The 112,895-nt window shown below is 64.9% G+C and carries 104 protein-coding genes, 2 tRNA genes and 7 pseudogenes (1 of these 113 running past the window's edge); 52 read left to right on the top strand and 61 right to left on the bottom strand.

Annotated features, from left to right (window positions below):
- A protein-coding gene (locus FHT02_RS06255) for a M16 family metallopeptidase (RefSeq protein WP_184085646.1) crosses the window boundary here: on the top strand, positions 1-927 show its 3' end. 1,935 nt of this gene lie to the left of the window's left edge; 927 of the gene's 2,862 nt are visible here — the last part of the coding sequence; the start codon falls outside the window, past its left edge; its stop codon occupies positions 925-927.
- A 161-nt stretch (positions 928-1,088) separates the two neighbouring features.
- Here FHT02_RS06255 and FHT02_RS06250 read toward each other — a convergent pair whose 3' ends face one another.
- The 3 genes from FHT02_RS06250 to FHT02_RS06240 are packed head-to-tail and all read right to left on the bottom strand — an operon-like array spanning position 1,089 to position 5,675.
- The gene (locus FHT02_RS06250) at positions 1,089-2,873 is read right to left on the bottom strand and encodes an AMP-dependent synthetase/ligase (RefSeq protein WP_184085644.1); all 1,785 of its coding nucleotides are present in this window, start codon (positions 2,871-2,873) and stop codon (positions 1,089-1,091) included.
- Positions 2,874-2,911: 38 nt separating this feature from the next.
- Entirely contained in the window at positions 2,912-4,627 is a 1,716-nt protein-coding gene (gene ggt / locus FHT02_RS06245; protein ID WP_184085643.1) for a gamma-glutamyltransferase, read from the bottom strand.
- 46 nt (positions 4,628-4,673) lie between these two features.
- Entirely contained in the window at positions 4,674-5,675 is a 1,002-nt protein-coding gene (locus tag FHT02_RS06240) for a quinone-dependent dihydroorotate dehydrogenase (RefSeq protein WP_184085641.1), read from the bottom strand.
- Positions 5,676-5,991: 316 nt separating this feature from the next.
- Between FHT02_RS06240 and FHT02_RS06235 the strand changes: the two genes are divergently transcribed.
- From FHT02_RS06235 to FHT02_RS06185, 11 genes are all read left to right on the top strand, one after another.
- Complete coding sequence (locus FHT02_RS06235; protein WP_184085639.1) at positions 5,992-6,846, top strand: helix-turn-helix domain-containing protein; 855 nt, start codon at positions 5,992-5,994, stop codon at positions 6,844-6,846.
- Positions 6,847-6,888: 42 nt separating this feature from the next.
- Positions 6,889-7,299, top strand: coding sequence for an SUF system Fe-S cluster assembly regulator (locus tag FHT02_RS06230; protein ID WP_184085637.1), 411 nt, complete (start codon positions 6,889-6,891; stop codon positions 7,297-7,299).
- On the top strand, positions 7,299-8,762 hold the full coding sequence (sufB, locus tag FHT02_RS06225; RefSeq protein WP_184085635.1) for a Fe-S cluster assembly protein SufB: 1,464 nt from the start codon (positions 7,299-7,301) through the stop codon (positions 8,760-8,762). Before FHT02_RS06230 ends, sufB begins: the two co-directional genes overlap by 1 nt.
- Positions 8,763-8,782: 20 nt before the next feature.
- Positions 8,783-9,214: a hypothetical protein gene (locus FHT02_RS06220; RefSeq protein WP_184085633.1), complete on the top strand. Its 432-nt coding sequence runs from the start codon at positions 8,783-8,785 to the stop codon at positions 9,212-9,214.
- Positions 9,215-9,228: 14 nt separating this feature from the next.
- Positions 9,229-9,972 (top strand): Fe-S cluster assembly ATPase SufC, encoded by a 744-nt coding sequence (sufC, locus tag FHT02_RS06215; RefSeq protein WP_184085631.1) that lies wholly within the window; start codon positions 9,229-9,231, stop codon positions 9,970-9,972.
- 178 nt (positions 9,973-10,150) lie between these two features.
- Positions 10,151-11,233 (top strand): SufD family Fe-S cluster assembly protein, encoded by a 1,083-nt coding sequence (locus tag FHT02_RS06210; protein WP_184085629.1) that lies wholly within the window; start codon positions 10,151-10,153, stop codon positions 11,231-11,233.
- 155 nt (positions 11,234-11,388) lie between these two features.
- Positions 11,389-12,564, top strand: a complete 1,176-nt coding sequence (locus FHT02_RS06205) for a cysteine desulfurase (RefSeq protein WP_221239352.1) — start codon at positions 11,389-11,391, stop codon at positions 12,562-12,564.
- A complete protein-coding gene (locus FHT02_RS06200) occupies positions 12,561-13,064 on the top strand; it encodes an SUF system Fe-S cluster assembly protein (protein WP_184085627.1) in 504 nt (167 codons plus the stop codon). Before FHT02_RS06205 ends, FHT02_RS06200 begins: the two co-directional genes overlap by 4 nt.
- Positions 13,064-13,420, top strand: coding sequence for a HesB/IscA family protein (locus FHT02_RS06195; RefSeq protein WP_184085625.1), 357 nt, complete (start codon positions 13,064-13,066; stop codon positions 13,418-13,420). Before FHT02_RS06200 ends, FHT02_RS06195 begins: the two co-directional genes overlap by 1 nt.
- A gap of 185 nt (positions 13,421-13,605) precedes the next feature.
- Positions 13,606-14,667 (top strand): L-glyceraldehyde 3-phosphate reductase, encoded by a 1,062-nt coding sequence (mgrA, locus tag FHT02_RS06190; protein WP_184085623.1) that lies wholly within the window; start codon positions 13,606-13,608, stop codon positions 14,665-14,667.
- A complete protein-coding gene (locus FHT02_RS06185) occupies positions 14,664-15,143 on the top strand; it encodes a GreA/GreB family elongation factor (protein ID WP_184085621.1) in 480 nt (159 codons plus the stop codon). The genes mgrA and FHT02_RS06185 overlap by 4 nt, the downstream gene beginning before the upstream one ends.
- A gap of 7 nt (positions 15,144-15,150) precedes the next feature.
- On the opposite strand, the gene dinB is transcribed toward FHT02_RS06185, so the two are convergent.
- The 4 genes from dinB to FHT02_RS06165 all read right to left on the bottom strand — a co-directional run bounded on the left by dinB (position 15,151) and on the right by FHT02_RS06165 (position 18,730).
- On the bottom strand, positions 15,151-16,218 hold the full coding sequence (dinB, locus tag FHT02_RS06180; RefSeq protein WP_184085619.1) for a DNA polymerase IV: 1,068 nt from the start codon (positions 16,216-16,218) through the stop codon (positions 15,151-15,153).
- 45 nt (positions 16,219-16,263) lie between these two features.
- The gene (locus tag FHT02_RS06175) at positions 16,264-16,920 is read right to left on the bottom strand and encodes a sulfite oxidase-like oxidoreductase (RefSeq protein WP_184085617.1); all 657 of its coding nucleotides are present in this window, start codon (positions 16,918-16,920) and stop codon (positions 16,264-16,266) included.
- A 64-nt stretch (positions 16,921-16,984) separates the two neighbouring features.
- Positions 16,985-17,821 (bottom strand): alpha/beta fold hydrolase, encoded by an 837-nt coding sequence (locus FHT02_RS06170; protein ID WP_184085615.1) that lies wholly within the window; start codon positions 17,819-17,821, stop codon positions 16,985-16,987.
- Positions 17,822-18,391: 570 nt separating this feature from the next.
- The gene (locus FHT02_RS06165) at positions 18,392-18,730 is read right to left on the bottom strand and encodes an SWIB/MDM2 domain-containing protein (protein ID WP_184085614.1); all 339 of its coding nucleotides are present in this window, start codon (positions 18,728-18,730) and stop codon (positions 18,392-18,394) included.
- 340 nt (positions 18,731-19,070) lie between these two features.
- Between FHT02_RS06165 and FHT02_RS06160 the strand changes: the two genes are divergently transcribed.
- On the top strand, positions 19,071-21,473 hold the full coding sequence (locus FHT02_RS06160) for a TonB-dependent receptor plug domain-containing protein (protein WP_184085612.1): 2,403 nt from the start codon (positions 19,071-19,073) through the stop codon (positions 21,471-21,473).
- 67 nt (positions 21,474-21,540) lie between these two features.
- On the opposite strand, the gene FHT02_RS06155 is transcribed toward FHT02_RS06160, so the two are convergent.
- The gene (locus FHT02_RS06155; protein WP_184085610.1) at positions 21,541-21,804 is read right to left on the bottom strand and encodes a hypothetical protein; all 264 of its coding nucleotides are present in this window, start codon (positions 21,802-21,804) and stop codon (positions 21,541-21,543) included.
- Between the two features lie 151 nt (positions 21,805-21,955).
- Complete coding sequence (locus tag FHT02_RS06150; RefSeq protein ID WP_184085608.1) at positions 21,956-23,254, bottom strand: SLC13 family permease; 1,299 nt, start codon at positions 23,252-23,254, stop codon at positions 21,956-21,958.
- 86 nt (positions 23,255-23,340) lie between these two features.
- Here FHT02_RS06150 and FHT02_RS06145 point away from each other — a divergent pair, with 86 nt between their 5' ends.
- The gene (locus FHT02_RS06145; RefSeq protein WP_184085606.1) at positions 23,341-24,201 is read left to right on the top strand and encodes a hypothetical protein; all 861 of its coding nucleotides are present in this window, start codon (positions 23,341-23,343) and stop codon (positions 24,199-24,201) included.
- Between the two features lie 93 nt (positions 24,202-24,294).
- Here the strand turns inward: FHT02_RS06145 and FHT02_RS06140 are convergent, their stop codons facing one another.
- The 5 genes from FHT02_RS06140 to FHT02_RS06120 form a co-directional block, all read right to left on the bottom strand.
- Positions 24,295-24,828, bottom strand: a complete 534-nt coding sequence (locus tag FHT02_RS06140; RefSeq protein ID WP_246352226.1) for a DUF421 domain-containing protein — start codon at positions 24,826-24,828, stop codon at positions 24,295-24,297.
- A 35-nt stretch (positions 24,829-24,863) separates the two neighbouring features.
- Positions 24,864-25,328, bottom strand: coding sequence for an MgtC/SapB family protein (locus tag FHT02_RS06135; protein WP_246352225.1), 465 nt, complete (start codon positions 25,326-25,328; stop codon positions 24,864-24,866).
- Positions 25,325-26,614: a DUF2254 domain-containing protein gene (locus FHT02_RS06130; protein WP_246352224.1), complete on the bottom strand. Its 1,290-nt coding sequence runs from the start codon at positions 26,612-26,614 to the stop codon at positions 25,325-25,327. The genes FHT02_RS06135 and FHT02_RS06130 overlap by 4 nt, the downstream gene beginning before the upstream one ends.
- Before the next feature lie 17 nt (positions 26,615-26,631).
- The gene (locus tag FHT02_RS06125; protein ID WP_184085604.1) at positions 26,632-27,999 is read right to left on the bottom strand and encodes a L,D-transpeptidase family protein; all 1,368 of its coding nucleotides are present in this window, start codon (positions 27,997-27,999) and stop codon (positions 26,632-26,634) included.
- Positions 28,000-28,130: 131 nt separating this feature from the next.
- Positions 28,131-28,424: a hypothetical protein gene (locus FHT02_RS06120; protein WP_184085601.1), complete on the bottom strand. Its 294-nt coding sequence runs from the start codon at positions 28,422-28,424 to the stop codon at positions 28,131-28,133.
- 316 nt (positions 28,425-28,740) lie between these two features.
- On the opposite strand from FHT02_RS06120, the gene FHT02_RS06115 reads away from it, so the two are divergent.
- Positions 28,741-29,793: an AI-2E family transporter gene (locus tag FHT02_RS06115; RefSeq protein WP_184085599.1), complete on the top strand. Its 1,053-nt coding sequence runs from the start codon at positions 28,741-28,743 to the stop codon at positions 29,791-29,793.
- Positions 29,794-29,953: 160 nt separating this feature from the next.
- Here the strand turns inward: FHT02_RS06115 and FHT02_RS22205 are convergent.
- Positions 29,954-31,256, bottom strand: a pseudogene (locus FHT02_RS22205) (cation:proton antiporter).
- A gap of 380 nt (positions 31,257-31,636) precedes the next feature.
- Between FHT02_RS22205 and FHT02_RS06105 the strand changes: the two are divergent.
- A complete protein-coding gene (locus FHT02_RS06105; protein ID WP_221239334.1) occupies positions 31,637-33,574 on the top strand; it encodes a BCCT family transporter in 1,938 nt (645 codons plus the stop codon).
- Positions 33,575-33,851: 277 nt separating this feature from the next.
- Here the strand turns inward: FHT02_RS06105 and FHT02_RS06100 are convergent, their stop codons facing one another.
- Positions 33,852-34,052: a hypothetical protein gene (locus tag FHT02_RS06100; protein ID WP_184085595.1), complete on the bottom strand. Its 201-nt coding sequence runs from the start codon at positions 34,050-34,052 to the stop codon at positions 33,852-33,854.
- 718 nt (positions 34,053-34,770) lie between these two features.
- Here FHT02_RS06100 and FHT02_RS06095 point away from each other — a divergent pair.
- The 5 genes from FHT02_RS06095 (at position 34,771) to FHT02_RS06075 (ending at position 37,550) form a co-directional block, all read left to right on the top strand.
- Positions 34,771-35,028 (top strand): hypothetical protein, encoded by a 258-nt coding sequence (locus FHT02_RS06095; RefSeq protein WP_184085593.1) that lies wholly within the window; start codon positions 34,771-34,773, stop codon positions 35,026-35,028.
- Complete coding sequence (locus FHT02_RS06090; protein ID WP_221239333.1) at positions 35,025-35,303, top strand: DUF5985 family protein; 279 nt, start codon at positions 35,025-35,027, stop codon at positions 35,301-35,303. The genes FHT02_RS06095 and FHT02_RS06090 overlap by 4 nt, the downstream gene beginning before the upstream one ends.
- The gene (locus FHT02_RS06085; RefSeq protein WP_343056845.1) at positions 35,300-35,560 is read left to right on the top strand and encodes a DUF5985 family protein; all 261 of its coding nucleotides are present in this window, start codon (positions 35,300-35,302) and stop codon (positions 35,558-35,560) included. The genes FHT02_RS06090 and FHT02_RS06085 overlap by 4 nt, the downstream gene beginning before the upstream one ends.
- Positions 35,561-35,637: 77 nt before the next feature.
- Entirely contained in the window at positions 35,638-36,711 is a 1,074-nt protein-coding gene (locus tag FHT02_RS06080) for a serine hydrolase (RefSeq protein ID WP_184085591.1), read from the top strand.
- A gap of 263 nt (positions 36,712-36,974) precedes the next feature.
- Positions 36,975-37,550: a DUF1622 domain-containing protein gene (locus tag FHT02_RS06075; protein ID WP_246352223.1), complete on the top strand. Its 576-nt coding sequence runs from the start codon at positions 36,975-36,977 to the stop codon at positions 37,548-37,550.
- A gap of 281 nt (positions 37,551-37,831) precedes the next feature.
- Here the strand turns inward: FHT02_RS06075 and FHT02_RS06070 are convergent, their stop codons facing one another.
- The 13 genes from FHT02_RS06070 to FHT02_RS06010 all read right to left on the bottom strand — a co-directional run bounded on the left by FHT02_RS06070 (position 37,832) and on the right by FHT02_RS06010 (position 48,576).
- A complete protein-coding gene (locus tag FHT02_RS06070) occupies positions 37,832-38,242 on the bottom strand; it encodes a glycine zipper 2TM domain-containing protein (protein WP_184085589.1) in 411 nt (136 codons plus the stop codon).
- Positions 38,243-39,052: 810 nt separating this feature from the next.
- Positions 39,053-39,427: a hypothetical protein gene (locus FHT02_RS06065; protein ID WP_184085587.1), complete on the bottom strand. Its 375-nt coding sequence runs from the start codon at positions 39,425-39,427 to the stop codon at positions 39,053-39,055.
- Positions 39,428-39,988: 561 nt separating this feature from the next.
- Positions 39,989-40,064: transfer RNA gene (locus FHT02_RS06060), tRNA-Phe, on the bottom strand.
- 30 nt (positions 40,065-40,094) lie between these two features.
- Entirely contained in the window at positions 40,095-40,280 is a 186-nt protein-coding gene (locus FHT02_RS06055; RefSeq protein WP_184085586.1) for a DNA gyrase inhibitor YacG, read from the bottom strand.
- A gap of 3 nt (positions 40,281-40,283) precedes the next feature.
- Complete coding sequence (locus FHT02_RS06050; protein WP_184085584.1) at positions 40,284-41,234, bottom strand: ribonuclease E/G; 951 nt, start codon at positions 41,232-41,234, stop codon at positions 40,284-40,286.
- Positions 41,227-41,796, bottom strand: coding sequence for a Maf family protein (locus FHT02_RS06045; RefSeq protein WP_184086242.1), 570 nt, complete (start codon positions 41,794-41,796; stop codon positions 41,227-41,229). Before FHT02_RS06045 ends, FHT02_RS06050 begins: the two co-directional genes overlap by 8 nt.
- A 10-nt stretch (positions 41,797-41,806) precedes the next feature.
- Complete coding sequence (infA, locus tag FHT02_RS06040) at positions 41,807-42,025, bottom strand: translation initiation factor IF-1 (protein ID WP_184085582.1); 219 nt, start codon at positions 42,023-42,025, stop codon at positions 41,807-41,809.
- A 104-nt stretch (positions 42,026-42,129) separates the two neighbouring features.
- Positions 42,130-44,310 carry a sodium-translocating pyrophosphatase gene (locus tag FHT02_RS06035; protein ID WP_184085580.1) on the bottom strand — a complete coding sequence of 727 codons (2,181 nt, stop codon included), beginning with the start codon at positions 44,308-44,310 and terminating at the stop codon, positions 42,130-42,132.
- A 98-nt stretch (positions 44,311-44,408) separates the two neighbouring features.
- Positions 44,409-45,263 (bottom strand): thiamine-phosphate kinase, encoded by an 855-nt coding sequence (thiL, locus tag FHT02_RS06030; RefSeq protein WP_184085578.1) that lies wholly within the window; start codon positions 45,261-45,263, stop codon positions 44,409-44,411.
- 147 nt (positions 45,264-45,410) lie between these two features.
- Positions 45,411-45,872, bottom strand: a complete 462-nt coding sequence (gene nusB / locus FHT02_RS06025; protein WP_184085576.1) for a transcription antitermination factor NusB — start codon at positions 45,870-45,872, stop codon at positions 45,411-45,413.
- 48 nt (positions 45,873-45,920) lie between these two features.
- Positions 45,921-47,210 (bottom strand): histidinol dehydrogenase, encoded by a 1,290-nt coding sequence (gene hisD, locus FHT02_RS06020; RefSeq protein ID WP_184085574.1) that lies wholly within the window; start codon positions 47,208-47,210, stop codon positions 45,921-45,923.
- Entirely contained in the window at positions 47,207-47,857 is a 651-nt protein-coding gene (gene hisG, locus FHT02_RS06015) for an ATP phosphoribosyltransferase (protein ID WP_184085572.1), read from the bottom strand. The genes hisD and hisG overlap by 4 nt, the downstream gene beginning before the upstream one ends.
- Before the next feature lie 341 nt (positions 47,858-48,198).
- Entirely contained in the window at positions 48,199-48,576 is a 378-nt protein-coding gene (locus FHT02_RS06010) for a hypothetical protein (protein ID WP_184085570.1), read from the bottom strand.
- Between the two features lie 151 nt (positions 48,577-48,727).
- Here FHT02_RS06010 and FHT02_RS06005 point away from each other — a divergent pair.
- Positions 48,728-49,761: pseudogene (locus FHT02_RS06005) on the top strand (IS110 family RNA-guided transposase).
- A gap of 305 nt (positions 49,762-50,066) precedes the next feature.
- On the opposite strand, the gene FHT02_RS06000 reads toward FHT02_RS06005, so the two are convergent.
- The 5 genes from FHT02_RS06000 to FHT02_RS05980 are packed head-to-tail and all read right to left on the bottom strand — an operon-like array spanning position 50,067 to position 53,089.
- Entirely contained in the window at positions 50,067-50,960 is an 894-nt protein-coding gene (locus FHT02_RS06000; protein WP_184085568.1) for an alpha/beta fold hydrolase, read from the bottom strand.
- A gap of 20 nt (positions 50,961-50,980) precedes the next feature.
- The gene (locus FHT02_RS05995; protein ID WP_184085566.1) at positions 50,981-51,181 is read right to left on the bottom strand and encodes a hypothetical protein; all 201 of its coding nucleotides are present in this window, start codon (positions 51,179-51,181) and stop codon (positions 50,981-50,983) included.
- A 3-nt stretch (positions 51,182-51,184) separates the two neighbouring features.
- Positions 51,185-52,096 (bottom strand): pirin family protein, encoded by a 912-nt coding sequence (locus FHT02_RS05990; protein WP_184085564.1) that lies wholly within the window; start codon positions 52,094-52,096, stop codon positions 51,185-51,187.
- Positions 52,093-52,800 carry a glutathione S-transferase gene (locus tag FHT02_RS05985; protein ID WP_184085562.1) on the bottom strand — a complete coding sequence of 236 codons (708 nt, stop codon included), beginning with the start codon at positions 52,798-52,800 and terminating at the stop codon, positions 52,093-52,095. Before FHT02_RS05985 ends, FHT02_RS05990 begins: the two co-directional genes overlap by 4 nt.
- A 1-nt stretch (position 52,801) precedes the next feature.
- Positions 52,802-53,089 carry a BolA family protein gene (locus FHT02_RS05980; RefSeq protein ID WP_184085559.1) on the bottom strand — a complete coding sequence of 96 codons (288 nt, stop codon included), beginning with the start codon at positions 53,087-53,089 and terminating at the stop codon, positions 52,802-52,804.
- A gap of 35 nt (positions 53,090-53,124) precedes the next feature.
- Between FHT02_RS05980 and FHT02_RS05975 the strand changes: the two genes are divergently transcribed.
- Complete coding sequence (locus FHT02_RS05975; RefSeq protein ID WP_425506413.1) at positions 53,125-53,742, top strand: J domain-containing protein; 618 nt, start codon at positions 53,125-53,127, stop codon at positions 53,740-53,742.
- Between the two features lie 6 nt (positions 53,743-53,748).
- Here the strand turns inward: FHT02_RS05975 and FHT02_RS05970 are convergent, their stop codons facing one another.
- From FHT02_RS05970 to FHT02_RS05945, 6 genes are read right to left on the bottom strand one after another with little or no spacing between them, the layout of a single operon-like run.
- Positions 53,749-54,213, bottom strand: coding sequence for an SRPBCC family protein (locus FHT02_RS05970; protein ID WP_184085557.1), 465 nt, complete (start codon positions 54,211-54,213; stop codon positions 53,749-53,751).
- Positions 54,214-54,216: 3 nt separating this feature from the next.
- Positions 54,217-54,993: a VOC family protein gene (locus FHT02_RS05965; RefSeq protein ID WP_184085555.1), complete on the bottom strand. Its 777-nt coding sequence runs from the start codon at positions 54,991-54,993 to the stop codon at positions 54,217-54,219.
- The gene (locus FHT02_RS05960; protein WP_184085553.1) at positions 54,990-55,355 is read right to left on the bottom strand and encodes a DUF1428 domain-containing protein; all 366 of its coding nucleotides are present in this window, start codon (positions 55,353-55,355) and stop codon (positions 54,990-54,992) included. The genes FHT02_RS05965 and FHT02_RS05960 overlap by 4 nt, the downstream gene beginning before the upstream one ends.
- A gap of 13 nt (positions 55,356-55,368) precedes the next feature.
- Positions 55,369-56,040 (bottom strand): glutathione S-transferase family protein, encoded by a 672-nt coding sequence (locus FHT02_RS05955; RefSeq protein ID WP_184085551.1) that lies wholly within the window; start codon positions 56,038-56,040, stop codon positions 55,369-55,371.
- 11 nt (positions 56,041-56,051) lie between these two features.
- Entirely contained in the window at positions 56,052-56,534 is a 483-nt protein-coding gene (locus FHT02_RS05950) for a VOC family protein (protein ID WP_184085549.1), read from the bottom strand.
- 3 nt (positions 56,535-56,537) lie between these two features.
- Entirely contained in the window at positions 56,538-56,975 is a 438-nt protein-coding gene (locus tag FHT02_RS05945) for a VOC family protein (RefSeq protein ID WP_184085547.1), read from the bottom strand.
- A 56-nt stretch (positions 56,976-57,031) separates the two neighbouring features.
- Here FHT02_RS05945 and FHT02_RS05940 point away from each other — a divergent pair, with 56 nt between their 5' ends.
- The 11 genes and pseudogenes from FHT02_RS05940 to FHT02_RS05895 all read left to right on the top strand — a co-directional run bounded on the left by FHT02_RS05940 (position 57,032) and on the right by FHT02_RS05895 (position 66,280).
- Positions 57,032-57,751: a winged helix-turn-helix transcriptional regulator gene (locus tag FHT02_RS05940; protein ID WP_184085545.1), complete on the top strand. Its 720-nt coding sequence runs from the start codon at positions 57,032-57,034 to the stop codon at positions 57,749-57,751.
- A 75-nt stretch (positions 57,752-57,826) separates the two neighbouring features.
- Complete coding sequence (gene cobS, locus FHT02_RS05935) at positions 57,827-58,831, top strand: cobaltochelatase subunit CobS (protein ID WP_184085543.1); 1,005 nt, start codon at positions 57,827-57,829, stop codon at positions 58,829-58,831.
- Between the two features lie 49 nt (positions 58,832-58,880).
- Positions 58,881-59,147: a type II toxin-antitoxin system Phd/YefM family antitoxin gene (locus FHT02_RS05930; RefSeq protein ID WP_184085541.1), complete on the top strand. Its 267-nt coding sequence runs from the start codon at positions 58,881-58,883 to the stop codon at positions 59,145-59,147.
- 4 nt (positions 59,148-59,151) lie between these two features.
- Positions 59,152-59,538: a type II toxin-antitoxin system VapC family toxin gene (locus tag FHT02_RS05925; RefSeq protein WP_343056844.1), complete on the top strand. Its 387-nt coding sequence runs from the start codon at positions 59,152-59,154 to the stop codon at positions 59,536-59,538.
- Positions 59,539-61,365, top strand: a complete 1,827-nt coding sequence (cobT, locus tag FHT02_RS05920) for a cobaltochelatase subunit CobT (RefSeq protein WP_184085539.1) — start codon at positions 59,539-59,541, stop codon at positions 61,363-61,365.
- The gene (locus FHT02_RS05915) at positions 61,362-61,607 is read left to right on the top strand and encodes a ribbon-helix-helix domain-containing protein (protein ID WP_184085537.1); all 246 of its coding nucleotides are present in this window, start codon (positions 61,362-61,364) and stop codon (positions 61,605-61,607) included. The genes cobT and FHT02_RS05915 overlap by 4 nt, the downstream gene beginning before the upstream one ends.
- Before the next feature lie 105 nt (positions 61,608-61,712).
- Positions 61,713-62,210: pseudogene (locus FHT02_RS22200) on the top strand (TonB-dependent receptor plug domain-containing protein); the annotation flags it as partial.
- Between the two features lie 153 nt (positions 62,211-62,363).
- On the top strand, positions 62,364-64,154 hold the full coding sequence (locus FHT02_RS05910; protein ID WP_425506420.1) for a TonB-dependent receptor: 1,791 nt from the start codon (positions 62,364-62,366) through the stop codon (positions 64,152-64,154).
- A 90-nt stretch (positions 64,155-64,244) separates the two neighbouring features.
- Positions 64,245-64,928 carry a Fe2+-dependent dioxygenase gene (locus FHT02_RS05905; protein ID WP_184085533.1) on the top strand — a complete coding sequence of 228 codons (684 nt, stop codon included), beginning with the start codon at positions 64,245-64,247 and terminating at the stop codon, positions 64,926-64,928.
- A 184-nt stretch (positions 64,929-65,112) separates the two neighbouring features.
- The gene (locus FHT02_RS05900; protein ID WP_184085531.1) at positions 65,113-65,538 is read left to right on the top strand and encodes a hypothetical protein; all 426 of its coding nucleotides are present in this window, start codon (positions 65,113-65,115) and stop codon (positions 65,536-65,538) included.
- A gap of 67 nt (positions 65,539-65,605) precedes the next feature.
- Positions 65,606-66,280 (top strand): hypothetical protein, encoded by a 675-nt coding sequence (locus tag FHT02_RS05895; protein ID WP_184085530.1) that lies wholly within the window; start codon positions 65,606-65,608, stop codon positions 66,278-66,280.
- Positions 66,281-66,309: 29 nt separating this feature from the next.
- Here the strand turns inward: FHT02_RS05895 and FHT02_RS05890 are convergent, their stop codons facing one another.
- Positions 66,310-66,519 carry a DUF4287 domain-containing protein gene (locus tag FHT02_RS05890; RefSeq protein WP_184085529.1) on the bottom strand — a complete coding sequence of 70 codons (210 nt, stop codon included), beginning with the start codon at positions 66,517-66,519 and terminating at the stop codon, positions 66,310-66,312.
- 679 nt (positions 66,520-67,198) lie between these two features.
- Here FHT02_RS05890 and FHT02_RS05885 point away from each other — a divergent pair.
- Positions 67,199-68,620 (top strand): radical SAM/SPASM domain-containing protein, encoded by a 1,422-nt coding sequence (locus tag FHT02_RS05885; protein ID WP_184085528.1) that lies wholly within the window; start codon positions 67,199-67,201, stop codon positions 68,618-68,620.
- 216 nt (positions 68,621-68,836) lie between these two features.
- Here FHT02_RS05885 and FHT02_RS05880 read toward each other — a convergent pair whose 3' ends face one another.
- The 7 genes from FHT02_RS05880 to FHT02_RS05850 all read right to left on the bottom strand — a co-directional run bounded on the left by FHT02_RS05880 (position 68,837) and on the right by FHT02_RS05850 (position 78,641).
- Positions 68,837-69,265, bottom strand: a complete 429-nt coding sequence (locus FHT02_RS05880) for a hypothetical protein (protein ID WP_184085527.1) — start codon at positions 69,263-69,265, stop codon at positions 68,837-68,839.
- A gap of 188 nt (positions 69,266-69,453) precedes the next feature.
- On the bottom strand, positions 69,454-70,404 hold the full coding sequence (locus FHT02_RS05875; protein ID WP_184086236.1) for an FAD:protein FMN transferase: 951 nt from the start codon (positions 70,402-70,404) through the stop codon (positions 69,454-69,456).
- Positions 70,405-70,502: 98 nt separating this feature from the next.
- Positions 70,503-71,387, bottom strand: coding sequence for a DUF4198 domain-containing protein (locus FHT02_RS05870; RefSeq protein ID WP_184085526.1), 885 nt, complete (start codon positions 71,385-71,387; stop codon positions 70,503-70,505).
- A 17-nt stretch (positions 71,388-71,404) separates the two neighbouring features.
- Positions 71,405-71,929, bottom strand: a complete 525-nt coding sequence (locus FHT02_RS05865) for a DUF2271 domain-containing protein (protein ID WP_184085525.1) — start codon at positions 71,927-71,929, stop codon at positions 71,405-71,407.
- A 13-nt stretch (positions 71,930-71,942) separates the two neighbouring features.
- Positions 71,943-72,584 carry a PepSY-associated TM helix domain-containing protein gene (locus FHT02_RS05860; protein ID WP_184085522.1) on the bottom strand — a complete coding sequence of 214 codons (642 nt, stop codon included), beginning with the start codon at positions 72,582-72,584 and terminating at the stop codon, positions 71,943-71,945.
- Positions 72,585-72,694: 110 nt separating this feature from the next.
- Positions 72,695-77,302, bottom strand: a complete 4,608-nt coding sequence (locus FHT02_RS05855) for an NAD-glutamate dehydrogenase (protein ID WP_184085520.1) — start codon at positions 77,300-77,302, stop codon at positions 72,695-72,697.
- Positions 77,303-77,375: 73 nt separating this feature from the next.
- The gene (locus FHT02_RS05850; RefSeq protein WP_184085518.1) at positions 77,376-78,641 is read right to left on the bottom strand and encodes a PAS domain-containing protein; all 1,266 of its coding nucleotides are present in this window, start codon (positions 78,639-78,641) and stop codon (positions 77,376-77,378) included.
- Between the two features lie 186 nt (positions 78,642-78,827).
- Between FHT02_RS05850 and FHT02_RS05845 the strand changes: the two genes are divergently transcribed.
- Together FHT02_RS05845 and FHT02_RS22195 are read left to right on the top strand one after the other, a co-directional pair.
- Positions 78,828-78,903, top strand: a tRNA-Thr gene (locus tag FHT02_RS05845).
- A gap of 79 nt (positions 78,904-78,982) precedes the next feature.
- A pseudogene (locus FHT02_RS22195) lies at positions 78,983-79,600 on the top strand (tyrosine-type recombinase/integrase); the annotation flags it as partial.
- A gap of 87 nt (positions 79,601-79,687) precedes the next feature.
- On the opposite strand, the pseudogene FHT02_RS21485 reads toward FHT02_RS22195, so the two are convergent.
- Positions 79,688-79,912 (bottom strand): annotated as a pseudogene (locus FHT02_RS21485) (DUF2958 domain-containing protein); the annotation flags it as partial.
- Between the two features lie 908 nt (positions 79,913-80,820).
- Between FHT02_RS21485 and FHT02_RS05835 the strand changes: the two are divergent.
- Positions 80,821-81,045 (top strand): annotated as a pseudogene (locus FHT02_RS05835) (helix-turn-helix transcriptional regulator).
- A 691-nt stretch (positions 81,046-81,736) separates the two neighbouring features.
- Here FHT02_RS05835 and FHT02_RS05830 read toward each other — a convergent pair.
- A complete protein-coding gene (locus FHT02_RS05830; protein WP_184085516.1) occupies positions 81,737-82,366 on the bottom strand; it encodes a helix-turn-helix domain-containing protein in 630 nt (209 codons plus the stop codon).
- A gap of 148 nt (positions 82,367-82,514) precedes the next feature.
- On the opposite strand from FHT02_RS05830, the gene FHT02_RS05825 reads away from it, so the two are divergent.
- The 7 genes from FHT02_RS05825 to FHT02_RS05795 all read left to right on the top strand — a co-directional run bounded on the left by FHT02_RS05825 (position 82,515) and on the right by FHT02_RS05795 (position 92,889).
- Complete coding sequence (locus tag FHT02_RS05825) at positions 82,515-84,488, top strand: serine hydrolase domain-containing protein (RefSeq protein ID WP_184085514.1); 1,974 nt, start codon at positions 82,515-82,517, stop codon at positions 84,486-84,488.
- Positions 84,489-84,492: 4 nt separating this feature from the next.
- Entirely contained in the window at positions 84,493-85,524 is a 1,032-nt protein-coding gene (locus FHT02_RS05820; protein WP_184085512.1) for a dipeptide epimerase, read from the top strand.
- A 125-nt stretch (positions 85,525-85,649) separates the two neighbouring features.
- Positions 85,650-87,974 (top strand): TonB-dependent receptor, encoded by a 2,325-nt coding sequence (locus tag FHT02_RS05815; RefSeq protein ID WP_184085510.1) that lies wholly within the window; start codon positions 85,650-85,652, stop codon positions 87,972-87,974.
- Between the two features lie 4 nt (positions 87,975-87,978).
- Positions 87,979-89,010, top strand: a complete 1,032-nt coding sequence (locus FHT02_RS05810) for an N-acetyltransferase DgcN family protein (protein WP_184085509.1) — start codon at positions 87,979-87,981, stop codon at positions 89,008-89,010.
- Complete coding sequence (locus FHT02_RS05805) at positions 89,007-90,137, top strand: YkvI family membrane protein (protein ID WP_184085507.1); 1,131 nt, start codon at positions 89,007-89,009, stop codon at positions 90,135-90,137. Before FHT02_RS05810 ends, FHT02_RS05805 begins: the two co-directional genes overlap by 4 nt.
- Complete coding sequence (locus tag FHT02_RS05800; RefSeq protein ID WP_184085505.1) at positions 90,134-91,711, top strand: serine hydrolase; 1,578 nt, start codon at positions 90,134-90,136, stop codon at positions 91,709-91,711. Before FHT02_RS05805 ends, FHT02_RS05800 begins: the two co-directional genes overlap by 4 nt.
- Positions 91,708-92,889: a membrane dipeptidase gene (locus tag FHT02_RS05795; protein ID WP_184085503.1), complete on the top strand. Its 1,182-nt coding sequence runs from the start codon at positions 91,708-91,710 to the stop codon at positions 92,887-92,889. Before FHT02_RS05800 ends, FHT02_RS05795 begins: the two co-directional genes overlap by 4 nt.
- Before the next feature lie 6 nt (positions 92,890-92,895).
- Here the strand turns inward: FHT02_RS05795 and FHT02_RS05790 are convergent, their stop codons facing one another.
- Positions 92,896-93,363 (bottom strand): Lrp/AsnC family transcriptional regulator, encoded by a 468-nt coding sequence (locus FHT02_RS05790; RefSeq protein ID WP_281393047.1) that lies wholly within the window; start codon positions 93,361-93,363, stop codon positions 92,896-92,898.
- Positions 93,364-93,487: 124 nt separating this feature from the next.
- On the opposite strand from FHT02_RS05790, the gene FHT02_RS05785 reads away from it, so the two are divergent.
- From FHT02_RS05785 to FHT02_RS05775, 3 genes are all read left to right on the top strand, one after another.
- The gene (locus tag FHT02_RS05785; RefSeq protein ID WP_184085499.1) at positions 93,488-94,555 is read left to right on the top strand and encodes a Glu/Leu/Phe/Val family dehydrogenase; all 1,068 of its coding nucleotides are present in this window, start codon (positions 93,488-93,490) and stop codon (positions 94,553-94,555) included.
- 175 nt (positions 94,556-94,730) lie between these two features.
- Positions 94,731-95,543 carry an FAD binding domain-containing protein gene (locus FHT02_RS05780; protein ID WP_184085498.1) on the top strand — a complete coding sequence of 271 codons (813 nt, stop codon included), beginning with the start codon at positions 94,731-94,733 and terminating at the stop codon, positions 95,541-95,543.
- Positions 95,544-95,749: 206 nt separating this feature from the next.
- The gene (locus FHT02_RS05775) at positions 95,750-96,076 is read left to right on the top strand and encodes a hypothetical protein (RefSeq protein WP_184086234.1); all 327 of its coding nucleotides are present in this window, start codon (positions 95,750-95,752) and stop codon (positions 96,074-96,076) included.
- Positions 96,077-96,212: 136 nt separating this feature from the next.
- Here FHT02_RS05775 and FHT02_RS05770 read toward each other — a convergent pair whose 3' ends face one another.
- Both FHT02_RS05770 and FHT02_RS05765 read right to left on the bottom strand, forming a co-directional pair.
- Positions 96,213-96,917: a helix-turn-helix transcriptional regulator gene (locus tag FHT02_RS05770; protein WP_184085496.1), complete on the bottom strand. Its 705-nt coding sequence runs from the start codon at positions 96,915-96,917 to the stop codon at positions 96,213-96,215.
- Positions 96,918-97,030: 113 nt separating this feature from the next.
- Entirely contained in the window at positions 97,031-97,633 is a 603-nt protein-coding gene (locus tag FHT02_RS05765; RefSeq protein WP_184085494.1) for a glutathione S-transferase C-terminal domain-containing protein, read from the bottom strand.
- Positions 97,634-97,923: 290 nt separating this feature from the next.
- Here FHT02_RS05765 and FHT02_RS05760 point away from each other — a divergent pair.
- Positions 97,924-98,887: pseudogene (locus FHT02_RS05760) on the top strand (IS110 family RNA-guided transposase).
- Positions 98,888-99,180: 293 nt separating this feature from the next.
- Here FHT02_RS05760 and FHT02_RS05755 read toward each other — a convergent pair.
- The 7 genes from FHT02_RS05755 to FHT02_RS05725 all read right to left on the bottom strand — a co-directional run bounded on the left by FHT02_RS05755 (position 99,181) and on the right by FHT02_RS05725 (position 108,666).
- Positions 99,181-99,717: a tyrosine-type recombinase/integrase gene (locus tag FHT02_RS05755; protein WP_184085492.1), complete on the bottom strand. Its 537-nt coding sequence runs from the start codon at positions 99,715-99,717 to the stop codon at positions 99,181-99,183.
- Positions 99,718-100,069: 352 nt separating this feature from the next.
- Positions 100,070-100,978 carry an SDR family NAD(P)-dependent oxidoreductase gene (locus FHT02_RS05750; protein ID WP_184085490.1) on the bottom strand — a complete coding sequence of 303 codons (909 nt, stop codon included), beginning with the start codon at positions 100,976-100,978 and terminating at the stop codon, positions 100,070-100,072.
- A gap of 70 nt (positions 100,979-101,048) precedes the next feature.
- Positions 101,049-101,666 carry a TetR/AcrR family transcriptional regulator gene (locus FHT02_RS05745; protein WP_221239345.1) on the bottom strand — a complete coding sequence of 206 codons (618 nt, stop codon included), beginning with the start codon at positions 101,664-101,666 and terminating at the stop codon, positions 101,049-101,051.
- A gap of 111 nt (positions 101,667-101,777) precedes the next feature.
- Positions 101,778-103,367, bottom strand: a complete 1,590-nt coding sequence (locus tag FHT02_RS05740; protein ID WP_184085486.1) for an AMP-binding protein — start codon at positions 103,365-103,367, stop codon at positions 101,778-101,780.
- Positions 103,364-104,992, bottom strand: a complete 1,629-nt coding sequence (locus tag FHT02_RS05735) for a carboxylesterase/lipase family protein (RefSeq protein ID WP_184085484.1) — start codon at positions 104,990-104,992, stop codon at positions 103,364-103,366. Before FHT02_RS05735 ends, FHT02_RS05740 begins: the two co-directional genes overlap by 4 nt.
- On the bottom strand, positions 104,989-106,305 hold the full coding sequence (locus FHT02_RS05730) for a spinster family MFS transporter (RefSeq protein ID WP_184085482.1): 1,317 nt from the start codon (positions 106,303-106,305) through the stop codon (positions 104,989-104,991). The genes FHT02_RS05735 and FHT02_RS05730 overlap by 4 nt, the downstream gene beginning before the upstream one ends.
- A gap of 3 nt (positions 106,306-106,308) precedes the next feature.
- On the bottom strand, positions 106,309-108,666 hold the full coding sequence (locus FHT02_RS05725; RefSeq protein WP_184085480.1) for a TonB-dependent receptor: 2,358 nt from the start codon (positions 108,664-108,666) through the stop codon (positions 106,309-106,311).
- A 598-nt stretch (positions 108,667-109,264) separates the two neighbouring features.
- Here FHT02_RS05725 and FHT02_RS05720 point away from each other — a divergent pair.
- Positions 109,265-109,636 (top strand): cupin domain-containing protein, encoded by a 372-nt coding sequence (locus FHT02_RS05720; protein ID WP_184085478.1) that lies wholly within the window; start codon positions 109,265-109,267, stop codon positions 109,634-109,636.
- Positions 109,637-109,783: 147 nt separating this feature from the next.
- Here FHT02_RS05720 and FHT02_RS05715 read toward each other — a convergent pair whose 3' ends face one another.
- Entirely contained in the window at positions 109,784-110,698 is a 915-nt protein-coding gene (locus tag FHT02_RS05715) for a LysR family transcriptional regulator (RefSeq protein ID WP_184085476.1), read from the bottom strand.
- 87 nt (positions 110,699-110,785) lie between these two features.
- On the opposite strand from FHT02_RS05715, the gene FHT02_RS05710 reads away from it, so the two are divergent.
- Complete coding sequence (locus FHT02_RS05710; RefSeq protein WP_184085474.1) at positions 110,786-111,820, top strand: aldo/keto reductase; 1,035 nt, start codon at positions 110,786-110,788, stop codon at positions 111,818-111,820.
- Between the two features lie 10 nt (positions 111,821-111,830).
- A complete protein-coding gene (locus tag FHT02_RS05705; protein WP_184085472.1) occupies positions 111,831-112,817 on the top strand; it encodes an MFS transporter in 987 nt (328 codons plus the stop codon).
- Positions 112,818-112,895: the final 78 nt, after the last annotated feature.

Genomic DNA, 112,895 nt, shown 5'->3' with positions numbered 1-112,895 from the left:
TATCCCACCTGGGACCCGAACCCGGTGCTGCGCGCCAAGGCGGCGATGCTGTCTGGCTATGCCGGGCTTTCCGCTTCGCCCGACGGCGTGCTCGGCCGCGACCTGGAAAGGCTCAGCCGTTCGGGCGACCAGCGCTTCGGCTTGCCCACGCGCGAAGTGATCGGCGCGACCACGCCTGAATCCTTCCGCGCGTTCTGGGAGCCGCTGCTCGCGACCGGCCCGATCGAAGTTGAAGTGTTCGGCGACATGGAAGCCGAGGCGACGGTGCAAGCCGTGGCCGCGACCTTTGGTGCGCTCAAGCCGCGCGCCGCCGCGGGCGTGCCCGCTGCGCCGGTCGTCTTCCCCGCGCATGTCGCGGCGCCCGTGGTGCGTACCCATACCGGCAAGAGCGATCAGGCCGCCGCGGCGATCGCCTGGCCGACCGGTGGCGGCACTGCCGAGATCACCGAAAGCCGCAGGCTCGATCTGCTGGCGGCGGTGTTCCGCGACCGCCTGATCGATCAGCTGCGCAGCCAGGCCGGGGTGAGCTATTCGCCCAACGTCGCCAGCCAGTGGCCGCTCGGCATGACCGCGGGCGGCAAGCTGATCGCGCTGGGCATGGTGCCGCCCGACAAGACCGACTTCTTCTTCAAGCTTTCGCGCGACATCGCCGCCGATCTGGTCGCAAAGCCGATTGACGCCGACGAACTGGAACGTGCCGTGGCGCCGCTCAAGCAGCAGATTCTGCGCGCCTCCAGCGGCAACATGTTCTGGATGCGGCTGGTCGCCGGCGGCAGCTACGATCCCGCGATCGTGCAGGGCGTGCAGACGCTGGCGCAGGATTATTCGCGGGTCACCCCGGCGGATATCCAGGCGCTGGCGGTGAAGTATCTGCGCCCCGAAAAGGACTGGACCATGATCGTGGTCCCGGAGAAGGCGGAGAAGTAACCCGACCTTCTTGCCTCCTCGAAAGGGAGGGGCCGGGAATGGGTGGCGAGCGCAAGCGAGCACCCGACCTGGCGGCAAAAAGGAAAAGGCCGGGGGATCGACCCCCGGCCTCTTCCGCGCCCACCCCAGCCTCTTCCCTAAAGGGGAGGGGCTAAAGCGCCTCAATACAGCGCGTCCAGCCGCTCGCCATAGACCTGCTTCAGGATGTGCCGGCGGATCTTCAGGCTGGGCGTCAGCTGCTCGTTCTCGATGGTGAATGGCGCGTCGGCGATGATGAACTTGCGCACCCGCTCGGTCACCGAAAGGTCGCGGTTCACGCGCTCCACTGCCTTGCCCACCGCCGCCTTGTATTCCGGGTCGCGGCTCAGGTCGCGGAAGCTGCACCGGGTTCCGTTCCTGGCGCACCATTCCTGCGTCCATTCGGGGTCGGGGACGATCACTGCGGTCATGTACGGCTTCTTGTCGCCGGCGATCATCGCCTGGACGATCTCGCTTTGGAGGGTCAGCATGCCCTCCACCTTTTGCGGCGCGACATTGTCGCCCTTGTCGTTGACGATGATGTCCTTCTTGCGGTCGGTGATCTGGATGCGGCCCTGCGCATCGATATTGCCGATGTCGCCGGTGTGGAGCCACCCGTCTTTCAGCACCCGCGCGGTCTCTTCCTCGTTGCGCCAATAGCCGTGCATGATCAGCTCTCCGCGCACCAGGATCTCGCCATCCTCGGCGATGCGGACCTCGGTGTTGGCGAGCGGCGGCCCGACCGTGTCGTGCTTGAGCCCGGCCTGGGGCCGGTTGCACGAGATCACCGGCGCGGCCTCGGTCTGGCCGTAGCCTTGGAGCAGCGTGAGCCCCAGCGAGTCGAAGAAGATGCCGACTTCGGGATTGAGCGGCGCTCCGCCCGACACCATCGCCTTGATCCGCCCGCCGAAGCGCTTGGATATCTTGGGCTTCAGCGTGGCGTTGATCAGCAGCTGGGCCGGCTTGTCGAACACCGAGCCGGTGCCCGCGGCCCTCTTCCCACCAAGCTCAAGCGCCTTGGCGAGCAGGTAGTTGGCAAACTTGCCCTGTTTCTCAACTTGCTTGGTGATGCGGGTGCGCAGCACTTCGAACAGCCGCGGCACGACCACCATGATCGTCGGCCGCACTTCCTCGATGTTCGAGGCGAGCTTTTCGAGGCCTTCGGAATAATAGATCTGCGCGCCCAGCCCGATCGGGAAGAACTGCCCGCCGCTATGCTCGTACGCGTGCGATAGCGGGAGGAAGGACAGGAACACTTCGTCTTCCCAGCCGAAATCCTCGGAGATCACGGTACAGCAGCCATTGACGTTGTGCAGGATCGCGCCGTGATGCTGCATCACCCCGCGCGGGGAGCCGCCGGTGCCACTGGTATAGATGATGCACGCCAGGTCCGAACGGGCGAAGGCAGCCTGCGCGGCGATCCGCTCGGGATCGGCGGCGTGCTGCGCGATCAGCTGATGCCAGTCGTGAAAGGCAAGGCTGCCCTGCTGCCCGATGCGCAGGTCCTCGATGCCGATGATCATCCGTGCCGACGAGGATCGGATCGCGGCAGGCAGCAGCGTCTTGGCCAGCTTGGCATTGGCGACCACGACTGCGCACGCACCCGAATTCTCGATGATGTGCAGATGGTCGCGTTCGGTATTGGTGGTGTAGGTCGGAACGCTCACGCAGCCCGCGGCCATGATCGCCAGGTCGGTGATGCAGAATTCCGGCCGGTTCTCCGCCACCAGCATCACCCGGTCGCCCGGCTTCAGCCCCAGCTCCTGGAACGCATTGGCCAGGCTCGCGACCTGGCGCGCCGCCTGTGCCCAGCTGGTCGGCTGCCACGCTCCCTCGGCCTTGTGCCACAGGAACGGCGCATCGCCCTTCTCGCGTGCCCGCGTGAAGAACATCTGCACCAGATTGTCGAACCGTTCGAGTGTACGCATCCTTCTCCCCTTGTCGGGTGCGCCTGTGGGCATCCCGTTTATTCCGATGGCCGGTTCGGCTGCGCGCCTGCACGCTGGATAACGGCCATGCGTCCCTGTTGGTCCATCGCCACGCCTTCGCTGCGCGGATCGGCGGCACCGACCCAGCGTCCGCGCACGCGCTCGATGGCGTTGGCCTTCAGCCCCATAGGCGCGACCTGCACGCGCTCGCCCAGCACCTGAAGCGCCGGCGCCATGGCTTCCACCGTGGTGCCCTTTTCAAGCGTGGCGGTCATTCCCGGCGCATAGACCAGCCCAAGTCCGATCGCGTCCTGGGCCGACAGCTTCCAGTCGAGCACGCCGACCAGCGCCTTGGCGACCTGGGCGATGATCGTCGATCCGCCTGCGGCGCCCACCGCGATGCGCACCTTGCCATCGGGGCCATAGACGATGGTCGGCGCCATCGAGCTGCGGGGCCGCTTGCCCGGTTCGAGCCGGTTGGCGACCAGATACCCGTTCTTTTCGGGCACGGTGTCGAAATCGGTCAGCTGGTTGTTGAGCACGATGCCGTCCATCGACAGTCCCGATCCGAACGGCCCCTCCACGGTGGTGGTGACTTGGACGACATTGCCGGCGCCGTCGGTCACCGCCAGATCGGTGGTGCCGGGCACTTCGCTTGGCGCGACGGGGACGCGGGGCGGGGCGTCGGCGGGCGTGCCGGCGGCGACGCTTGACATGGTCTTCGCCGGATCGATCAACGCGGAACGCGCGGCGATGTAGCGGCGGTCCAGCAAGCCCTTGAGCGGCACCTGCACGTAATCGGGATCGCCCAGATACAGGTCGCGATCGGCATAAGCGAGGCGGGAGGATTCGGCGAACAGGTGCCAGGCGACGGGTGAATCCTTGCCCAGCCTGGCCATGTCGAACCGCTCGAGCTGCTTAAGGATCATCAGCACCGTGATGCCGCCGGAAGAGGGCGGTCCCATCGAGCAAACGGTGTAGACCCGGTACTTGCCGCACAGCGCCGGGCGCTCCTTGGCCGCGTAGGCCGCAAGGTCACCTGTGGCCATCTTGGACGGATTGCGCGCGGCGCCGTTCACGGTTGCGACCAGCTTTTGCGCCTGCGGGCCGACATAAAAGCTGTCGGGGCCTAGCTTCGCCACACGCTCCAGCAGCGCGGCCTGTTCGGGGTTGCGCACGGTAGCACCCACCGCAGGCGGGCTGCCGTCGGGCATGAAGATCCCGCGCAGCCCGGCATCGATATGGCCGCCGAACCGGGCGAGCGAATTGTTGAGCCGCGGGGTGACCTGAAAGCCCTGCCGGGCCAGCCGGATCGCGGGATCGAACAGCCTGGCCCAGGGCAGCTTGCCCGAACGCTCATGGGCCAGCGCCATGGCGCGCAATGCGCCGGGCACGCCGACGCTGCGGCCACCCGGCACCGCCGCGGCACGGCTCATCGGGCGCCCTTCGGCGTCGTAGAACCAGCGCGGATCGGCGGCCATCGGCGCGGTCTCGCGCCCGTCGATGCTGGTCGTTCGCTTCGCTTTGGCGTCGTATTGCAGGATGAAGCTGCCGCCGCCGATGCCGGAGCTTTGCGGCTCGACCACGCCCAGTGCCAGCATGGTGGCGATCGCCGCGTCGGTCGCGCTGCCGCCGGCACGAAGGATTTCGGCGCCGGCCGCTGCGGCACGTGGGTCGGCCGCGCTCACCATGCCTTGCGCCAGCGCGGGCACGGGCGAGAACAGAAGGGCGAGCGCTGCGACCAGTTGCTTCATTGCACCACGGCCTAACCCGATTTGCAGGCGCGGCAAAGGCGATACGTCAGCGTGCCGCCAGGCCGCGCAGCATCTCGCGCGCCAATCCGGGACCGCGATAGACCAGCGCGCTGTACACCTGCACCAGCACTGCGCCCATATCGATCCGGCGCCTCGCCTCATCCGCGCTGTCGATACCGCCGGCCGAGATCAGCGGCAGCGCGCCGGCGGCGATCATCCGTGCTTCGGCCAGCTTGGCGCGGGCCAGTTCGCGCAACGGCGCGCCGGACAGGCCGCCTGCTTGTCCGGCAAGGCTCGAACGAAGCGGCGGACGGGAAACGGTGGTGTTGGAAACGATCAGCGCATCGACGCGGTTGTCCACCGCCGCCCGGATCGCGCCTTCGATGCCGGCACGGTCAAGGTCGGGCGCTATCTTGAGGAATACCGGGCGGCGCGTGCCGCCGGCGAGCATTCGGCTCCGATCCACCGCTGCCAGCAGTTCGTCGAGCGCCGGGCGCGATTGAAGGTCGCGCAGACCGGGCGTGTTGGGCGAACTGACGTTGATCGTCAGATAGTCGGCCAGCGGCGCGGCGCGGGCGACTCCGGCGGAATAGTCGGCGACGCGGTCGGGCGAATCCTTGTTCGCGCCGACATTGATGCCGAGCACCCCTTGGCGCTGCTTCAGTTTCGCAACGCGTTCGAGTGCCGCCTGAAGGCCGTCATTGTTGAAGCCCATGCGGTTGATCACCGCTTCGTCCTCGGCAAGGCGGAACAGCCGCGGCTTGGGGTTGCCGGGCTGCGGGCGCGGGGTGAGCGTGCCGATCTCCACTGCGCCGAATCCCAGCGCAAACAGCCCGGTGATCGCCTCGCCGTTCTTGTCGAGTCCCGCGGCCAGGCCGACCGGGTTTGGAAAGGAGATGCCGGCCAGTTGGACGGGCAAGGATGCATCCGGAATGGAGGTCCGAAATGGCGCGCCGACGCTGCCCCAAACGCGCAGCGCCGCGATAGTGGCACGGTGGGCGCTTTCGGCGTCGAGCGCGAACAGGGCGGAACGAAGAGGATAGGCCATGAAATGCGCCTTCGCACCTCGATTTCCCGGGGTCAAAGCGGCGCGTGTCGATTCTGTCCAATACGCCGCGGGCGAGTCGGGCTATCCCGTCTTTGCGACCCGAGGGGTTCCACTTTCAACGGGGGGACCCTTTCTACTAGCCCGGCCAGGCAACTGGCCGGGCTACTTTTATTGAACCAGCTTTCTGGTATATCCCTTTCGCAGATAGACATAATCTGCCCCTGGGAGTTCGGGTCTGACAATGCGGGCCGCTATTCGTCGAAAAGAAGGACCGGAACCCGTTGGCCCCTTGGCCGTCGCGCAGGCGACGATTGAAGTGAAACGTGCGACGGGGCGGCTGCTGCCGCACGTCGACAGCTACTTCCTGTACCGTTGCGATGCCGAGGAGTTCGAGCGCACCGAGCGCGTCGACTTGGGCCAGATCCGCTTTCTGATCGAAGGGGAGGGGGAAATCACCTATCCCGACGGCCATGTCGAGCGCAGCAAACCGATCATGGTTTCGGGGCCCGGCACGGCGGCGGCGCATTACAAGCTGCGGGGTCCGGTCACTTGCTTCGGCGTCACGCTGCGCGCGGTGGGGTGGAAGGCGCTGATCGGACTGCCGGCCAACAAGTTTACCGACCACAATATCGACGGGTCGAAGCTGTTTTGCGAGCGCGCCCCGGCGCTTCTCCAGCAGCTTCGTGGCATGTCGACGCTTGACCAGATGATCTCGGCATTCGCGCCCTTGCTGATCATGCGGCAAGAGGAAGTGAAGCCGGTCCCCGACCCGCACTTCCCGTTCCTGGAAGCGGTGCGCGAATGGGCGGCCAGCGAGGCTCCGACTATTGACGAGCTTTACGCCGTGATCGGCGACACCAGCGGACTTGGCGAACGCCAGGTGCAGCGGCTGTGCCTGGAATATTTCGGCAGCTCGCCGGCCAAGCTCAAGCGCAAGTTCCGTGCGATCCGTGCGGCGATGCAGATCTACCAGGGCGCACCGATGAGCGTCGTGGTCGGGCCGTTCGCCGACCAGTCGCACATGATCAACGAAGTGAAGCATTTCACTGGCCATACGCCGACCAGCCTGCGCTCCGGCATCGATCCCGTTCTGGCGGTCACCCTAGGCGACGCGGACTTCCACTTCCTCCCCGAAGTTTTCCCCGAAGAGGTTGACGGGCGCCGTAACTGAGCCCATCTGCCCAATCGGAACATATTCGTCCGATTGTAGAAGATGCGACTGTCAAGTTTAGCCGATTACGCCGTGGTGATGATGGCCGCCGCCGCCCGCCAGTGCGGCGCGACCTGTCGGCTGACCGCGACTGCGCTGGCGGGCGAAACCGGGCTTCCGCTGCCCACCGTGCAGAAGCTGGTGAGCAAGTTGTCGGCAGCCGGGCTGATCGAAAGCGCGCGGGGCACCGGCGGCGGCTTTCGCCTCGCCCGGCCCGCGGCCGCGATCTCGGTCGCTGACATCGTCGAGGCGATTGAGGGGCCGATCGCGCTGACGACCTGTGTCGACGTGAGCCGCCACGACTGCGCGGTGGAGGGTTCGTGCCGGGTCCGCCCGCACTGGGCCGCTGTGAATGGCGCCGTGAAGGGCGCGTTGGCGGGGGTGAGCCTCGCGAGTTTGAGTAGGGAAGCCTGATGGCCACCAGGAATGCCGAGGCGCATGCCGCCGCGAACAAGAAGTATGAATGGGGCTTCGCCTCGGACGTCGAACAGGAGTTCGCGCCCAAGGGGCTGAGCGAGGATACCGTCCGCTACATCTCGGCCAAGAAAGGCGAGCCCGCCTGGATGCTCGACTGGCGTTTGAAGGCGTTCGCCGCCTGGCAGGCGATGGAGCTTCCCGAATGGGCCAAGCTGGCGATCCCGCACATCGACTATCAGGACGCCTATTACTACGCCGAGCCGAAGCAGAAGAAGACGATCGGCAGCCTCGACGAGCTCGATCCCGAGATCCTGCGCGTCTACGAAAAGCTAGGCATCCCGATCGAGGAGCAGAAGGTCCTCGCCGGCGTCGAAGGCGCGCGCAAGGTCGCAGTCGACGCGGTGTTCGACAGCGTCTCGGTCGCCACCACTTTCCGCAAGGAACTGGAAGCCGCCGGCGTCATCTTCCGCTCGATCTCCGAAGCGATCCGCGAATATCCCGATCTGGTCCGCAAATATCTCGGCAAGGTCGTGCCGGTGCGCGACAACTTCTTTTCCGCGCTCAACGCCGCGGTCTTCTCCGACGGCACCTTCGTCTACATCCCTGAGGGCGTGCGCTGCCCGATGGAGCTCTCCACCTATTTCCGCATCAACGCGGAAAATACCGGCCAGTTCGAGCGCACCCTGATCGTCGCCGACAAGGGCTCTTACGTCAGCTATCTCGAAGGCTGCACCGCCCCGATGCGCGACGAGAACCAGCTCCACGCCGCCGTGGTCGAGCTGGTCGCGATGGACGATGCCGAGATCAAATATTCCACTGTCCAGAACTGGTATCCCGGCGACGAGAATGGCGTTGGCGGCATTTTCAACTTCGTGACCAAGCGCGCACTGTGCGAGGGCAAGAACGCCAAGGTCAGCTGGACCCAGGTCGAAACCGGCAGCGCGATCACCTGGAAATACCCGTCCTGCATCCTCAAGGGCGACGGCTCGGTCGGCGAATTCTACTCGGTCGCCGTCACCAACGGCCGGCAGCAGGCCGATACCGGCACCAAGATGCTGCATCTGGGCAAGAACACCCGCTCGACCATCGTGTCGAAGGGGATCAGCGCGGGCCGCAGCGACAACACCTATCGCGGCCAGGTGCTGGTGCAGCCGGGTGCGGAAAACGTCCGCAACTTCACGCAGTGCGACAGCCTGTTGCTCGGCGATCAGTGCGGTGCCCACACCGTGCCATATATCGAGGTCAAGAACCCTTCCGCCCAGATCGAGCATGAGGCCACGACGTCGAAGATCAGCGAGGACCAGCTCTTCTATGCCCGCCAGCGCGGGCTGGACCAGGAAGCGGCGGTGGCGCTGATCGTCAACGGCTTCGCCAAGGAAGTGCTGCAACAGCTCCCCATGGAGTTCGCGGTCGAGGCGCAGAAGCTGCTCGGCATCAGTCTCGAAGGCTCGGTCGGCTAAGACGCGGAGAAGAATAGAACATGAGTCTCGCCATCCTGCTCGCCGCCGCCCTCCAGACCGTGAATGTCAGCGGCGGCGTTGAAGTCAGCAATTCGCCCCAGATCGGCATCGCCACGCGCCATGCCCGCTGCATCGTCCGCCGCATCGGCGTCGCCCCGCGCGATGAGGGCGCGCGCCAGGCCGCGATCGACACCGCGATCAGCGATTGCCGCGCCTATGTGGAAAGCGATTTCACGCAAGGCCGCGTCCAGCGCGGCGACCGGCTGGTCAGCGGCCGCTGGTGGAGGGGCATGCAGCGCACGCTCGACGCCATCGAACGCGACGTCGCCGAAGCGATCGTCACCCCCAAGCAATACAAGATCATCTGGCAGCTGCCCGATGGCGGCCGCGTCGACGTCTATAACGCGCCCGGCGCGCTGACCTCCGTGCGCCTGCTCACCGTGCCGCTCTGAATTCTGGAACCACCATGCTGAATATCGAAAACCTGCGCGCCGAAGTGGAAGGCAAGGAAATCCTGAAGGGCCTCAGCCTTCAGGTGAACGCCGGCGAGATCCACGCGATCATGGGCCCCAATGGTGCGGGCAAGTCGACGCTCGGCTATGTGCTAGGTGGCCGCGGCAATTACACGCCCACCGGCGGCACCGTTACCCTGAACGGCGAAGACCTGCTGGAGATGGAGCCCGATCAGCGCGCCGCTGCCGGGCTGTTCCTCGGCTTCCAATATCCGGTCGAGATCCCCGGCATCTCGAACGTCCAGTTCCTGCGCGAAGCCTTGAACAGCCAGCGCCGCGTGCGCGGAGAGGGCCCGCTCTCGGGCGCCGAGTTCCTGAAGCTCGCCCGGGCCCAGGCCGATCTGCTCGGCATGCACCACGACATGCTCAAGCGCCCGGTCAATGTCGGCTTTTCGGGCGGCGAGAAGAAGCGCAACGAAATGGTTCAGATGGGCATCCTCGGCCCCAAGCTCGCGATCCTCGACGAGACCGACAGCGGTCTCGACATCGATGCGTTGAAAGCGGTGGGCGACGGCATCAACCGCATCATGCGCGCGCCGGACAAGGCGGTCATCCTGATCACGCATTATCAGCGGCTGCTCGATTATGTGAAGCCGGACTTCGTCCACGTCCTCGCCGATGGCCGCATCGTCCGCTCGGGCGGCGCCGAACTGGCGCACGAATTGGAACGCGAAGGCTATGGAGCCATCGCGGCGTGAGTGTTCTCACTACAATCCTCCCCGGAACGGGGAGGGGGACCATGCGCAGCATGGTGGCGGGGCGCCGCGCAGCGGCGAATTCGGTGCGAGGCTGCACCGCGACGATGTCGCGGCCCCTCCACCACCGGCCCGGGGCCGGCGGTCCCCTTGCCCCAGCAAGCTTGGGGAGGATCTTCTAATGACCCTCCTCCAACTCCCCACCCCCAAGCAGGAGGAATGGCGCTGGGCCGACATGGCCGCGCTGCGCACCGCTGCCGGTAGCGCCCCGCAGCCCACCGGCATCGATCCCGCCAGCCTGTTTCTCGACCTGGAAGGCCCGCGCCTGCTGTTCGTCGACGGCGTGTTCGATCCCGCGCGCAGCACCCCCGGCCCGCTCCAGATCACCCGCTGGACCCCTGAAACCACCCACCCGCTCGGCCAATTGGCGCAAGGGGAGGGTTGGACCCTCAGCCTGGCCGCGCAACAAGCCGCCTCCTGCATCCAGGTCGTGCATCTCGGCTCGGGCGGTGAAAGCCATGTTCCCGCCCAGATCGTCCTTGCCGAGGATGCCGTCGCCTCGATGGTGGAAACCTTTGCCGGCACCGGCTGGGCCAATCGCCTGCTCCAGGTAAAGCTCGCCCGCGGCGCCCGGCTGATGCGCTCCGTCCGCCTGATCCAGTCCGCCGGCTTTGTCTCGATCCGCGACGAGGCGGAGATCGGCGAAGCCGCCAGCCTCGTTTCGGTGTTTCTCGCCGCTGGCGGCATGGCCAGCCGCATCGATGGCGGCATCACCGTCATCGGCAAGGGTGCGTTCGCCGAAATGGGCGGCGCGCTGCTCACCCGCGAGACGCAGAAGCAGGAAGCCGCCGTCGTTGTCCGCCACGAAGCGATCGAGGGTTCCTCGCGCCAGCTGTGGCGCGCCGTCGCCGCCGACCGCTCGACCGCCAGTCTCGCCGCCCGCGTCGAAGTCGCGCGCGGCGCCCAGCAGACCGATGGCGAGCAATCGCTGCGTGGCCTGCTGCTGGCGCGCACCGCCACGGTAAACCTCAAGCCCGAGCTCGAGATCTTTGCCGACGACGTCAAATGCGCGCACGGCGCCACCGTCGGCGAACTCGATCAGCGCGCGATGTTCTACCTCCAGAGCCGAGGTGTCCCCGAAAACCGCGCCAAGGCGCTCCTCACCCGCGCCTTCGTCGCCGACGCGCTCGCCCGCATCGGCGAAGACACCGTCCGCGAAGCCTTCGCAGCGGACGCCGACGCGTGGCTGGACACAGCGCTGTGAGCGAGCACCCCCAAAAACTCCCTCTTTCGCACGCCGGAGAGGGCCAGGGTGAGGGTGAGCCGCCCAGAAGCGACATTGCTGGTGCTCAGGCACACGCCCTCACCCAACCCTCTCCCGCAAGCGGGACAGGGCTAAACACCACCCCCCTCGACGTCCTGGCCGACTTCCCCGCCATCCCCGCCGGCTGGGCCTATCTCGACACCGCCGCGACCTCGCAAAAACCCCGCCCGGTGATCGAAGCCATCACCCGCGGCTATGGCGAGACCTATGCTACTGTCCATCGCGGCGTGTACCAGCGCTCGGCGGACATGACGCTGGCCTTCGAAGCCGCGCGCGAACGCGTCGCCCGCTTCATAGGCGGCAAGCCCCAGGAAGTGATCTTCACCCGCGGCGCGACCGAGGGGATCAACCTGGTCGCGCAGTGCTGGGCCGCCACCCAGCTCAAGGCCGGCGACCGCATCCTGCTCTCCACCCTTGAACACCATTCCAACATCGTGCCGTGGCAGATGGTGGCGAGCCAAGTCGGCGCCGAGATCGACGTGATCCCACTCACGCCCGACCACCGCATCGATCTCGATGCCATGGCCGCGATGCTGACCGAGCGCCACAAGCTGGTCGCGCTCGCCCATGTCTCCAACGTGCTCGGCTCGGTCCTCGACGCCAGGCGCGCGGTGGAACTGGCGCACGGCGTCGGCGCGAAGATCCTGCTCGACGGCTGCCAGGCCGTGCCGCGCCTGCCCGTGAACGTCGCCGACCTGGGCTGCGACTTCTACGTCTTCTCCGGTCACAAGCTCTATGGGCCCACCGGCATCGGCGTGCTTTGGGGCCGCTACGATCTGCTCGATGCGATGCCGCCCTATCAGGGTGGCGGCGCGATGATCGACCGCGTGACCTTCGCCAAGACCACCTATGCCCCTCCGCCCGGCCGGTTCGAAGCGGGCACCCCGCACATCGTCGGCGTCGTCGGCCTCCACGCCGCGATCGACTATGTCGACGGCATCGGACTCGATCGCATTCACGCGCACGAGACCGCGCTGGTGCGGCAGGCACGCGACGCCCTGTCCCAGATCAACAGCGTGCGCCTGTTCGGCCCGCACGACAGCGCCGGGATCGTCAGTTTCGCAGTGGAGGGGGTGCATCCGCACGACGTCGCCACCATCTTGGATGAAGGCAGTGTCGCCATCCGCGCCGGCCATCATTGCGCCCAGCCGCTGATGGACAGTTTGGGCGTTCCGGCCACGGCACGGGCCAGCTTCGGCGTGTACAATGGCGCAGGCGATATCGCCGCGCTGGTAAAAGGTATCGAGAGAGTGACGAGGATCTTCGGATGAACGAAGAGCGCAAGATCATGGTGGAAGAGGTCGACGCCGTCGAAGCGCCGCCCCGCGCCCGTGTCGGAGACGCCGTGGCCGCGCCGGCCGAGGCTCAGCCCGCCCAGGCGGAAGCGCCGCAACCTGAGCGCCAGCGCGACTATCTGTCCGGCTTCCTGTCGCAAAAGCCGCAGGCACAGCCCGCCGGCGAACCCGGCGGCGAACTCTACGACGCGGTCATCGAGGCGCTCAAGGAGATCTACGATCCTGAGATCCCGGTGAACATCTACGATCTGGGCCTGATCTACGGCGTCGACATCACCGCCGACGGCCACGCCGCGGTGCAGATGACGCTCACCACGCCGCATTGCCCGGTCGCGGAATCGATGCCTGGCGAAGTCGAATTGCGCGTCGGATCGGTGCCCGGCATCGGCCATGCCGAAGTGAACCTCGTCTGGGATCCGCCATGGGATCCGCAAAAGATGACCGACGACGCCAAGCTCGAACTGGGCATGCTCTGATGACCGACGTGAAGACCCGCGCCCGCCCCGCCGCGCTAAACCTGACGGCTTCGGCCGAACAGCGCATCGCCGACCTGATGGCAAAGGCGCCCGAAGGCACTGTTGGCGTCAAGCTGTCCACCCCGCGCCGCGGCTGTTCGGGTCTCGCTTACTCGGTCGATTACGTCACGGAAGCCAAGCCGTTCGACGAACGCATCGAAACGCCCGGTGGCAGCTTCTTCGTGGACGGCGCCTCGGTGCTCTACCTCATCGGCTCGACCATGGACTGGGTAGAGGACGATTTCACCGCCGGTTTCGTCTTCCAGAACCCCAATGCCAAGGGAAGCTGCGGCTGCGGTGAGAGCTTCACGGTCTAACCGCTCGCTATCGCCCTCCTGCAAGGGAGGGGATCAAGGGTTGGGTCTGAAAAGGGCCGGGGCTCGATGCCCCGGCCCTTTTCCTTTCCCCAAGCGTTAAGCTCGCCTCCGGCTCGTACCCAACCCCCGCCCTTGCAGGGACGGGCGTTGCTTGGGCAGGGCCGGGGATATAGTTCGGAGACACCATGGCCTTCCCGCAACCCTACACCGCTGATCCCGCCCGCTATGACGGCCGCATGCCATACCGCCGCTGCGGCCGCTCGGGGCTGGACCTCCCCGCAATCTCCCTCGGTCTCTGGCAGAATTTCGGCGGCACCGACGTGTTCGAAACCGGCCGCGCGATGCTCCGCCGTGCGTTCGACCGTGGCGTCACCCATTTCGATCTCGCCAACAATTACGGCCCGCCCTACGGCTCGGCGGAGGAGAATTTCGGGCGCATCATGGCGACCGATTTTGCGCAGCACCGCGACGAACTGGTGATCTCGACCAAGGCGGGCTGGGACATGTGGCCCGGGCCGTACGGCGATGTCGGCGGCAGCCGCAAGTATCTGATCGCCTCGTGTGACCAGAGCCTCAAGCGGATGGACGTCGATTATGTCGACATCTTCTATTCGCACCGCGTCGATCCGAAGACCCCGCTTGAAGAGACGATGGGCGCGCTCGCCCAGCTCCACCGGCAGGGCAAGGCGCTTTATGTCGGCATCTCCTCCTATTCGCCCGAACTGACGCGTCAGGCCGCGGCGATCCTGGCCGAATACAAGGTGCCGTTGCTCATTCACCAGCCGAGCTATTCGATGCTCAACCGCTGGATCGAGGGGGACCTGCTCGACACACTGGGCGATCTCGGCACCGGCTGCATCGCCTTTTCGCCGCTCGCGCAGGGTATGCTGAGCAACAAATATTTGAACGGCGTGCCGCAGGACGCCCGCGCGGCCAAGGGCGGCTCGCTGGGGCAGGGGCTGCTCAGCGAAGACAATCTCGCCCGCATCCGCGCGCTCAACGACATAGCCCAGCGTCGCGGGCAAACCCTGGCCCAGATGGCGATCGCCTGGGTGCTGCGCGATCCGCGCGTCACTTCCGCGCTGATCGGCGCGCGCACGGTCGAACAACTCGATAATTCGCTCGATGCCGTGCAAAATCTCGCATTTTCAGTCGAAGAGCTTGCCGAAATTGACCGTCATGCAACCGAAGGCGCGATCGATCTGTGGAAGGTCTCCTCCACGCTCCAGGAACTTCCCCAGCGATGAGCGTCGCCTTTCGCCGCGAAAGCGATGAGGAGCACAAGGAGCCCAAGTTCGAGATCCCGATGGTCCCGGGCCCCAACCTGGTCACCCCGCGCGGCAAGGCGCTGATCGAGGCCAAGGTCGCCGAGCTCGAGGCCGCTGTCGCCCTGGAAACACAGGAGGAACCGCGCGAGGTCCTCCGCCGCGAATTGCGCTACTGGAACACCCGCCGCACCACTGCCGAGATCGCCCCGCCGCCCGAGGACGGGGTGGCCGGCATCGGCACGCGTGTCCGCATCCGCATGGGCGGCAAGGAACGTGTCCTCGAAATCGTCGGCCACGACGAGGCCGAACCGGCCGCCGACCGTCTTTCCTTCCAGGCGCCCCTGGCTAAAGCATTGATCGGATTGGAAGAAGGTGAGCGTGCCGACTTTAACGGCCGCCCCGAAGCCATCGAAATCCTGTCCGTCGAAAGGTTGTTTTCCGCGTCGACCAGATAGTGGCCGGTCAGCCGAACAGCGGCAGCTCCACCTCGGCCGATTGTCCCTGCGCCTCGAAGTTCGACACGGTAACCCCCACCAGCCTGATGCCCTTCTCCGCCGGCAGCACCGAACGGATCAGCCCCAGGCTGGCGGCATGCAGCGCCGCCTTGCTATCCACCACGGCGGGATAGCTGCGGCTGCGAGTGATCTGCTGGAAGTCCTGATACTTCACCTTCACGGTGACGGTACGCCCGAACGCCTGCGCCTTCTCGCACCACTCCCAGACATCGTCCGCCATCCGCAGCACGCCGGCTTCGATCTCACCCGCTTCGATCAAGTCATTGTGGAAGGTCGTCTCCGACCCTGAGGACTTCCGCACCCGGTGCGACTCCACTGGCCGCTCATCCTCCGCCCGCGCGATGGCATAATACCAGCCTGCCGAGCTGCCGAAGTGCGCCTGGAGGAACGCGATCGACTTGGCACGCAAATCGGCACCCGTCTGAATTCCCAGCGACTGCATCTTGCGGGCCGTCACCGGGCCTATACCGTGAAAGCGCGACACCGGCAGCGTCTCAACCCAGGCCGCGCCCATTTCGGGGGTGACGGCAAACTGCCCATTTGGCTTGCGGTGATCGGAGGCGAGCTTGGCAAGGAACTTGTTGTACGAGATACCCGCCGAGGCGGTCAGTCCCGTCTCTTCCAGGATGCGCGCACGGATCGCCTTGGCGGTGGCCCAGGCGGTTGGCAAGTCCCGCTTGTTGTCAGTGACGTCGAGATAGGCTTCATCCAGCGACAGCGGCTGGATGCAGTCGGTGAACTCGGCGAAGATCGCGTGGATCTGCCTGGATATGTTCTTGTATACGTCGAAACGCGGGCGGACGAACACCAGTTCGGGGCAGCGGCGAAGGGCGGTAACCGAGGGTAGGGCGGACTTCACCCCAAAGGTGCGCGCCTCATAGCTCGCCGCGGCGACTACGCCGCGCGCCTTGGCGGAGCCGACGGCGACAGGCTTGCCCCGCAGGCTGGGGTCGTCGCGCTGCTCCACCGACGCGTAGAAGGCGTCCATGTCGACATGGATGATCTTGCGGACCATGCCCAGGCCTTAGCGCAATGCGAACGGATGGGGAACACTTCAAACTCAGGAATAGCGCTCCTCGGCCCACGGATCGCCGCGCATATGGTAGCCATTCACTTCCCAAAAACCGGGCTTGTCGCGCCCGATCAGCTCGATCCGCGCGATCCACTTTGCGCTTTTCCAGAAGTAAAGATGCGGCACCACCAACCGCACTGGCCCGCCATGCTCGCGGGTCAGCGGCTTGCCCTCCCATTCGCGCACCAGCAGCGCATCGGCGGCGGCGAAATCGCTTAGCGGCAGGTTGGTCGTGTAACCGTCATAGCCGTGCAGCATGACCGCCACGGCTTCGTCGCGCGGCTCGACCAGGTCGAGCAGGGCGCGTGTCGAAACCCCCTTCCAACGATTATCATAGCGCGACCAAGTGGTGACGCAGTGAATGTCGCTCACGCGCTCTTCGTGGGGAAGGGTGAGGAAACCGTCCCAGTTGAGCGACAACGGGCGCTCGACCAAGCCGTCGACTGCCATTTTCCAGCGGTGCAGGCCGATGTCGGGCTGGCGGCCCAGGTCGAGCACCGGCCAGTTCTTCACGAGGTGCTGCCCTGGTGGAAGGCGCTCACTGTCAGAACGGGCAACGCGGCCGGTCAGGAACTTGCCGGACTCCGCCCAATCGCGCTTCGAGCGCGTCAGCTTGCTGTCCTGTGGCGGCAGATCCTCAGCCAACACGGTTCTCCCGGAAATGTAGCAATGGTGGCGGGGAGATCGAGTGATCTCCCCGGCGATACGATCAGCTCCGTATGAAGGCGAGCAGGTCGGCGTTCAACACATCCGCATTCACCGTCAGCATGCCATGCGAATAGCCTTCGTAGATCTTGAGCGTGGCGTTGGGCAGGATGTCGGCCGACAACACGCCTGCATTCTTGTACGGCACGACTTGGTCGTCGTCGCCGTGCAGCACCAGCGTAGGCACGGTGATCGCCTTGAGATCGTCGGTCTGGTCGGTTTCCGAGAACGCCTTGATGCCTTCGTAGTGCGCCTGTGCGCTGCCCATCATACCCTGGCGCCACCAATTGGCGATCACACCCTCCTTCACGTCCGCGCCATCGCGGTTGAAGCCATAGAAGGGGCCGGTCGGCAGGTCGCGGAAGAACTGCGCGCGATTGGCGGCAAGGGCGCTGCGCAGGCCGTCGAACACATCCATCGGCAAGCCGCCGGGATAAGCCTCCGTCTTGAGCATGATTGGCGGCACCGCGCTGACCAGCACTGCCTTGGCGACGCGGCCCTGCGGGACGCCGTGCTGCGCGACATAGCGTGCGACTTCGCCGCCGCCGGTCGAGTGGCCGATATGAATGGCGTTGCGAAGATCGAGATGCTCCGCGACGGACGAAGCGTCGGCGGCGTAGTGATCCATGTCATGGCCGAAATCGACCTGGGCCGAACGGCCATGACCACGGCGGTCATGCGCCACGACGCGGAAGCCCTCTGCCAGGAAGAACAGCATCTGCGCGTCCCAATCGTCCGACGAGAGCGGCCAGCCATGATGGAACATGATCGGCTGCGCATCCTTAGGACCCCAATCCTTGAAGAAGATTTCGACGCCGTCCTTCGTGGTCACAGTGCTCATCATGAGAATCCCTTCGGTGCAGGTGGTAGGCCTTGGCCTGTGGCTTGGACATATCCGGCTGACCCTCTCCCGCTCAGCCGTAAAAATTGCGATGTCGTGTTCCAAGTTTTTGAACACGACATCGTGGCACGACGCCGCTTCCGATTCGGAACGTCAGGCGTACGCTCGGCAAGGATGCGCAGTTAAGTGTCATGAGCAAGTCCATGCACTATCGTTAAAGCATGGTCGTGAACGCAGGCAGCCGGAGGCGAAAGGGCGCGAGGAGTGCCTCAAGATCGGCAGCCCCCGGATGCATTTGGGCGTATGCGGAAGCTGCGGACGTGGCGCTTGCTGCGACCAATCGCCGCATCGCCACACCAGCGCGTATTTTCAGGTAAACGCGCCAGCCGATCATCAAGGCTATGATCCGCCTTAGGGTGGGCTGGTGCTATGTCGACGCGGTGGAGGTCGACTTGCCCAATCAGGCGCCGCAGATTGGGCCGATACTCAGATAGGCTTGAAGGGCAACAGACGCAGGGACTGGCGGAACCGAAGCCTCGGTGCCGCCCGCCTGCATCGCTACATCGTGGCTTACTTCTTAGCGGTAAGGTGCGCGCTGAGGTGCTTGTTCATCTCGAACATGCTGACCGACTTTTTGCCGAAGATCTTTGACAGCTTGTCGTCGCCGTTGATCTGGCGGCGGTCCTTGGCATCCTGCAGATCGTTCTTCTTGATATACTCCCAAACCTTTTTCACCACTTCGCTACGCGGCAGATCGTCCTTGCCGACGATCTCGGCTAGGTCTTCGGACGGCGTGACCGGCGCCGTGATGCCGCCGCGTGCACCGCCCGCGGGCTTGCCCGTGGCTTTTACTTTCTTCTCCGCCGCAGCGGTTTCGTCCTTGCCACGCTTCTCCGCCGATCGTGCCATCATCTGCTCCCTGCTGTCCGTTGCGATGGTTGGTAAGGGGCAATACGCCGTTGTCCGATCTTCGTTGCCCGGGCGGTGGCGAAAAGCGCCGAATTGCGGCGTCGGTGATTAACTCCCGGTTGCGGCACGCGCCTGAACGTGGGCGTCTTCGCGGACGTGTTTATCAGGAAGACGGCGGACAACGCTCGAACTCGGCAAGCGCGCGGGAGAGCCAAATACCACGGCGCAAGCCGGACTTTATGAGCCCCAATCATAACTTAGCATTCCTACCAAGCTGATGGGATTAACGCAGTTCCACAACCGGCGTGACCGCCCCAAGATGAAAAAGGGATCTTTGTTGATGCGAAAGGGGTCGAACCTTCTGATCGCAGGAGCGTCGCTTGCCGCGATGCTGGCCGGCAGTGCCGCGAGCGCACAGGAGGCTAGAAGCGCCGCCACCACCGCGCAAGACGCCGATGCAGGTCAAGCCGCCCCAGCGGGGGACGAGATCGTCGTGACCGGAACCCGTGCGGCCGGACGGTCGCGGCTGGAAACCGCGTCGCCGGTGGATGTGCTCTCGTCCAACAGCCTGAGGCAACAGGGCACAACGGAAGTAGCGCAGGCGCTGGCGAACATCGCGCCATCGGTGAATTTCCCTCGCGCTGCTGCCAATGACGCCACCGACGCGATCCGCCCGGCGACCTTGCGCGGCCTTTCGCCCGACCAGACGCTGGTGCTGATTAACGGCGTGCGGGCCAACGCCTCCGCCTCGCTCAACGTAAACGGCACAGTGGGTCGCGGATCGGCCGCCGTCGACCTGAACACCGTGCCCACCGCTGCACTGGATCGGATCGAGGTTCTGCGCGACGGCGCTTCGGCGCAATATGGCTCCGACGCGATCGCCGGCGTCATCAATCTGCGCCTGCGTGAAGCAAGCTCCGGTGGTGGTGCGACTGTAACCTACGGCTTCTACAACACGGACGTGGATACCGCCCGGGCCAGCCGCCACGTGACAGGTGAATCGGCGACCACAGTGTCGGGATGGCAGGGCATTGGCTTTGGTGCCGAAGGGTTCCTGACCCTGTCGGGCGACTATGTTCATCGCAATCCGACCAACCGTTCCGACGCGCCGGCGCCAAGTGCGCCGGTCGGCGCAAATGGACGGGCACTGCAAGGGCGTTTCGGCGACCCGAAGGTCGATCAGTATACGCTGTTCGTCAATGCCGGCGCCCCTATCGGCGGAGGTTCGTGGAGCGTTTATGGCTGGGCAGGGTTCCAGCAGCGCGACACCTCAAGCGCCGCGTTCCCGCGCCCCAACAATGCCGGGGTGGTCCAGTATCTGGCGGCGGTAGGGTATCCCAACGGCTTCCTGCCGTTGATCGAGACGCGTTCGGACAACCTCAACACGGCGCTCGGCGTGAAGGGCGAAATTGCGGGCTGGTCGGTCGATCTGAGCGCCAGTTACGGGCGCAACAAGGTTGGCTTCCGGACGGAAGACTCGGCGAACTTCTCCTATGGCGCGGCATCACCGCACAGCTTCTACGACGGGGCGGTGATCTACGATCAGTGGATCGCGGGTCTTGATGTCACTCGGCGCTTCGATGTGCTGGGTTCGCTGAACGTGGCGTGGGGCCTGGAGGGCCGCCGCGAGGGCTACAAGATACAGCCCGGCGAGCCGGCGTCGTATCAGGGCCCCGAAACCGGCGCCATTCGCGGCGCGCCGACTACCGCGCAGGGCTTTGCCGGCTTTTCTCCGCTCAACGCGGTCGAACGCGGTCGCCGTTCGGGGAGCGCCTATATCGATCTGGAGGCCCAACCAGTCGATGGCCTGTTGATCGGCGTGGCGGGCCGCGGGGAGAGTTATTCCGATTTCGGCGAAGTCGCGACAGGCAAGGTGTCGCTCCGCTACGACGTCACGCGGAGTTTCGCGCTTCGCGGCACGGTGTCGACCGGTTTCCGTGCGCCATCGCTGCAGCAGCAGTATTTCACGTCGATCTCGTCGGTTATTTCGGGTGGGAACATCATCGAGACGGGCACCTTTCCTTCGAACGACTCAAGGGTGTCGTCTCTCGGCGCCCGGGCGCTCGAGCCGGAGCGTTCCACGAACTTCTCGGCAGGCACGGTGCTGCGCTTCGGGAGCTTCGACCTGACCGTCGATGGCTATTACATCAAGCTGCGCGACCAGATCGCCCTGTCCGAAAACATCCCGGTTTCGAGCCTGCCGAATATCAGCGCCGCGCGCTTCTTCATCAACGGGCTGCGTTCGACGACCAAGGGCATCGACGCCGTTGCGCATTATCGCTTAAATGGCGCGAGCGCCGGCGTGTTCGATTTCACGCTGGCCGGCAACGTGAACGATGTCGAGTTGACGTCACGCCCGAGCACGCAACTCTTCGGGCGCAACCGCGTGCTGACGTTCGAAGAGGGCACGCCGCGCGAGAAGGTGACCGGCTCGATCGACTGGACCAGCGGCCTTGCCGGCGCGACGGTGCGGGCGACCTATTATGGCGACGTCAATCAGCCTGCCGCGACGCCCGCCGGCGACATCCACACGGGGAAGCACGTGATCACCGATCTCGAGCTTCGCTACCGCGCGAAGAAGGGGCCCGAGATAGCGCTTGGCGTGAACAACCTGTTCGACGTCTATCCCGACCGAGTCGACGGCGCGCTCAACGCGCCCAGCGGCGTGCTGGGCTTCCCATATTACTCCCCCTTCGGGTTTAACGGGCGCTATCTTTACGCGCGCGTGGGCCTCAGCTGGTAGCGCTTCGCCTCCCCGCCGGCGCAACTGCTCGCGGAGAGAGCGACTGCCATTCCGATCCAGGGCGGTGTCACCGGGAAGCTTTCCCGGCGCTGACCTCTATCCTCGTCCCGGTGCTGAGCGCTGTCATGCTGGCGGACCAGCGCCGGCCGGCGGGCAGGACGTCGGCGTTGACGAGGCGGATAGAATAGGGGCCGAAGCTCACGAAAACCGGACGCGGTTGGGCTGACTGGAAGGCACCTTCGTCCCCCTCCCACTTCCCGAGACCGTGGCTACGCTTAACCATGGCGGTGCGCCGCTTTGTTGCGGTGCCTGCAACCTGCTCTTCATTCATCAGAACCAACGCAAGGGTTCCGGGCCTTGGCTCATCAAGTCAGTTGGTCGGGACCGGATCGGGCATGCGGCGAACGCGAATTGTGGTCACGACGACCTCGCGTTCAGCGAGCATAGCTTCCTGGCCGCTCCCATTGCGGCAGAACAGGCGCTTAGAACGGAAAGAAGATCGGGATGACGATCACGCCGGCAATCCAGGTGATCACGTTCAGAGGGACACCCACGCGCACAAAGTCCATGTAGCTGTATTTTCCGAGATTGAAGACGAGGACGTTCGTCTGATATCCGAAAGGGGTCGCAAAGGCGGCGCTCGCCGCCAGCATCACCGCGATCAGGAACGGGCGGGGATCGACGCCGAGGCTTTCGGCAAGCGCCACTGCGACTGGAGTGATCAGGACCGCTACCGCCGCGTTCGATAGGAACTCCGTGGCGAACAGCGTCACGCCGTAGAGGACAGCAAGCGCGGTCCATGGGCCGAACGGGCGGATGAACTCGATCAGCAGCGCCGTTCCCGATGCAGCTAGACCTGTCACTTCGATCGATAGGCCGACCACCACCATGCCTGCGATGAGCAGCAGCACTTCCGGGCGTAATCCGGCATAGGCTTCTTCAGGTTTGATAACGCGAAAAAGAACGAGCGCGACCGCTCCCGCGAACGCAGCGGCTGCGATGGGCACGATGCTTAGCGCTGCCGCCGCGACGACGGCGACAAAGATCGCAAGCGAGGCTGTCGCTCGCTTCAGATCGAACGGGCGGTCCACCGCGAACAGCTCGGCATCGCCCATCGTGCCGTCCCCGGTTTGCTCAACCGTCGCCTGGCTCGCCGCGGGGCCGTCGTCGGCGCGCGCGAGCAGGCGGCCTCCGACCAGGAAGAGGTAGAGGCCGCCAACTGCGGCGATGACCAAGCCGACCGGCGTGATCTCGAAGATGCCGAAGACCGGCTGCCCGGCAGCGCGCGCCATGTCGTTGACCAGGAGGTTGGTGGAGGTGCCGATCAGCGTGCACGCGCCACCCATGATCGTGACGTAGCTCAGGGGAATCAGGAAGCGCTTCGGCGACAGGTTAAGCGAAGTCGCAACATCCTTCACAACGGGCGCGGCAAGCACGACGATTGGTGTGTTGTTGAGGAAGGCAGACGCGCCTCCGCACAGTACGATCACCAGCCAGACGCCGAGAGCACCGAGGCGAGCACAGAGGCGCGTTGCCTGCTCTATGAGCAGGCCCAGAAGTCCGGATAGTTCGATGGCGTAGGCGATCACGAACAGACAAGCGAGCGCGATGATGGCAGGACTGGCGAACGCCCCCTGCACCTCTACCGGCCGCACGACACCGAGCAGGAGCAGCGTCGCCGCGGCGGAAAGCGCGGCGACGTCCGAGCGCACTTTGCCGTGGATGAGCACGCCCACTACCGCGACGAGAACCACCAGGGCGGCGATCTGGTTGAAACCCATGGCGTATGCAGAGCGACCGCGGCTGCCCCCGTCAAGCACAAGCCGCTTCTTTTTCATTTCGTCTGCGTGCTGCTATGGTGACGGGGATGTTCAGCACCGTATCAGCCAGCTCGGCATTGACGCGCATCGGCGCACTCCTGACGCTTACATGCGCCACAGCCGGGCTCGCAGCCTGTGGCGAGACGCCGACCGCCTCGCCCAAGCAAGCGGAGACGAAGGCGCCCGAACCCGAGGCGAAGCCGTCCGGTCCCGCGGTGCTAAAGCCTGATCCCGTCCTTGCACGAAGCGACCTGATCGCGGCGGCGGCGCAGGCCGCTTCGCGTTATGCCAGCGGCAAGGCACTTCCCGCAGAGGAAGATCTGGTTGGCCGCGCCTTTTCCGTACGCGTTCCCTTTGGCTGCGAGGGGCCCGCAGCACCGGAAGAGGAGACGCCAGGTATCGCCCACTGGTCGTGGGTAGAAGACCGCAAGACAATCCGGCTCGCCATGCCGCCGGCGGACTGGAAGGGTTCGGCGATGATAGCCCAGGCCGGGGCGTCCCAAACATGGGAGGCGGTCGAGGGATTTTGGGTTCCCAGGCCGTGGCTCATGGCTGACGGGTGTGCGGCGATCCGTCGGGACCCGCTGCAGCCAGCGGTCGCCGCCTCTACGCAAACGCTCGGGCTCGCGGCGGTTTTCGAACAAGGTGGATCGCGCGTCGGCCGTCGGGACGGCAGGGCCTATCAGTTCACCGTCCGTGCGGAGAAGGATGCCCCACTGAGCGTGCCAGAGGACGGCTACCGCATCGTACTCGAGGGTCGGGTGAAGGCGTTCCCAAGCGGCAGAGCACTCGAGTGCCGCGCGTCAGGACCTGACGAGCGTCCAGTTTGCGTGCTGGCTACGCAGCTTGACCGTGTCGCCTTCGAAAGTGCGGAAGGCGCCGTTCTGGCGGAATGGCATACGGACTAGCTTCCCGGATTGGCCAACCAAGTGCGGCAAGCTGGCACAGACTTGTAAACGGCAGTGGCAGGTTGAAGCGCGGCGGTATCAGACTGCTTGCCGCTATCGTTTCACCGAGCATAGGGCGGTCAGTTGCTCGCCTTCCTCGAGTCCTATCACGCTCATGCTGCCGTCTGTTTCCAGGACCACGGCGGCGATTGCCTCGAGCCGGCCATGGCCCGCGTTGCGAACGGCGGAATCGACCTCTGCCCGGGTCACACGTTCCTGCGCCATCGCTTCCTCTCGATAGGCACCGTTCTCGAACAGGAGCCTAGGTTCGGACCGAACGAGCGTGCGAAACCTGCTGCTCGCAATCGAGGCGCGCGACACCAGCCATTGCAGTGCAGCGAGCGCCACGAACGCGAGGACGCCTTCCGCGAGTGCGACGTCCTTGCTGAGCAGCACGGTCGCCAACGTGGACCCGAGCGCCACCGTGACCACAAGGTCGAAGGCGTTGAGCTTGGCGAGCGCGCGCTTGCCGGCCACTCGCAGGATGAGCACCATCGCGGCGTAGGCGAGCAGCGAGACAACCAGCACGCGCAGCAGGCCGCTGATGTTGTCAAAGAACATGGAACACCCGCGCTGCACGATACGCATCTGGGCCGCTATGGCTGGCATGGCCTGTCCCGCTGCTAATCAGCATCGTATTTCCCGGTAAATGGGGCGCTGACAACCAGAACTACCAGCACGCCTCCTGCAAGCATGACCGCGAGCCAAAGCAGGCCCACTCCGCAGATCAGCCCGATTGCTCCCGCCGCCCAGATCGAAGCGGCCGAGCCAGCACCTTTGACATAGTTGTCTTGGCGAAACATCGCACCCGCGCCGAGAAAGCCGATGCCGGTGATCACGCCGGAGAAGACGCGACTGAGCCCCAGATCGACGTCAGGACCTGTGGTTCTCGCACCCATTTCCATGATCGTCAGCGAGAGCGAACAAGCGGCAAGCGCGACGATCATGAACGGGCGGAAGTCTATCGGCTTGCGTCGCAGAAAGCGATCGATGCCGATCAGTAACGGCAGCAGCATCGATGCGCCTATCCGCAGCAGAGCCTCGGCCCAGGAGATGTGTATCGGGGAGAAGGTGCCGGCTTCCATCATGATGAAACCGCCAGGCCGGCCTGAAGTTCTGCGCCAGCCGATCTTTGCGCTCCCCAGTGCGAACGGTAAGCTTCCCGGACGCTTCCCAGGTCGGAGCTGGAAGACATCGCTTTCTCGCAGCGGACCAGCGCGTCCTCTGCGCGAAGCGCGATCGCGCCGCGCGCCTTGGGCGCGACGGCGGCAATCTGCGCAAGCGAGTGCTGCAGCTTGATCGCGACTTCGACAATGCCAGCTCCATCCCTTGCGATCGGACGGATCAAGTCGTCTAGGAGGTCGCCGACCCCTAGGCTTGGGAATCGGACAGACTCCGTTGACGGCGCCCGGCGACTGGCGTCGTCCAAGAACGTGCTCATCACACGCACGCCCGACCCCAGCACGGCGATCGCGGTGCCCGGATCGTTGACACTGGGCGACAAGGCTCGCGAGGCGATTTCGGAGAGCACCACCAGCCCGAGCCGCGGATCATGGTCGAACTGGCGATGAGGGCTGATAGTGAACGCCTCTCCGATCTCCGCGTCGCAATTGGCATTCCCCTCCAGCCTTGCGATCTCCCTCGTCGTCGTGACGAAGGCGCCGGGCATCGCCTGGACATGAATGTGGCAGCCGAGCCGGCGTGCCACGCTGTCCAGCGCGGCCAGATCTATGTGGGTGATGTAGCCGACCTTGCCCGAGAAAACGGCACGCTCGCCGCGAGCCGGGGTAACAACAGAGGTTTCGAATGCGACGGCCTGGCCTGATCGAGCCACGGCCTGCGTCGTCACCTTCTCCACGCGGTCTATCGTGTCGCCTACGCGGCCAAAGCTCGCCAGATGGCCGATCCACCGCAGCAGAGTCACCACAATGACTGCGATGACGACGACGGTGCCGATGAACAGGATAACTCTGCCCGCTTTGCCGTAGATTCCGGTAGATAGCGCGCAGATACCCACGATCGAGAACAGAAATGCTCCAATGAAGGTGGAAAGGGCATTCTGCGCGGTGGAATCCTCCACGAGAAGCTGCGTCGCGCGGGGGGTGATCGTGCTGCTGGCGCCGGAAACGGCCGAAACCATCGCGGTAAGCGAAAACGTCGTCACGGCCAGCATCGAGGAGGCGAGTATGCCGAGGATGTTGTCTACCGCGTCCGAGCCGATCTTCGTGCTGATCTCATAGGGGACATACGGTGCCACGAAGGCCGCGAGCAGAGCGACCGCGACCGAGAAGAGCGAGAAGAGGGCAGCGCGAAACCAGATGCGGCGAAACAGCAGGCGCGCGACCCACCGCCAGCGTGAGGTCATGTCGGCCATCTGAACGGCACCGTTGCTCATGGGGCTATGTCGGCTTCGCCGCTGCGCAGCCGGGCTTCGGCTCGACCCGGAAACCCGAGCGCCTTTGCGATCGGAGCGTTCCAGCCATAGGGATCCGTGCGGTACGCAACCTGCCCATCGTCACCGATGAAGACGTTTCGATAGAGTAGCCGGACCGGAATTTGACTCTTCAGCGGCACGAACCGCTGTTCGCCGCTGGTCTGGGCCGCCTGCCACTCTTCGGTCACGCCCTGATCTTGCGCCAGCATCTGCGCAAACCCAAGTGCATCTTCTACCCGGACGCATCCGTGGCTGCGATGGCGCTGGCTGCGGTCGAATAGTTCAGGCGCCGAGGTGTCGTGCAGGTAGATGGCGTGCTTGTTGATCATGTCGAACTTCACCAGACCCAAAGCATTCTGAGGACCTGGGCCCTGAACGATCCAACCGCCTCGAACCGTCATGTTGTTGCGGGCCAGATAGTCAGCGCCGACATTGGCCAGCTCGCCGTTCTGGATCGACTTCGGAACCGTCCAGGTCGGGTTGGCAACGAGGCGGTAAATCGGCGACTGGAGCAGCGGCGTCTCGGTGCCCGGCTTCCCCACGACGACGCGCCGCGTGTCCGCGAGGACACCGTCTCGGTAATAACGCAGGCGGGCAGCCGCGGTGTTCACGTCGATCCGCGTCGGCGGCGGCGTGCGCGACAGCCAACGCCGCCGCTCCAGCGCGACGGCGACTGCCCGGGCCCGGTCACCAGGGCTCAAGTTCAGCACACCGACGGTCTTCGGACCAATCACACCGTCTGCGGCAATTCCAAAGTCACGCTGCAGCCGCTTAACCGCGCCGGCGATGTCGTGGGTGTAAACAATTCCACGCTCACCTGATGCCGCTCGCGATGCCACGTCGCCAATCGGGAGATAGCCGCCGTCGGTCAGCTGCTCGATGATCATCGGCACTCGGGCGTCGGAGGTGCCCACCTTGAGCAGCTTTCCGCCCAGTGGGGGGGAGCCGCCATCCCGAGGTTGGGCGCTGAGATCGAGATAGGCTTGCGAAAGACGCGCATACTCCTCGTCCTGCGGCGCGAGACTTGCCAGCCACTCGCCTATGCGACCTTTCGCCACGGCGGCGGCCAGCGTGCGCTGGAGGGCGGCTTCATCGACGCGCGCCTCGGACAGCGTGAACGGGTCATGCAGCGTGGCTGGATCGACGACTCCCCGGGCGAGTGCCCTCGCGAAGCGGAGTGCCGCCTGGTTCAGTTCAGCGTCCGATGCGCCGTCATCCGCCTCAAGGAAGCTGACGTGATCAAGCCCGTGGCGAGATCGGTCGCCGAGTGCGGAGAGTAGCGCAGACTTCGACGCTTCACTCCAACCGCTCGCCTGTTCCAGCATGGCCTCTTGAGCGGGTCGGGCAGTAGCCCGAGCTGGCGCAGAGGCGGTCAGAGCAGTCATTAAGGCTGGCAACGCTGCGATGCGCAGGACTGCCGCAGTTGCTCGCATAGCTTGGGCATTCATCCGCATGATCAGTCCTTGCGAACTGCCGGAGCTTCGTTCGCGACCACCTTGTCTCGCCGTTCCTCTGTCATCGTCGCCGCAACATTCCGGTCGGCAGCGGCGATGGCGTCCGCGCGCTCTTCACCGGGTTCGCGAGCCTGCTCGGCACGATCCGTGAGCGCCTCTGCCCGGTTTTCCATGGCATCGGCACGCATGTCGGCGGCATTCTGAACGCGATCCCCAAGGTTTTCGGCTGGGCTCTGGCCGCGACCCGCAAGCGCCACCGCGCCCAGTGCCAAGGTCATGGTGAGTGTGGCATTCATGTGGAAGTCTCCTCTGACTACGATGCGCTCTCCCACCGCACTAAGCCGCTTGATCGGAAAGCCTGAAATGCCGTGCCGGAGCGTGCGGACCGGCGGTGCGTGAAGGGCCCGACGGGACGGCCCTGAAGGACTCGCGCTTGAGTGGCCGACGTCCTGGATCGTATCAGATGAACGGGGCGCCGGGCGCATGGTTCCGTGCCTACTCTCAAGCGTTGAGCATGCCGGCGAGCTGCAGTAAGCGGCTGATGCGCCGGCAGGCTCACGCGTCCGGATTCAGGATCCTCAGCGCGGATAATCCACCGTGGTGAGGACCTATATGACCGCTAGCTCCACCGGACCTTCGAAGAGAATGGCGCAGATTGCTGCAGCTACGGTAACCGTGCTTTCGATCATAGGCGTGGCTTGGCTGTTCATCGAGCTCACGCGCTTCTTCATGCTTGTATTCGCCGCGTTGGTTCTGGCGGTGATCTTCGACGCTCTGGCGCGAAGGGTTACGGCCTTGATCCGGATGCCGCGCGGCGCTGCGCTCGGGCTCTCGATCGTGGCTCTGGTGTCGTTGTTCGTCGGCGCCTTCACCTTGTTCGGAACGCAATTGGCGCGCGAGTTCGACACGATAGCCGAGAGCATCCCTCCAGCCCTGGCCCAAATCGACGCGTCCCTGTCGCGCTTCGGTATGAACAACAGCGCAAGGGAGCTGTTTGGCCGCGGCAGCAGCAACGTCTCGAAATTGCTGTCGCAGGCGGGCGGCTACATTCTGGCCGCGAGTAGTGGCTTCGCTGACTTCGTACTTGTGTTCGTGGGCGCGATCTTCATCGCCGGCAATCCCGGCGTATACCGTCGGGGATTGCTGTTGCTCATGCCGCAGCGCGCGGAGCGAACCGCCGAAAAGTCGCTCGACGACATGTCACGCGGTCTACGCGGCTGGATGGTCGGGCAGGCGGCATCTTCCGCGTTGGTTGCGATACTCACCTGGGCCGGACTTGCGGTGCTCGGCGTCCCAGCAGCTGGCGGGCTTGGGCTTATCGCGGGCCTGTTGGACGTGATCCCGATGATCGGCCCAATCATTGCCGCCGTGCCGGCCATCCTACTCGCATTCACTGTCTCCCCGATCACCGCTCTATGGACGGCCGGGCTGTTCCTGCTCATCCAGCAGTTACAGGGCAACCTGCTGCAACCCATGATCCAGAAGCAGGCTGTCAACGTTCCACCCGCAGTGCTTCTATTCGCCGTCGTAGCATCCGGCACCCTTTTCGGCTTTCTCGGTGTGCTTCTGGCCGCTCCTTTGACTGTCGTCATCTTCGTGATGGTGCAGCGGATCTATGTGAAGTCGCTGCTGGGCAAGGATGTCCAGATCGTCGGGGATGACTAGGACGCAACCTCGACCTGAACCGAAGAGAAAGACGAATCCGCAGGGACGCCGGCGCGACTGCCGAGCAGCGCAATGATGCCAAGCGCGAACGCGATGTCGCTTGCCGGGATGGCCGAGCCCGCTCCTGGGATGATCTGTCGCTGGTTTGAGCGGCCCATTGTTATCGATCCGCTGAAGCGCCCTGCAGACCGGGAGTAGGAGCATCTTCGGCATCCGGATCCCTGCCCTGGGAGCGGTCGACGAACCGCATGATGGGTGTGACGGTCAAGCCGTGCAGAACGATGGACAGCAAGGCGACCAGCCCGGTGATCGCCCATAGCCTCTCTGCTTCCGGTAAATGGAGGTGGTTCAGCGCGTAGGCCAAGTAGTAGAATGATCCGACGCCGCGGATGCCGAAGAACGCGAGTGTCATCTTTTCGAAAAATTCCGCTTTGAAGCCGCTGAGCCCGATTATTCCCGCGATGGGGCGCACCATCAGGATGATGGCAGCGGCCGCGACCGCATCGCTCAAGCGGAGCGGCAGCAGCAGGCCACTCACTAGCGCTCCGCCCAACAAAAGCAGCAGCACCATCATGCCGATGCGCTCCACCTGCTCCGTGATGTCGTGCATGTCGCGGTTGAAGTCGTGGTCGCGGTGGGAGCGGCGAAAGTGTGAGCGCGGTCACGAACACGGCGAGGAAGCCGTAGCAATCAAGGATTTCGGCTAAGCCGTAGGAGATGAAGGTGGCCGCTATCGCGATCAGCCCGTCGCCGGTCTGCGCCAGCTTGGTCTCTGCGGGAACGTGGAAGGTCAGCCATCCGAAGACCCTTCCGATCAGCCATCCGCCGGCGACTCCGACGCCGATTTCCCAAAGGACGCTGTGCAGGACCCACTCACGCGCCCATGGCGCACCGGTTGCCGCGGAGAGTCCGAGGGCGATTGCGAGATTGACAAAGGGGAACGCCAGCCCGTCGTTCAGGCCTGCTTCGGACGTCAGACCGAAGCGCACCTCATCCTCCTCTCCGCTCCTTGGTGGACCGACCTGAACGTCGGCGGCCAGCACCGGATCGGTCGGGGCCAGGCTTGCTCCCAGTAGGAGGGCTGCAACCCAGGAGAGGCCCAGTCCCCAGCCGCCGATCGCAGTGATGGCTGCGATGCTCAGTGGCATGGTGATGGCGAGCAGGCGCCAGGTGACACTCCATCGGCGCCAGCTGAAGCTCCGGTCCAGCTTCAGGCCCGCCCCCATCAGGGCTATGATGACGATGAACTCAGTCAGCCGCTCAGCAATGACCGGATAGGCGAGCGGCAGCGGCTGGAGGGAGACTGCAGGGATTGAGAATACGGCGGCGCCGATCGCGATACAGATGATCGGCAGCGACAGAGGCAGTTTCTTTAAAGCGAGGGGTAGCCATGCCACAAGCACGATGAGAGTGCCCAGGCCGGTAAGCCACAGGATATAGGGTTCGGGTGAAAAGACCTGCATTCCGCCTAAACAGTCGGACGCGTGTATGCGTTCAAACGGCGAGGATCTTGGAGCTAACCGGTTCTGCTCGTTGCTCGGATGCTGTCCTCCGTCCGCTTGCATCTGCGTCGATATCGCCCATCAGGGTTAGGAGAAACCTCCCTGAAATCGAGGCGTTCTCCGAATCCCGCTCCGCCTGGGCTCGCTCGGGGGCTCGCAGAGGCGTAGCGACTGGACGACGCCGACGACGGGCTACTCAATCCTCGGACACCTTGCAGCGATAAGCGTTTGCAACCCAGGGGGCTGCACTCCGTTCATCTCCCAGAACAGTGCTGCGGATAGGGGGTGAATTGAACGACCCGGAACTGAAAGAGGCGGCAAAGTCGGCCTCAGGGAGGAGGATGGAGATCAACCCTCCCGTCTTCTTCATCTCAGCCGGCCTGATCCTCGCCTTCGCGCTCTTTGGCGCTTTGGCGCCGAACTTGGCGAGCCGGGTCTTTGCGGCCGTCCAGGCGCTGATCGTAGCAGATTTCGGGTGGTTCTACATCGCCGCCGTGGCGGGATTTCTGGTGTTCGTTCTGTTCCTGATGTTCAGTCGTTATGGTGACGTGAAGCTGGGCCCGGACGACAGCGAACCGGATTACAGCTATCTCTCGTGGTTCGCGATGCTGTTCAGCGCCGGCATGGGGATCGGACTGATCTTCTTCGGCGTGGCTGAGCCGATCCAGCATTATGCGCTACCGCCTGTGGGCGAAGGGCGGACGATCGAATCCGCCCGCCAGGCGATGGTGCTGACCTTCTTCCACTGGGGCCTGCATGCATGGGCGATCTATATAGTTGTCGGACTGGCACTCGCCTATTTTGCGTTCCGGCGGGGCCTACCGCTCACGATCCGGTCGGCCCTCTATCCCTTGATAGGCAAGCGAATCTATGGCCCGATCGGGCATGCTGTAGATATTTTTGCCGTGCTGGGCACGATGTTCGGCGTCGCGACTTCGCTGGGCCTCGGTGTGCTTCAGGTGAATGCCGGATTTAGCTACCTGTTCGGCCTCCCGAGTAACACGCCGGTACAGCTTGTCCTGATTGCAGCCATAACAGGCATGGCGACGCTGTCGGTCGTGATGGGGCTGGACAAGGGCGTAAAGCGCCTGTCCGAATTGAACATCATCCTCGCAGGGCTGCTACTCGCCTTTGTGCTGGTCGCGGGCTCGACCGTGTTCCTCCTTCAGGCCTTTGTCCAGAACGTTGGCACCTATCTCAGTGAAGTCGTGCAGCGGACCTTCCGCGTCTACGCCTATGAGCCCAATCCGTGGCTTGGAAACTGGACGCTGTTCTATTGGGGCTGGTGGATCGCCTGGTCGCCCTTCGTCGGCATGTTCATCGCCCGCATCTCGCGCGGGCGCACGATCCGCGAGTTTGTCGCGGGGGTACTGCTGGTGCCGACGCTCTTCACCTTCTTGTGGATGACGGTGTTCGGCAATACCGCGATCGCGCTCGACATGAGCGGCACTGCTGAAATCGCTGACACAGTCGCAAACAATCTGCCGGTGGCGCTGTTTGAAACGCTAGGGCATCTGCCTCTCTCTACCATCGTCTCGGGCATCGCGACGGTCCTCATCATCACCTTCTTCGTGACGTCTGCGGACTCTGGAGCCTTGGTGATCGACATGATCACCTCCGGCGCGGCGGAGAACCCGCCAATATGGCAGCGTATTTTCTGGGCGGTTTGCGCGGGCGGCATTGCAGCGGTGCTGCTTGTAGCCGGCGGGCTTCAAGCGCTCCAGACCGCGGCCATCGCCAGTGCGCTCCCCTTCGCCATCGTGATGGTGTTTATCTGCTATGGCCTGCTGCGCGCACTCCAGATGGAGGGCAAGGAGGCGATGGATCTGTCGGTCACGAGCCCCGCCTCGGGCGCCGAAACGCCAGTGACTTGGCAACAGCGTCTCGCCACAATCACGCGATTTCATAACCGAGAAGAGGTTGCTGCTTTCCTCACGGACACGGCGAAGCCGGCGCTTGAGGCGGTGGCGGCACAGATGCGAGACAGTGGTTTTTCACCCCAGATCGTTCAAGATGGTGAGCATGTCGAGATCAAGGTGCCGCACGGTGATCGGGGTGAGTTCTGGTACGGCGTCCGCGCCCGCGGTCTCCTGGCCGCGAGCTTCGCCTGGGCGGAGCCGCGCAAGGAACGTGAGCGGGAGCGCCTTCACTACCGCGCGGTGGCGCACTCCTCTGAAAGTGACCAGCCGCGCGATGTGACGGGCTACTCCGACGAGCAGTTGATCAACGATCTGCTCAATCGCTACGCTCACTTTCGCCAAACACGGCGCATGACGTAAACGACCGGGTGCTGTTCGCAACATGGCATGGAATCCTGTTGCCTGAAGTGGAATGCTTCAGCGCCCTGTGAGCCGCTCAAGCGGACGCTTCGACACTTTCGGGCTTAGCGCTCTCGCCGGCCTTCCTTCTCAAAGCGGACGCGAGGCGTGGCCCTGCGGACGCCGCACTAGAATCCGTAGGCTCCATCCACGAGCAGTCCGCAACCGGTTGCCATGAGCACCGGATGCGCACGGATCCTTTGATGCCATGCCCGCGAAGACCGACTGAACACCAACACTAGGCGGGAAACAGCCCTCCGGCCGCGCCGCTAACGACCGCAGCCAGCGGAGCGACGAAGAGCAGCGACGTGACTGGGATAGTCTCCCGCATGGCCCCGAAATAGATATAGTCACCGGCAAGGCTGAGAATGACGAGCCCTGAAATCATCACGGCGCCCATCACGAGCACCGCAACTCGCGGCTCATAGGCGGCCGCCAACTCTTCGATCGCGAAGGCGCCCCGGCGAGCGGGGTGTTGAACGCTGCTGCCACGCCAGCCGCCCGCCGGCGATCAGCACTCCCGCACTGACCGGTACACGCAGAACACGGTGAACGGCTACCATGATCGCGGCGCTTAGCGCGTGAAACGCCGCTGCGCGCAGTCCCCAGCAGTCGCGAACAGCAGCGCGAGAAGGCTGAGCAACAGCGCTCCCAACAATGTCGCGGCGCGCCGGCCGGCAACATCTAGCGGCGCACGCATCTTGCGCACTGCCCGCCGACGCCACAGCGACCGGAACGACGTCGCCCCTGGCCCTTCCCCGTTTTCATATGAGGCACTTAGACGGGCTGATTACCCGAGCCAAGTTCCTGATCCGCTGGAGAGGAGATGCGCCCGGAGACAGGGTGACGCCGTCGTCCGAGCCTGAGCGTCGCCACCTCGGCCACCAAGAACGTTCGGGACATCGCCCGGAAACGTAAATGGCCGAAGGGCTTCGAACTTCCTTCATGGAGCGCTCAGGCGAACAACTGGAGAGTTCGTCGTGGCTGCCTGAGCGAGCGCCTCTGGCGCACTCCAACGCCTCAACTTGGAGGGACATAGGGTGCCAACCAGGCAGGATTTGGCGAGCTTCATCGGCTCGAGCTTTCGCTCGGTCTGGGCTCTTGAGTTGCTCATCCTTTTGCGAAGCAACGATGAACGATCTTGGACGGATGCTCAAATGGTCGACGCGCTGCGAGGCAGCAATCTCGTCGTGCAGCAAAGTGTCCAGGCGCTGCTGGCAGCAGGCCTCGTGGTGATCCACACAGATGGCTTGGTCCGGTATCAACCGGCGTCTGAGGCGATCGGCGAGCTCGCAGGGGCCGTTGAGACCTTGTACGCGGAACGGCCGAATGCTGTGCGCCGCATGATTGTGTCTCCACCCCCGTCGAGCATCGCCAGTTTTGCCAACGCCTTCAAGCTTCGGAGCGATCAATGACCGCTGCTGTGCCCGCCATTGTATACCTGTTATGCTTCGGAACCAGCAGCGTCTGTGCCGTTCTGCTCGGGCGTAGCTACCGCAGCACCGGAATGCGCTTCCTGTTTTGGAGCGCGATTTGCTTTACACTGCTCGCCCTCAACAACCTTTTCGTCATAGTGGATCTGCTCGTGGTCCGATCCATCGACCTTGGACTGGTGCGATTGATACTCTCTTTGTCTGCGGTGTGCGTCCTTTTGTTTGGCTTCATTTGGAATATGGAGGAAGAGGCGTGATCACCAGTGCGTTCCTCTCTGGCGCCATCACTTTGGCGTTCGGCATCGCCGCCCTTCACTTCCTGAAGTTCTGGCGGAAGTCGCGTGACCAGCTCTTCTTTGCCTTCGCCGCTTCCTTCCTCCTGCTCGGCCTCGGTCAGGCTGCCTTGGTCTTGGGCGGCGTCCAGGATGAACAGCGTCCCTGGGTGTATCTCCTGCGCTTAGCTGCCTTCTTGATCATCGTTGCCGCTGTGCTGCGGAAGAATCGAATAGCGTGACCCCTCGCGCTGCGAAGCCCGCCAGCGTGGCGTATGCAGATTTCAAAAGGTGCTCATTCTTGTCGTTCACTTTCGTCATGCGCCCGCTCGCGGTTTTGGCCATAAGCTGCACCATCGCCGCCTGCGTTCCCAATGTGAACCCGCCTGTGGCGGCGGTCCCAGCCCCAAGGGTAGTTCAAGCTACCGCTTCAACCGAAATCGCGTTCTCGCAAAGGCCCGCGAGCCCCGAACCTCCGGCAGGCCTGCTCAACGCCATTCACGCTCTCGGAGCCGCGTTCAAAGGCGAAGTGGGCATATCGGTGCGGGACATCGATGAGGGATGGACCGTGTCTTGGGAAGGCGACGCGCTGCGGCCGCAGCAGAGTGTGAGCAAACTCTGGGTGGCCATCACCGTCATGAGCGCTGTCGACGACAAACGGATATCGCTTGCCGACCCAGTGACGGTACGCCGATCCGACCTGACCTTGTTTCATCAACCAATCAGCGCATCTGTGGGGAAGGAGGGCTACAGAACGACGGTGGGAGGGCTTTTGCGGGGCGCCATGACCCGCAGCGACAACACCTGCAACGACGTGCTGCTCTGGAAGGTTGGCGGACCATCTGCAATCAAGCGTTTCCTTGCGTCGCATGAAGTGGATGACGTCGGCTTCGGACCAGGCGAGCGCGACCTGCAGGCACGAACAGCAGGCCTTACCTGGCGCCCTGAATGGGCGGGAGGATGGGGATTTCTGAAAGCGCGAGCAGCGCTCAGCCATGCGGAGCGTCGGCGCGCCTTGGAGCGATATCTAGCTGCACCGTATGACGGCGCGTCGGCCAACGGAATAACGCTCGGCTTGTCGCTGCTTGCCCGAGGCAAGCTGCTCAGCCCTTCCTCTACCCAGTCGCTACTCACCTTGATGCGTTCGAGTAAGACCGGGCCGCTTCGACTGAAGTCGGGGCTGCGGCCAGGCTGGACGCTGGCACATAAGACGGGGACCGGACAGGATCTCGGAAGCTTGTCCACCGGTTATAACGATGTCGGGCTGCTCGTCGCACCTGACGGGCACCGCTATTCCGTGGCGGTCATGATTGCGAGCACGCGCGAGCCCATTCCTGCGCGTATGCGGCTTATGGGGAACGTTACCAGAGCGATCATCAAGACGGCGAGGTAGGCCTATCCGCTGGCAGCTTGCCGCTTACTCTAGTCACCTGGGCAGTGGCGATCAACTCGAGGTGCCACTTACCACTCTGGGTCGCGAACCCTCATCATCAACCAAAGTGGCGCCAGACCGTGGCAGGCATGATATTGAGACGTACTGATGCTCTGCCCCCCGGACGGGGGGCGCGTCTCAAGGCCAGGAGGTACGCTCGCCGAGGCGCTACTCGAGCACGGCAGGGTTGGGCTCGCCTGATCCTTGGCGGTGCACTCTTGGCGATGATCGCCCTCTGGTCACCGCAGGTCTTATCGGCCGGTCCCACCGCGCTGCACATCGACGTCATGAAGGCCGTCCCACTTGCCTTTTGCGTTCGTGCTGGTTGCAAAGTTTCTCGCACCGGTGGTGTCACTCTCGAAGTGGATCTGTTGCAAACGGTTCATACAATCACCCGAACCGTCGAGTTGATTGGCATCCTCGTGATTCTGGCTGGAGCAACCTATTCGGCGCGGCGCTTTGTGCGTGCAGTGGCACGCGCCGGGACGAGTTCGGGCTCGTATAAGCAAGTGCGCTCCGACCTGGGGCGATCCATCCTACTCGGGCTCGAACTTCTCGTCGCTGCAGACATCATCAACACAGTGGCGGTGCAGCCTACTCTTCGAAGTATTGCCGTTCTGGCAGGTATGGTACTTATTCGCACCTTCCTGAGCTTTTCCCTCGAAGTGGAGATCGAAGGTCGGTGGCCTTGGCAGCCGCCAAGGAAGCGGGAGCGGCCTGCTCAAGACTCATCGGGCCGACCTGAAGCGCAGGAGCGGATGTATGCTGTTGCGTTCAGAAGCAGTGGCCTCCTTGCATAGCTGCTCGGACGTGCTGCGCCTGTAAGAAGCACGTCATCCACTACCGCCAGCAGTGCCCCCATCTGGGGGACAGGACGGACAGCCCTGTCCCGTCCTAGGGGCGGAGATGCAGACCGTATGTCCGGTGGCAGAATGCGAACTCGCAGCGGCGCGTTTACGGCCGGAGTTAAGATGCCCCTCGCGCCCGCGACGGCGCGGAGGGGCAGATCTAGAGACCCGCCGCCAGCAGCAACGGATGTCGGGTATCGCGGTTCAAATCAAGGCGGGCCAACCTGCCAGCCTCACTTGCACCGAGCGCCGCTTCGTTCGATTTCCCGTCCTGCCAGTGCGCCGCCCGCTGCACCGAGCAATGTGCCCAACGTGTCGGATCCGCCCGGAGCGATTATGTTGCCCAGGACGCCACCCGCGATGCCGCCGACGATGAGTCCTGTCGTTCCATCATTGCGGCGGCAGTAGTAACGCCCGTCCTGGCCACGGTAGACGCGATCATTGCGGCTCAAACGGCGCTCGCGATACCGCGCATCATTGCGATAGTAGCGGCTGGCATCGTAGCTACCATAGGCAGGATCGGGACGGTTATAGTCATAGTTGCGATAACCGGAACCAGCGCCGTATCGACCGCCACCCGCGCCACCTACACAGCCTGCCAAGAGCACAGCCGAGGCGGCCGCTGCTATTACCGATAAGCGCATCTTTCTTCCTTTCCAGATCTCGCCTGGTCAACGGCCAATGGTTTGGAAAGTTGCTTTGGATTAGCTTTGGCTGTGGCAGGGCGTCGCCCGCCCGTCTGGGGCTGTGGCCAGCCCTTTTGGGCTTGGCGCTGTCGGTAGTCTGCTACAACTTTTCCGTTGTCGCCCGCCTACACCTTCAGCGCCACCGCACCGCACAACCTTGTGATGGCCGGCGTCTTGATCGGAATAGCCGTCTGGGCGAGCGTGCTGACGACACGGATGACGGAGTGACCGCATTACGCTGAAAGATGCGAGTGTGGCAGCACTCGCCCAGAAACTCACTCGCGATGCCGACTGGGAAACCACGGCCGTGACCGTTTGTGAGCACGTCGCGCACCTGGTTAAGGTGCAGGCGGTTGTTTTCAGGAAATTGATGGGGCGCTGACGCCGGCGGCCTCGCTTCCTGCCGCCGTGTCGCTTGGCCGCGTCAGACAGCGCTGGAATGGGCTTGGACGGAAGGGGAGGAAGCAGGCTCGGGACCGGCGATGGTTTCGGCTACCGACTGGCAATCCAAGCCCCTCAAAAAACCGCATTCGGAACATTGGCGGTGATCGAGCTGGCGCGGGAGGATGGTCGAGATCCCATTCGGGTCGACCAGCGCATGCTGCTCCAGAACTTGATCGCTCAATCGGCACTCGCCCACGAGCGCCTGAGGCTTGAGGGCGTCACGCGAAAAAAGCGGCCGGCCAGGCGGGCTGAGGCGGCAGCTCACATCCGCCAGGCATGCTGATGACGTTGCGCAACTCCGAACTATTCAGAAGAAGGCCAGGGCTATGATGTTGGAGCACCCCAGGCGCCCCATGCCACAAGCGTTGTTCCCACCACGCCGAGCAGGATGTGCACATGCAGGAGCCACTGCGGGATAAGCTTGCCCGCCAGATGGTAGCGAAGGTTCATCAGGATTCCGCCTGCTGACCCGGCTAGCAGGACGACGATGCCAGTAGCAGCGCTCGCCGGCACGCCGTCTTGGAACGCGGCATATACAAGCAACGCCAGGGCAGCAGAAGCAAGAAACCCATGCGCCATTGCTAGCCAGTCGGGCGGGTTCACCTTGTTTGCGAACCGCCGCGCCGCCATGGCAACGCCGCCGAGTGCGGCGAGCAGCAACAAGATCGTTGCTGCCTGAAGCATGTTCATGACGTCCATCAGCCCCTCCTCACCGCTTTTCAACGTGACCGACTCACAGATTGAGCGAAGGTTCCTTCTAACGGTCCGCTTGCTGTGGGAGCGGAGACTTGTTCGGTACGCTCGGCGGTCAGCCCTTCGGGCCGGGTTAAAGAACGTTGCCTCTACCAATCCGGCAAGCCAGCGAAGCTTCTCCATGATGGCTGGGGCGCGACCCTCAGCCTTGATTTTCTACAGCCACTCGGCAGCGACATCCTTCAAGGCATCGGCCGCCGAGGTCGAAGCGACACCGCGTGTCAGCTTCTTATAGCTTGAGGAGGTCGACGCTCTTCTCGATAAGGCGCTTCGCGCCGGCGCGCTTTTCCCCTGCTTGTTTCAGCCAAACGTTGTGATAATCGCCCAGTGCCACGGTGCCACGGTGCCACGGTGCCAAGGTGCCGCGCTTCCGCCAGGCGGTAATCCGTAGGCTAATAGCGGGCGCCGCTAGGCTGCACGAACAGGCAGAGGCCGAGCATGTCTGCAACCTTGAAGGGCTTCCCCCAGCTTGATCTTACGAACGGCTGCGTCGCTGAGCATGGGCGATGGTGCCCGGGGACGGAGTCGAACCGCCGACACTGCGATTTTCAGTCGCATGCTCTACCAACTGAGCTACCCGGGCATTGTCCCGACGAATGCGGGAGCGGGCCTCTTAGTCGCGTGAGTCGAGCCTGTCCAGCCCAGTTTGTGACTCTCGATCAACCGCGTCGCCGGGCACGCGATATCCCTCGCCCAGCCATTGCAGCAGGTCGCGGTCGCGGCAGCCTTGCCCGCAAAAGGGCTGGTGTTCCTGGTCAGTCGGCTTGCCGCACAGTGGGCACCCATTACGTTTTGCCAATGCTCACTCCTTTGCGGACGTAAACGTCGCCGCACCCCCAGTGCGCCGCGCCAGTTCCGCCGTCCAATCTGGACGCTGCGCGAGGCGGCGGCCGATCCGCTGCGTCACCATATGAGTAGCGGGGGGCGGTGGTGAAAGCCGCTCAAGCCGGCGCAGTTCGGCGCGGGTTTCGGCGCCGATCGGGTCGGCGCGCAGCAATTCGGGCAGCGAAGGTCGCCTCCGTCGCCGCACAATCTGGAGAAAGCCGAAGCCATTGACGGTGGTGCGCTCGAACGGCTGGGGAAGCGCAGCATCGATCGCCTCCGCAATCGCCTGGCGCGCCTGCTTGTTTGCCAGGGTCGGGAAGTCGATCCCGATCGAGCCGGCAATGCCGTGCCGCTCGATCGCCCGCGCCACCGCGTGCGCGGCGGCAACGGCGAGCGGCTCGAGCGGAGCGGGGCCGTCGACATCGAAGAGCGTCATCGCGGGGGTAGGGGAGAGCCGCAGCGCGCCGCCGGCAAAGCGGATCTCGCCGTTGATCGCCTCATCGAGTATCTCCGACCAGCCAGCTTCTTCCAGCAGGTCGCTTTCATGCGCACGCAGCTGGCGCGCCGGCACGTCGCTGGCCTGGATGCGGGCGAGCAGGTCCAACCCCGGCGCAATCTGCGCTTCGGGCGCAGCGGGCACTGCCTTGGGCAGCTTGGGGCGGCCGGGTTCGGGGATTGCCTCCCGCACGATGCGCACCTTGAAGCTGGCGCCTTGCGTCACGCCCTTCGGCAGTGGGTCGCACAAGGCATCATCGCCGCTCTCAAGCGTGACCTTGCCCGTGCTGCGGTCGGCCAGCCGCGCCATCGCGACGGTGTCGACGCGAGGACCGCTTCCTTCCAGCTCGATCCGTGCCTTCCAGATGCTCCCGCGCGAAACGAGCGCCGCGCGGATTTCGCCGATCCCAGCCTCATACAGCCACTCAGCCAAGCGGGTAGCCGGCGCTTTCCAGCAGCGCGCGCGTTTCAAACAGCGGCAGCCCGACAACGCCCGAATGCGTTCCGTCGATGCGGCGCACAAAAGCTTCGGCGCGGCCTTGGATGGCATAGCCGCCCGCCTTGCCCAGCCCCTCGCCGCACGCCAGATACCGGGTAATCTCCTGCTCGGTCAGCCGCTTGAAGGTCACCACAGTGTCGGCCAGTCGGGTCCGCGGCCGCCCGTCCAGACCGATCACGCACACTGCCGACAGTGCATGGTGGCGCCGACCCGACAACAGGCCCAGCAGGCGGCGCTGCGTGTCCTGCGTCCCCGCGGGCGGCAGAATCCGACGTCCCAGCGCGATCGTCGTATCGCCTGCGATTACCAGCTCGCCATCTTCGCGCGGCACCGCTTCGGCCTTCTCGCGCGCCAGCCTCGTGGCATAGCCGCGCGGCAGTTCGTCGGGTCTGGGGCTCTCGTCGATGTCAGGTGCGGCGACGCGCACGGGCACCGCCCCGATCCGCTTGAGCAGGTCAAGGCGCCGCGGCGATGTCGAGGCGAGGACCAGCCGCATCATGCGCCCATCATTTGAAACGATAAGTAATGCGGCCCTTGGTTAAGTCGTAGGGCGTCAATTCGACGAGCACTTCGTCGCCCACCAGCACGCGGATGCGGTTCTTGCGCATTTTGCCGGCAGTGTGGCCGAGGATTTCGTGATCATTTTCAAGCCGAACACGGAACATGGCGTTGGGCAGAAGCTCAACCACCTGACCCCGCAATTCCAGGAGTTCTTCTTTCGCCAAAAATGCCTCGTTACCGTAAGCGCCCGCGGAAATCGGCGGAGCCTTTACAAGGGCCCGCATGAAAAGAAAAGGCCCCGCCAGTACAGGCGGGCGGGGCCCCAGGTTTATCCCGCCGCTTGTCCCGCCAGCGCGGCGAGCAGCAACAGTGCGACGATGTTGGTGATCTTGATCATCGGATTGACCGCTGGACCGGCGGTGTCCTTATAGGGATCGCCGACCGTGTCGCCGGTCACCGCCGCCTTGTGCGCGTCGGATCCCTTGCCGCCATAGTTGCCGTCCTCGATATACTTCTTGGCATTGTCCCAGGCGCCGCCGCCTGACGTCATCGAGATCGCGACGAACAGCCCGGAGACGATCACGCCGAGCAGCATCGCGCCAAGCGCTGCAAAGCCTTCATTCTGGCCTGCCACTGCGGTGACGATGAAGTACACCGCGATCGGGCTCAGCACCGGCAGCAGTGAAGGCACGATCATTTCCTTGATCGCCGCGCGGGTGACGATGTCCACCGTTCGGGCATAATTGGGCCGGCTGGTGCCCGCCATGATCCCGGGATTGTCACGGAACTGATTGCGGACGTCCTCTACCACATGTCCCGCCGCGCGGCCGACCGCAGTCATGCCGAACGCGCCGAACAGATAGGGCAGCAGCGCGCCGAGCAGCAGCCCGACGATGACATACGGGTTGCTTAGGGAGAAATCGACGTTTGCGTCCGGGAAGAACTCGCGCAGATCGGTGGTATAGGCGCCGAACAGCACCAGTGCCGCCAGTGCCGCCGATCCGATCGCGTAGCCCTTGGTCACTGCCTTGGTGGTGTTGCCCACTGCGTCGAGCGCGTCGGTGCGGTGGCGGACTTCATCCTCCAGCCCCGCCATTTCGGCGATACCTCCGGCATTGTCAGTCACCGGGCCGTAGGCGTCGAGCGCGACGACCATGCCAGCGACTGCGAGCAGCGACGTCGCCGCGAACGCCACGCCGATGATCCCGGCGATCTGATAAGTCGCGATCACCGCCACCACGATGACCAGGGTTGGCAGCGCGGTCGATTCCAGGCTGATCGCCAGCCCCTGGATCACGTTGGTGCCATGGCCGGTGACGCTCGCCTTCGCGATCGACTTGACCGGGCGATAGTTGGTGCCGGTGTAATATTCGGTGATCCACACCAGCAGGCCAGTCACGGCCAGCCCGATCATCATGCAATAGAATAGGCTCCAGCCGGTGAACTGCGGCCCGCTGGTCAGTCCCAGATTGGCTTCGTCGGTAAGCGCAGTCGAGGTGCCCTCCAGGAACCCACTCGAGTCCGGCGCGCCTCCGATCAGCGCGCTCATGTCGCCCAGTGCGTAGTGGGTGACGGCCCAGATCGCCGGTATCGACAGGATCACCGTCGTCCAAAACCCTTTGTACAGCGCGCCCATGATCGATTGGCCCTTGCCCAGCCGCACCATGTACGTACCGATGATTGAGGTGATGATGCACACCCCGCCGACGATCAGCGGCAACGCCATGAGCGTGGTGAGCAGCTCGCTGTCCAGTCCGCGCATCAACAGCGCGATCGACACCATGGTCAGTCCCAGCGTGACGACATAGGTCTCGAACAGGTCGGCGGCCATGCCGGCGCAGTCGCCGACATTGTCACCGACATTGTCCGCGATCACTGCCGGGTTGCGAGGGTCATCCTCGGGGATGCCGGCTTCGACCTTGCCGACCAGATCGGCGCCGACATCGGCCGCCTTGGTGAAGATGCCGCCGCCCAGCCGCGCGAAGATTGAGATCAGCGAGGCGCCGAACGCGAGCGAGGTCAGCGTCTCGATCACCGGCCGGTCGTTGGGCGCATAGCCCGACACTTCGACCAGATACCAGAACAGCATCGCGATCGAGAGCAGCCCCAATCCCGCCACGAGCATGCCGGTCACTGCGCCCGACCGGAACGCCAGCGTCAGCCCGCCCTGAAGCGATCCGCGCGCCGCCTCGGCAGTGCGCACATTGGCGCGTACCGAGATGTTCATGCCGACGAACCCGGCCACGCCCGAAAGCACTGCGCCGATCAGGAAGCCGAGCGTCGACAATCCGCCCAGCGTGAAGAACAGCACCACGGCGACCACTGCCCCGACGATCGCGATGGTTAAATATTGCCGGCCGAGATACGCTTTCGCGCCTTCCTGGATGGCGGCAGCGATGTCCTGCATCTTCTCGTTGCCGGCGGGCGAGCGCAGCACCTGCCCGCTGGTAAAGAAGCCATACGCCACGGCCACCAGGCCGCAGGCAATGGCGAAATAGACTAACGTCATCGAGTAAGTCCTCCCTGAGACTTGGGCTCCGCGTCGGTCTCCTGCCGATCTGCGGAAGGGAGGGGAGCGTAACACGGGTGCCGGTCAGTGCAACCCGCTCAACCGTGCTCGTATCCTAGCGACCCTTCCGCCGCCTTGCCGTCGACCAGCAGCGGATGCTCTCCCGCTGCCAGCATCGTGCCGACGCGCACCGCAGGCACCGGCAGGACCGCGTCGATGGTGGCGGCGAACAGCAGTGCGTAATCGTCGCCCCAGCGCGTGGCTTCCGCCCGATCGTCGGTGGACAGGTCGGTGGGGAAGGGGACGGCGTTTAATTTGATCGACGCCGTACACCCGCTCGCCGCCGCCATCCGGCTCGCGTCGAGCAGCAGCCCGTCCGAAACGTCCATCATGGCGTGTGCCAGCGGCGCGAGCGCGCGACCCTCCGCCAGCAAAGGCTGCGGACGTAGATAGGCCGCGCCGTCACCGGCCCGGAACCCGAGCATCGCCGCGCCGATCGTTCCCGCGACGTACAGCGCATCGCCAACCCGAGCACCCGTCCGCGCCGGCACCGGCGTTGTCGTCGCGCGCCCGATCGCAGTGCAGCCAAAGGTTGCCGGCCCCTGCGGGCGAACCGTGTCGCCGCCGAGCAGCGTCACGCCATGATGCTCCAGGACATCGCGCAGACCCTCCACGAAGCGCGCGCTGCCGTCGATCAACGCCGCGCCGATCAGCACCCCGATCGGCTCGGCGCCCTTGGATGCGAGATCGGACAGGTTCACTGCGACCAGCTTCCAAGCAATGTCGGCAGGATCGGTGCCCGGGCGGTAATGCACCCCCTCGGCGATGGCGTCGTGGGTGAGCACCATGGTTTCGCCGCCGATCTCTAGCAGCGCGCAATCGTCGCGCAGGTTCTGCGCGCCGGGATGCAGCGGCAACCCCCGCAGCGCCGCGATGAAGGCGAGTTCGTCCACTCTAAATCCCCCCCGGTCCGGGGAGGGGTACCATGCGCAGTATGGTGGAGGGGGTGCGCCATCGCGCACCCGCTAGCGCCGATCTCCCTCCACCACGCGACTGCGTCGCATGGTCCCCCTCCCCGTGCGGGGGAGGATCGAGGGACTTCAACCGCGCACTTCCTTCGCGACCGCATCGAGCAGGCCGTTGGCAAACCCCTTCTCGCGGCGGTCGTAGAATGCGTCGGTCACGTCGAGATATTCGTTGATCACCGCACCCACCGGGATATCTTGCCGCGCGATCAACTCGTACGTCCCCGCGCGCAGGATCTGGCGCATCGGCTTGTCCAAGCGCTCGAGCGACCAGCCCGTCGACAGCTTGCCCGCGATCACTCGGTCGATTTCCTCGCTCCGGGCGGTCACGCCCTTGACGATGTCGTCGAACAGGGTGTTGTCCGCCTCGGCATATTCCTCGTCCTCGATTGTCGCGCCCAGCCGGTGCTGGTGGAACTCGTGGAGCAGCGACGGGATCGGCGTCCCCTCCATCTCATGCTGGTACAGTGCCTGCACGGCGGCAAGCCGCGCGGCGGCGCGAGCCTTGGAACGCGTGCGGGCCTTGGGACTGGGCATCGAAGAATCCTTCTGTCTCGGCATCCAACGCAGGAAGGCCGAGGGAGTTTAGCGGTCCAGGCGGATCGCGACCGAACGGGCATGGGCCGGCAGCCCTTCAGCCTGGGCGAGGGCTACCGCGGCGGGCCCGATAGCAGCCAGACCGCGTTCGTCCAATCCCAGAAAGCTGGTCCGCTTCATGAAGTCGAGCACCGACAGCCCGCTGGCGAAGCGCGCGCGGCGCCCGGTTGGCAACACATGGTTGGGTCCCGCGACATAGTCTCCGACCGCCTCTGGCGTGTGCCGCCCCAAGAACACGGAACCCGCATGCCGCACCAACTCGAACAGATTGTCGGCCTCGTCGCAGGCGAGCTCGAGATGCTCGGGCGCCAACCGGTCGACAAGCGGGATGGCCTCGGTCAGGCTCGGCACCAGCACAATCGCGCCGTTCGCGTCCCAGCTCGCGCGTGCCGTTTCGCCCGTCGCGAGCTGCTCGATCTGCGCGTCCACGGCCGCTGCAACCGCATCGGCAAAGCCGGCTTCGTCGGTAAACAGGATCGATTGACTGGTCGGGTCATGCTCGGCCTGACTGAGCAGGTCGGCGGCGATCCATTCGGGATCGTTCTTGGCGTCGGCCACGACCACGATCTCGGACGGGCCGGCGACCATGTCGATCCCGACTACGCCGTAAAGCTGGCGCTTGGCTTCGGCGACCCACGCGTTGCCGGGGCCGGTGATTACGTCGACCGGCGCGATCTTGTCGGTGCCATAGGCTAAAGCCGCGATCGCCTGCGCGCCGCCGACGCGCCACAATTCGTCCACCCCGGCGACATGCGCCGCGGCGAGTACCAATGGGTTTACCTCGCCACCCGGCGTCGGCGTCACCATCACCAGCCGCTTCACGCCGGCCGCCTTGGCCGGAATCGCGTTCATCAGCACCGACGACGGATAGGCTGCGCGGCCGCCCGGGACATACACGCCCGCCGCATCCACGGGCCGCCAGCGCGCGCCGAGTCGAATGCCTAGATCGTCGATCGTCTCGCTGTTCTCGGGCACCTGCTTGAGGTGGTACGCCGCGATGCGCGCGGCGGCGAGTTCCAGCGCGTCGCGCAGCGTGCCGCTCAGCCCTTCATACGCCGCCAGGCACTGCGCCCGATCGATCGCCCAGCCCGATGCGTCGAGGTCGAACCGGTCGAACCGCTGCGTCAGGTCGCGGAGCGCCGCGTCGCCCTCGTCGCGCACCCGCGCCACGATCGCCGCGACGTCGCGCGCGACATCGGCATCCGCCTCGCGCCGCGCATTGACCAGCGCGGTGAAGGCGGAACCGAAATCGGCAGAGGTGGAGTCCAGCCGGATCATGCCACTGCCCTCCGAAATCCGTCGACTAGCGGTACCACTTCGCTCGCTCGCGTCTTGAAGGCTGCGCGATTGGCGACCAGTCGGCTGGTCACCTCCGCGATCACTTCCACTTCCACCAGCCCGTTTTCCTTGAGCGTCCGGCCCGACGATACCAGATCGACGATGCGCGGGGCGAGCCCCAGCACCGGTGCCAGCTCCATCGCGCCGTTGAGCTTGACGCACTCGGCCTGAACGCCCCGTGCTTCAAAATGCGCGCGGGTGATGTGCGGATATTTGGTGGCGATGCGCACATGGCTCCAGCCACGCGGATCGTCCTTCTCCGCCATGTCGACTGGCTCGGCAACCGACACGCGGCAGCGCCCGATCCCCAGGTCCACCGGCGCGTAAAGCTCGGAATAGGCGAACTCGGCCAGCACGTCCGATCCGACGATCCCCAATTGCGCAGCGCCATGCGCGACAAAGGTCGCCACGTCGAACGCGCGCACCCGGATCAGGTCGATCGCGGGATTGTTGGTGGAAAAGCGCAGCGCGCGGCTGTCGGGATCGCTGAAGGCCGCTTCGGGCACGATTCCGACCGCCGCCAGCAGGGGCAACGCTTCTTCTAGAATCCGGCCCTTCGGCACGGCAAGGATCAGGGGTTCTTGCATGGGATGCCGGGCTTTACTGGTCGGCCCTGTTTGGCGCAACACAGGAGCCTGGGTGAGGATGTTGCCGGTTGGCGAGCTGCTCGCCAACGCCTTCCACAACTACGCTGCGCGAAGGGAAGAAAACGCCTCGCAGCCGGCCATTCAGCATAGCAGCTGCGTTTCCGAAAGCAGGCAATGGTCAGCGTTCACGTCTAGGGACAGCTGACGCTCCAATCGTCAGAATGGCGTCCAGTGCCCAGGGGCAGAATGGACGAGCGCCCGGCTGGTGTAGAGTCAACCGTCCCATCTGTGGGCCTTAGCCTCACCAACAATTTCGAGGGCAGTTTACTTGATCTTCGGGATCAGCTGCTTTTCTGCCCGCCCTGGCCCACCGCACCGGGTTCCTCCGGGTCAACCTTGTCACCGTCGTTTTGACCCTTGCCGAAGTACCCTTGCGTGCTTTGGCCTCCTTTGAAGCCTTCGCTTTCGCCACGAGCTTCCTTGCCGGTATGGGGGTTCTCATAAGCACCGCCATCAGACTGGCTCTTGCCGTCCAACCCGTGGGTATCGACATCGCTAACCCCGTCGCCGCGAAGCTTCGGGCTGTTCTGCCCACTTGCGGGCATCGGCACTTTTCCGTCGCTCATGTCGCGTTCCTTTGCACAAGCACGCTCAACGCCGCCGAACGCTGATCGTTCATGGAACGACCGGTTTGGTAAACTCGAATTGCTTGCGGTCATGAGACTGCGTCGTTGTGCAGCGTATAGTCGTTCCTGAGCACCGCTTTCTGCCCTGCGACTCCTGAAAGCTGAAAGCTGATGGGGTGGACGCCCCCCGACGGCATCGATGTGCCAAGGTGGAGGTGTTGATCACCACTTGAGGGAGGCGTCCGTGTCGGAAGTTACCACAATCGGTCTTGATATCGCCAAGAGTGTTTTTCATGCGCACGGTGCGGATGAGCGCGGCGCCATGGTGTTCAGTCGCAAGCTGACGCGGGGCAAGCTGCTCGAGTTCTTTGCGGGGCAGCCGCGATGCACGGTGGCGCTGGAGGCATGTGGAGGCGCGCATCACTGGGCGCGCGAGCTCCAGACGATGGGTCACGAGGTGCGGCTGATCCCGCCGGCGTACGTGAAGCCGTTCGTGAAGCGGCACAAGAATGACGCGATCGACGCGGAGGCGATCTGCGAGGCGGCGCAGCGTCCCGGCATGCGTTTCGTGGCGGTGAAGAGTGAAGAGCAGCAGGCCGCAGGGCTGGTGTTCCGCACGCGGACCTGGTGGTGCGCCAGCGAACGCAGCTCATCAACGCGATCCGGGGTCACCTGACGGAATATGGCTGGGTGGCGCCGCGCGGTACAGCGCACATGACCCTGTTGGCCGAGATGCTGGAGGACGAGGAAATGGCCTCATCGCTGCCAGCTGAAGCGCTGCCGATGTTCAGGGTCATGGTCGACCTGCTGGCTGAACTGGACAAGCGCGTCGCCACTCTTGATCGCGAGATCGCACGACGTGCCAAGGAAGACGAGGCGGCACGCCGGCTGATGACCATCCCCGGCATCGGACCGATTGCCGCCACGGCAATCGTGCCACTTGCACCACCCGTTGAGACGTTCGCGAAGAGCCGCGACTTTGCCGCCTGGCTCGGGCTTGCGCCACGACAGCACTCAACAGGCGGCAAGCAGCGGCTGGGCAGCATCTCGAAGATGGGAGAACGAACGATACGTCGGCTGCTCATCATCGGCGGTAGTGCGGTGGTGAGGCAGGCGTTTCGTAATGGCGCGCCAGCCGGCTCATGGCTGGAGCGGATGCTCGCGCGCAAGCCGCGCATGCTCGTCTCGGTCGCGCTTGCCAACAAGATGGCGCGCATGGTTTGGGCGCTGCTGACCAGGAACGAAGATTACAGAGCTCCGGCGGTGGTCACGGCGTAAGCCGCGGCCGCAGCCAGAGGCGTCGGGGACGTAGGCGGATCGAAGGAGGGTATGGCACAACAGTCGGCGAGACGGGGCCGGAAGAACCAGTGACTGGCAGAGCGCTACCCAAGCGCGCAAAGCTGAAATGGATCCGGTCCGCGAACTCCCATACTGGCCCGCAGCTGTGGCGCTGCTCATCGAGGCCGGACAGATGACAGCATCCGACTACGTGCCAACATGCCCCGATTTACCGCTTGCATCCGAAGGGGCGTCCACAGATGCCGGTCCGCATTGCACCGATCTCGACCGTTCAGTTTATGAGCCTACGGCCTAACCTGTGCGGACAGCCAGTCGCGCAATGCGGCGTTCACGGCCTCCGGCTTCTCCCATGGGATGAAATGCCCGCCATTCGCGATCTTCACGACGGTAAGGTTGGGCACATAGGGCGGCAGCCCGTCGACCTGCACCGGCAGCAACGCCTTGTCCTGCATGCCCCAGATCACCAGCGTCGGCTGTGTGACGGGCGGGAATGGGCCGTCGAGCGTCGCCGGGCGCGTCACTTCCTCGTCGGGCTTGGGCACGTCAAATCCGCTTGCGCGATACCAATTGAGCATCGCGGTCATCGCGCCCGGTTGACCCCATTGATCCATGTAGATCGCCTTTTCCTCGCCAGCGATCCCGCCCACCACGTGCTGGGCGAAGTCCGATGCGAAGAAATGCTCCAGCGCCGTCCCGGTCATCCCCTGATCAATCGTCGTCGAGCGGAAGAAGTTGACATACTGGCTCGCCTTGCGCTGCTCGCGGTCGTCATACAGGCTCTTTTGAAAGACGCGCGGATGCGGCGCGTTGAGAATGACCAGCCGCGTCACGCGCAGCGGATGCAGGATCGCCGCCCCCCAGGCGATGGCGCCGCCCCAGTCATGCCCCACCAGCGTGAACTGCTTCACCTCCAGCGCGTCGGCGAGCGCGATCAGATCGGCGATGATCTTGTCCGCGCTGTAGTTATCGACGCCCTCGGGCTTGGCCGACCGAGCATAGCCGCGCTGGTCGGGCGCGATCACATAATGGTCACGCGCCAGTTCCGGGATCTGGTGGCGCCAGGTGTGGTGCGATTCCGGGAAGCCGTGGAGCAGGATGACCGGGGGATTGGCGCGGCCGCCGGCGATGGCCACGTCCAGTTCCACGCCGGTCGACAGGGCAATGCGCTGCAGCTCCATGAAACCTCCTGTTCGTCCATTCAGTCGATAGACGCAGGAGCGGCCACCACCGTTCCCGGCAACGGGCGCTTGCCCTTGGTGCGGCTGGTCAGATGGAATTGACCGCACCGCTCGCAACGATAGGGACGCAGCACGATGTTCGCCAGGATCGCGGCGGCGATGGCATCCTGCTCGGACGCATGCCGCCGCTTGCGGGCGCAGACGCTCAACCGCGTGCGCATCGTCTAAGGATAGCTGACGGTCTTGGGCACTTCGGGGATCGGGATCCATTCCTTGTCGTCGCCCGGCACCTTGGGGAAGCGTCCGGCCTTCCAATCGTCCTTGGCTTGGTTGATACGGTCGCGGCTCGACGAGACGAAGTTCCACCATACATGGCGCGGTGTCGTGAACGCCTCGCCGCCGCACAGCATCACCCGCCCGCCACGCTCGGATCGCAGCGTCGCCGACGTGCCGGGACGCAGCACATATAGCCGCAGCGGCATCAGCTCGAGCCCGTCGAGCGTGGCATCGCCGATCGCGACATACAGCGCGCGCTCATCGGCTGCCGGATCGATCGGGATGCTGGCGCCGGGTTCCAGCATGATGTCGGCATAGATGGTCTGGGCGTAGTTGGTCGTCGGTGCAGATGCGCCCCACAGCTCGCCCATCACCACGCGCGCGGTTGCGCCGCCCGCCTCGATCACTGGCAGATCACCCGCCGGAACATGCTCAAAGGCCGGATCCATGTCCTCGTTGCGCTCGGGCAGCGCCAGCCAGGTCTGGATGCCCGACAGCTCGGGCCCGACTGCGCGCTCGGCCGAAGGCGAACGCTCCGAATGGACGATGCCGTGCCCGGCGGTCATCAGGTTCACCGCGCCCGGCGCGATCGTCGCGAAGGTGCCGAGCGAGTCGCGATGGTCGATCGCGCCGGCATAAAGGTACGTCACCGTCGCCAGATTGATGTGTGGATGCGGCCGCACGTCAATGCCGTTGCCAACCGACAGCCGCGCAGGTCCCATCTGGTCGAAGAAGATAAAGGGTCCCACCATCGTTCGCGGCTTTGAGGGCAGGGTGCGATGCACTTTGAACCCGCCCAGATCATGCGTGGTCGGCTCGATCCTGTGGAGGATCAGGTCTTCGGGGGCGAGGTCGCTCATTGTGCGTCGAGCTCCGGATACTGGCGGAAGATGCCGTCTTGCTTGAAGGGGATGCGGCGGTCGCTGGCGAGATAGTCGCGGATGCCCGGCAACTCGCGGACACGCCCATGGATCGCCAGCAGCGCTGGATAGTCTCCCTCGATCGCCTGCATCCGCTTGGGGAACATGTAGCGCAGACCTTCGATCAGCTGGAACAGCGACGTGTCGCCATAGCTCCACCGATCGCCAACCAGCCAGCCGCCGGTATTCGCCTGCGCAGCGGTTTCGAGATAGCTCAGGAATTTGGGCATGCGGTCGTTGCGGAACTCCGCGGCGAAGCGCGCGGCTTCGGTCTTCTGGTCTTCGTAATACTGCCCGGTGCCGACCGGATGATGGACCTGATGCACCTCGGCAACGAAATCGGCGATCGTCAGCTGGACCTGGTGCAGCCAAAGACGATCGGCGTCGCCGCTCGGCGCCAGTCCCTTGCGCTCGCCCAAGAACAGCAGGATGTTCGCGACGTGCGCCACCGTGATGCCGTCGCTCACGAGATACGGCGGTGCAAACGGCCCGCGGTGCTCGCGTGCCTGCATGTCGGCGATCAGTGCTTGGGCGCCGTCTTCGCGGGCGCGGTCGCGATAGGTGATGCCTGCCGCTTCCAGCGGCAGCCGGACGAACTCGCCGCGACCCTGGATGCTCGGCCAGTACCACAGGTCATAGGTCATCTTATGCGTCTCCCGGCGCCCGCGCCTTGATGGCCAGCGCGTGGATGCGGGTTTCCAGCAGATCGGCAAGCGCCTGGTTCACCAGCCGCTGCCGCGCGACGCGCGAAAGTCCAGTGAATGCAGGCGCTTCCACCGTGACGGTGAAGTGCGTCTCACCGGTGCCATCGTCGCCCAGGTGGCCACGATGCTGGGCGCTGTCATTGGAAACGTGAAGCTGCGTCGGGTTGAGCGAGGTGGCAAGACGAGCGGCGATTAGATCGGCCAAGGGGCCGCTGGCGAGGTCGGTCATCGCGCCTATATAGACCCTTTGCCCGAGGGAGTCGCGTGGCTAGCAGCCAGCCCAAGAAAGATCGTCCGAGTGCCCGTTTCCATGGCCGCGTGGAAGCGCCTGGACGGCTGTGCGCCGAAGCCGGCTGTGACCAGGCCGGTGAGTTCCGCGCGCCGCCGCTCGGTGGCACCGGGCACACCGCCGATGGCCCGCCGCAGTTCCGCTGGCTCTGCCTCGAGCATGTCCGCGCGTTCAATTCGGGCTATAACTTCTTCAAGGGGATGAGCCCCGACGAGATCCACGACGCGCAGCGGCCGCTCGCCGGCTGGGAGCGGGAAACGCGCGCGTTCAACGCGACCGGCGGGACCGATCGTCCGCCGCGCTGGGCCGATTTCGCCGACCCGCTCGACGCGATCGGCGCGCGCTTCCGCGATCGGGTGAAGGACCGCGGCGAACGTAAGGATGGCAAGCCGCTGTCGGGGCCCGACCGCGAGGCGCTGAAGACGCTCGACCTCGACCTCGACGCAGATCGCGCGGCGCTCCGCAGACGCTATTCGGAGCTGGTTCGTAAATTCCATCCCGATCGCAACGGCGGGGACCGCAGCAACGAGGGTCGGTTGCGGCGCGTGATCGACGCATATCAGCTGCTCCGGGAGTCGCCGGCTTTCGCTTGATCCGGATCAGAGGGCGGCGATGCGCCTGGCGACTGCCTCCCACTGTTCCGCCACCTTGCCCCAACCGTCGGCAAATCCCATCGCCTCATGCTGCGCCTTTGCGTCGGCGGTCCAGTGCCGGGCGGCACCTCGATAGCGGGTGCGCCCGCCTTCGGGCTCGAATTCGAAGATACCCACCATGAACGGGCCAGCCGGCTTCCAGCCTTGGCTGAAGGCATCGGTGAAGACGATGCGCCGCTGCGGCACGACTTCCAGATACACGCCCTCGTTCGGCATCACTTCGCCCTCCGGGCCGTACATCGTCACTGCCGATCGCCCGCCTGCCCGCAGGTCCATCGCAATCACTTCGGCGCGCCACGGCGTGGGGCAGAACCATTCGCCGAGATGATCGGTATAGGCGCGCCATACTGCGTCAACCGGTGCATCGATGATCCGCTCGATCATCAGTTCGTGGAAGTTCGTGTCCGCCATGTCTCAGCTCCTCGTGCCGACCAGCCCGAAGCGGGCGCCTTGCGGATCGCTGGCGACCACGATCCATTCGCCGCCTGGAACCTCCATCGGTCCCATATGGACGGCGCCGCGTGCTTCTTCGACACGAGCATGGGCTGCATCGATGCCGGTGATGCGGAAGTAGAATTGCCAGCCCGACCGTTCTCCCGGCGGCGTGCGCATCATGGCGCCGATCTGCACGCCTTGGTGCGCGACGAAGCTGTATGCGCCCATGTCGCCCATCGGCATTGCTCCGTCGGGGGTCCAGCCGAACTGGTCGGCGTAGAAGACCAGTGCGGCATGGTCGTCGGGAGTCATCAGTTCGTGCCAGGCGCAACGGCCCACTGCCTTGGGATCAAAGGCGTGGCTTGGTTCGGGGCTGGCGCCGCGCATCAGGTGGAAGCTGATGCCTTGCGGATCGGAGACCAGCGCGGTGCGGCCTACCCCTTCGAGCGTAGTGGGGGGATCCAGGACCTTGCCACCGGCGGCCACTATCTGGTCGACGCAGAAATCGACGTCGTTCACGCCGATATAGACGCCCCAGCCGGGCGCGAAAGCCGAGCTCTTCCCTGAGGTCGTTACGCCTCCGACCCCCTGGCCATCAGGCGCGGTCAGGATGCAATAGTCCTCCGGGCTGGTCAGCGCCGCCCCGCCGAATCCGGCCGCGCTCCAGCCGACGACATGGGTGTAGAACGCCGCGGCCGCTTGCGGATCGGACGTCGTGAGTTCGTACCAGATCGGGGTGCCGTGCGGGTTGCTCATGCCACTTCTCCACCGGCACGGCGATGGACGACCGGTTCGAAACCGCCCCAGAAATTGCGCTTGCCGTCAAAGGGCATGTCCGCGGGCGGCGCCATTCGCGGGTCTGCCATCACCTTTTCCCAGCCGGCATCGCGCGTCGCCTTGTCGGGCCAGATGATCCACGAAAATACCGGCGTTTCGCCGTCTTCGGCCTTCAGGGCGCGGTAAAAGTCAGTGACTTCACCACGCGGCACGTCTTGGCCAAAGCCCTCCATTACCTCGAGCGCGCCATGTTCGATGAAGATCGGGGCGCAGCGTTCGGCCATCTCGATATAGCCTTGCCGGTCGCGGGCCGGCACCAGAAATCCGTCAAAATAGGGCATGTCGGTTCCTCCTTCAGGCTGCAATGGGTGCTTCGTCGCGGAAGTCGGTCAGCTGCGCGGCCACGGCGGCGGCAAAGCCGGGCCGGTCGAGACAGCGGCGCTGATACGCGGCGAGATTGGTGTGTTCGGCCACAAGATCGGTGGAATCGAGCATGCGCAGCGACGACGCCATGATCAGGTCGCCGGCGGTGAAGGCCCCTTCCAGGAAGTCGCGGGTGCCCAGCGCATCGGACAGATAGCTCAGCCGTGTCCGGATCGCCACGATCAGACTGGGGCGGCGCAGCGCCGCCCATTCCTCATCCCGGGCGAAGACGTCCACCATCGCCAACTCCATCAGCATCGGTTCCACACTGTTGAGCGCGGCGACCAGCCAGGCGGTGGCGCGCGCGCGCGCGGCAGTGTCACCGGGCAACAGCGCGGCGCAGTCCTGCCCGATATGCAACACGATCGCGCCGGATTCGAACAACTGCACCTGCGCGTCGCGATAGGCCGGGACCTGACCGAAAGGCTGTTCGGCGAAATAGGCCTGGGGCCGCTCCTCGGCGCTGATCAGGCGAGTGCGATAGGGCCGCCCGGCCTCTTCCAGCGCCCAGCGCACGCGGAAATCGCGCACATAGCTGCGGACGAAATCGGGCACCCAGTCGAAGGCGGTGACTTCAATGTCGCTTGCGGGATCCACAGGCATGGCTTCTCTCCTCAGCTGGCGTTGGCGGCGCGTTCCAGTGTGGCGATGTCGATCTTGCGCATCCCCATCATCGCCTGCATCGCGCGGCGGGCACGCTGCGGGTCGGGATCGGTGTTGAGTTCCATCAGCCGGCGCGGCGTGACTTGCCAGGTCAGGCCCCAGCGGTCCTTGCACCAGCCGCACATGCTCTCCGCGCCGCCATCGGCGGTCAGGGCATTCCACAGACGGTCGGTCTCCGCCTGATCCTCGGCCAGGATCTGGAGCGATACCGCTTCGGTGAAACGGAACTCCGGGCCGCCGTTCAGCGCCATGTAGGGCTGGCCTGCAAGGGTGAACTCGACCACCAGCACGCTGCCCTTTGGCCCGACGGGCGTGTCGGTGAGCGCATGCACCACCCGGTCGATCCGGCTGTCGGGGAACAGCGACACGTAGAAGCGCGCCGCCGCCTCCGCATCGCCATGATACCAGAGGGATGGTCTGATCTTGCCCGACATGACTCAGGCCGCCTGGGGTTCGGCGGACATCGCCGCCATAGCGGCTTCCATGTCCATGAAGAACGGGCCGAAGCTGTGGCCGTCGAGATCCTCGAACGAACGGCCATACATGTAGCCGTGGTCGTCCGGTTCGTTGACGTCGCCCTTGCTCCCCGCAGCCACCGCACGCTCCACCACGGCGTCGACCGCCTCGCGGCTGTCGAAGGAAAGGCAGAGGATCATCTCGCTGACCTTTGACGTGTCGGCGATCGCCTTGTGCGGCATGAAGCTGTCATAGAGTTGGTGGCTGAGCAGCATGACGCTGATCGTGTCGGACCACGTCATCGCCGAGCCTTGATCGTTGCTCAGGCGCTCGTCCTTGGTGAACCCGATCGCGGTGTAAAACGCAGTCGCCCGAGCCACATCCGCCACCGGCAGATTCACGAAGAGCATCTTCGGCATCATCCTCTCCCTTTTGGAAACGCTGTGTTCGCGAATCGTCTTGTTGCACTGGATGCATGCTGTGGTTACAAAAAACAACTGAGGAGTTAGAAAAAATAACCAAGGTCGATTTCAACAAGGCGCGCCGTTGGTACCAGGACGCGTGCGGAACTGCGCTGGCGATGGATCTGATCGGTGAGCGCTGGTCGCTGCTGATCGTTCGCGAGCTGCTGCTGGGCCCGCGCCGCTTCGGCGAGATACGCGGCGCGCTGACGGGGTTGAGCGCAAACATCCTCACCCAGCGGCTGGAAGGGCTGGAAAAGGGCGGGGTGCTCCGCCGCGAAACGCTGCCGCCACCGGTCAGCGCGCAGGTCTATGCGCTGACGGCATGGGGGCGCGCGCTGGAGACGCCGATCTTCGCGCTGAGCCGCTGGGCGGCAGGATCCCCGGCGCACGACGTGACCATGCCGCTGAGCAACACCGCCTTCATGCTGTCGCTGCGCACGATGATGGACCCGCAGGCATCCGCGACCCTGTCGGTCGATCTTGGCTTCCGCATCGGCGGCGACGAGTTTCGCGGCCTGATTGCCGATGGTCAGCTGGCGGTGCGGCGTGCCCCGTGCGTCGGGGCGGAACTGGGGTTCGAGGGCGAGCCCTCACCCCTGGCGGCGGTGTTCTACGGCCCCGCGCCGCTTGCCGATTCGCAGGCGGCGGGGAAGGTAGAGGTCACCGGCGATCTTGCCGTGGCGCAGCAATTCGTGGACCTTTTCCGGCTTCCAGCGTTCCCCCGTGACTGAACCCATGCCTATCTGTTGCGGTGCACGCCACCAAGCCTTAGGCGGAGCCGAACCCCTTGTGACCGGATTGCATTGATGGCCGATCTTCCCAACGCCCAGCCCGACAGCCGGGAAACCACCATTCTCCAGGCGCCCGACAAGACCGCGAGCGTGCGCGACCTGTTCGGCATCGACATCGACATGGAAGTGCCCGCGTTCAGCGAGGCCGACGAGCGCGTCCCCGATCTGGACCCCGCTTATGTGTTCGATGGCGACACCACGCTCGCGATCCTGGCGGGCTTCGCGCACAATCGCCGGGTGATGATCCAGGGCTATCACGGCACCGGCAAGTCGTCGCACATCGAACAGGTCGCGGCACGGCTGAACTGGCCGTGCATCCGCATCAACCTGGACGCGCATATCAGCCGCATCGACCTGATCGGCCGCGACGCGATCGTGCTGAAGGACGGCCAGCAGGTCACTGAATTCCGCGAAGGCCTGCTCCCCTGGGCATTGCAGACGCCGACGGCTTTGGTGTTCGACGAATATGACGCAGGCCGCCCCGACGTGATGTTCGTCATCCAGCGCGTGCTGGAGACCGAGGGCAAGCTGACCCTGCTCGACCAGAACCGCGTGATCCGCCCGAACCCGTATTTCCGCCTGTTCGCCACCGCCAACACGGTGGGCCTGGGGGACACCAGCGGGCTGTATCACGGCACCCAGCAGATCAACCAGGGCCAGATGGACCGCTGGAACGTGGTGGTCACGCTCAACTACCTCCCCGCCGCGACCGAGGCGCGGATCGTGCTTGCCAAGTCGGGCGACTATGACAAGCCCGGCGGCAAGGAGCTGGTGGAGAACATGGTGCGGGTAGCCGAGCTGACTCGCCGCGGCTTCATCAACGGCGACATTTCCACGGTGATGAGCCCGCGCACCGTGATCACCTGGGCGCAGAATGCCGACATCTTCAAGGATGTCGGCTTCGCGTTCCGCCTGTCGTTCCTCAACAAATGCGACGAGGCCGAGCGCGCGCAGGTGGCCGAATATTATCAGCGCGTGTTCGGCAAGGACCTGCCCGAGAGCGTGGTGGGCAAGGCTTGAGATCGATCCAGGGGTGGACTAACTTAACCTAGTCCACCTGGAGGTGACCATGGCAGAGGCCGACCCGCAAAAGACGTTCAACGTCCACGACGCCAAAACGCAGCTTTCCAAGCTGATGGACCGTGCGCATGCCGGCGAGGAGATCGTGCTCGCCAAGGCGGGAGAGCCCTGGGCAAAGCTGGTGCCGCTTACGCCACCCCAGGCGCTGCCTCCGCGCACGCCGGGACGGTATAAGGGGCTGATCGGAGACATACCGGATTCGGTATGGTTCGAACCCTTCTACTCCGACGAGGAACTCGATCGGTTCGGGCTCTGACGGGGTGCGCTATCTTCTCGATACGCACACCTTGATCTGGTGGTGGGATCAGACCGATCGTCTTTCCCCGAATGTGATTGCGGTGCTTCAGTCCCGGGAGAGCGACGTGTTCGTGAGCGCGGCCACTGCCTGGGAACTTGGAACCAAGTTTCGCTTTGGAAAGCTGCCGACCTTGGGTGCACGCATCGAGACTTATGGCCAGAGCCTTGTGGAAGATGGGTTCAAACCGCTCGATGTGCGGCCGGACCATGGCTTGCGCGGCGGTCTGTTGGGCGGCGATCACCGGGACCCGTTCGACCGCTTGCTCGCAGCGCAGGCGCTGGTGGAAGATCTGACGGTACTCACGCGCGACCCGGAAATCGGTCGATTTGGTTGCAAGGTGTTCTGGTAAATGGCTGCCGACTCTCCGATTGAACAATTCCGCGCCGTGCTGGGCGGCACTGCGCGCGCGCTTTCGGGCGAGGCGGAAGCGGAGCTGAGCTTTACCGCCGATCCGCCGCGTCAGGACGGACGCAGCATCAAGGTACCGATGCCGCCGCGCGGGCTTCCGGCCGAGCAGGTGGCCGAGGCGCGCGGTTTCGCCGACAGCTTTGCGCTGCGCATGCGACATCACGACAATGCCGTGCATTTGCGCAGTTCGCCCGCCGAGCCGGTGGCGCGCGCGGTGTTCGACGCAGTGGAGACGGCGCGGATCGAGGCGCTGGGCGGGCGCGGTTACGCCGGCATTGCCGACAATCTCGACCATGCGCTGGCCGTTCGCCTGCGCTCCGACCCGATTGCGCGCGCGCGCAACCGAGAGGAAGTGCCGCTGTCCACCGCGCTGGGGCTGATGGTGCGCGAGCGGCTGACCGGGCGCGAGGCGCCGGCCAGCGCGGCGATGGGCCTGGCGCTGATCCGAGACTGGGTGGAGAAAAAGGCCGGCGGCGATCTGGACGCGCTCACGCTCGCCGTCGACGACCAGCGCGCTTATGCCGCGCTTGCCACCAAGTTGCTCCAGGAACTGGAACTGATCGAAGGCGAAGTGCTGCCCGACGAAGCCGATGAGGGCGGCGAGGAAGACGAAGGCAGCGACGACCAGGAACAGCCCGGCGAGGAAGAGGGCGACAGCCAGTCCGAGCAAGGCGAGGGCGACGTCGAGGCGCGCGGCGAGCAGCGCGAGTCCGACGAAACCGAGGATGGCGAGCAGCAGCAATCCGAGGCGACGGACGACGGCGACGCCGAGCCGGGCGACGAAGGCGAGGAGGGCATGGTGCCCAATCGCCCCAACCGCCCACACAGCGACCTGCCGCCGCAGTTCGACTATCGGCCCTATACCACGCAATTCGACGAAGTGATCGCCGCGACCGACCTGTGCGATGCCGAAGAGCTCGACCGGCTGCGCTCCTATCTCGATCAGCAGCTGGTGCATCTGCAAGGCGCGGTGACCAAGCTGGCCAATCGGCTCCAACGGAGGCTGATGGCGCAGCAGTCGCGCAGCTGGGACTTCGATCAGGACGAGGGCATGCTCGACGCCGCCCGGCTGGCGCGGGTGGTGGTGAACCCCACGCAATCGCTCAGCTACAAGATCGAGCGCGATACCGAGTTCAAGGACACGGTGGTCACGCTGCTGATCGACAATTCGGGATCGATGCGCGGGCGGCCCATCTCGATCGCAGCGATCAGCGCCGACATCATGGCGCGCACGCTGGAGCGGGTAGGGGTGAAGACCGAAGTGCTGGGCTTCACCACCCGTGCCTGGAAGGGCGGGCAATCGCGCGAAAAGTGGCTGGCCGAGGGGCGGCCCGCGCAGCCCGGGCGCCTGAACGATGTGCGGCACATCGTCTATAAGCAGGCCGACGAACCCTGGCGGCGGGCCAAGCGCAGCCTGGGTCTGATGATGCGCGAAGGGCTGCTGAAGGAAAATATCGACGGTGAGGCGCTGCTGTGGGCGCACAGCCGGCTGATTGCGCGGCCCGAGGATCGCAAGATCCTGATGGTGATCTCCGACGGTGCGCCCGTGGACGATTCCACGCTGTCGGTGAATTCGGGATCGTATCTGGAACGGCATCTGCGCCAGGTGATCGGCTGGATCGAGGCGCGCTCGCCGGTCAGCCTGGTGGCAATCGGCATCGGCCATGACGTGACGCGTTATTATGGCCGCGCGGTGACGATCATGGATGCCGAGCAGCTGGCCGGAACGATGGTCGAGCAGCTGGCGTCGCTGTTCGACACCGAATGACACTGGAGCCGCCGCCGGGAGGCTTTCGCGGACCGGTCAAGCGGTCGATCACCATTGCCGGACACCAGACTTCGATCAGCCTGGAGCCCGTGTTCTGGCAGGCGCTGGAGGCGCAGGCCGCGGCGCGGGCGCTGCCGCTCAGCGCGCTGGTCGCGGCGATCGACCATGCCCGCATCACGAAGGACGACTCGCCCAATCTCGCCAGCGCGATCCGAACCTGGTTGTTCGTGGAGCGGCCATAACCGCACGCTGACAAAGATGCGATCTAGTCGCATTAGCATTGACTCTGCGAACGGGTCGCAATAATCGACTCTGCAATAGTTCGAAAAAAACAGAGGGGGAATTCTGTGCACCAACCTCGTCCTGCGGCGCGCGCCGGCGCGCCCGCATTCCTGGCGCTCGCCTGTGTCGGCTTTATCGCCAGCGCGCCTGCTCATGCCGCGGAGGATCCGGCCACCGACCAGAACCAGGCCGCTCGGGAGCAGAACCGCGAGGATGTGATCATCACCGGCGACGCCTATCAGCCGCACCAGGAGACGCCCAAGGCCACGCGTCCGGTCCGCGACACCCCGCAGACCATCACCGTGATCACCGCCGAGACGATCGAGCAGCAGAACCTGCTCACCCTGCGCGACATGCTTTCGACGGTGCCGGGCATCACCTTTGGCGCCGCCGAGGGCGGCACCCCGCCGAGCGACCAGATCAATTTCCGCGGCTTTTCGGCTTCCAGCGACATCACCCAGGACGGGGTGCGCGACAGCGCCGCCTATAGCCGCTCGGACTCGTTCAACCTGGAACAGCTCGAAATCGTCAACGGTGCCAATTCGGTGCAGAATGGCGCGGGCTCGGCGGGCGGATCGATCAACATCGTCACCAAGCGTCCGCTTGCCGAGCACCGCGTCGTCGTCACCGGCGGCGTCGGCACGCCCGATTATTATCGCGGCACGATCGACGCGAACCTGCGCGCCAGTGAGCTGATCGCCGTGCGCCTGAACGCGATGGTTCACCGCAACGACATTCCCGGGCGCGACATCGAGTATAACAAGCGCTGGGGCGTGGCACCTTCGGTCGCGATCGGGATCGAGGGGCCGACCAGGGTGACGTTGCAATATCTCCACCAGGAGGACCGCAACGTGCCGCAATACGGGATCCCCTACTTCCAGAACGACGTGTATGACGGCCTGATCCCGGGAGTCGATCGCGAGAATTACTACGGCTATCGCAACGTCGACCGGCAGGACATCGATGTCGATCAGGCAACGATGATCTTTGACCACGAAATCAGCGACACGGTGTCGGTGCGCAACCTCGCGCGCTGGCAGCAGGTCAGCCAGCTGACCACCGTCGGGCCGCCCCAGGGCACCTACTGCCTCGACAACAACCGCACGCCCAGCGGCGGCAGCTGCGTCGTCGACCTCGATACCCGTACCGGCCCTGGCCAGGTGCTCAACATCACCGTGCCCGCCGGCTATTATCTGATCGGCGGCCCGCGCGGAAACCTGCGCAATTCCAGGAACGAGCTGATGTATGACCAGCTCGATCTGCGCGCGACGTTCAACACCGGCGCGATCGAGCACACCGCGACGCTCGGCGGATCGGTAAGCTGGGAAAAGTACACGCTGCGCACCGGCAACGCGCTACGCGACGCAGCAGGGGGCAACCCTTATGCCTTCAACCCCGCCGCGCCCAACGCCAACCAGCACTACCCCTTTATCAACATCGCCAATCCATATGACGTGGTGCAGGGCCCCGCGCTGCCCGGCGCGGTGTATGGCAGCAACACCTATACCGGCCCGGTCAATTACACTTATACCGGCCGTCAGACCGGCGAAGTCACCAACTACGCGCTTTACCTGTTCGACACGATGCGCCTGGGCAAGGTCGAGCTGAACGGCGGCGTCCGCTGGGAAAGCAACCACGGCTCCAGCCTGAGCGCCCCCACCGCCACCCGCCTGTACAACGACAACGACCTGTTCTCGTACCGCGTCGGCCTGGTCTACAAGCCAGTCGAAGCGGTCAGCCTCTATGCGGCGTACGGCAATTCCAAAACGCCGTCGCAGTCTTCGGTCAACGGATCGTGCACCGTGGCGGGCGAGAATGGCGCTACCACCACTACCTGCGTCACCACGCCCGAAAGCGCCAAGAACTACGAGCTTGGCGCCAAGGCCGAGCTGGCGAACGGCCGCTTGCTGCTCACCGCTTCTGTGTTCCGCAACGAACGCGACAGCTACCGCGTCGCTTCCAACGAACCCGGCATCCCCGACCAGCAGATGGACGGCCATTCGCGCGTCGATGGCATCGCGATCGGCGCGGTCGGCCGGATCACCAACGCCTGGTCGATCACCGCCAACTACACCTATCTCGACGGCAAGCTGATCCAGTCGGTGTCCAATTTCTGCCTGAACAATCCCGGCGCGGCGAACTGTGGCAACAGCGTTGCCTTCCCTGATCCGGGTGCCGGCGCCCGGCTCGCGAACACGCCCGAACATTCCGGCAGCCTGTTCACCACCTACAAGCTGCCGTTCGGGTTGAGCATCGGCTATGGGCTCACCTATCAGGGAGCCATCGCGCTTAGCCTGCCAACGGCCGCGACGCGGGGCGTGGCGCAGGCGGACGATTACCTCGTCCACAACGCCTACCTCGCCTACGACATATCCAAGACCCTGTCGGCACAGCTCAACGTCAAGAACTTCACCGATGAGCTCTACTTCACGCGCATCCGCCAGAATGGCTGGGCGACGCCGGGCGACGCGCGCGCGGCGGTGCTGACGATCAACTACCGCTTCTAACGGAGCGGCAAGGCGCGGGCGGAGGGTCTTCCCCAGGGGCCCTCCGCCCGTTTAGCCTTATGGTCACCCCGCCAACCAAGGCCAAAGCCCATGATGATCGCGATCCCCGACCTGCTCGACGCCGCCAAGCTCCAGCAGCTGCGCGCTTTGATCGATGCGGCCGAGTGGATCGACGGCAACGCGACTTCGGGCCACCAGTCCGCGCTCGCCAAGAAGAACGAGCAGCTGCCGGAAACCAGCCCCGCCCCGCAGCAAGCCGGAGCGATGGTGCTAGACGCGCTCGGCAAGTCGCCGCTGTTCTTTGCCGCCGCGCTGCCGCTCAAGGTGTTCCCACCGCTGTTCAACCGCTATGGCGAAGGCCAGACCTTCGGCACCCATGTCGACAATGCGATCCGCATCCAGCGCGGCACGGAGTTCCGCATCCGCAGCGACCTGTCGATGACCGTGTTTCTGGAGGATCCCGCCCAGTATGACGGGGGCGAACTGGTGGTGGAGGACCATTTCGGCGTCCAGCGGGTGAAGCTTCCCGCCGGCCACGCCGTGCTCTACCCGTCCTCCAGCCTCCACCATGTCACCCCGGTCACCCGCGGCACCCGCGTCGCGTCGTTCTTTTGGCTCCAGTCGATGATCCGCGACGACAGCGCGCGCCGCATCCTGTTCGACCTCGACCAGTCGGTGCAGCGCCTCACTGCCGAACTGGGCGGCGCCGACCGCTCCGTGATCGAGTTGACCGGCGTGTACCACAACCTCCTGCGCCGCTGGGCCGACGCGTAACCGGGCGTCGCGGCGACCACCGCGTCCATCCCCGCGTGCGCGCCTCAGCCCGTGGCGCGAGGCGCGCACGCGCCCACCACCGCCCTCGCTTGTGCGGTGGCATGGAGCGCCATAGGTTGGGGGACTCTGTTGGAGGAACGACGTGGTCCTTGCCGCCATATTTCTGATGCTCTGGGTGACACTCATGGCAGGCGCCAACTCCGAAACAGGCCGGATCATGCGCCAGGCGATGGTCGAGCTGCCCGCGCGCGCTGCAAATCGGATCACGCGGGTTCACGTCGCAATGGCGATCGTGGTGGCGATCGGCATCGCCATCAGCGGCGTCGCGGGAGAGAATGATCCGGCTCGCATGCTTGTGGTGCTCGCTCCGGATCTGGCGCTGTGGTTGACCAGCCTGGAGATCGGCGCATTGCTGGAGGTGGCCGCGGCAGCGGGTGCGGCGCTGGGTTCCATTGGCCGCCTCGATCTCGTGCGCCGTGGCGCTGGCTTCTTTTTGCGCGTGCGCAACCGTGGGGGGAGGGCTTCCCGGGCGCGGCGCAGCAAGCCACGTGCCCGGGTATCGCCGGCCAATGATGACGATGATCGTGCGACGGTCGCCGCCGCAGCTTGAGTGCCGTGCCCCTTGCTCCGCGGCGGCGTAGCTGGGAAGGGCGACCGTCCGAAACATCGAGGATCGAATGCGCACCCTGCTTGGAACGTCGCTTTGCATCGCGCTCATCGCCAGCCCCGTCGCGGCGCAGTCGGGCCGGCGTGGTACCACGGTAGCGGCTCCCACGCCGATGGACGCGCTGGCTGAAGCGGTCTTCGCGCTGACGCCGGCGAGTGGCGTCCGGGGCACGCCGACGCTGTCCGCGCTTCAAGCGACCAAGTCCCCGATCCACTGGCGCGCCGCCCAAACGCTAGAAGGTACCACCCGCACCGTCGGCACGCTCGCCGGCGCGCAGGTCACCGCGCCACGCGCCGACCCCGCGACGATGCTGACCTTCGATTGGCAAGGCGAGAGGGGCCAGCCGCTCGGCTTCGATCCGGTCGCGGCGTTCCGCAAGCGCGGCTTCCAGGTACAGGCGCTCTACTGCGCGTCGATGGTGTCGGAAGGCACCAACTATTTCCTCCTTTCCGCGCCCGGCAAACGCCCCGGCGTCCTGTCGGTCTATGCCTTCGACGCGCCGCTGGCGATTTCGTCGGTTGAGTGGTCGATCCGCTACCGGCTGGACGGCCATGTCCCGACGCTGGAAGAAGCCCAGGCCGAAGCCGATCTGGACGTGAGCACCGATTGTTCGACGCAGACCTTCAGCCCGGTCCGTCAGATCAGCCATGCCGCGGCCGTCGCCCTGATGCGAAAGCAAAGCTGAGCTTCCGCTAGCGCTGCGCCGCCTACCGCTCAGCCCTTCTCGGCAAGGGTATGCGCTACCACCGCGTGGGCATGGCCATGCCCCATGCCATGCTTGTCCTTGAGCATCGCGACCAACGCCATATGCTTGGCCGGCAAGTGCTCGCGCACGATCGCCTGCCATTCGGTTATCGGTCTACCGTACTTCTCCTCAATGGAAGGAAAGTAAGACGCGGGTCCCTTGACCGGTTCGTCAGTCATGTTCGGCTATGCTCCGACACTCTGCGATCTACGCATAGGCGCTTGCGTGCAGAGCCGCGGCAAGCGCTTCATGCCTGCCGTGAACTCCACAACCCCTTTACGATGTAGCCCACCGAAATTGAACCTTCGTTGATGTGGTTAGTGGACCGGCCGCTCTTGGGAGCCCGGTGCGCAAAAGGCTGCCGCTCTTATGCTGGTGGTAGCGAATGAGCGCCGTCGCCCATGTTGGGTCATCCAAGGGATCACGCCGACACCATAAAGCGGTCATTGTTCGGAGCGGGGGAAGCAGCAGGAACCGGGCCGGTTTCAGCGCCAATAATCGAAGGGTCCCGCACAGCACCGCCCGATGCTGCCCGCTGTGTTCGACATTGTTTCGCGACCTGAGGCGCGTGCCCGGCCTCACAGTTCTATACTGGAAGGAAGTGGTCATCGAGGGGTAGGTAAGTCATGAACAGCGGGACGATCTCGACCAAGAGCGGCTTCGGCATACCGTCAAATGCCCTGGTTCAGCAGTCCGGCGGATTCTCTGCGCTTCGCCTGCCGCAAACGACGGATAAACTTGTCTGAGAAGGGTGCAGCACGGCGGCAGCATCGATAAGCGCGCAGCGCTACGGAGGTAACCGACTCATCTACAACGATGTAGTTGGCTCCCCAAAATCAAAATACGCGGAGTATCACGTTGTTCATTCAGGAAGAGGCGATTGGAAGCGCGCAGGTGTCGATTGTTGATGGAGCGAGCGCCGCTCATCAAGCGATTGATCTGATGTTGAGTGTGATGTCGGATGGGCTGGATCACCCGGAACTTTGGTCACTGGTTCCCTCTATTCTAAGCGAAAATCCACTCGTTGTCGAAACGCTGCTTCAGCGATCATCGATGGAACCCAGCCCGCCGGTGCGGGTGCAGATGCAATTGCTTCTAGGACTTTGCACCGCCGCCGCGGGCGGTTCCCAGGACGCACTGAGTGCACTGATGCCCCTCTGTGCCACTGAAAGCCAGAACGTGCAGGTTCAAGGCGTGATCTTTCGTTTGGAAGGCCTGCTCGACCCAGGCAATTCAAAATACCAGCTTACTGGCAGGGTCTGTATGAACCCATTTATCGAGCTCGACGTGCTGGAGAACTCGACGCATCTCTGCTGTGCGAGTTGGCTCCCGACCTCGACCGGTGATCTGAGTTACGTTCCTTGGCAGGACGTGTGGAACGGTGACACTGCACAAGCGATCCGAGGGAGCATGCTCGATGGGTCCTACCGCTTCTGTAACAAGCGAACCTGCCCCTCGATCCAGAGCAGCCAGTTTCCCACGATTGAGGAACTCGAGGCAGATCCGAAGTGGAGCGAAATCATCAGGCCTCGGGCCACCACCATGCCCCGCGGTCCGGAGATGCTCAATCTCTCCTACGACCGCACTTGTAATCTTTCTTGCCCGAGCTGCCGAACCGAACGGTACGCTGCTGACGACGCAACGCGCGCGCGTTTTGACACGATGCAGGAGCGCCAGATCCTTCCGCTTCTCAAGAATGCTAAGACGGTGTTCGTCACCGGCTCGGGTGATCCGTTCGCGAGCAAGAACTTTCGGCGTTTGATGACCCAGCTAGACGCCGGCGGATATCCTGATCTCAAATTCATCATCATGACCAACGGCATGCTATTTACCCCTCGTCAGTGGGAGGCCTTTCCAAGCCTGCACCGCCGTGTTGAGTCGTTGCGGATCAGCCTGGACGCCGCGACCGGCCCTACTCACGAGCTGCTACGGCGGGGCGCACGTTGGTCCGTAATGGTGGAAAACCTCAGATTCGCCGGGCAACTGCTCGCGGAGGGGCTGATCGAGGACTTCAGCCTCAGTTTCACGGTTCAGCAAGAGAACTTCCGAGAGATGGGGGATGCGGTCGAGCTCGCACGTGAAGTAGGGGCCGCGGGCATCTATTTCGGGCAGATCACCAACTGGGGCACGTTCACGCCGGTCGAATACGAGCGTAAGGCGGTATTCGTTCCTGGCCACCGCGAGCATGAAGCCTTCCTTGAGGCTGCGCGCGATCCAAGGCTCCGGGACGATTTGGTCCTGCCAAGCGATCTTGCTGAGTTTTTGGAGCAGCGGGTTTGATTTAAGCGCACCCTCGTGTTGCGAAATGCCTAGCTGAAATGGGCCAAACACCGGCAGCTATCGGAACTTTCGCTCTGAAGCTGACCGTCTCGACATCACCCAAGGTCGGACCTTCAGCGGTACGAGCGGTCGGATAGAGCCTGATCACCCGGATGGTGCGTTAGCGAGACATCCGCTTTGCGACGCAAAGGCCCAGGCTCGGAACGGTGCTCGCTGCTACCCCCCGAAGGCAAACAGCGCCACCCGCCCTCTCACTACCACGATCAGAACATGTGCTACGTGGTGGCTGCCATCGCTCATCGGGCATGACAGCCCTCCTCTGATGGTGGATGCCCCACCTGCCGCGATCGAGGAGGGCGTCATCTCGCGAAGCAGGCTTCTGTCCGTCTCCTGCGGATCGAGCGCCAGCCCGCGGATCGCGCAGCGTTTCAGCTTCGGAAGAAGCAAATATTCTTCGGATCCCCCAAGCGGACCCAGATCCGGCCCGCCGCCCGCGACGGCATCATCCGTTCGCAATCTTCGGATCGTCTCGACATCGCCTGTGCGTACCGCCTCAAGAAAAACGCGCGCGACGTCCAGGGGTTTGGCGGCCGCGATGTCAATGGCAATGGCTCCAAAGAGCAACGCAGTGAATGACGCCAGCATCGATCTCCCCTTATGGTGACGCGTGTCGGACCGCCTATAGGAGTTTGCCGTCGCGCAAACGGGAAACTTCTACCCTGTACGAACGGCGGCTTTCGCGAGCATGGAAGACCAGGGCATGTCCGCGACTGGGGCGTTGGCTGCCATGCCCCGACAGGGCGCCTCCAGCCCGGGCCGATGCCGCGCTCGGCTCAACCCAGCATCGCCTCCAGCCGCGGGGAAAGCCGCTCCCCGTGCCTGCGCACCGCCATATGCACCGCCAGCCCTTCGCGCGCCGCCAACGCCATGCCGTTCGGCCCCAGCACGGTCAGCGCCGTCGCCCAGGCGTCGGCCAGCATGCAATTGGGGTGCAGCACCGTCACCGACGCCACGCCATTGGTCAGCGGGCGCCCGGTGCGGGGATCGAGCGTGTGGGCATAATCCTGCCCGGCATGGTGGAAGCTGCGGCGGTAATCGCCCGATGTCGCCACCGACAGGCCGTGCAGCGCCACTCGGATCGGCGTGGAGGCGACGCCCGGCGCGGGCTCCAGATCGACCCACCAGGGTTGCCCGTCGGGCTTGATGCCCTCGCCGCGCAACTCGCCGCCAATCTCGACCAGGAAGTCGGCGAGGCCCAGCCCGCGCAACCGCTCGGCGAGGGCATCGACGGCATGGCCCTTGGCAATGCCTGAAAAATCGAGCGCCGCGCGGGCCAGGCGGCGGGCACGGCGGCCATCCTGCTCGATTTGGCGGCGGCCCGAACCTGCCAGCGCTTCGGCGATCTCCGCCCCGCTCGGAACGCCGTCGCGCTTCCCGCCGGGGCCGAAACCCCATAGGTCGGCGAGCAGGCCCATGGCGGGATCGAAGGCTCCCTCGCTCGCCTCCGCTACCGCCAGCGCAGCGGCGAGGACGTGCGCGAAGGCGGGCGGGAGCGGCTGCCAGCGGCCGGGTTCGGAACGGTTGAACCGGCTGAGCGCGGACCCGGGCTCCCAATGGCTCATCTCGGCCACGATCCGCGCCAGCACCGCTTCGATTTCGGCTTTCAGCGCCAGGTCGTACACGTGCCGGTCACTCTGCACCGTTCCCGGGCGAAGGCCGGGGTTCAGATCGGGCGCGGCTGGAGCATCCGGCACAACCACGCGCACCGACCAGCGCGTGCCCATCGTCTCCCCCGCCAGCGTCACGATGCGCGCGTCCGCCTGTCGCCGGTGGAATGCCGCCGGCGACAGGCTGTCGGGGATGGCGATGCGCGGAGCCGCGTTCAGGGGGCGAGCACTTCCAGCGTCGTGGTGTAGCTCACCCGCGGGCCGCGCGGCATGGCGCCGCCCGTGCTTCCTGCGGGACGCTGGCCTGCGCCGGGGCTGCGGGCGCCGCCGGCACCCGGGCCCTCCCCGTCGATGCGCGGGGCGTTGGGGGTGACGTTGAGCCAATACATACCCGGCTCCGGCCAGGTGACCGACACCTTGCCCTGCGCATCGGTGCGCAGGTCCATCTGCTTGAGAGCATCGCGGTAGCGGCTGCCGCCGGGGATCGCGGTCACATACAGGTTCGCGCCGGGCTTGCCGTTGAGCAGAAACTGGAAGGTTGCCGCTTCCCCCGCGACCAGATCGTTGGGGTGCGTCACCGGAACCAGCTCCAGTCCCTTGCCGGTCGGCTTGAACACGGTGCCGGTCGGCGCGCCCTGCGTCACGAAAATCTCGTTGCGGGCGAAGCTCTCGCTGGTCTGTACATCGGTTGCGCCGGCGGGGATCGCCACCGCCAGCGTCGCGGTGGTGGTGCCGCGTGGCAGCATCTTGGTCTCGCCGTTCAGCTTGTAGCTGCCGAACACGCCCTGGTTGACTACGGCGACGCGATAGGTGCCCTGTTGGGTCAGGTGCACGTCGAAGGTCGCACGATAGCGACCGACGCTGTGGTTCTCGACCTTGCCTTCGCTGCCATCAGGCTGGGTGACGGCGGGCACCGCGCGCAGCGGCTGGTGGTCGAAATAGAACAGGTCGTTCGACACCGCTGCGTCGACGGTCACCCAATTGTCGGTGCCCGAAAGCGTGGTAGAGGACGGCAACAGCCACATACGATGGGCGAGCGCGGCCGGCGCCGCGATGGCCGCCACGGCGGCGGCCGCGATCAGGGGTTTGCGAAGATACATGGCGTAAGTCCTCCCGGTTAGCGCTTCAGCGTGAACGTGACGGTGCCCAGTTCGGTTGATCCCGCGCGGGTGCCGCTGGCGGCCTTGCCGTTCCAGCTGAAGGGGATGCGGACCATCTCGCGCCCGCCGACCTCGCGCGCGGCTTCGACGACCAGGGTATATTCGCCGGGGGTCAGCCGGGGCATGGCACCGCGCCCGGCGACCAGCTGAAGCTTCTGCGTGCCCGGGGCGCGGGTGGCGCCGCTGACACCGTCGGCGGGGAAGGTCATGCCGCGCCCGCTGGTGCGCCACCACTGGCGGATGTCGCGCAGCCATTTGGTGCCTTCGCCGCCGCGCTTGTCGACATCGTACCAGACCGACAGCGTGTGCGGCGTCGCACTCTGCTTCTCCAGCCACACCGCGACATAGGGCTTGTGATATTCGGCGACGCGCAGCCGGGGGATGTCGATCGACAGGTTGAGCGTCTGTGCGCCCGCCGCGGCGGGGAACAGGCTGCCTGCGCCGATCGCGGCGGCGGTCAGTCCGGTCAGGCGGATTTGCATGGCTGTGCCTCGCTCAATGGATGAGGAAGATCGCGACGAGCGCGGGGATCACGAGCCCCATGCCGACCAGCGGCCAGGTGCTCTTGCGGTGCTTGGAATGCATCTGGAGCAGCACCAGGCCGGTCAGCGTGAAGACGATGCAGGCGAACACGAAGATGTCGATGAACCACTTCCACGCCGTGCCGGCGTTGCGGCCCTTGTGGAGGTCGTTGAGGTAGGCGATCCAGCCGCGGCTGCTGCGCTCGCTGGTGACTGCGCCGGTGGCGCGGTCGATCGAGACCCAGGCGTCGCCGCCGGGGCGGGGCAGGGGCAGGTAGATCTCGTCCGCCGACCATTCCGCGGTGCCTTGCGCAGCCATGCCGAGCTTGGATTCGACATAGGCGCCGACTTGGGCCGGCAGCGGCTTCTTGGTGTCGGGCGCATCGTCGGTGGCAACTTGCGCCAACAATGGTGCGGGCAGCTGCGCCTTGCTCTCCACCGATTGCGGCGAACCCTCGATATCGGCGGCGTGGTTCAGCGTGAAGCCGGTCAGCGCGAACAGCAGCAGCCCGATCAGGCTGATCGCCGAGCTCATCCAATGCCAGGTGTGAAGCTGCTTCAGCCAAAAGCTTTTCCGGCTGCGCTTCCTGATGGCCGGGGCGGCGGGGGCGTGCATGAGTGGCCGCGATGCTCGGTCGTTTAGGTTATCCTTCGATAACGAGAACGATTCGCAATTGCAATCACTCTGCGGCGGAGAAAGACCTCCGCTGCAGAACTTTCACCAACTTAACGTCCCAGCAAAACCCGCGCCTGCCCCGCAATCTGCGCCAGCATCGCCGCATTCGGCGCGGCCGTCTGCCGCGCCCGCTGCACCAGCGCCGCGAACTGCGCCACGCGCGGCGCATGCGCCGACAGCCAGCCATCCACGCCGCCTCGCGGATCGGCGTCCGGCAGGCGGCTGAGGAAATCGAGCCGCAACTGCTGGAAGTCGCGCGCGAGGCCCGCGATCAGCAGCCGTTCCCACGGATCCCCCGTGGTGATCCGCGCCGCCGTCGCCTGTGCCCAGTCGAGCCCGAGCACCTGACCAAGATGCGTGAAGGCGCGCGTGAGGTCGGTTTCATCGATGCCGCGCCGCACGCTGAGTTCGGCCAGGCCGACTGCGCCATCCATCTCGAACAGCCGGACGACTCGGTCAACCAGTTCGGCCGGCGCGCCCGTTCCCGCCAGCTTGGCGGCGATACGCCCGCTCTGCGCCTTCACTTCGTCCAGCAGCAGCGCCTTGGCCTGGCGGTCGAGCGCGGCGATACCCGGCTTCAGCCGCTCGATAATGCGCCGGGGGCTCGCGCCCGACGGCGTCACCCGCAGCACGTCCGCCATCTGGCCGCGTACCGCGACTGCCATTTCGTCGAGCAGCGCCAGTCTTGCCCGCTCGCTGATCTGAGCCGTTTCGATCGCTTCCCAGCTGTCGCCCAGGCGGAACAGCCGTTCGGCTACAACAAAGGCCACCGCGATGTCGCCCATCGCTGCGCCTTCTTCCTCCGCGAGTTCGAAGGGGTGAAGCACGCCGAGCCGGTTCACCAGCCGATTGGCGAGCTTGGTCGCGACGATCTCATTGCGAAGCCGGTGCTCTTGAATCGCGGCAGAGAAGCGCGACTGCATCGCCTGCGGGAACGCGGCGAGCAGATCGCCCTTCAACTCGGGATCGTCCGCCAGCCGGCGCCCCTCAATCGCATCCTGAAGCGCCAGCTTGGTGGAGGCCAGCAGCACCGCAAGCTCGGGGCGGGTGAGGCCGCGGCCCTCCTGCGCACGGCGAAGCAGTTCCACGTTCGAGCCAAGCCCTTCGACGGCGCGGTCGAGCCGTCCCGACGCTTCCAGGATTTCCACCACGCGCACATAGCTGGGCAGCGACACCGCGCCGTCATTCTCCATGAAGGAGAGCGCCAGCGTTTGTAGCCGGTTGTCCTCGAGCACCAGTTCCGACACGTCGTCGGTCATTTCTGCCAGGAACGTGTTGCGCTCCTCGAACCCAAGCCGCCCTTCGATCACCTCGCGGTTGAGCGCGATCTTGATGTTCACTTCATTGTCCGAACAGTCGACGCCCGCCGAATTGTCGATGAAGTCGGTGTTGATGCGTCCGCCAACGCTAGCGAAGGCGATGCGGGCGGCCTGGGTGACGCCCAGATTGGCACCCTCGCCGATGACGCGGGCACGAACCTGTTCGGCGTTGACGCGAAGCCGGTCGTTGGCGGGATCACCCACGTCCGAATGGCTTTCGCTCGCAGCCTTCAGATAGGTGCCGATACCGCCGAACCAGAGCAGGTCGACCTGTGCCTTGAGGATCGCGTTGATCAGGCTGGTGGGATCGAGTTCATCCTGCTCGACGCCCAGTAGCGCTTTGACCTCGGCGCTGAGCGGGATGCTCTTGGCGGTGCGGGCGAACACGCCGCCACCTTGCGAGATCAGGATTGGGTTATAGTCGGCCCAACTCGAGCGGGGGAGCGCGAACATGCGGGCGCGCTCCTCCCAGCTGGCCGCCGGATCGGGATCGGGGTCGAGGAAGATATGGCGGTGGTCAAAGGCGGCGACGAGCTTGATCGCCTTGGACAAGAGCATACCGTTTCCGAACACGTCGCCGGACATGTCGCCGCAGCCCGCAACCCGCACCGGTTCCGACTGAACGTCGACGCCAAGTTCGAGGAAGTGGCGGCGCACCGAAACCCACCCGCCCTTGGCAGTGATGCCCATGGCCTTGTGGTCATAGCCGTGGCTTCCGCCCGAGGCGAAAGCATCCCCCAGCCAGAAGTTGCGTTCCGTCGCGATCGCGTTGGCGACGTCGGAGAAGGTGGCGGTTCCCTTGTCGGCGGCAACGACGAAATAGGGATCGTCGCCGTCGAGCACGGCGACACGGTCAGGGTGGACCACGGCGCCGCCGACGATGTTGTCCGTCACCGACAGCAGCGCGCGGATGAAGATACGGTAGCTCTCCGTACCTTCGGCGAGCCAGGCGTCGCGGTCGGTCGCGGGGGAGGGGAGTAGCTTGGGATAAAAGCCGCCCTTGGCGCCTGTCGGCACGATCACGGCGTTCTTCACGCGCTGGGCCTTCATCAGGCCAAGGATCTCGGTCCGGAAATCGTCACGCCGATCCGACCAGCGCAAGCCGCCGCGGGCGACGGGGCCGGCGCGCAGATGGATGCCCTCCACCCGTGGGCTGTACACCCAGATCTCGCGCCACGGCAGCGGCTGGGGCAGACCGGGCACAAGCTTGGAGTCGAGCTTGAAGGCAAGCGCTTCCTGTGAGGCGGGCGCAAAGGCGTTGGTGCGCAGTGTTGCCACTACTACACCCTTGAGCGTGCGAAGGATGCGGTCGTCGTCGATCGCCGACACCTCATCGAGCCCGGCGTTGATCTTCTGGGTTGCGGCCTCCACCGTCGCGTCGTCGTGTGCGCGTGCGGGATCATGCGCCGCCTCGAACCGCTCGATCAGCGCGGAGGCGACAGCAGGCGCGCGGCGAATGGCGTCGACCACGGTCGCCATGCCGTAGCTGAGGCCCGTCTGGCGGAGATAGCGGAACCAGGCGCGGAACAGCATGACGGCCCGTGGTTGCATGCCAGCGTCCACGATCAGCCGGTTGAAGGCATCATCCTCCGCGCTGCCTTGCAGCACCGCGGCGATGGCGTCTTCCACCAGCTTCGGCTCGGCCGTCAACACCGGTGAACTGGATGCGAGCGACACCTGAAAATCGTGCAGGAACATGCCGTTGCCCAACTGGGTCGGAACTTCCTCGATCACCCGAAAGCCGAAATTCTCGAAAACCGGCACTGCGTCGGAAAGCGCCAGCGCACCGCCTTCGGCGTAAAGTTTGATGCGATACTCGGTGTCGTTCTTTGGATGTGGCGTGATGCGCACCGAGCGCGTGCCCGGCGTGTCCAGCGTTGCAAGCCGCAGGATGTCGCGCGCCGCTTCTTCCGGCGTGCTGGTCGCACGATAGACGGGCGGGAAGGCCTGGGCGAAGCGCAGCGCCAGGCGCGTCGATGCGCCACCCGTCTGGTCGGCCAGGGCCGCTTCGACGGCTGGCACCCAGCCGCGCACCATCCGCTTCAGCTGCGTGTCGAGTACGTCCGCGTCGGGTACGCTGCCGCCGCCGCGCAGATCCAGTGTGTACCGCAGCAGCGCTACCACGCCATCCTCCAGCGCGATCGACCAGTTGATCACGTTGGCATTGGCCGCTTCGCTCAGCATGGCGCCGATCGCCTCTCGGCGCCCGGTCGATACGTCGTCGCGCGGGAGCCACACGAATGCGAATAAATGACGTCCCAGTAGCGAGCGGACCAGCAGAAGCTTGGGCCGGGGGCGGTCGGCGACCGACATGGTGGTCAGCACCAGCCGCTCGAGTGACGCCGAATCGAAGGCGGTGGTCAGATCGTGTGGCAGCGCCATCAGCGCGTGCGCCATTGCCTTGCCGGTATGGCCCTTTGGATCAAAGCCGAACTTGTGCTCCAACGTTTTCAGCCGCGCGCGCAGTATAGGCACTTCGTCAGGGGAGGCGAACAGCGCCGCGCTGGTCCACAATCCGGCATGGATCGACAGACCGGTGGTGTCCGCGCCGGTGCCCGCCGGCATCACCACGATGTCCAGCGGGGTTCGGCGATGTACCGTCGAGATCGCGTTCGACTTGAGCAAGAGCGGCGCCTCGCCACCCTCGCGGAAATATGCCAGCGCCGCCTGTCGCGAAGGCTCGGCAAGGATCGGCGTGTCCAGGACAAAGCGCGCCAAGCCCAATTGATTGAACGCGCTGCCGTCCGCTTGCCATTGCTCATGCGCCAGCAGCGTCATGGCACCGCCGGCGAACCAGTGCAGCAATTGCCCGGACTCGGCAGAGTCGCAGCGATCCGCGTCGCTGGTGATCGCGGCCTGCAACGAACGCCAATCGTCGACGGCAGCGCGGACCTGCTCCAGCGTGCGTTCGATTTCCGTGATCAGCGCGCGCCGCGTGCGGGCGTCGCCACGTTCCATTTCGATGTAGATCATCGATTCGGAACGGCCTTCGCCGATCGAGATCAGCTTCCCCGCATCGTCACGCTCGACTGGAATGACGGGATGGATGATGCGATAGATGGCGATGTCCTGCGCCGCGATCGCCGCCGAGATCGAATCGACCAGGAAGGGGCGGTCGTCGTTGATGACGGCGAGCCGCATCTGCCGCCGCTCTTCATCCAGATAGGTCTCAAGCCGGATTTGCGGCTTGCCCGGAGGGCGAATCGCCGCGGCTTCGGCGACATATAGCGCAGCTTCAGCGCGCTCGCCCTGATCCAGTCCTTCCAACTCTCCCGGCAGCGCTCCTTCGAGCAATCGTGCCTCGAACGCCTGCGTCAGCGACGTCATCATGTTTTTCATGGGCGTGCTATGCTCCCCTCGAGTTTCTACCTCAAGGCTTGAGCAGCGCGAAAAGTTGCCGGTCCTGGCGTGTTTAGGCAGCCGCCCTGCGGATCGCGCGCTCGGTCAAGCCCGCGTCGTCCTCCACCTTTGCGACGATGTCGAGCCCATGATCCCCGGCGCGCGCCAGCAGCACCACGAAATCGCCGGCGGCGCCGTCCGCATCGATCTGTACGTGGGCAAGCGGCGCGCGGCTGCGCAGTTCCGCGGTCGCCTGGGCGAACGCGTCACGCTTGACCGCGGGCCGGCGATGTTCGCGCTCGGCCTTCACGATAGCCTTGATGCCGCCTTCCGCCTCGTCGAGGAATCCGCGCAGGCCGTGCAGCGGGACTGCCTTGCGCTTGGCGTGATTCAGCACGGCGGCGAATTCAGTCACGCGCGTCTTGTCGTAATCGGCGCCGAAGACGAGTTTCACCGGCGGCGTCATCGGGGCGCGTGCCTGAAGCGTCAGGCCATACTCGTTGAGCAGCCCGATATAGCCCTGGCGATCCCGTTCGGTCGCAAGCGCGAAATCATAGGCGTGGCCGAGCGCGCGATACAGCGCGGCGCGGCTGCGCGTGTCGGATGTCCGCGCGGCTGCCGCGGAGTCGCGCGCCAGGCTCAATTGGTCCAGCAGCGACTGCGGTTCCGTTTCGCCGCCGGTGTCCGGCGTTTCCGCGTGCTCGCCGAAGCCGCTGCTCGGGCCGTCGGCCCAGATGGGAGCCGCAGAAGGCGTCGGAGCGGCGCGACGCGACGCCTCGACCTCCGCGTTCAGGCGCGCCTGCATGTCTGCGTCGACCAGCTCCTTCCAGTTGATCACGCCATAGATGAAGTCGATCTTCTCCTCGTCCGACGAGAAGGGCATCAGGATGCCGCGATACAGCGTATTGTGCCCGCGCTGCCCGACGAACTCGGCTTCAAATCCGATCGGCGCACGATTGGCGATGATCTGGAGGTAATGATCGGTGAGGCGCGACAGCAGCGAGCGGCTGGGCACTTCGGCGACTCGCTTGAGCCCGACGCCCAGGCCACACTCTTCGCGCAGCGCAGCACCGAGATAGCGGATCTCCGGATCATCCACGCCGCGGCTGAAATCGAGCAACACGCTGTTGGGCCCGAAATCGACGATGTTGCCCGGGTGAAGGTCCTTGATAGAGGGATAAGGACGGCCCTGCAGCAGCGACACCCAGTAGTTATAGGCGCGCACGTGCATCCGCCGCTCGTCGGTGCCGATCTCCAGCGGACGATCCGCAACGGCTTCGTCCGCATCGACTTCGGGATACGAGTCGAAGGGATCGTTCATGCCGTGGGTCATATCCATGCACGTACTCCACTGCGGGCGAGGCCCGTCACACAAGAGCGCGGTTTGTGCACGCTGCGTGGTAAACGACGCGTAAAGTGCGCGTGCAAAAGATACGGAGACGCGCGGCGTGCGGAATCTCTTGTCAGCGCCGTTGCGGGTTGGTAAGCGCGCCGCTCTTTCCGGATGCGATCGGCATCGGGCAGGGCCGCTTTAGCTCAGTTGGTAGAGCATCGCATTCGTAATGCGGGGGTCACAGGTTCGAGTCCTGTAAGCGGCACCAGTACATACCCAGAACATCACTAGAAAACCGTGGAATCCTGCGGTATTATGGGAACTGCGCGGTCCCATATTTTCCCATTATGTTCCGCCATGGCCCACTCGAAGGGGGCCACAAAACGTGGGGCCACGAACATGCAAGGAGGCGTGGCCCCATGCTTAACGTGGTGCAGATTCAGGCGCTCAAACCCGCGGCTCGGCCGTTCAGGGTTTTCGATTCGGACGGGCTCTACCTGCTTGTCCAGCCGTCCGGAGCGCTGCTCTGGCGCTTCCGCTATCGCTGCTGCGGCATCGAACGGAAGCTTTCGCTCGGCAGCTTCCCTCAGGTGACCTTGTCGCAGGCCCGTCGGAACCGTGACGAGGCCAAGGGCGAGCTGGACGACGGGATCGATCCGGTGGAGGTCAAGCGGCAGAAGCGGCAGAAGCGGCAGAAGCGGCAGAAGCGGCTTGAGGCTGAGCTGGCGGCGAAGACGACCTTCGCGCTGGTTGCCGAGGAGTACATCCAGAAGATGGAGCGCGAGGCGCGCGCGCCAGCCACCATCAAGAAGGCGCGCTGGTTCCTCGAGCTGCTCGCCAAGATCGCCAAGCGGCCGATCGCATCGATAACGCCGCATAAGCTGCTCGACGTGCTCAAGCGCGTCGAACGCCGCGGCCATCATGAGACTGCGGTGCGGCTGCGTGCCTTTGCCGGACGTGTCTTCCGCTACGGCTTCGCTACTCTGCGGACAGAGAAGAACCCGGCCGATATTCTGCGCGGCGCGCTGACAGCGCCGCAGGTGAAGCACCATGAAATAGCCGAGTTCAGGGCAGCCGAAGCCGAGATCGGCGAGTCCAAACAAGGTGTCACCATCCTCGCCGAGCTCGGTCGCGAGCCACGTCGCCGCACCGCAGGGGTTGAACAGCTTTACCAGCGGCATCGGGTCGGCCTCGTCGGCGTTGCGGTCCTCGGCGACGCGACGCGCTTCGGCATTGGCGCGCAGTACCACGCGGAGCGCTTCCGGGAGGAGCGTCATGGCCGCCCCCCGCGCGGCATCGCGCACATCCGGCGGTCGCCGCTGTCCCAAGCAGTGTGAAGAGGAACCATCGCAAGCCTCCAGCACCGCCCCAAAAGCCAGCATGGCCCCCGGACGCGGGGGTGGGGCGGCATCGGCGAACGGAAAGGCCCGCGCGAAGCGGGCCCGGCACCCGCAGGGCCGCAGCGCAGCGGAGGAGCCGGGCGCAGCCCGGCTTGCCGGGGCCGCGGGCGGGCCTAGCAGCGAGCGCCGCCCGCATCACCCGGCGGCGAAGCCGCCGCGCAACAAAGGCGGGCCCACCGGCAGAGCGGGCGGAACCGCGGCGTCGAACCGGGCTTCGAGCGCCGGGCGGCAGATGTCGTCCGCGCCGAAACCGGGCGCGCCGCCCGTCCGCGGCGCCGGAGTGCCGCGGGGCCGCAATCAGGCGCCGCACCCTGTCCGGCGCGCAGACGCCGGCAGTGTGCGTCCGCAGCCCCGCTCCATCTGAGGGGCGTTGCGGGGAGCCCCGCTCCCCGCAGATGGGGTCGGTCGAGACCGAGGCTCGACCGGAAGGCATTCCCCAAAAGGTTGTGACGCAAGGACGCTCCGTAAGGAGCTCAGCAGTTCGCCCAAAACCAGGGCAACAGTTCGCCTGGGGGGGCATAGAGACGTTGCCAGGGGCACCATCGGCCGCGAGTAGGCGCAGCGACTCGACGCCGAGATTCGTACGACCCGCGATGCGTGGGACGCCCCGGCACGACATCCACGACCGGTGGCGACTGCAGAAACCATCAGGCTCGAGACGCCAAAGCCGTACAGGCCCGTACAGGCCCGTGCAGGCACCAGTGAGCATCTTTTCCAATTGGGCGAACCTGCCAAGTTTCGCCGAGGACGGCGCAATGCGCCGCACTCGATGCAAGGTGATGTCAATGCAGACCGACACCCCCGACCGCATCCTGCGGATCAAGACCGTATTGTAGCGCACCGGCCTCAGCCGCTCGACCCTGTATCGAAAGATGCAGGATGGCACCTTCCCGGCCAGCATCAAGATCAGCACGCGCTGCGCCGGCTGGCGCGAGTCCGCGGTCAATGCCTGGTTCGACAACCCGGTGCCCGCCAAACAAGGTAAGCGATCGGCAACCCGGCGCCGCTAATATCTGCAACACCCTTCGAGTAACCGGGTCGGAACTGCTTCAAGGGAGTTGGAATGGCGTTGATCGGCGGGCATGCCTGTACGCGTTCGCCTGGTCAGCGCCGATGACACAGCTCGGCACTGAACTCGGCATAACGGGCAGCGGCCTGGCGAAGGCGTTGCGGGACCATGACATCCTGCTGCCTCCCCAAGGCTATTGGAGCATGCTGCAGGCCGATAAGCCGGTACGTCGCCCGCCGATGCCAGCGCGGAAACCCGGACAGGCGGTCATCCCTGAAAGTAGACTGGCCACTAGCGGCCCAAAAACGGAAGCGCCGCTTTCCGCATGAGCTGCCGGTCGGCAACTCGCCCAAAACCGGTCGTTCGGCCTGCTGCCGGGCGATCCTGAAAGCCGCCATTCATTTAGGGCGCCATCAAAGAGCCGACCACTGGAGGATAGCGGAACGCCGCTTTAAAATCTGGTGATAACCGACGTTTCCCGGCTTGTACCTGGCGGCGGCTGTGAACCCGCATCACTGGTCAGGAGCGAAGTATTAACCGTGAGAGCCGCCGATCGAAGGCGGGCCTCTACAGGCATAAATCGGCAAGAACCTCGCGTGAATGGTAGGCCAGGCGCCTAGATCACGTGCAATGTCCAACTAGTCGAGATCGCTTGAGGTATCCGTCTGCGGGGCAGTCGTCTCACGACTTTGTTAGCTATGCAGGTTCAACAGCGAATTCATCAGTCCGTCCTCGGCGCTGGAACAGACGCCGAGCACCACTGCCTCGTCACATCCCTCGCCAGCCACATAGGCATGGCCCATGTTCGAGTCGATATAGATCGACTCGCCGGTCTCCAGCGTAACCGGATCGTAGAACTCGGTGTGGACCACGATGCGGCCGCTGACGATGTAGATGAATTCTTCGCCCGAATGGTGGACGAGGTCACCGAATTCTTCCACCGATTTGGCGCGTACGCGTGTGATCACCGGAATCATCCGCTTCCGGCGCAACTCGGTACAGAGGTAATAATAATCGTAATTGGCGGTGTTTACCCGCACCGCGCGTTCCAGGTCGCCGATGCTGCGCCGTGCCGTCACCGGTGCCTCTGCGCTGGCGTCGTTTTCGGCAAACAGCTCCGACATGCGGATGTTGAGCCGCTGGCTCAGCTGCAGCAGCTTGTCGTAGGTCAGCGTCAGACGGTCATTCTCGACCTTGGACAAGGTCGAGACCGGGATGCCGCTGCGCAGGCTCATCTCCTTGAGAGTCCACCCGTTTCGACCGCGCAGCGCCCGCAGCAGCGCGCCGAGCGTCGGTTGCTCCGCCCTTAGTCGCGTAGCCATGGCATCCCCCCGTTTGACTTTTTTCCGAATAGGATCATCATGTCTCAATCAGGCGTAACAGGTTCAATGAGGATGCAGCTTAGCCGCTGATGCAAACCGGCGCAATCAGGCCGGGTGCGGAGCAGAGGGCACACAAAGGGGAAGCGCGATGTGGAAACGTTCGCTCAAGATGCTCGCGGCAGGATTGCTGGGCATTGCCATAGGCGTACCGGCCTTTACCCAGTCTCCGCCGCCGCTGACGCCCATTCCGCAAACACAGGCTCCGCCTGCACCAGTAGCGCCCCCGGCCGGCAATCCCGCGCTCACCAAGGCCGATGCCGACACCTGGCTTGACGGCTTCATGCCCTATGCACTCGCACGCGGTGATGTTGCCGGCGCGGTGGTGGTGATCGTCAAGGGCGGCCAGGTCGTCACCCAGCGCGGTTTCGGTTACTCGGATGTCGCCAAGCGCAAGCCGGTGGACCCGGCTACCACGCTGTTCCGCCCGGGATCGACCTCCAAGCTCTACACGTGGACCGCTGTGATGCAGCAGGTCGAGGCAGGCAAATTGGACCTCGATGCCGACGTGAACCGGTATCTCGACTTCAAGATCCCGGCCTATCAGGGCAAGCCGGTCACGCTGCGGAACATCATGACGCACACCGCCGGCTTTGAGGAGATGATTAAGAAGCTGATGATCTTCGACAAGCCGCTGCCAAGCCTCGGCGACGTGCTCAAACACCGGATTCCCAAGCGGATATACGAACCTGGTAGCACCCCGGCTTACTCGAACTACGCCACGGCGTTGGCCGGCTATATCGTCGAGCGCGTCTCGGGCATGCCGTTCGACGATTATATCGAGAAGAACATCTTCAACCGCCTTGGCATGCAATATGCCAGCTTCCGTCAGCCGCTTCCGGCGCAACTCAAGCCGCACATGGCGCAGGGCTATCTTCTTGCTTCGGGGCCAGCGCAAAAGTACGAACTGGTCGGCCTCGCCCCTGCGGGCGCGGCGGCGATCAGCGGCGGCGACATGGCCAAGTTCATGATCGCCCACTTGAACAATGGCGGCCCGCTGCTCAGCCCCGCAACGGCGCAGCGGATGTACGCACCCCAGCCGAGTGCAATCCCCGCGATCAACACGATGGCGCTGGGCTTTTACGAGCAGCGGATCAATGGTCGCCGCGCGATCGCACATGGCGGCGACACCCTCTATTTCCACAGCGACCTGTGGATCTTCCCGCAGGAGAATGTCGGGCTTTACATCTCGATGAACAGCGACGGCAAGGAAGGCGTCACCCGCGTGTTGCGCGGCGCGCTGTTCGAAGAATTTGCCGATCGTTATCTGCCCGCGCCGAACAAGGCGCCCGTCGAACTGCCCACCGCCAAGGAGCATGCCAAGCTGCTGGTCGGCACCTGGACGAACAGCCGGCGAGTGGACTCCAACTTCGCCAAGGTCATCGGCCTGGTCGGCGACATCAAGATTGGGCTCGACGCCGATGGCCGTCCGCTCATCCCAGTGCTCACCAGCCCCGGCGGCGCCCCGCGCAAGCTGATCGAAGTCGAGCCCTTCGTCTGGCGGGACGCCTATGGCCATGAGCGGCTTGCCGCACAGGTTGTCGACGGCAAGGTCGCCCGCTGGAGCTTCGGCGAAGTCTCGCCTTTCATGGTCTGGTATCCCACGCCCGCCGCGCTCGATCCCGCCTGGCTGATGCCCGCGCTGCTGTTCGGCATCGCGATCGTCTTTCTGACGGCACTGGCCTGGCCGGTGGGCTGGTTCGCTCGCCGCCGCTACGGAGCTTCGCTCGCGCTGCAAGGGGAGGCGTTACGCACCCACCGTGCGGTGCGAGGCTTCGCCTGGCTTACGCTGGCGGTGCTGGTCGGCTGGACGATGGTCATTGGTGGGATCGAGGATTTCGAAAGCCATGGCTCCACGGACTGGCTGATCCTGCTATTGCAGGTGGTCGGCACGCTGGCCTTTTTCGGCCTGCTCGGCCTGGCGCTCTGGTATGCCTGGCAGGTGTGGCGCGGCAAGCGTGGCTGGTTTGCCAAGCTGTGGAGCGTGCTACTCGTGCTTGGCGCTGCTGCCATCCTGTGGACCGCTCTGGCCTACAAGCTGATCTCCTTCGGCATCGAGTTCTGAGCCCATGGTGATGCGCCTGTCGCTCGACGTCGCCGTGGAGCGGCTGCCATTTGCCAGGCCGTTCCGCATTGCCGGGCATGTCTTCACTGAGTCTCCTGTGGTGGTGGTCACCCTCTCGGATGGCCTCCACACCGGACGGGGCGAGGCGAGCGGCGTCTATTATCTTGGCGACGACGCGGACGCGATGATGGCGGCACTGGAGACGGTGCGTCAGGACGTGCAGAATGGCATGACCCGCGCCCAGCTACAGCAGGCACTGCCTCCCGGCGGGGCGCGCAATGCGCTCGACTGCGCGTGGTGGGAACTCGAAGCGAAGCAGGCCGGTGCCCCGGTCTGGAAGCTTGCGGGATTGCCCGAGCCCAAGCCGCTGCTCACCACCTTCACGTTGGGTGCCGAGGGCCCCACGGCGATGGCCGAAACTGCACGAAGCTACGCCCATGCCCGCGCGCTCAAGCTCAAGCTCACCGGCGATCTTGCGCTCGACTCCGCCAGGGTCCGGGCGGTGTCGGCGGCGCGGGCGGATTGCTGGATCGGCGTGGACGCCAACCAGGGCTATGATGTTGCGGAGCTTGAGCCGCTGCTTGCCGTCCTGGTCGAGTGCGGCGTCGCCTTGCTCGAGCAGCCGCTCGCCCGCGGGGCTGAGGCCGATCTCGACGGGTTCAATTCCCCCATCCCGATCGCCGCCGATGAAAGCGCGCTGGCACTTGACGATCTCAACGAACTGGTTGGGCGGTTCGACACGGTCAATATCAAGCTGGACAAGTGCGGCGGACTGACCGAGGCGATTGCGATTGCCCGCCGCGCCCGGACGCTGGGCCTGGACGTGATGGTCGGCAACATGGTCGGATCGAGCCTGGCGATGGCGCCGGCGTTCCTGCTGGGCCAGCTTTGCGACGTCGTGGATCTCGACGGTCCCATCTTCCTCGCCGGCGACCGGCAGCCAGGCATCCGCTACGAAGACGGGTATATCCACTGCCCCGAACCAGTATGGGGCCATCGAAGCGTAGCGTCACAACAAAATCGCAATATCGTTTGACTTGTATCTGATCAGGATAATAGCATCCTGATCAGAGAATATGGCCGCCAAGGTCTGCGTTGTGCGAGGCGACAAGGGCCGCACAGCGCCCGGCGGCTGACCGGGAACTCACGGGGAGAGTTACGATGCACCGCTTCGACTTGTCCGCACGCACGCTGCTCGCCCTGTCCACTGCCGCTGGCGCGCTCATGCTCGCCAGCACGGCCCGGGCGCAGGAAGTCGCCCCGGACGAAGAGATTGTCGTCACTGCGCAGAAGCGCGAGCAGACGCTGCAGGATATTCCGCAATCCATTTCGGTAGTGAGTGCCCAGCGGCTGGAGCGGCAACAGGCCACCAACTTCGTCGATTATGCCGCGCTGGTGCCTGGCCTCAGCCTGCAACAGGCCACCCCTGGCGAAACCCGCGTCGTGCTGCGCGGCATCAACACCGGCGGGGCGAGCCCGACCACAGCGATCTATATCGACGAAACGCCGTTCGGGGCGAGCACTGGCCAGAGCAACGGCGCAGTGCTCGCCGGCGATATCGACCCCTTCGACCTGGAGCGCGTCGAAGTGCTCCGCGGGCCGCAAGGGACTCTGTACGGCGCGAACTCGCTTGGCGGTGTGGTCCGGTTCATCACCGTGGCCCCGCGCATCGGCGAGTTCGAGGGACGCGCCCGGGCAGGCGTCGAGACCGTCACGGGGGGCGACATGGGCTGGGACGCCAATGGCGTGGTCAACCTGCCGCTGGGCAGCATCGCCGCGCTGCGAGCCAGCGGCTTCTACCGCGAACAAGGCGGCTTCATCGACACGCTCGGGATCGACCGCAAGGACGCCAATGACGTGACCAGCTATGGCGGCCGCGCTTCGTTGCTGATCAAGCCCAGCGACACCTTCTCGGTACGGCTGACCGCCCTGGCGCAAAACATCCGCGCCAATTCCCGCGCCGCCTATGATGCCGATCCGGTAACGCTGGAGCCTGCCGGCATCGACCCGGAGACGGGCGCCCCCACGGGCGATCGCCTGGTCCGCACGCAATATTATCCTGACCAAAACGATGTCGATTATCGCAACTATAACGGCACGATTGACTGGGATCTGGGCTTCGCCTCGCTCGTCTCGGCGACCAGCTACAGCGAGACCGTGCAGCAGGAAGTCACCGACGCCAGCTACGAACTTGCCGGGATTGGCGACGTGTTCTTCGGCGATGTCGGTACGCCGGGCCCGCGCGGCATCACCTTGCCGGCGCGGGTCTCCTCCAAGAAGTTCACCCAGGAAGTCCGCCTGGCGTCGCCCTCCAGCACGACACTCGAGTGGCTAGTCGGCGGCTATTATACGCGGGAGGAGGGCCTCATCTCCCAGCGTTATCTGCCCTTCGCGCTCGACACTGGCGAGTCACTCGATCCCTCCTTGACCTTGCCGCTCGGCCCTGGCGGTGCAGACGCCGTATTCCCCGAATTCCTTCGCGCCGAACTCGGCTCGGTATACCGTGAATATGCCGGCTTTGGCAGCGCGACGCTGCATCTGGGCCCCCGCTTCGATATCACCGCGGGCGCTCGCTACAGCCATAACGAGCAGCGCACGCGCCAACTCCTGGACGGGTCGCTGTTGCCGCTGTCCGGCGGCGCGGCCGGACCCGAGATCACCAACGGCCGCTCTTCGGAAGACGTGTTCACCTGGTCGGTGTCGCCGCGCTTCGAATTCAGCGACCATGCCTCGATCTATGCCCGCGTGGCCAAGGGCTATCGTCCTGGTGGCCCGAACGTTGTGCCGCCCGGCGCAGGCGACAGGTTCCCCGGCTTTTTCGAGGCGGACACGCTGATCAGCTACGAGGTCGGCATCCGTGGCGAGACCGAGGATCGCAGCTTCGCGCTCGACGCCTCGCTTTACTATCTCGACTGGAAGAACATCCAGGTGCTGGTGGTCTACCAGACGGGCATCGGCCCGGTCGGCGCGGACGGCAATGGCGACTCCGCCCGCAGCCAGGGCGCCGAGGTGACGGCGACGCTGCGCCCGACCCGCGGCTTCGATGTCGTGCTGAACGTCGCTCATAATGACGCGACGCTGCGGGAGGACTTGCCCGAGGGGAATGGCGGCTTTGCCGGCGATCGGCTACCCTACGCGCCCGAATGGACCGCGAACCTGTCCGCCGATTACGAATGGAGCGTCGGCAACGGCGCCACCGCCTTTGTCGGCGGCAATGTCCGCCTAGTGAGTGCGCAGGAAGCCGATTTCGATGACTCCTACCGCACCACTTTTGGGAGGCGGCTGGGGATTGAAGGCTATGCCACGGCGGACCTGCGCGTCGGCGCCCGTTTCGGCGCGTTCAACGTGACCGCCTTTGCCAAGAACCTGGGCAATTCGCGTGGCATCATCAACGCGGGTGGGTTCGGTACAAGGCCCGGCTCCTTAGTCTCCGCGTCGCCGATCCGGCCGCGCACGCTGGGCGTTACGCTCGGCGCCGGGTTCTAAGCGCATGAACACGGCAACCAGCGGCTCGATGCAGCTGCCGCAACCCTATCTGTTGTTCCTTGGCGACGTGGCCGAGCGCGGGTTCGCCAAGACCGCGCTGGGGCTGCGCGACTGGGCGCCCGAGAAATGTGTCGGCGAGCTTGCGCTTCCCGGCGCGACCGTTTCCACCGGCTTGCCGGCGATGACGCCCGCCCAGGCCCATGCCGCAGGCGCCCGCGCGCTGGTGATCGGCGTCGCCAATTCAGGCGGCGTGATCCCGCCCAGCTGGCGGGCATCGCTGGTCGCGGCGCTGGAAGCGGGCCTGGATATCGTCGCGGGCATGCACATGCGGATCGTCGACGTTCCGGAGGTGCGGGATGCGGCCGAGCGGCTTGGCCGCCAACTGATCGACGTCCGCGTTCCGCCCGCCGACATTCCTGTCGCCACCGGGCGCAAACGGACCGGCAAGCGGCTGCTGACGGTCGGCACCGACTGCGCACTTGGCAAGAAATACACTGCGCTAGCCCTCGCGCGTGCGTTCGTAGCCTGCGGCGTCGACGCCGATTTCCGCGCCACCGGCCAGACCGGCATCATGATCGCTGGCGGCGGGATGCCGATGGACGCCGTCATCTCCGATTTCGAAGCCGGCGCCGCGGAAATGCTCTCCCCCGATGCCGCGGCGGACCATTGGGACGTGATCGAAGGGCAGGGGTCGTTGGCGCATCCCGCCTATGCCGCGGTGTCGCTCGGCCTGCTGCACGGCAGCCAGCCAGACGTCTTCGTCGTGTGCCATGAACCCGGCCGCACCGACATGCTCGGCACGGCAGGCTATCAAGTCGCGACGATCGAAGAGATCATCGAGCTGACATTGGCGCTCGGGCGTCGCACCAATCCCGACATTCGCTGCGGTGGCTTCAGCTTCAACACCGCTGCATTGAGCGAGGAGGAAGCACGACTGGTGATGGACAGGGAAAGCGCCCGGCTCGGGTTGCCGGTCGCGGATCCGGTGCGCGGCGGGCCTAACTTGGACGCGCTGGTCGCGAGCTGCCTGGCATGAGCGGCACGGCGGCAGGGTCGAGCTGGTTCCAGCGCTTCCTGCTGCCGGGCTTTGCAATGAAGGCCGTCATCATCGGCGGCGGCTATGCGACTGGCCGCGAACTGGCGGAATATTTCCTGCCAGCCGGGCCCTGGGGCGGGCTGACCGGCATGATGCTGGCGATGCTGCTGTGGAGCGTGATCGCCGCGGCCACCTTCGCCTATGCACGGATGGTAGGCGCACTCGATTATCGCACCTTCTTCGCCGACCTGCTCGGGCCGGCGTGGATCGCGTTTGAGATTGCCTATCTGCTCTTCGTCATCCTGATCCTGGCGGTGTTTGGTGCCAGCGCCGGCGCGATCGGCGCAGCGATGTTCGGCTGGCCGGGCTTTGTCGGGGCGCTGCTGTTGGCCGCAGGCATCCTCGCCACCGTGTCGCTGGGCAATGCGGCGGTGGAAGGCGTGTTTAAGTATGTCTCCTTCCTGCTCTACGGCGTGTATGCGCTGTTCCTGGTCCTCAGCCTGTCCCGCTTTGGCGGCCGCATCGCCGCCGGCTTTGCGACACCCGCCCCGTGGGACGGCTGGGCCTCGGGCGGGCTGACCTATGCCAGCTACAACATCATTGGCGCAGTCGTGATCCTGCCAGTGCTGCGCCATCTGACCAGCACCCGCGACGCAGTGATCGCGGGGATAGTGGCGGGTCCCTTGGCAATGGCGCCAGCGATCCTGTTCTTCACCTGTATGGTCGCCTTTTATCCCGCTATCGGCGCGGAGACGCTGCCCTCGGACTTCCTGCTGCGCCAACTGAACGCGCCGATATTCCACTTGCTGTTCCAGGCGATGATCTTCGCCGCGCTGCTCGAAAGCGGGACGGGCGCGGTGCATGCGATCAACGAGCGGATTGCCGGGGTACTGCGCCGCCGCCGCGGTGCCGAGCTTCGCGCGGGCCCGCGTGCGGCGATCGCGGGCACGCTGCTGCTGGTCTGCATGTTCGTGGCCGAGCGGGTCGGGCTGATCGCGCTCATCGCCAGCGGCTACCGGCTGCTGGCCTACCTGTTCCTCGCCGTATTCGTGCTGCCGCTGCTCACCCTCGGGGTAGCGCGGTTGCTGCGGCGCTCCTCCGTTGCCGCCAAGAAAGTCGCCGCATGACTCTGCGCCACGTGCTCGTCGTTCCGCTGCTCGTGCTTGCTGCGCCCGCCTCGGCTGATCCGCCTGCCGGTATCCAAGCCAAAGTGGAACAGATCCGCCAGCAGACCGGCGCGCCCGGCATCGCCGTCGCGGTTGTCGAGCATGGCAGGACTACGCTCGCCAAGGGCTGGGGTGTTCGGAAGCTCGGCGAGGCGGCCAAGGTCGACGCCGACACGATCTTCCCGACCGGCTCCACCGGCAAGGCCTTCACCGCCGCCGCGCTGGCGATCCTGGTCGACCAGGGAAAGCTCGGCTGGGACGACAAGGTGATCGACCACATGCTGTGGTTCCGCATGTATGATCCCTGGGTCACCCGCGAGATCACGGTCCGCGATCTGCTGGTACATCACAGCGGCCTGGGCTTGGGCGCGGGCGACCTGCTGTTCGTGCCGCGCGGCAGCCTGTCACGCAAGGAGACGGTGAAGCGACTGGCCTATATCAAGCCCGCGACAAGCTTCCGGGCCAGCTACGCCTATGACAACATTCTCTACGCCGTCGCGGGTCAGCTGATCGAGGAAGTCTCGGGCCAGACCTGGGAAGCCTTCATGGCGCAGGAAGTGCTCAAGCGCGGCGGGATGAAGACCGCCACCGCGACCCCCGAGGCGCGCTGGGCAACGCGCGACCGTGCCCTTCCGCATGCCCGCATCGGCGGTGCGGTGCGGGGCGACGCGGCCAATTCGGTGCTGGACGAGCGCGAGGAACTCGGCCGCGCCGCGGCGCCCGCTGGCGGCCTCGCACTCAGCGCCAATGATCTGGCACAATGGCTGAAGATCCAGCTGGCCCATGGCGCGCTGCCCGGTGGCGGGCGGCTGTTCAGCGAGGCACAGGCCGCCGAGATGTGGAAGGGCGTCACTGTCCAGCCGATCACGCCCTATCCCGGCAGCCTGGCGCCGCTCACGCCCAAGTTCAGCACCTATGCGCTGGGGTGGGAGGTCGAGGATTATCGCGGTGCCCGCATCATCTCGCATGGCGGCGGTGTGTTCGGATCTATCACCCACATCATCCTGCTGCCCGACCAGGATGTCGGCATCGCCGTGGTGGTGAATTCGGAAGACGTGGCGGCGCTGCGGGGCATCGCGCACATGCTCGCGGACCATTATTTGGGCATCCCCGATCAGGACTGGCCGGCGCGGTTCGGCGCGTTCATGCAGCAGCGCATCGCCGCGGGTAAGACGGCGCTGAGTACCGCCAAGGCTGCGCCCGCAAAGACTGGGCCGTCCCTCCCGCTAGTCCGCTACGTCGGCACCTATCGCGATCCTTGGTACGGCGACGTCGCAGTGACTAGCGGCGCTAACGGACTGCGCATTGATTTCCGGACCACCCCGGACATGGCGGGGAAGCTGGTCCACTGGCAGTATGACACCTTCGTCACGCGGTTCGACGACACGAGCATCGAGCCGGCCTATGTGACCTTCGCGCTCGACGCCGATGGCAAGATTGCGCGAGTGGTGATGAAGCCCGAAAGTCCGATCGCGGATTTCAGCTATAATTATCGCGATCTTGACCTGCGGCCGGTGGCGGAGACCAGCAAGTGACCAAACGCCTGACCTTCCTCGCTGCCTTGCTGTTGTGCGGCTGCGCCACCACCGCGCAGCAGGGTACCCGCTCGCACGCCGATTTTCTGGTGCTCGACACCCATCTCGACACGCCTCTCCACTTCGCCCGGCCCGGCTGGAGCTTTGCCGGCCACCACGATCCCGCAACCGATCTGGTGCAGGTCGACATGAAGCGGATGGAAGCCGGCGCGCTGGATGGCGGCTTCTTTGCGATCTACACCGAACAGGGGCCGCTCACGGCAAAGGGCTATGCCGACGCGCTGGCCTTCGCCCGAGGGCGCTCGGACCTGATCGACACCACACTAGCCCAATTCCCCGCCCGGATCGGTCGCGCGCTGACTGCACAGGATGCGGCCCGGCTGAACGCGGCCGGCACGCTGATTGCTTTCAAGAGCATGGAGAACAGCTATCCGCTAGGCGAGGATCTCTCGCTGCTGCGGGAGTTTTATGATCGCGGCGTGCGGCTCGCCGGCCCGGTGCACGGGGCCAACAACCAGTTCGCCGACTCCTCGAGCGACAAGCCCAAGTGGAACGGCCTTTCTCCCCTGGGGCGCGCCTGGGTGAGGGAAATGAACCGGCTGGGGATCGCGATCGACGCCAGCCATGCGTCCGATGCCGCGTTCGACGAGATGCTGGAACTGTCCACCACCCCGTTGCTGCTGTCACATTCCAGCGGGCGCTGGGCGCATGATCATCCTCGCAACCTGGACGACGACCGCATCCGCAAGCTGGCTGCCAAGGACGGGGCGATGTGCGTGAGCACGATCTTCCTGACGGACATGAAGATGGGACCCGAGCGCGAGACGCTGTTCACTCGGTATGAGCATCTCGACACGATGACCCCGGCGCAGCAGGCTGACCATGCCCGCAAGTGGCGCGCGCTGGATGCCACCGAGCCACTTTGGGGCGACGCCGATTTCGAGCGCTACATGGCGATGGTGCTGCACGTGATCGAAGTGGCGAGCGTCGATCATGTCTGCTTCGGCGCCGACTGGGATGGCGGCGGCGGGCTGCCGGGGATCGAGGATATCTCAGCACTGCCCAAGGTCACCGAACGGCTGCGCCAAGCCGGCTATTCGGACGCCGATCTCGCCAAGTTGTGGGGCGGGAACATCCTGCGCATCCTCCGCGAGGCGGAGCGGGCAAAGGCGCGCTGAACACCCTCAGGGGATCGGCAGCGCCGTAGTCGCCTTTACCTGCGACAGGGCCACGGTGGAGTTGATCTCCTGAATGCCTGGCAGCTTGGACAGCTTTGAGAAGAAAAAGCGCTCATACGCATCGATATCGGCAGCGACGATGCGCAGCATGAAGTCGAACACGCCCATCAGCACATAGGCTTCGAGCACCTCGGGGAAGGACTGAATGGCCGCCGCGAACTCGTCGAGATTGGCCCGGCCATGGGCGTTGAGCTTCACCTGCGCAAAGATATGGGCGTTGAGCCCAACCTTCTGCCGGTCGACCAGCGCGACGCGCCGCGTGATGATCCCGTCCTTTTCCAGTCGATCCACCCGGCGCCAGCACGGCGAACTCGACAAGCCCACCATCTCGCCCAGTCGGGCGGTGGGCATGCTGGCATCCTCCTGCAACACCTGCAGGATCTTGCGTTCGAACAGGTCAAGCGTCTGCGGCAAGTCTGTCCTCCTTTTCGACATTCTCCGGGCAGATCATGTCGCTTTGATGTCGAGGGCTGCAACTTAGGCGACATATTCCCTCCCGGCCATGCAAAAACTGCCGCGTCAGCTCAGGAGCAGGTTCATGGTCGATACCCTCAACAACACCGCCGTGCCGCCCGAGAGCGTGCATATCCTCCACGACCCCGAAAGCAGGCTGGACGGCGTCATCGTGCTGCACTCGACCAGGCGCGGTCCTGGCGCGGGCGGGTGTCGGCTGTGGCGCTACCCCGACCGGGCACAGCTTGTCGGCGACGCAGTGCGACTCGCCGAGGCGATGACCTACAAGAACGCGCTGGCGGACCTGCCGCTGGGCGGCGGCAAGGCGGTGCTGAACCTTCCCGCTGGCGACTTCGACCGGCGCAAGCTGTTCGCGGCATTCGGGCGCGCCGTTGCCCGGCTAAACGGGGCCTATGTCACTGCCGAGGATGTCGGTACCACCGTGGCAGACATGGAGTGGGTCCGAGGCGAGACGCGGCATGTCGCTGGCCTGGTGCCGCATGGCAGCGGTCCGGGCGGCGACCCGTCGCCCTGGACCGCGCGCGGCGTGTTCCTGGCGATGCAGGAGGCCGCGCGGCGGAAACTGGGCAGCGATCTGAAAGGCGTCACGGTGGCGGTGCAGGGCCTCGGCAATGTCGGCTCGGCACTCTGCGCGCTGTTGCACGAAGCCGGTGCACGGCTGATCGCCGCCGAACCGCGCCCTGACATCGCGGCGCAGGTCGCCTGCCGCTTCGGCGCCGAGATCATGAGCCGCGACGCCATCCTGGACGCACGCTGCGACATCTTCGCGCCATGCGCCTTGGGCGGGGTGCTCGACCGTGAAGCCGTCGGGCGACTGCGAGCTCGAGTGGTTTGCGGCGGGGCTAACAACGTGCTTATCACGCCGGAAGACGGCGACCGGCTGGCCGATCGCGGCATCCTCTACGCGCCTGATTATGTCGTGAACGCTGGTGGTATCATCAGCGTGGCGGCGCAATATCTCGGATGGTCAGCGGATGCAGCGAAGCTGCGGATCGAGGCGACCGGCCAGCGTCTTTCCAAGGTGCTGGATCATGGGGATCGGCTCGGATCGGCGCCGAACCGCGCCGCGGATGCGCTGGCCCTGTCCCGCATCACCGCGGTCCGCCCGCACGCCGAACGACAAGCCGCTTGAGCCCTAGCGTGCGGCTGGAAGTCGTCGCGGAGGCGAGTGCGGGTTTGCTGTGCAAGCTGATTGGGCTGCTCGCGCAGCAAGACTGCTCCATGCCTGATCTAGGCGTCAAAGTTGCCGGGGACACGATGCTCGTAAAGATGGAGCTTCAGCAAGCGCCAAGTGCGCGCGGCCTCAGATGCAGGTTTCCTGGGATCACCTCTATGTCGCCGTTCGCATGCTGATCGCCGACGAGGGCTATCATCTTGGCCAGGCGGCCGTGGCTGCCGGCCAGGATGCCCGAGCGGCGTGGCTGGAGCTCGGTGACGGCAAGCGTGTCGAGGCGGACTTGGTGATCGGTGCCGACGGCATCGGTTCGGCGGTGCGCAAGACGATGCTGCCGGGCGATCCGGGGCCGACCTATACCGGCTATTTCGCGTGGCGCGCCCTCGTGCCCGAACAGCTTCTGCCGCCCTCGGCGGCCGACATTCTGTCCGATCGCTTCGCCTTCTTTCACATGCCCGGCGGGCAGGCGCTCGGTTACACCGTGGCCGGCGCGCAGGGCGAATTGGAGCCTGGCGAGCGCCGCTACAACGCGGTCTGGTACCGCAGGACCGTGGATCTCGCGCGGACGCTCACCGACAAGGAGGGGCGCACACACCCTTTCTCGCTTGCCCCTGGCCGGGTGTCCGCACAGGCAAAGGACGCGCTGATCGCAGCGGCGCGCCAGTTGCTGCCCGCCGCGTTTGCCGACGTTTTCGCAGCCGAATCACAGCCCTTTGCCCAGGCGATCTTCGACATGGAAGCACCGCGGATGGCCGATGGACGTCTCGCGTTGATTGGGGATGCCGCGTTTGTCGCGCGGCCGCACACGGCGATGGGCGTCCCCAAGGCTGCAGGAGATGCCATGGTGCTGGCGCTGGCGGTCGAGCGGGGATGGACGCCCGAGGCGCGCGCGGCGTTCGAGGCTGACCGCATGCAGGCGGGGAGGGCCATCGTCGGCTTCAAATAAGCTTTCGCGGTTGGCGGCAACCGGCAGCAGGTACAGCTGTGATCCGCAATCCCGCCAGCCTTTTCAGACCGACCTGCCAAACTGCGTCACCCGTCAAGTCTGCCATTCTGAGCTAGAGACTAACCCCGTCCAGGCTGACCTGAGGATGCTGTGCATGGGCCGACAACCTCGAACCTGTGCCTTGGCAATGTTGGCGTGCTAGAGTTATCCATAGGTCGAACTCCCGAAGCAATGCAGGCACCATCGATGTCGATGGCGTTATATATGACTGGCACCTCCATCGCGAACCGCATCTGTCGGATGACGAAGGTTGGAAGGGAATGACGATTTGCCTTCTCCAGCGGGATGCTAAGCGCGAGGCATTGCTGGAATTCCCACCGCCCAAGCGGCTGTTGAAGGGGTTGCCGCACGGCCGTCTCCAACTCGATGACGCGACGATTACACGATGCGCGCGCGCCGCTATTTCGGCTGGCTGGGAGCCGATGTCGCGCGGCAAGCCGATGGTGTTCACGGTCGACGCCGAAGGCAATTGAGGCGCCCGACGCGGATGCGGACCGAGATTGTCGCGGGCATAGTTACTCGAATTGAAAGCTGAACGTACGGCAGAAGTCGAGGAGCGGCCTGAGACCTCTTAGTGTCCGGAAGTGGGTCTGCTCAGGCCTGGCGGTTTTAGGTAGCCTCTGGATCGCGCTGCTGGTTGATCATCGCCAGCCAGCGCCGCCGGAGCGTGGCGCGGCGTTCCGGGTAGCGCTCTTCCCGATAGTCGATCGCCGACAGCCGATCGGTGCGGAACATCCGAAAGTCGTCGCGCAACTCGCACCAAGCGATCAGCATCCGAACCCGGTCCATGTAGCCGACCAGAAAGGGCCACACGGTGCGCTCCGTTTCGCGGCCCGCTTGGTCGGCGTAGCGGATGTGCAGCTTGCGCCCCTGCAGGCTCCAGGCGCGCAAGCGGGCCACGTCCACCCCTGCGTCGAGCCGTTCGCTCCAGCGGGGTGGGGTGATCACCGCCGGGTCCTCGATCTGGTCTCGCAACCGTTCGGGTACGATGGCGGCGACCTTGGCGAGCACGTCGGCAGCGGCGCGGGCGAGCCCCTCGTCGGCGTGGACCAGCACCCATTGCGCGCCGAGCACCACCGCCTCTACCTCGTCCGAGGTCAGCATCAGCGGCGGCATGTCGAAGCCGCGCTCGAGCACGTAGCCGATCCCTGCCTCGCCGCGGATCGGCACGCGCTGCGCGACCAGCGCGGCGATGTCGCGGTACACCGACCGCCGGCTGGTCTCCAGCTCCGCCGCGATCGCGTCCGCGGTGAGCGGTCCGGATGTGCGGCGGAGGATCTGGACGATTTCGAACAGGCGGTCGGCACGGCGCATGGGGAATACCTACAGCCCCGCCACCAAGGGCGCGACTGCCGCCGAATGGCCGACCGCGAGCAGCGCGGCCGCCGCTAGGAAGCCTGTCCCACTCAGCCAGCCGTCGCGCCGGGTCACGCCGCCTGATCCACCGGTGCCGCGTCGCGCGCCATGGCACGGGCGAACGCCGGCCTGGCGGCGAGGCGCGCCAGGTAGGCGGGAAGCGGACCATCCATCGGCGAAATGTCACGCGCCCACCCCAGCGTGCCACCCAGCATCACGTCTGCGGCGCTGAAACGCTCGCCTAGAAGATACGGACCATTCGCAAGGGCATCATCAAGCCGCCGTAGTGCTGCTACGAACGGGGCGGGCGTGGGCGAACCGGCACCGGCCGCCAAGCGGCCGAAGATGGCGGGGCCAAACTCGCCCTCGATCCAGCTGATCCAGGTGAGAAACGCACCACGGTCGCAATCACCGGTTTGCGGAGCTAGTTGGGCGTCGGGCAGGAGATCGGCGAGGTAGGTCGCCACCGCCGCGCTTTCCGTAACCAGCGCTTCGTCATGTAGCAGGGCGGGCACCTTCTTGTCGGCGTGCGGGTTGGCCGGGTCGGGTCCGTCGCCACTGCCGTCCATGTAGCGGATCGTAACGTAGCGCAGGTTGAAGGGCGCACCCAGCTCCTCGAGCAGCCAGAGTATCCGGGTGGAGCGTGAACGGGGGGCGTGGAACAGCGTCAGCACTATGTGATCTCCTGCGGCCCGATCGGCCGTCGAGGGACTGCGTAGAGAGGGGCTGTTGCCAGCATGCTGGCAGCAGCGAACTGCCATGAGGCGAAATCGCTTCGGCCAAGGCAAGTCGCTTCAAGACGCCGCTCGTCCGCACTCAGGCGACTGAGCTATCCTGAACATGGGGTAATCGCGGGAGCGAGCTACCTCGATCAGCGATGGTGCGGAGGGTGGCTGTTCCCCGATAGATGAAGGTGCCGGCTCACGACTTGCAGCCGGGCCCATACATCGGACGGAGAACAGCCATGGATGAATATATCGGACTCGACGTCTCGCTGAAAGACACTGCGGTATCTATTCGACGCGGCGGCAAGCGGATCTGGCGTGGCAAGTGTGCGTCCGACCCGCAGCTGCTCGCGGCATTGATCCGCAAGCATGCGCCTGCCGCGAAGCGGGTGGTGTTCGAGACCGGGCCGCTGTCGGTCTGGTTCTTTCATGCGCTCACTGCGGAGGGGGTGCCGGCGATCTGCACCGATGCGCGTCATGCCAAGGCTGCGCTCGACATGACAGCCAACAAGACGGACGCCAACGATGCCGACGGCCTTGCTCATCTGGCCGAGGTGGGGTTCTACAAGGAAGTGCGGGTCAAGAGCTTCGACAACATGCTTGCCCGCACACTGGCTGATGAAGACGTTTGGCCTCATCGTTCCGGCTGTCATGGGCACCAGGTTCGAGCACAAGGTGGGAGAGCTGCTCACCGGCAACGCCGAACCGGCCCAGATCATTCGGCCACTGCTCGAGGCATGGCATGCAGTACGACTTCGCGCTGCGGAGCTCGGACGCAAGCTGCTGGCCGACGCACGACGCAGCGAGGCTTGCCAGTTGCTTATGACTATTCCCGGGGTAGGCGTCGTAACTGCGACTTCCTTCATTACCGCGATCGAGGACCCGACGAACTTCAAACATTCACGATCGGTAGGTGCCTGGGTGGGTCTGACGACGCGGCGCTACCAGTCTGGCGAGATCGACTATGACGGGCATATCTCCCGGCGCGGCGACAGTCATCTGCGCGGGCTGCTCTATGAGGCCGCGACCGTACTTCTCACCCGTAGCAGGTCAGAATGCGATCTGTGTAAATGGGGGCTGCAGCTGCGCGAGCGCCTCGGCTTCAAACGTGCAGCGGTTGCCGTCGCCCGAAAGCTCGCCGTCATCATGCACGCGATGCTGAGCACGGGCGAGCCGTTTAGAGGCGCGCACGTTACAGACTGATCTACCCAGCTCGTCAGCGTCGCAAGGCGCACGAGACGTCCTGCCGGGACGTGGGCTGGCTCATTCCGCGCCATTCGTTGCGCCCCCCGGGCTACTGCCCTTCGGAGTGCGTCCTGAACCTTGGAAGAGCTACCCACGAAGCCCCATCATGCGGCGGCACATGCCGACCGCGAAGACGACCATGCTCCCGGCAACGGCATCTCAGAAATTCCTTGCAACCGACGCGATTAGACGACGAACGGCGGCTTTCCGGAGGCATACTCAGCGTCGGCTTCTGGGTCAAACCAGCTCGATCAAACTTCAGTTCGCTCCGACAGCTCCAAGGCGTCTTCGACATCAACTCCAAGGTAGCGCACGGTGCTCTCTATCTTGGCATGACCGAGTAGAATCTGCACCGCGCGCAGGTTGCCCGGTGCCTTGTAGATAATCGACGCTTTAGTGCGTCGAAGGGAACGGGTGCCGTACTTTTCGGCATGAAGTCCGATGCCGGTGATCCACTCGCGAACCAAGCGGGCATACTGCCTGGTGCTCATGTGAGCCATGTAGTCGTTGCGCGATGGAAAGACGAAGTCGTTCAGCCCGCCGCCGCGGCGCTCCAGCCAAGCGAGCAGGGTTTTGCGGGCGGGGTCGACGAGCTCGAACTGCACGGGTCGTTTGGTTTTCTGCTGCACCATGATCGCGCGATCCCGAATGCGGCCGCCTACAACGATGTCACCGATGCGAACCTTGACCACATCGCAACCGCGCAGCTTGCTGTCGATCGCGAAGTCGAACCCTTCGTTCCAAGGACGAAGATCTTCGACAGCTGGATCTAACGAGGAGTGTCCCATCGTTTGTCTCCAAAGTGCCCAGAGAGCGCTGCAGGAAACATGGGGAGGGTAAATTGGCCGTTTGCATCGTTGGTTTGCCGGATGCCGGTAACGGACGGGTGGAATCGGGAAGTAAACAGGTAGCGAGCGGCCGGGTTTCGGTCTTTGCGACTGCGGAGCCCGCGGGCTTGCGCCAAGTCTCTCTCGTTCAGCGCCATCTGCAAATACCCAAGAACGGATCGTCGTTCAGGGCGCAACAGGATGAGACTACGGCCGCTCGCGGCATTTGGGCAGCGCCCCGTCGCAGCGTTCAGGCTGTAGCTGCCGGACGCTCGTCCTTCTGCTAGATGCCGTGCGCCGAACCAGAAAAGGCCTACCCACCTTGTGGCATCAGCGCAGGATTCGGCAGCTCAACACTAGATCCTGCACTCGCCAACTCGCGATCAGCCTGAAAGAAGCCGTAGGTCGGCACCATCTCGCCGTCCCGCGCGCTGATGCCTTCCCAGCGCTCCATCAGGCGTTCGCCAGCATCTGCGCCGTTGCCGATATAGAGGCCTTTGGTGAGTGTGACGTTGGCCCGTGCAAAGTGTCCGGCGCCTGCGCACAGGATTGCACGGGTCGGTGCCGTTTCGCCGACAAGTGCGAGCAGGGCAGGGCTCACCAGGGACGGGTCGAGGAGCGTTAGGCTTCCGTCGGACAGAACGCCGTGGGTCATCTGCGTCGCGGCAGTGGGTGCCAGGGCGTTGACGTGGATGCCGTACTTTTCGCCTTCGATGGCGAGCGTCTGCATGAGGCCTACGAGTGCCATCTTAGCGGCGCCATAATTTGCCTGACCGAAATTCCCGTAAAGCCCGGACGACGAGGTGGTCATGACGATGCGGCCGTGACGCTGCGTGCGCATAGTCTCCCACACGGCTTTTGAGCAGATCGCGGCGCCCATGAGGTGGACGTCCACCACCTGCCGGAACTCGTCCATGGTCATGTTGGCAAAGCTCTTGTCGCGCAGAATGCCAGCGTTGTTGATCAGGATGTCTACGCTGCCCCAGCGATCGAGGGCGGCAGCCACTATCTCGTCGACGCGGACTTCATCGGTTACCGAGGCGGCGGCGGGCATCGCCTGTCCACCTGCCGCCTCGATCTCGGCTGCGACCCGAGCGGAACTTTCTTCGGAGACGTCGTTGACGACCAGCTTCGCGCCCTTGCTGGCGAGATAGAGGGCATGCGCGCGTCCGAGACCTCCGCCTGCGCCTGTGACGATCGCTACCCGGCCTGCCAATTCCATCAACGGTTCCTCTCCTTGTTTTAAGGGAGTGTATCGGAAAACATGTTCACTAACAAGATAGTGAACATAATCAGATGCGCCGGCAGATGTTGAGAAAGCCGGCCGCCATGAAGGAGGCCATGCGCTCCTTGACCGCGACAAAGTCGTCGGACTTGCACAGGCCGTGGGAGAGTTTGTCGATGCGCCCGGTGCGGGCAAGGGTGAGCATCAAGGCGCCCGTCACGAAGTGATAGCCCCAGAAGATGTCCTGTTCCGCGCAATCTGGCAGGGCCTTTTTGAGGAGCGCGATCAGCCGCAGCACGACCGGATCGAAATGCTCGTCCATCAACTCGGCGCCCCATTCGGGCGTGTTGGCGACCTGCGCGCCAAGTGCGGCATAGTTCTTCCAGGCCTCTCCTCCCTCGATGTACAGGTCGAGATCAGTGTCGAGAAAGGCGCGCAGCGCACCTTCCACGGTGGGAGCATCGCCGCAGAGCGCCTCATAATCGTCGAGCGCCTGCATCCGCCGCTCGCTGGTCACCACCGCCCGTCTGGCGAACACCGCCTGAAACAGCTTGTTCTTGTCCTCGAAATAATAGTTCAGCAGCGTGTGGTGCACGCCCACGCGCTTGGCGACGTCCTTCAATGTGACGCCGTAGAGCCCATGTTTGGAAAAGAGATACTCGGCGGAATCGAGGATCTGTTCCATGGTTTCGGCGCGCTGCTCGGCTTTTTTGGTCCGTCGCGCGGGTTTGACATTCTCTTGCACGCGAATGTTCTTCGGTCCTGCGCGCGCGGGCGTCAAGCCGCGCGGACAGGCTCACGCATGCGCGTATTGCGAGCGCAAGCGGACCTTGTCGATCTTCCCCGTCGGCGCCAGCGGCATGCTCGGCAGGCGGACCACGGCGTCCGGGATCCACCACGGCGCGACACGTCCGCGAAGCGAGGCGAGCAGCGTCTCGTCGCTCACATCCTGCTCGGCGCGCACCTCGACTAGCAAGAGCGGGCGCTCGCCCCATTTCGCGTCCGGTTTTCCGATCACGGCAGCGAGCGAAACTTGCGGAAGCGCGCCGACGACCGCCTCTATCTCGGCGGGGTTGATCCACTCGCCGCCCGACTTGATGAGGTCCTTGGCTCGGCCGGTGATGATCAGGTTGCCATCGGCTTCGATGCAGGCCAAGTCGCCGGTGGCGAACCAACCCTCGGCATCGGTGGCGCTTTCGTCATGACCGAAATAGCGTTCGATCACGGCGGCGCCGCGCACGTGCAGATGCCCCTCTGCTTCACGTTGATCGGGTAGCGGCCGCCCATCGGCATCGGTGAGGCGCAGATCCACCCCGATCGCCGGCTTGCCCGAGTAAGCGGCAGAACGTTGCGGGTCGGCGGGCAACGCGACAGTGCCCGAGGGCGACAGTTCGGTCATGCCCCAACTGGTTTGCACGGTGACACCCAGGCGCTGTTCGATCCGCTCCATCAGGGCAGGCGGCAGCGGCGCGCCGCCGACGATGATGCGTTTGAGCGAGGGCAGGGTGCCCCCGGTCGCCTCGAGATGTTCGGCGACCCCGAGCCAGACGGTGGGAACGCCGACGCCCACGGTCACGCCTTCCGATGCGATCAGCCGTGCCAGACTGGCGCCGTCATTATAGCGACCGGGCAACACCAGCTTGCCGCCCGCGGCCGGCAGCGCGAAAGGCAGGCCCCAGGCGTTGGCATGGAACATCGGCACCACCGCGAGAACCGCGTCGCCCCGCGATATTGCCATGACGTCGACCTGAAGCAGGCGCAGGGTGTGGAGGAAGCCGGAGCGGTGGGTATAGGTCACCCCCTTGGGAGCACCGGTGGTGCCCGAGGTGAAGCAGAGGCCCGAAGGTGCCGTTTCCGGGAAGCCGCCCCAGGCGATGTCCGATCGTGCCGTGGCGATCATTGGAGCCAGCGCGGTTACCATGACGGGCGTCGTGGTGCCGGACGTGCCCGCGTCGCCGTCGATCAAGAGGATCTGTTCGACCGGGGCGCCTTCCTGGATGATCCGCAGGGCGAGCGGCAGCAGGTCGGCGCTGGCGATCAGCAGTCTCGCCTGCGACTGGCTGAGCATGGCGGCGAGTTGCGACGCCGTAAGCCGAGGGTTGAGCGTGTGGCAGACCGCACCCATGCCCATGACGCCGTACCACGCCTCGACATGCGCCTGGCTGTTCCAGGCGAGCGTCGCCACCCGGTCGCCGAACCGCGTGCCGAGCCCGTTGAGAACCGAGGAAACCGCCAGCGCCCGCGTCCGCAGCTCGGCATAGCCAATCCGCTGGCTTGCGCCGTCTTCGCACCCCGTGACGACCTGAGCCTGCGGGTGCCATTTGGCGGCGTGATCCAGGAACTTGTCGAGGGTGAGCGGAAAGTCCTGCATGCTCCCGTCGATCATCGGCAGCCGTCCGTCTTCTTGAGCACGGGCGAGGCGATGCCGGTGTTCCAGTTCCAAGGCTGATCGCCGCCGGCGCGGCGACGGCAGACCGCCGCCTCGTGCAGCGCGAACATGCCGGGGAACAGTTTGGTGCCGGGGCGCGGCGCCTGGGCGAAGGCCATGTAACGCCCGTCCTTGCCATAGGGCTGCCATGCCGGCTGGCCGCCCGCCATGGGCGTGCCGGACTTCGCGAAGGACGACCAATAGCCCATCATCGCGTCGGACAGCCGCCGCTCGGCGGGCGTGTCCGGAACCTTGGGCCATAGCGCGGGGGTGCGGCCGGCGGTGCCGAAGACATAGGGAATTTCCGAAGCGTGGAAGGCGTGCAGCCCGTTGTCGTCGGTGGCCGGATAGCCATGGTCGAACAGGTAGAGATAGCCACGCTGGCCGATCGCGGTCTGGCCGATGGCGAGGCGCGTCGAGGTCCAACCATATAGCGCGTCGCGGGTGGTCGCGAGCATGCTCTCGCCGATCGCGTTCGCCGGGTAGAGGCGCAGGAACGCGTCCGCGAGATCTCCATAACGGGCGCGGATCGCCGCTTCATAAGCGGCGGCGCCGGCGGGGGCGGGGGGCAGGAGCATCCGTAGCGAGCGGATCTCGCCGCTGTTGAAGCCGGCCAGTATCGGTACCGGCGCCTGTTCGCCGCGATCCCAGGTATCGACCAGCTGCCGCGGCAGGATCTTGGCGTCCACCGTGCCCCATGGGCCGTACCCCTTGGCCGCTGCGTCGGTGGTCAGCTTTTCCGCGTCCATCGCCCGCAGGCCGGCAAGGTCGGCGGCGCCGAGTGCGGTCATGGCCTGCGTGCCGGCCGCTTCGGCCGAAGGCGTGCCGTTGCGCGCTGTCTTCAGTTCTGGCGCGGAAATCATATAAGCGCTCTGGGCGATCGCCCGCTGAAACAGGCCGCGCGCCCGCGGGCTCGCCATCAGGTACATCACGCTCAGCCCGCCGGCGGATTCGCCCGCGACCGTGACGTTGGTGGCATCGCCGCCGAACGCGCCAATATTGTCCTTCACCCAGCGCAGCGCCGCGATCTGGTCGAGCAGGCCGTAATTGCCCGAGATGCCTTCGGCGGACTCCGCGCTGAGGCCGGGATGTGCGAGGTAGCCGAGGATGCCCAGCCGATAGTTGATCGAGACGACGATCATGCCGCGCGCGGCCATGCGCGCGCCGTCGTACATCCCCTCATGGCTGTAGCCGGAGACGAGCGCGCCGCCATGGATCCAGACGAACACCGGCAGCTTGCCCGCGTTCTTGGGCGCCCAGATGTTGAGCGTCACGCAGTCCTCGCTCATCCGCTCGGGCGGGTTGGTGTAGATACCGGCGATCTTAGGGCGCGGCTGGACGCAGGCGGGGCCGAAGCTGGTAGCCTTGCGGACGCCTTGCCAGGCCGGCAGCGGCGTCGGCGCCTGCCAGCGCTTCGCGCCTACCGGCGGCTGGGCATAGGGGATACCCTTGAACAGCCGGAGCGTGCCTTCGGCGCTGCCCTCCAGCCTTCCCGCCGGTGCATCGACTATCGGCGATTGCGCCAGTGCGGGGCTGGCGGCGAGGAGGCATGCCGCGAGCGCGGCAGAGGGAAGCTGTTTCATGCGGGAACCTGGACCGGGTTGGGCCCCTCGCGGCGCAGCAGCCGCGCGAGCCAGAGGAAGAGCGCGATGGCGAGGAGATAGAAGGGGGTGAGCGTGTAGAGGGCCGATTGCAGGCCATGGGCGTCGCCATGCGCCCTGAACCAGTCGCTTGCCTGGCCGACCCAGGTGGGGCCCAGGCCCAGGCCGATGAAGTTCATGACGAGCAGCAGCAGCGCGCCCGAGAGCACGCGCTGGTTGGGTTTCACTTCCTCCTGCACCAAAGCGACCGAGGCCGAGAGGTAGAAGTAATTGAAGGTCATCACGACCGCGAGCAGCACCAGCGCGAGCGGCCAGCTCGACGCCCAGACGAAGGCGATGTAGAAAGGCATGGCGACTGCCAGCGAGGCAGCCGGGGCGATCGCATAGCCCGCACGCGACGTGCGCGTCATGCGATCGATCACGCGGCCCGAGATCACCATCCCGCCGCCCATGCCGAGCAGCAGCACCAGCGCATACCAGATCGCCACTTCGCCCAGCACCATCCCTTTTTCGCGCATCAGGAACAGCACGGCAAAATTGCCAAGGCCGTAGGTGACGAATTGCGTTGCGCCGCTGCCGAGCGCCGCGAGCATCAGGATCGGGTGCGTCACGAACATCCGCACGGTGGGCCAGAACGCCGCCTTGCCTAGGCCGGTGCCGGTCTGCACCGGATCGAGTGCGCCGCGCGCGGGCTCGCGGATGAACAGCCAGATCAGCACGGCGGTGACGATGCCGACGATGCCGATGACGATGAACGGCATGCGCCAGTCGAACGCATCCGCGATCGCCGCACCGAACGCGACGCCGATCGCGGCGCCGATCGCCGGCCCCAGGTTGAAGATGCCGATCGCGGCGGCGCGCTTGCCGGGCGGATAGGTGTCGGTGATGATCGCGTAGGAGGGCGGAACGCCGCCGGCTTCCCCGAAGCCGACGGCCATGCGCGCCACGACGAGCTGGGAATAGCTTCCCGCCAGTCCGCACGCCGTGGTCGCGCCGCTCCAGATCGCGCAAGCGAGCGACAGCACGTTCACGCGGTTGGTGCGGTCGGCGAACCAGCCCACCGGGATCGCAATGAAGCAATAGAACATCGCGAAATAGAGCCCGCCGATCAGCCCGAGCTGTCCGTCGGTGACTCCGAGCGAATCCTGGATCGGCTTGGCGAGGATGCCGAGCAGCTGCCGGTCGAGGAAGTTCAGGACATAGACGAAGGTGAGCGCCGCCAGCACCAACCAGGGGTGCCGGGCAGGTGCCGCCGCCGGCTCAGGCACATCAGCGGATACAGCGGAGGCGGCCATCGATCAGAGCCCGTAGCCGAGGCGGATGCCGATCGTGCGCGGCCGCAGGGTGCCGAACCGGCTGACCAGGAACGCCTCGGGGTGGATGTAGATCACCGAATGATCGTCGAAGACGTTCTCGATATAGAGCTGCGCCGATATCGGCCCGCGCTTCATGCCGAAGCTGACATTGGTGTTCACATATTCGTCGGTCTCGCCAAAGGTCGACAGCGGCACATTGGGGAGCCCCGGCGTGTTCGGGAACGAGCTGTTGTACGACCCAACATATTGCGCGTTCACCGCTAGCGTGCCCTTGGTACCCCTCCCCAGGTCGAACCCATAGGACAGGAACATCGAACCCTGGAGCCGCGGCGCGGAGAGGCGGTGGCCGAGCACCGCACCCGAGATCGCCGCTTCCTCGACGCTCAGCTTGGTGATCTTGGCGTCGTTATACGCGGCGTTGAAGCCGATGAAGACGTCCTTGGCCGGGATGATCCCCATCTCGACTTCGAAGCCCTTGCTCTGCGCGGCGCCGATATTGGTGGCGAACTGGACCGAGTCCGAGACGCGGTTGGCCTGCGCCTGGATGTTGCTCCAGTCGATCAGATAGGCTGCGGCGTTGATCGTCAGGAGGCCGTTCAGGAAGCGGGCCTTGGCGCCGACTTCGTAGCTCTTCAGGTCGTCCGACTCCGCGCCATAGGGAATGGTGATGTCGTTCGGATCGACCAGGCTGGGACGCCCGGCGAACGCGTTGACGATCGGCGCGCGGAAGCCGGTGGAGAAGGTGGCGTAGGTGGTCAGCGACTGCGTCGGCTTGTAGCTGACGCTGGCCTTCCACGAGGGCTTGGTGCCCGATGCCTTGACGCCTTCCACGGCTGCATAGGGCGTGAAGCGGTTGAACGCGACGTTGCGGACATTGCCCAGCGCCAGCGAGAAATAGTTGAGGTCCAGGCCGCCAAAGCCGGGTGCCGGCGGGATGTTGTACGACGCCAGATATCCGCCCTCCTCGGTGAATCCCTGCGCCGAGGTGCGGCCATAGCGCATGCCGCCGGTCACCCAGAACTTGTCGGAAAAACGATAGGTCAGCTCGCCGAAGCCGGCGAGTTCCTTGCTGATCTGGTGGGTATATTGCTTCTGGTAATATTGGTCGGGAAGCCCGGTAAGGCCGCGCGCCGCCAAGAAGGGGAGCGAGGAGCGGTAGAAATAGTCCACGTCGCGGCGGCGATGGAGGTAGAAGCCGCCGACCACGAACTGGAGCGGGCCGTCGAGGCTCGAGGCGAGGCGGGTCTCCTGGACGAACACCTTGTCATAGGCGTTGGCATCGAGCCCGAAGGCGATGGGCGCACCGGCATACGCCCCGGCGGGGAAGGTACCGGCCAGGTCGAGCCAGAAGCGCTGGTCGAAATCCGAATAGGTCGACGAGCTGGTCAGCGTCGCGAAATCGGCCTGGTATTCGAGCGTGGCGTTGAGGATCGTCTGCTTCCCGGTGAAGCGGTCGGGCTGGTCCGAGACGCGCTTCTCGCGGCCAAGCGAGGGGCTGGTGAGCGAGGAGTCGGCGGGGTCGCTGTTCTCGTACGAGCCGAGCAGGCGGATCGAGAGGCGGTCAGTGGGCTTCCACAAAGCGAGCGCGCGGCCGCCATAGTCCTTAAGCGTGTTCGAGTTGTGGACGCCGGTGCCGACGTTGTCGAGATAGCCTTCCTCGTTGCGGTAGAAGCCGACCGCGCGGACCGCGAGCTTGTCGGTGACCACGGGGATGTTGAGCATCGCATTGTAGCGCTGGCGGAAGCTGTTCGATCCGGTGAGGCCCAGGTCGACGAGCACGGAGGTGTTGAAGTCGTTGAGATCGGGGCTCTTGGTGAGGATGCGCATCGCGCCCGAGAGCGAGCCCGAGCCGAATAGCGTCCCCTGCGGCCCGCGCAGGAACTCGACGCGCTCGACGTCGAACAGGTTCGGGTCGACGACGGTGGTGTTGCCGATCGTGGAGATCGGCAGCTCGTCCATATAAACCGCCACCGAGCTTTGCAGGTTGGCGTTGTAGCCGTTGGTGGCGATGCCGCGTGCGGTGAAGTTGTTGAAGTTCTGGGTGGGACGGTTGAGCACGACGCCTGGCGTCTCGCGGGCGATCCCCTCGAACCCAACGATGCCCTTTTGCGTCAGCTCTTCCTGCTGGAAGGCGGTGACGCTGACCGGCACGTCTTGGATGCGTTCTTCGCGGCGCGTGGCTGTGACGACGATTTCGTTCTGCCCGGACGGGGCATCAGCATCTTGTGGGGCCGAGGGGCTGAGTTGCTCCGCGCTGCTCGCTGGCTCGGTCTGCGCTGCCGAAGGCGAAACGCCGCCCACCGCGACGACATAGGCCGACGCGAGAAGATATGCCCGCATGCTTTCTCTCCATGTATGCCGATCATCTGCTCGCCGGCTTGCGTGAAGATTGCAGCGGAGGCGCCGCCTTGTCAACGTTCACTAACGCGAGCGTGAACGTTTGTAGCACTCGTATTGCGGCGTTTTACCCCAGTTGGCCGGTGCAACAGGTGCGACGCTGGCGCCTCCGTGCGCTCGCTTTAGTGTCGACTCTGATGCAATCACTTCATGAGGTTCAAAACCGCCTCTTGCCAACTTTTAGGTCGGTTGTTCCGCAACCGTTTAGGCTGGCGCCCCATTCTAATTTTAAGAAGCTTCAGCCAAGCCGTACCGAGGCCTGGAAGATGAACTGCTGCTGGTTCTGGGAAGACGTCCCCAACTGGGTCTCGATGTTAGACCCGGGCGGCTGTGACGCCGTCGCTTGCTTCGATGTTGGTCGAGCCGGCCCAAACATATGGGCCCATTCAAGCGGACGCTTTATACCCTTATGAGTGTCCCGCAGCGAACCCGGCCGGACCTTTCGAAGTGACCCATCGTTGAGATCGCGAGCCGGGCAGGAGCATCCATGCTTCAGCCGCCCATCGTGAGGCGGTGTCCGCTGCAATCGAGGAGATGCGCTGTGGCCGTATTCAACAAGGACATGATCGAGCTCGCGACCAAGAACAAGAACTTCCAAAAGGAGGTATACTACGACGAAAACTGTCAGGTCGTTCTGATGAGCATCGAGCCAGGCCAGGATATTGGTGAGGAAACGCACGACGCGGATCAGAGCACCTTCTTCGTTTCGGGCGAGGGGCAGGCGATAGTTGATGGGAGCCGCACCAAGGTCACGGCAAACCACATGGTCATCATCCCTAAAGGCGCAAAGCACAACATTATCAACAAGGGCGAAGAGCCACTCAAGCTGTTCACCATCTACTCGCCACCGGCCGAGGAGCAGGGCATCAGCCACAAGACGAAGGAGGAGGCCGAGGCTGCTGAAGCGGAGTGACATGATGTCAACAGTGGTTTCCAAGCCACCGAGGTACCCGGCCTGCCAGAGCAATCTGGCGGGCCGAGACGCTGTCTCTCTCCAGCCTTAGCTCGTCCAGTTTAGAGAGCCAGCATGCCTATTCACAGCTAATTACAGATGTGGCGCCTAAGCGCTGCCGCGAAGGTTGGCCGCTAGGAAGTCCACGAACGCTCTGACCCTTGCGGGCGTGTTCGGGCCGCCGACAAAGACCGCATGGATCTGCTCGACATCGCCAGGGTTGAAGTCTTCGAGCAGGGGCAGGAGACGTCCTGCTGCGATTTCCTCGGTAACGCTGAACCTGCCTACGCGGGCGATGCCGACCCCGAGCGCCGCGAGTTGCCCCAAAGTCTCGCCGTTGTTCGCTTCGATGCTTCCCTTCACCAACAGGGTGAAGTCCTGACCTTTTCGCCGGAAAGGCCACACCGGCTCCGCGCGGCGAAAGTTGAAGTTGAGGCAGTTGTGGCCATGAAGATCCTCGGGCTGCTCAGGCGTGCCGTGTGTCGCCAGATATTCCGGTGACGCGACGATGACGCGTCCGGTCTCGCCCAGCTTGCGCGCAGTAAGCGAGCTGTCGGAGAGGGGGCCAAAGCGGATCGCGACATCGGCCTGGCCCGCGGCGATATCCACCAGCGTGTCTGTCAGTGCCATGTCGATCAGGATGTCGGGATATTGCGCGGCGAACGTGCCGAGCAACGGCACGACGCACAGCCGCCCATGGGAGAGCGCAGCACTGACCCGGAGACGGCCGCGCGGACTTCCTTGGTCGGCGATCTGCTGCTCGGCATCGTCCAGATCCGCGAGAATGCGACGGGCAGCCAGGAGATATGCCTGCCCCTCGGCCGTCAACGTCAAGGCGCGCGTCGAGCGAAGCACGAGGCGCACGCCCAGCCGCTCCTCGATGCGATCGACCGCCCGCGCGACGGCAGAAGGACTCATTTCCAAGGCGCGCGCGGCGGACGAGAAGCTGCCTTGCTCCACGACCGTGGCAAACAGCGCGAGTGAGCGCGCCCGATCGCTTCCGCCCGCCACCTTTGCGTTCAATGCACACATCCTCTGCGTTCGAGGTCGCTAGTGCGGTGCTCTCTCGTGCCTCATCTATGCGCGTAGCTGACAAATCAAGGACGGATCATGGAATATCGGCAACTCGGCGCTTCAGGCCTTCGTGTCCCCGCGCTTAGCTTCGGTACCGGCACCTTTGGCGGCAAGGGCCCGCTGTTCAGTGCATGGGGTCAGAGCGATTCCGCCGAGGCGCGCCGGCTAATCGACGTGTGCCTGGACGGCGGCGTGACGCTGTTCGACACCGCTGACGTGTATTCGAACGGCGCGTCCGAGGAGGTATTGGGGCAGGCGATCCGGGGCAGGCGCGACGCGGTGCTGATCTCGACCAAGACCGGCCTGCCGATGGGCGATGGGCCGCAGGACTGGGGTGCGTCGCGGACGCGGTTGGTGCGCGCGGTCGAGGATGCGCTGCGACGGCTCGGCACCGATTATATCGACCTGCTGCAGCTTCACGCCTTCGACGCGTCGACGCCGACCGAAGAGCTGATGGGTACGCTTGCGACGCTGATCGCGGCGGGGAAGGTGCGCTATGCTGGCGTGTCCAACTATCCCGGCTGGCAGCTGATGAAGGCGCAGGGCCTGGCCGAGCGGCACGGCCTGCCGCGCCTCGTCGCGCACCAAGTCTACTATTCACTGATCGGCCGCGCCTATGAGGCGGACCTGATGCCGCTCGCGGCCGATCAGGGGGTGGGCGCACTGGTGTGGAGCCCGCTAGGCTGGGGGCGGCTCACGGGCAAGATCGGCCGTGACCGGCCGGTGCCGGAAGGCAGCCGCCTTCACGAGACAGAGCAGTTCGCGCCGCCAGTCGAGCCTGAGCACCTCTACCGGGTCATCGATGCTCTGGAGGCGGTCGCGGCCGAAACGGGGAAGACCGTTCCGCAGGTTGCAATCAACTGGCTCCTTTGGCGCCCGACCGTGTCATCGGTGATCATCGGCGCCCGCAACGAAGAACAACTGCGGCAGAATCTCGGCGCGGTGGGCTGGGCACTTACGCCTGAGCAGGTCTCAACGCTGGACAAGGTCAGCAGCGTGCTGCCGCCTTATCCGCATACGCCCTACCGCCAGCAGGAGGGCTTTGCTCGTCTTGCTCCGGCACTTGTTTGAGGTCACGGCCATGAAGAACAACCTCGGCCTCCTGGCTCTCGCGGTCGGCGCGTTCGGCATCGGCGTCACCGAGTTCGCACCGATGGGGTTGCTCCCGGTGATCGCGAAGGACCTCGAAGTGACCGTTCCGGCCGCCGGACTCCTCATCAGTGCCTATGCGCTGGGTGTGGTAGTCGGCGCACCGCTGATGACGCTGACGACTGGGCGCGTGCCGCGTCGCACGTTGCTGATCGGGCTGGCGGGCATCTTCACTGTGGGCAATCTGCTGGCGGCGATTTCGACTGGCTATTGGATGCTGCTGGTTGCCCGCTTGCTCACGTCCTTCAATCATGGCGCGTTCTTCGGCATCGGGTCGGTGGTTGCAGCCAGCCTGGTGGCTCCGGAGCGGCGAGCAAGCGCGGTCGCGGCGATGTTCATGGGGCTCACGATCGCCAATGTCATCGGCGTGCCGCTGGCTACCTGGGCGGGCGAGCACCTCGGCTGGCGTGCCGCTTTCTGGGGTATCGCCGCGCTCGGCGTCGCAACCATGGCTTCTCTGCGGCTCACGCTGCCCCGTCTGCCTGCACCTCAGGCCAGCAATGCCCTTGCCGAGTGGCGCGTGCTGAGGCGCGGGGCAGTGCTCGGCGCATTAGCCCTGACCGTGGTGGGATCGAGCGCGATGTTCACAGTCTTCACCTACATCGCACCAATCTTGCGAGAGGCGACGCATGCATCGCTGGGTTTCGTCACTGCGACGCTCGTGATTTATGGTCTGGGCCTGACGGCGGGTAACTGGCTGGGCGGACGCTTCGCCGATCGCTCCGTCGACCGCACGCTCATCGTGACGCTGGCCTCGCTGTCAGTGATCCTGATCGCCTTTGCCGCTTTGATGCCGCATGCGGCGCCAAGCGCCGTTCTTATCTTCCTGTGGGGCGTGGCCAGCTTCGCATTGGTGCCGCCACTCCAGCTTCGCGTGATGACCGCTGCAGCCGATGCGCCTAATACCAACCTGCATTGATCAGAACCGACATGCCCACTGGCGCCGGCCGATGGTCATGATGCGCCAAGGCTGATCGACGAGCCTGTTCCAAGCCTC

The organism is Sphingomonas xinjiangensis (assembly GCF_014199255.1).
GTDB lineage: Bacteria > Pseudomonadota > Alphaproteobacteria > Sphingomonadales > Sphingomonadaceae > Sphingomonas > Sphingomonas xinjiangensis.
This window is presented reverse-complemented; position numbering and strand designations above follow the sequence as displayed.

What these genes read in the sequence shown, in the direction of transcription:
- FHT02_RS06250 (WP_184085644.1), bottom strand. Translation starts at nt 2,873, where the DNA reads ATGCGTACACTCGAACGGTTCGACAATCTGGTGCAGATGTTCTTCACG.
- FHT02_RS06075 (WP_246352223.1), top strand. Translation starts at nt 36,975, where the DNA reads ATGATCGCCCTCTGGTCACCGCAGGTCTTATCGGCCGGTCCCACCGCG.
- hisD (WP_184085574.1), bottom strand. Translation starts at nt 47,210, where the DNA reads ATGATCCGGCTGGACTCCACCTCTGCCGATTTCGGTTCCGCCTTCACC.
- FHT02_RS05985 (WP_184085562.1), bottom strand. Translation starts at nt 52,800, where the DNA reads ATGACCTATGACCTGTGGTACTGGCCGAGCATCCAGGGTCGCGGCGAG.
- FHT02_RS06105 (WP_221239334.1), top strand. Translation starts at nt 31,637, where the DNA reads ATGGAGATCAACCCTCCCGTCTTCTTCATCTCAGCCGGCCTGATCCTC.
- FHT02_RS05995 (WP_184085566.1), bottom strand. Translation starts at nt 51,181, where the DNA reads ATGCGCACGCGGTTGAGCGTCTGCGCCCGCAAGCGGCGGCATGCGTCC.
- FHT02_RS05980 (WP_184085559.1), bottom strand. Translation starts at nt 53,089, where the DNA reads ATGACCGACCTCGCCAGCGGCCCCTTGGCCGATCTAATCGCCGCTCGT.
- FHT02_RS05905 (WP_184085533.1), top strand. Translation starts at nt 64,245, where the DNA reads ATGATGATCGCGATCCCCGACCTGCTCGACGCCGCCAAGCTCCAGCAG.
- FHT02_RS06065 (WP_184085587.1), bottom strand. Translation starts at nt 39,427, where the DNA reads ATGGACGTCATGAACATGCTTCAGGCAGCAACGATCTTGTTGCTGCTC.
- FHT02_RS06045 (WP_184086242.1), bottom strand. Translation starts at nt 41,796, where the DNA reads ATGCGGCTGGTCCTCGCCTCGACATCGCCGCGGCGCCTTGACCTGCTC.
- FHT02_RS05970 (WP_184085557.1), bottom strand. Translation starts at nt 54,213, where the DNA reads ATGGCGGACACGAACTTCCACGAACTGATGATCGAGCGGATCATCGAT.
- FHT02_RS05810 (WP_184085509.1), top strand. Translation starts at nt 87,979, where the DNA reads ATGAACACGGCAACCAGCGGCTCGATGCAGCTGCCGCAACCCTATCTG.
- FHT02_RS05780 (WP_184085498.1), top strand. Translation starts at nt 94,731, where the DNA reads ATGCAGGTTTCCTGGGATCACCTCTATGTCGCCGTTCGCATGCTGATC.
- FHT02_RS05735 (WP_184085484.1), bottom strand. Translation starts at nt 104,992, where the DNA reads ATGAAACAGCTTCCCTCTGCCGCGCTCGCGGCATGCCTCCTCGCCGCC.
- FHT02_RS05910 (WP_425506420.1), top strand. Translation starts at nt 62,364, where the DNA reads ATGGTTCACCGCAACGACATTCCCGGGCGCGACATCGAGTATAACAAG.
- FHT02_RS05945 (WP_184085547.1), bottom strand. Translation starts at nt 56,975, where the DNA reads ATGCCGAAGATGCTCTTCGTGAATCTGCCGGTGGCGGATGTGGCTCGG.
- FHT02_RS05815 (WP_184085510.1), top strand. Translation starts at nt 85,650, where the DNA reads ATGCACCGCTTCGACTTGTCCGCACGCACGCTGCTCGCCCTGTCCACT.
- FHT02_RS06185 (WP_184085621.1), top strand. Translation starts at nt 14,664, where the DNA reads ATGAGCGTCGCCTTTCGCCGCGAAAGCGATGAGGAGCACAAGGAGCCC.
- mgrA (WP_184085623.1), top strand. Translation starts at nt 13,606, where the DNA reads ATGGCCTTCCCGCAACCCTACACCGCTGATCCCGCCCGCTATGACGGC.
- FHT02_RS06010 (WP_184085570.1), bottom strand. Translation starts at nt 48,576, where the DNA reads ATGACCGCAAGCAATTCGAGTTTACCAAACCGGTCGTTCCATGAACGA.
- dinB (WP_184085619.1), bottom strand. Translation starts at nt 16,218, where the DNA reads ATGGTCCGCAAGATCATCCATGTCGACATGGACGCCTTCTACGCGTCG.
- FHT02_RS05745 (WP_221239345.1), bottom strand. Translation starts at nt 101,666, where the DNA reads ATGGAACAGATCCTCGATTCCGCCGAGTATCTCTTTTCCAAACATGGG.
- FHT02_RS05710 (WP_184085474.1), top strand. Translation starts at nt 110,786, where the DNA reads ATGGAATATCGGCAACTCGGCGCTTCAGGCCTTCGTGTCCCCGCGCTT.
- FHT02_RS05705 (WP_184085472.1), top strand. Translation starts at nt 111,831, where the DNA reads ATGAAGAACAACCTCGGCCTCCTGGCTCTCGCGGTCGGCGCGTTCGGC.
- FHT02_RS05785 (WP_184085499.1), top strand. Translation starts at nt 93,488, where the DNA reads ATGGTCGATACCCTCAACAACACCGCCGTGCCGCCCGAGAGCGTGCAT.
- FHT02_RS05915 (WP_184085537.1), top strand. Translation starts at nt 61,362, where the DNA reads ATGACACTGGAGCCGCCGCCGGGAGGCTTTCGCGGACCGGTCAAGCGG.
- FHT02_RS05990 (WP_184085564.1), bottom strand. Translation starts at nt 52,096, where the DNA reads ATGAGCGACCTCGCCCCCGAAGACCTGATCCTCCACAGGATCGAGCCG.
- FHT02_RS06120 (WP_184085601.1), bottom strand. Translation starts at nt 28,424, where the DNA reads ATGAATGCCACACTCACCATGACCTTGGCACTGGGCGCGGTGGCGCTT.
- FHT02_RS05870 (WP_184085526.1), bottom strand. Translation starts at nt 71,387, where the DNA reads ATGTATCTTCGCAAACCCCTGATCGCGGCCGCCGCCGTGGCGGCCATC.
- FHT02_RS05965 (WP_184085555.1), bottom strand. Translation starts at nt 54,993, where the DNA reads ATGAGCAACCCGCACGGCACCCCGATCTGGTACGAACTCACGACGTCC.
- FHT02_RS06220 (WP_184085633.1), top strand. Translation starts at nt 8,783, where the DNA reads ATGAGTCTCGCCATCCTGCTCGCCGCCGCCCTCCAGACCGTGAATGTC.
- FHT02_RS06130 (WP_246352224.1), bottom strand. Translation starts at nt 26,614, where the DNA reads ATGGCCGACATGACCTCACGCTGGCGGTGGGTCGCGCGCCTGCTGTTT.
- FHT02_RS05895 (WP_184085530.1), top strand. Translation starts at nt 65,606, where the DNA reads ATGCGCACCCTGCTTGGAACGTCGCTTTGCATCGCGCTCATCGCCAGC.
- FHT02_RS05865 (WP_184085525.1), bottom strand. Translation starts at nt 71,929, where the DNA reads ATGCAAATCCGCCTGACCGGACTGACCGCCGCCGCGATCGGCGCAGGC.
- FHT02_RS05880 (WP_184085527.1), bottom strand. Translation starts at nt 69,265, where the DNA reads ATGCTGGCGTCATTCACTGCGTTGCTCTTTGGAGCCATTGCCATTGAC.
- FHT02_RS06115 (WP_184085599.1), top strand. Translation starts at nt 28,741, where the DNA reads ATGACCGCTAGCTCCACCGGACCTTCGAAGAGAATGGCGCAGATTGCT.
- FHT02_RS06070 (WP_184085589.1), bottom strand. Translation starts at nt 38,242, where the DNA reads ATGCGCTTATCGGTAATAGCAGCGGCCGCCTCGGCTGTGCTCTTGGCA.
- sufB (WP_184085635.1), top strand. Translation starts at nt 7,299, where the DNA reads ATGGCCACCAGGAATGCCGAGGCGCATGCCGCCGCGAACAAGAAGTAT.
- FHT02_RS06210 (WP_184085629.1), top strand. Translation starts at nt 10,151, where the DNA reads ATGACCCTCCTCCAACTCCCCACCCCCAAGCAGGAGGAATGGCGCTGG.
- FHT02_RS05955 (WP_184085551.1), bottom strand. Translation starts at nt 56,040, where the DNA reads ATGCCTGTGGATCCCGCAAGCGACATTGAAGTCACCGCCTTCGACTGG.
- FHT02_RS06125 (WP_184085604.1), bottom strand. Translation starts at nt 27,999, where the DNA reads ATGCTGGAACAGGCGAGCGGTTGGAGTGAAGCGTCGAAGTCTGCGCTA.
- FHT02_RS05805 (WP_184085507.1), top strand. Translation starts at nt 89,007, where the DNA reads ATGAGCGGCACGGCGGCAGGGTCGAGCTGGTTCCAGCGCTTCCTGCTG.
- FHT02_RS05825 (WP_184085514.1), top strand. Translation starts at nt 82,515, where the DNA reads ATGTGGAAACGTTCGCTCAAGATGCTCGCGGCAGGATTGCTGGGCATT.
- ggt (WP_184085643.1), bottom strand. Translation starts at nt 4,627, where the DNA reads ATGAAGCAACTGGTCGCAGCGCTCGCCCTTCTGTTCTCGCCCGTGCCC.
- FHT02_RS05940 (WP_184085545.1), top strand. Translation starts at nt 57,032, where the DNA reads ATGCTGTGGTTACAAAAAACAACTGAGGAGTTAGAAAAAATAACCAAG.
- FHT02_RS05725 (WP_184085480.1), bottom strand. Translation starts at nt 108,666, where the DNA reads ATGCGGGCATATCTTCTCGCGTCGGCCTATGTCGTCGCGGTGGGCGGC.
- FHT02_RS06035 (WP_184085580.1), bottom strand. Translation starts at nt 44,310, where the DNA reads ATGACGTTAGTCTATTTCGCCATTGCCTGCGGCCTGGTGGCCGTGGCG.
- FHT02_RS06170 (WP_184085615.1), bottom strand. Translation starts at nt 17,821, where the DNA reads ATGAGCACTGTGACCACGAAGGACGGCGTCGAAATCTTCTTCAAGGAT.
- FHT02_RS06230 (WP_184085637.1), top strand. Translation starts at nt 6,889, where the DNA reads ATGCGACTGTCAAGTTTAGCCGATTACGCCGTGGTGATGATGGCCGCC.
- FHT02_RS05820 (WP_184085512.1), top strand. Translation starts at nt 84,493, where the DNA reads ATGGTGATGCGCCTGTCGCTCGACGTCGCCGTGGAGCGGCTGCCATTT.
- FHT02_RS06195 (WP_184085625.1), top strand. Translation starts at nt 13,064, where the DNA reads ATGACCGACGTGAAGACCCGCGCCCGCCCCGCCGCGCTAAACCTGACG.
- FHT02_RS05730 (WP_184085482.1), bottom strand. Translation starts at nt 106,305, where the DNA reads ATGGCCGCCTCCGCTGTATCCGCTGATGTGCCTGAGCCGGCGGCGGCA.
- FHT02_RS05740 (WP_184085486.1), bottom strand. Translation starts at nt 103,367, where the DNA reads ATGATCGACGGGAGCATGCAGGACTTTCCGCTCACCCTCGACAAGTTC.
- FHT02_RS06155 (WP_184085610.1), bottom strand. Translation starts at nt 21,804, where the DNA reads ATGAATGAAGAGCAGGTTGCAGGCACCGCAACAAAGCGGCGCACCGCC.
- FHT02_RS06000 (WP_184085568.1), bottom strand. Translation starts at nt 50,960, where the DNA reads ATGGAGCTGCAGCGCATTGCCCTGTCGACCGGCGTGGAACTGGACGTG.
- FHT02_RS06090 (WP_221239333.1), top strand. Translation starts at nt 35,025, where the DNA reads ATGACCGCTGCTGTGCCCGCCATTGTATACCTGTTATGCTTCGGAACC.
- FHT02_RS06095 (WP_184085593.1), top strand. Translation starts at nt 34,771, where the DNA reads ATGGTCGACGCGCTGCGAGGCAGCAATCTCGTCGTGCAGCAAAGTGTC.
- cobT (WP_184085539.1), top strand. Translation starts at nt 59,539, where the DNA reads ATGGCTGCCGACTCTCCGATTGAACAATTCCGCGCCGTGCTGGGCGGC.
- FHT02_RS05755 (WP_184085492.1), bottom strand. Translation starts at nt 99,717, where the DNA reads ATGGGACACTCCTCGTTAGATCCAGCTGTCGAAGATCTTCGTCCTTGG.
- FHT02_RS05830 (WP_184085516.1), bottom strand. Translation starts at nt 82,366, where the DNA reads ATGGCTACGCGACTAAGGGCGGAGCAACCGACGCTCGGCGCGCTGCTG.
- FHT02_RS05900 (WP_184085531.1), top strand. Translation starts at nt 65,113, where the DNA reads ATGGCAGGCGCCAACTCCGAAACAGGCCGGATCATGCGCCAGGCGATG.
- FHT02_RS05875 (WP_184086236.1), bottom strand. Translation starts at nt 70,404, where the DNA reads ATGGGCACGCGCTGGTCGGTGCGCGTGGTTGTGCCGGATGCTCCAGCC.
- FHT02_RS05770 (WP_184085496.1), bottom strand. Translation starts at nt 96,917, where the DNA reads ATGCGCCGTGCCGACCGCCTGTTCGAAATCGTCCAGATCCTCCGCCGC.
- cobS (WP_184085543.1), top strand. Translation starts at nt 57,827, where the DNA reads ATGGCCGATCTTCCCAACGCCCAGCCCGACAGCCGGGAAACCACCATT.
- hisG (WP_184085572.1), bottom strand. Translation starts at nt 47,857, where the DNA reads ATGCAAGAACCCCTGATCCTTGCCGTGCCGAAGGGCCGGATTCTAGAA.
- FHT02_RS06140 (WP_246352226.1), bottom strand. Translation starts at nt 24,828, where the DNA reads ATGCGTATCGTGCAGCGCGGGTGTTCCATGTTCTTTGACAACATCAGC.
- FHT02_RS06165 (WP_184085614.1), bottom strand. Translation starts at nt 18,730, where the DNA reads ATGGCACGATCGGCGGAGAAGCGTGGCAAGGACGAAACCGCTGCGGCG.
- FHT02_RS06145 (WP_184085606.1), top strand. Translation starts at nt 23,341, where the DNA reads ATGTTCAGCACCGTATCAGCCAGCTCGGCATTGACGCGCATCGGCGCA.
- FHT02_RS05860 (WP_184085522.1), bottom strand. Translation starts at nt 72,584, where the DNA reads ATGCACGCCCCCGCCGCCCCGGCCATCAGGAAGCGCAGCCGGAAAAGC.
- FHT02_RS05960 (WP_184085553.1), bottom strand. Translation starts at nt 55,355, where the DNA reads ATGCCCTATTTTGACGGATTTCTGGTGCCGGCCCGCGACCGGCAAGGC.
- FHT02_RS05855 (WP_184085520.1), bottom strand. Translation starts at nt 77,302, where the DNA reads ATGAAAAACATGATGACGTCGCTGACGCAGGCGTTCGAGGCACGATTG.
- FHT02_RS05950 (WP_184085549.1), bottom strand. Translation starts at nt 56,534, where the DNA reads ATGTCGGGCAAGATCAGACCATCCCTCTGGTATCATGGCGATGCGGAG.
- FHT02_RS06200 (WP_184085627.1), top strand. Translation starts at nt 12,561, where the DNA reads ATGAACGAAGAGCGCAAGATCATGGTGGAAGAGGTCGACGCCGTCGAA.
- FHT02_RS06160 (WP_184085612.1), top strand. Translation starts at nt 19,071, where the DNA reads ATGCGAAAGGGGTCGAACCTTCTGATCGCAGGAGCGTCGCTTGCCGCG.
- FHT02_RS06135 (WP_246352225.1), bottom strand. Translation starts at nt 25,328, where the DNA reads ATGATGGAAGCCGGCACCTTCTCCCCGATACACATCTCCTGGGCCGAG.
- FHT02_RS05850 (WP_184085518.1), bottom strand. Translation starts at nt 78,641, where the DNA reads ATGGATATGACCCACGGCATGAACGATCCCTTCGACTCGTATCCCGAA.
- FHT02_RS05890 (WP_184085529.1), bottom strand. Translation starts at nt 66,519, where the DNA reads ATGACTGACGAACCGGTCAAGGGACCCGCGTCTTACTTTCCTTCCATT.
- FHT02_RS06080 (WP_184085591.1), top strand. Translation starts at nt 35,638, where the DNA reads ATGCGCCCGCTCGCGGTTTTGGCCATAAGCTGCACCATCGCCGCCTGC.
- FHT02_RS06240 (WP_184085641.1), bottom strand. Translation starts at nt 5,675, where the DNA reads ATGGCCTATCCTCTTCGTTCCGCCCTGTTCGCGCTCGACGCCGAAAGC.
- nusB (WP_184085576.1), bottom strand. Translation starts at nt 45,872, where the DNA reads ATGCCCAGTCCCAAGGCCCGCACGCGTTCCAAGGCTCGCGCCGCCGCG.
- FHT02_RS05800 (WP_184085505.1), top strand. Translation starts at nt 90,134, where the DNA reads ATGACTCTGCGCCACGTGCTCGTCGTTCCGCTGCTCGTGCTTGCTGCG.
- FHT02_RS05930 (WP_184085541.1), top strand. Translation starts at nt 58,881, where the DNA reads ATGGCAGAGGCCGACCCGCAAAAGACGTTCAACGTCCACGACGCCAAA.
- sufC (WP_184085631.1), top strand. Translation starts at nt 9,229, where the DNA reads ATGCTGAATATCGAAAACCTGCGCGCCGAAGTGGAAGGCAAGGAAATC.
- FHT02_RS06150 (WP_184085608.1), bottom strand. Translation starts at nt 23,254, where the DNA reads ATGGGTTTCAACCAGATCGCCGCCCTGGTGGTTCTCGTCGCGGTAGTG.
- FHT02_RS05750 (WP_184085490.1), bottom strand. Translation starts at nt 100,978, where the DNA reads ATGGAATTGGCAGGCCGGGTAGCGATCGTCACAGGCGCAGGCGGAGGT.